Annotated in this window: 107 protein-coding genes and 3 pseudogenes (2 of these 110 cut by a window edge); 41 read left to right on the forward strand and 69 right to left on the reverse strand. The window is 67.1% G+C overall.

Annotated elements, in window-relative coordinates:
• Window positions 1–1164 carry the 3' portion of a squalene--hopene cyclase gene (gene shc / locus WS95_RS25730; RefSeq protein ID WP_059826836.1) on the forward strand. Its footprint begins 873 nt before the window's first position, so the window shows 1164 of its 2037 coding nt (coding positions 874–2037); its start codon lies off the left edge, out of view; it ends in the stop codon at window positions 1162–1164.
• A gap of 183 nt (window positions 1165–1347) precedes the next feature.
• Here shc and WS95_RS25735 read toward each other — a convergent pair whose 3' ends face one another.
• From WS95_RS25735 to WS95_RS25755, 4 genes are all read right to left on the reverse strand, one after another.
• A complete protein-coding gene (locus WS95_RS25735; RefSeq protein WP_059826838.1) occupies window positions 1348–2010 on the reverse strand; it encodes an ankyrin repeat domain-containing protein in 663 nt (220 codons plus the stop codon).
• Window positions 2011–2100: 90 nt separating this feature from the next.
• Window positions 2101–3270, reverse strand: a complete 1170-nt coding sequence (gene ampC / locus WS95_RS25740) for a class C beta-lactamase (RefSeq protein ID WP_059826840.1) — start codon at window positions 3268–3270, stop codon at window positions 2101–2103.
• Between the two features lie 418 nt (window positions 3271–3688).
• Window positions 3689–4501 (reverse strand): alpha/beta fold hydrolase, encoded by an 813-nt coding sequence (locus WS95_RS25750; protein ID WP_059826841.1) that lies wholly within the window; start codon window positions 4499–4501, stop codon window positions 3689–3691.
• Window positions 4502–4571: 70 nt separating this feature from the next.
• Window positions 4572–5039 (reverse strand): hypothetical protein, encoded by a 468-nt coding sequence (locus WS95_RS25755; protein ID WP_059826842.1) that lies wholly within the window; start codon window positions 5037–5039, stop codon window positions 4572–4574.
• 402 nt (window positions 5040–5441) lie between these two features.
• Here WS95_RS25755 and WS95_RS35910 point away from each other — a divergent pair, with 402 nt between their 5' ends.
• Window positions 5442–5576: a hypothetical protein gene (locus WS95_RS35910; RefSeq protein ID WP_006767081.1), complete on the forward strand. Its 135-nt coding sequence runs from the start codon at window positions 5442–5444 to the stop codon at window positions 5574–5576.
• Between the two features lie 170 nt (window positions 5577–5746).
• Here the strand turns inward: WS95_RS35910 and WS95_RS25760 are convergent, their stop codons facing one another.
• The 8 genes from WS95_RS25760 to WS95_RS25795 all read right to left on the reverse strand — a co-directional run bounded on the left by WS95_RS25760 (window position 5747) and on the right by WS95_RS25795 (window position 14522).
• Window positions 5747–6934 (reverse strand): beta-propeller fold lactonase family protein, encoded by a 1188-nt coding sequence (locus WS95_RS25760; protein WP_059826843.1) that lies wholly within the window; start codon window positions 6932–6934, stop codon window positions 5747–5749.
• A 123-nt stretch (window positions 6935–7057) separates the two neighbouring features.
• On the reverse strand, window positions 7058–8560 hold the full coding sequence (locus WS95_RS25765; RefSeq protein ID WP_059826844.1) for a M81 family metallopeptidase: 1503 nt from the start codon (window positions 8558–8560) through the stop codon (window positions 7058–7060).
• Window positions 8557–9846 (reverse strand): Zn-dependent hydrolase, encoded by a 1290-nt coding sequence (locus WS95_RS25770; RefSeq protein ID WP_059826950.1) that lies wholly within the window; start codon window positions 9844–9846, stop codon window positions 8557–8559. The genes WS95_RS25765 and WS95_RS25770 overlap by 4 nt, the downstream gene beginning before the upstream one ends.
• 34 nt (window positions 9847–9880) lie before the next feature.
• A complete protein-coding gene (locus WS95_RS25775) occupies window positions 9881–10582 on the reverse strand; it encodes an ABC transporter ATP-binding protein (protein WP_059781892.1) in 702 nt (233 codons plus the stop codon).
• On the reverse strand, window positions 10579–11346 hold the full coding sequence (locus WS95_RS25780) for an ABC transporter ATP-binding protein (protein WP_059781894.1): 768 nt from the start codon (window positions 11344–11346) through the stop codon (window positions 10579–10581). The genes WS95_RS25775 and WS95_RS25780 overlap by 4 nt, the downstream gene beginning before the upstream one ends.
• The gene (locus WS95_RS25785; protein ID WP_059826845.1) at window positions 11343–12386 is read right to left on the reverse strand and encodes a branched-chain amino acid ABC transporter permease; all 1044 of its coding nucleotides are present in this window, start codon (window positions 12384–12386) and stop codon (window positions 11343–11345) included. The genes WS95_RS25780 and WS95_RS25785 overlap by 4 nt, the downstream gene beginning before the upstream one ends.
• Window positions 12383–13243 carry a branched-chain amino acid ABC transporter permease gene (locus WS95_RS25790; RefSeq protein WP_059781898.1) on the reverse strand — a complete coding sequence of 287 codons (861 nt, stop codon included), beginning with the start codon at window positions 13241–13243 and terminating at the stop codon, window positions 12383–12385. The genes WS95_RS25785 and WS95_RS25790 overlap by 4 nt, the downstream gene beginning before the upstream one ends.
• 70 nt (window positions 13244–13313) lie before the next feature.
• On the reverse strand, window positions 13314–14522 hold the full coding sequence (locus WS95_RS25795; protein WP_034208916.1) for an ABC transporter substrate-binding protein: 1209 nt from the start codon (window positions 14520–14522) through the stop codon (window positions 13314–13316).
• Between the two features lies 1 nt (window position 14523).
• On the opposite strand from WS95_RS25795, the gene WS95_RS25800 reads away from it, so the two are divergent.
• Window positions 14524–14748 (forward strand): hypothetical protein, encoded by a 225-nt coding sequence (locus WS95_RS25800; RefSeq protein WP_059826847.1) that lies wholly within the window; start codon window positions 14524–14526, stop codon window positions 14746–14748.
• A 2-nt stretch (window positions 14749–14750) separates the two neighbouring features.
• Window positions 14751–15605, forward strand: coding sequence for a FadR/GntR family transcriptional regulator (locus WS95_RS25805; RefSeq protein ID WP_059826952.1), 855 nt, complete (start codon window positions 14751–14753; stop codon window positions 15603–15605).
• 171 nt (window positions 15606–15776) lie between these two features.
• Here WS95_RS25805 and WS95_RS25810 read toward each other — a convergent pair whose 3' ends face one another.
• From WS95_RS25810 to WS95_RS25820, 3 genes are read right to left on the reverse strand one after another with little or no spacing between them, the layout of a single operon-like run.
• Window positions 15777–17216: an aldehyde dehydrogenase family protein gene (locus tag WS95_RS25810; RefSeq protein WP_059826849.1), complete on the reverse strand. Its 1440-nt coding sequence runs from the start codon at window positions 17214–17216 to the stop codon at window positions 15777–15779.
• A gap of 30 nt (window positions 17217–17246) precedes the next feature.
• On the reverse strand, window positions 17247–18644 hold the full coding sequence (locus WS95_RS25815; RefSeq protein WP_059826851.1) for an aspartate aminotransferase family protein: 1398 nt from the start codon (window positions 18642–18644) through the stop codon (window positions 17247–17249).
• A 50-nt stretch (window positions 18645–18694) separates the two neighbouring features.
• On the reverse strand, window positions 18695–20083 hold the full coding sequence (locus tag WS95_RS25820; RefSeq protein WP_059826853.1) for an APC family permease: 1389 nt from the start codon (window positions 20081–20083) through the stop codon (window positions 18695–18697).
• Between the two features lie 251 nt (window positions 20084–20334).
• Between WS95_RS25820 and WS95_RS25825 the strand changes: the two genes are divergently transcribed.
• Entirely contained in the window at window positions 20335–21429 is a 1095-nt protein-coding gene (locus WS95_RS25825; protein ID WP_059826856.1) for an AraC family transcriptional regulator, read from the forward strand.
• Between the two features lie 4 nt (window positions 21430–21433).
• Window positions 21434–21589: a hypothetical protein gene (locus WS95_RS35160; protein WP_156444581.1), complete on the forward strand. Its 156-nt coding sequence runs from the start codon at window positions 21434–21436 to the stop codon at window positions 21587–21589.
• 320 nt (window positions 21590–21909) lie between these two features.
• Here the strand turns inward: WS95_RS35160 and WS95_RS25830 are convergent, their stop codons facing one another.
• The gene (locus WS95_RS25830) at window positions 21910–22092 is read right to left on the reverse strand and encodes a hypothetical protein (RefSeq protein WP_059498731.1); all 183 of its coding nucleotides are present in this window, start codon (window positions 22090–22092) and stop codon (window positions 21910–21912) included.
• On the opposite strand from WS95_RS25830, the gene WS95_RS25835 reads away from it, so the two are divergent.
• From WS95_RS25835 to WS95_RS25850, 4 genes are read left to right on the forward strand one after another with little or no spacing between them, the layout of a single operon-like run.
• Window positions 22091–22807 (forward strand): ABC transporter permease, encoded by a 717-nt coding sequence (locus WS95_RS25835; protein WP_034208909.1) that lies wholly within the window; start codon window positions 22091–22093, stop codon window positions 22805–22807. The genes WS95_RS25830 and WS95_RS25835 overlap by 2 nt on opposite strands.
• Window positions 22804–23715: a glycine betaine ABC transporter substrate-binding protein gene (locus WS95_RS25840; protein ID WP_059826857.1), complete on the forward strand. Its 912-nt coding sequence runs from the start codon at window positions 22804–22806 to the stop codon at window positions 23713–23715. The genes WS95_RS25835 and WS95_RS25840 overlap by 4 nt, the downstream gene beginning before the upstream one ends.
• A 10-nt stretch (window positions 23716–23725) precedes the next feature.
• Entirely contained in the window at window positions 23726–24379 is a 654-nt protein-coding gene (locus tag WS95_RS25845) for an ABC transporter permease (protein ID WP_006497929.1), read from the forward strand.
• Window positions 24376–25551: an osmoprotectant ABC transporter ATP-binding protein OsmV gene (locus WS95_RS25850; RefSeq protein WP_059826859.1), complete on the forward strand. Its 1176-nt coding sequence runs from the start codon at window positions 24376–24378 to the stop codon at window positions 25549–25551. The genes WS95_RS25845 and WS95_RS25850 overlap by 4 nt, the downstream gene beginning before the upstream one ends.
• 336 nt (window positions 25552–25887) lie before the next feature.
• Here WS95_RS25850 and WS95_RS25855 read toward each other — a convergent pair whose 3' ends face one another.
• Complete coding sequence (locus WS95_RS25855) at window positions 25888–26265, reverse strand: hypothetical protein (protein ID WP_059781911.1); 378 nt, start codon at window positions 26263–26265, stop codon at window positions 25888–25890.
• A gap of 282 nt (window positions 26266–26547) precedes the next feature.
• Here WS95_RS25855 and WS95_RS25860 point away from each other — a divergent pair, with 282 nt between their 5' ends.
• The gene (locus WS95_RS25860) at window positions 26548–27528 is read left to right on the forward strand and encodes a bifunctional helix-turn-helix transcriptional regulator/GNAT family N-acetyltransferase (protein ID WP_034208904.1); all 981 of its coding nucleotides are present in this window, start codon (window positions 26548–26550) and stop codon (window positions 27526–27528) included.
• A gap of 183 nt (window positions 27529–27711) precedes the next feature.
• Here WS95_RS25860 and WS95_RS25865 read toward each other — a convergent pair whose 3' ends face one another.
• From WS95_RS25865 to WS95_RS25925, 13 genes and pseudogenes are all read right to left on the reverse strand, one after another.
• Complete coding sequence (locus tag WS95_RS25865; protein ID WP_059826860.1) at window positions 27712–28317, reverse strand: hypothetical protein; 606 nt, start codon at window positions 28315–28317, stop codon at window positions 27712–27714.
• On the reverse strand, window positions 28314–29561 hold the full coding sequence (locus WS95_RS25870) for an MFS transporter (protein ID WP_059826862.1): 1248 nt from the start codon (window positions 29559–29561) through the stop codon (window positions 28314–28316). The genes WS95_RS25865 and WS95_RS25870 overlap by 4 nt, the downstream gene beginning before the upstream one ends.
• A 287-nt stretch (window positions 29562–29848) precedes the next feature.
• Window positions 29849–30178 carry an H-NS histone family protein gene (locus WS95_RS25875; protein ID WP_034208901.1) on the reverse strand — a complete coding sequence of 110 codons (330 nt, stop codon included), beginning with the start codon at window positions 30176–30178 and terminating at the stop codon, window positions 29849–29851.
• Between the two features lie 324 nt (window positions 30179–30502).
• Entirely contained in the window at window positions 30503–31852 is a 1350-nt protein-coding gene (locus WS95_RS25880) for a reverse transcriptase family protein (protein WP_059826863.1), read from the reverse strand.
• A 387-nt stretch (window positions 31853–32239) separates the two neighbouring features.
• On the reverse strand, window positions 32240–32995 hold the full coding sequence (gene hutC, locus WS95_RS25885) for a histidine utilization repressor (RefSeq protein ID WP_059826865.1): 756 nt from the start codon (window positions 32993–32995) through the stop codon (window positions 32240–32242).
• Window positions 32996–33045: 50 nt separating this feature from the next.
• Window positions 33046–34539, reverse strand: a complete 1494-nt coding sequence (locus WS95_RS25890; protein ID WP_059826867.1) for an HAL/PAL/TAL family ammonia-lyase — start codon at window positions 34537–34539, stop codon at window positions 33046–33048.
• Between the two features lie 7 nt (window positions 34540–34546).
• Window positions 34547–35338: an ABC transporter ATP-binding protein gene (locus WS95_RS25895; RefSeq protein ID WP_034208897.1), complete on the reverse strand. Its 792-nt coding sequence runs from the start codon at window positions 35336–35338 to the stop codon at window positions 34547–34549.
• A gap of 29 nt (window positions 35339–35367) precedes the next feature.
• Window positions 35368–36114 carry an ABC transporter permease gene (locus WS95_RS25900; RefSeq protein WP_059826869.1) on the reverse strand — a complete coding sequence of 249 codons (747 nt, stop codon included), beginning with the start codon at window positions 36112–36114 and terminating at the stop codon, window positions 35368–35370.
• 12 nt (window positions 36115–36126) lie between these two features.
• Window positions 36127–36849 carry an ABC transporter permease gene (locus WS95_RS25905; RefSeq protein ID WP_059826870.1) on the reverse strand — a complete coding sequence of 241 codons (723 nt, stop codon included), beginning with the start codon at window positions 36847–36849 and terminating at the stop codon, window positions 36127–36129.
• Window positions 36850–36938: 89 nt separating this feature from the next.
• A complete protein-coding gene (locus WS95_RS25910; RefSeq protein ID WP_050016577.1) occupies window positions 36939–37799 on the reverse strand; it encodes a transporter substrate-binding domain-containing protein in 861 nt (286 codons plus the stop codon).
• 140 nt (window positions 37800–37939) lie between these two features.
• A complete protein-coding gene (locus tag WS95_RS35915) occupies window positions 37940–38425 on the reverse strand; it encodes a hypothetical protein (protein WP_257139949.1) in 486 nt (161 codons plus the stop codon).
• Between the two features lie 98 nt (window positions 38426–38523).
• Window positions 38524–39484, reverse strand: a pseudogene (locus WS95_RS25920) (dTDP-4-dehydrorhamnose reductase family protein).
• A gap of 294 nt (window positions 39485–39778) precedes the next feature.
• A complete protein-coding gene (locus tag WS95_RS25925; protein WP_059781932.1) occupies window positions 39779–40192 on the reverse strand; it encodes a DoxX family protein in 414 nt (137 codons plus the stop codon).
• A gap of 975 nt (window positions 40193–41167) precedes the next feature.
• Here WS95_RS25925 and fliD point away from each other — a divergent pair.
• Window positions 41168–42682: a flagellar filament capping protein FliD gene (gene fliD / locus WS95_RS25930; protein WP_059826873.1), complete on the forward strand. Its 1515-nt coding sequence runs from the start codon at window positions 41168–41170 to the stop codon at window positions 42680–42682.
• A 123-nt stretch (window positions 42683–42805) separates the two neighbouring features.
• Here the strand turns inward: fliD and WS95_RS25935 are convergent, their stop codons facing one another.
• The 5 genes from WS95_RS25935 to WS95_RS25955 all read right to left on the reverse strand — a co-directional run bounded on the left by WS95_RS25935 (window position 42806) and on the right by WS95_RS25955 (window position 47511).
• Entirely contained in the window at window positions 42806–43453 is a 648-nt protein-coding gene (locus WS95_RS25935) for a hypothetical protein (protein ID WP_059826954.1), read from the reverse strand.
• A gap of 455 nt (window positions 43454–43908) precedes the next feature.
• A complete protein-coding gene (locus WS95_RS25940) occupies window positions 43909–44922 on the reverse strand; it encodes a lysozyme inhibitor LprI family protein (protein WP_063890183.1) in 1014 nt (337 codons plus the stop codon).
• A 187-nt stretch (window positions 44923–45109) separates the two neighbouring features.
• Window positions 45110–45334: a hypothetical protein gene (locus tag WS95_RS25945; protein WP_034208886.1), complete on the reverse strand. Its 225-nt coding sequence runs from the start codon at window positions 45332–45334 to the stop codon at window positions 45110–45112.
• A 44-nt stretch (window positions 45335–45378) separates the two neighbouring features.
• A complete protein-coding gene (locus tag WS95_RS25950) occupies window positions 45379–46500 on the reverse strand; it encodes a Fic family protein (RefSeq protein WP_218921606.1) in 1122 nt (373 codons plus the stop codon).
• 93 nt (window positions 46501–46593) lie between these two features.
• Window positions 46594–47511, reverse strand: coding sequence for a LysR family transcriptional regulator (locus tag WS95_RS25955; protein ID WP_059826875.1), 918 nt, complete (start codon window positions 47509–47511; stop codon window positions 46594–46596).
• 127 nt (window positions 47512–47638) lie between these two features.
• Here WS95_RS25955 and WS95_RS25960 point away from each other — a divergent pair, with 127 nt between their 5' ends.
• Together WS95_RS25960 and wrbA are read left to right on the forward strand one after the other, a co-directional pair.
• Complete coding sequence (locus tag WS95_RS25960; protein WP_034208884.1) at window positions 47639–48364, forward strand: pirin family protein; 726 nt, start codon at window positions 47639–47641, stop codon at window positions 48362–48364.
• Window positions 48365–48425: 61 nt separating this feature from the next.
• Entirely contained in the window at window positions 48426–49028 is a 603-nt protein-coding gene (gene wrbA / locus WS95_RS25965) for an NAD(P)H:quinone oxidoreductase (RefSeq protein WP_059826877.1), read from the forward strand.
• A gap of 90 nt (window positions 49029–49118) precedes the next feature.
• Here wrbA and WS95_RS25970 read toward each other — a convergent pair whose 3' ends face one another.
• The 6 genes from WS95_RS25970 to WS95_RS25995 all read right to left on the reverse strand — a co-directional run bounded on the left by WS95_RS25970 (window position 49119) and on the right by WS95_RS25995 (window position 53320).
• Window positions 49119–49424, reverse strand: a complete 306-nt coding sequence (locus WS95_RS25970; RefSeq protein ID WP_059826878.1) for a hypothetical protein — start codon at window positions 49422–49424, stop codon at window positions 49119–49121.
• 222 nt (window positions 49425–49646) lie between these two features.
• Entirely contained in the window at window positions 49647–50381 is a 735-nt protein-coding gene (locus tag WS95_RS25975; protein ID WP_059826879.1) for an LrgB family protein, read from the reverse strand.
• Window positions 50378–50749: a CidA/LrgA family protein gene (locus WS95_RS25980; protein ID WP_059826881.1), complete on the reverse strand. Its 372-nt coding sequence runs from the start codon at window positions 50747–50749 to the stop codon at window positions 50378–50380. Before WS95_RS25980 ends, WS95_RS25975 begins: the two co-directional genes overlap by 4 nt.
• Window positions 50750–51010: 261 nt before the next feature.
• The gene (locus WS95_RS25985) at window positions 51011–52045 is read right to left on the reverse strand and encodes an alpha/beta hydrolase (protein WP_059826883.1); all 1035 of its coding nucleotides are present in this window, start codon (window positions 52043–52045) and stop codon (window positions 51011–51013) included.
• A gap of 58 nt (window positions 52046–52103) precedes the next feature.
• On the reverse strand, window positions 52104–52529 hold the full coding sequence (locus WS95_RS25990; protein WP_034208878.1) for an organic hydroperoxide resistance protein: 426 nt from the start codon (window positions 52527–52529) through the stop codon (window positions 52104–52106).
• Window positions 52530–52753: 224 nt separating this feature from the next.
• Window positions 52754–53320, reverse strand: a complete 567-nt coding sequence (locus WS95_RS25995) for a TetR/AcrR family transcriptional regulator (RefSeq protein ID WP_059781952.1) — start codon at window positions 53318–53320, stop codon at window positions 52754–52756.
• A gap of 291 nt (window positions 53321–53611) precedes the next feature.
• Here WS95_RS25995 and WS95_RS26000 point away from each other — a divergent pair, with 291 nt between their 5' ends.
• The 3 genes from WS95_RS26000 to WS95_RS26010 all read left to right on the forward strand — a co-directional run bounded on the left by WS95_RS26000 (window position 53612) and on the right by WS95_RS26010 (window position 57465).
• Window positions 53612–55465: an ABC transporter ATP-binding protein gene (locus WS95_RS26000; protein ID WP_059826960.1), complete on the forward strand. Its 1854-nt coding sequence runs from the start codon at window positions 53612–53614 to the stop codon at window positions 55463–55465.
• A gap of 122 nt (window positions 55466–55587) precedes the next feature.
• Complete coding sequence (locus tag WS95_RS26005; RefSeq protein WP_059826885.1) at window positions 55588–56100, forward strand: DUF4262 domain-containing protein; 513 nt, start codon at window positions 55588–55590, stop codon at window positions 56098–56100.
• A gap of 192 nt (window positions 56101–56292) precedes the next feature.
• Window positions 56293–57465, forward strand: a complete 1173-nt coding sequence (locus WS95_RS26010) for a porin (protein ID WP_059826886.1) — start codon at window positions 56293–56295, stop codon at window positions 57463–57465.
• 212 nt (window positions 57466–57677) lie between these two features.
• Here WS95_RS26010 and WS95_RS26015 read toward each other — a convergent pair whose 3' ends face one another.
• From WS95_RS26015 to WS95_RS26030, 4 genes are all read right to left on the reverse strand, one after another.
• Window positions 57678–58142: a hypothetical protein gene (locus WS95_RS26015; protein ID WP_034208875.1), complete on the reverse strand. Its 465-nt coding sequence runs from the start codon at window positions 58140–58142 to the stop codon at window positions 57678–57680.
• A 226-nt stretch (window positions 58143–58368) separates the two neighbouring features.
• A complete protein-coding gene (locus tag WS95_RS26020) occupies window positions 58369–58836 on the reverse strand; it encodes a hypothetical protein (protein WP_059826888.1) in 468 nt (155 codons plus the stop codon).
• 58 nt (window positions 58837–58894) lie between these two features.
• Window positions 58895–59563: a hypothetical protein gene (locus WS95_RS26025; RefSeq protein WP_034208873.1), complete on the reverse strand. Its 669-nt coding sequence runs from the start codon at window positions 59561–59563 to the stop codon at window positions 58895–58897.
• A gap of 219 nt (window positions 59564–59782) precedes the next feature.
• A complete protein-coding gene (locus tag WS95_RS26030) occupies window positions 59783–60760 on the reverse strand; it encodes a LysR substrate-binding domain-containing protein (protein ID WP_059826890.1) in 978 nt (325 codons plus the stop codon).
• A 57-nt stretch (window positions 60761–60817) separates the two neighbouring features.
• Here WS95_RS26030 and WS95_RS26035 point away from each other — a divergent pair, with 57 nt between their 5' ends.
• The 3 genes from WS95_RS26035 (at window position 60818) to WS95_RS26045 (ending at window position 63903) form a co-directional block, all read left to right on the forward strand.
• Complete coding sequence (locus tag WS95_RS26035) at window positions 60818–61717, forward strand: DMT family transporter (RefSeq protein ID WP_034208871.1); 900 nt, start codon at window positions 60818–60820, stop codon at window positions 61715–61717.
• A 641-nt stretch (window positions 61718–62358) separates the two neighbouring features.
• Complete coding sequence (locus WS95_RS26040) at window positions 62359–63513, forward strand: branched-chain amino acid ABC transporter substrate-binding protein (protein ID WP_034208870.1); 1155 nt, start codon at window positions 62359–62361, stop codon at window positions 63511–63513.
• An 87-nt stretch (window positions 63514–63600) separates the two neighbouring features.
• Window positions 63601–63903 (forward strand): hypothetical protein, encoded by a 303-nt coding sequence (locus tag WS95_RS26045; RefSeq protein ID WP_034208869.1) that lies wholly within the window; start codon window positions 63601–63603, stop codon window positions 63901–63903.
• Window positions 63904–63999: 96 nt separating this feature from the next.
• On the opposite strand, the gene ydiJ is transcribed toward WS95_RS26045, so the two are convergent.
• Window positions 64000–67047 (reverse strand): D-2-hydroxyglutarate dehydrogenase YdiJ, encoded by a 3048-nt coding sequence (ydiJ, locus tag WS95_RS26050; RefSeq protein WP_059826892.1) that lies wholly within the window; start codon window positions 67045–67047, stop codon window positions 64000–64002.
• A 153-nt stretch (window positions 67048–67200) separates the two neighbouring features.
• Between ydiJ and WS95_RS26055 the strand changes: the two genes are divergently transcribed.
• Window positions 67201–68091 carry a LysR substrate-binding domain-containing protein gene (locus WS95_RS26055; protein WP_059826894.1) on the forward strand — a complete coding sequence of 297 codons (891 nt, stop codon included), beginning with the start codon at window positions 67201–67203 and terminating at the stop codon, window positions 68089–68091.
• Window positions 68092–68113: 22 nt separating this feature from the next.
• Here the strand turns inward: WS95_RS26055 and WS95_RS26060 are convergent, their stop codons facing one another.
• Window positions 68114–68965 carry a LysR substrate-binding domain-containing protein gene (locus tag WS95_RS26060; protein WP_059781972.1) on the reverse strand — a complete coding sequence of 284 codons (852 nt, stop codon included), beginning with the start codon at window positions 68963–68965 and terminating at the stop codon, window positions 68114–68116.
• A gap of 111 nt (window positions 68966–69076) precedes the next feature.
• Here WS95_RS26060 and WS95_RS26065 point away from each other — a divergent pair, with 111 nt between their 5' ends.
• A complete protein-coding gene (locus WS95_RS26065; RefSeq protein WP_059826963.1) occupies window positions 69077–69724 on the forward strand; it encodes a LysE family translocator in 648 nt (215 codons plus the stop codon).
• A gap of 60 nt (window positions 69725–69784) precedes the next feature.
• On the opposite strand, the gene sfnG is transcribed toward WS95_RS26065, so the two are convergent.
• The 3 genes from sfnG to WS95_RS34150 all read right to left on the reverse strand — a co-directional run bounded on the left by sfnG (window position 69785) and on the right by WS95_RS34150 (window position 71964).
• On the reverse strand, window positions 69785–70888 hold the full coding sequence (sfnG, locus tag WS95_RS26070; RefSeq protein WP_059826896.1) for a dimethylsulfone monooxygenase SfnG: 1104 nt from the start codon (window positions 70886–70888) through the stop codon (window positions 69785–69787).
• Window positions 70889–70925: 37 nt separating this feature from the next.
• Complete coding sequence (gene msuE, locus WS95_RS26075) at window positions 70926–71486, reverse strand: FMN reductase (RefSeq protein ID WP_059781976.1); 561 nt, start codon at window positions 71484–71486, stop codon at window positions 70926–70928.
• A gap of 184 nt (window positions 71487–71670) precedes the next feature.
• Window positions 71671–71964: a hypothetical protein gene (locus WS95_RS34150; RefSeq protein ID WP_080747843.1), complete on the reverse strand. Its 294-nt coding sequence runs from the start codon at window positions 71962–71964 to the stop codon at window positions 71671–71673.
• Between WS95_RS34150 and WS95_RS26080 the strand changes: the two genes are divergently transcribed.
• Together WS95_RS26080 and WS95_RS26085 are read left to right on the forward strand one after the other, a co-directional pair.
• Entirely contained in the window at window positions 71963–73087 is a 1125-nt protein-coding gene (locus WS95_RS26080) for a sigma-54 interaction domain-containing protein (RefSeq protein WP_082747010.1), read from the forward strand. The two genes, WS95_RS34150 and WS95_RS26080, sit on opposite strands and share 2 nt — an antisense overlap.
• 243 nt (window positions 73088–73330) lie before the next feature.
• Window positions 73331–75031, forward strand: a complete 1701-nt coding sequence (locus tag WS95_RS26085) for a dihydroxyacetone kinase family protein (protein WP_059826966.1) — start codon at window positions 73331–73333, stop codon at window positions 75029–75031.
• Between the two features lie 16 nt (window positions 75032–75047).
• Here WS95_RS26085 and WS95_RS26090 read toward each other — a convergent pair whose 3' ends face one another.
• Window positions 75048–75335 (reverse strand): DUF1330 domain-containing protein, encoded by a 288-nt coding sequence (locus WS95_RS26090; RefSeq protein ID WP_034208862.1) that lies wholly within the window; start codon window positions 75333–75335, stop codon window positions 75048–75050.
• 262 nt (window positions 75336–75597) lie between these two features.
• Between WS95_RS26090 and WS95_RS26095 the strand changes: the two genes are divergently transcribed.
• Both WS95_RS26095 and WS95_RS26100 read left to right on the forward strand, forming a co-directional pair.
• Window positions 75598–76983 (forward strand): MFS transporter, encoded by a 1386-nt coding sequence (locus tag WS95_RS26095; RefSeq protein ID WP_034208861.1) that lies wholly within the window; start codon window positions 75598–75600, stop codon window positions 76981–76983.
• Between the two features lie 301 nt (window positions 76984–77284).
• Entirely contained in the window at window positions 77285–78217 is a 933-nt protein-coding gene (locus WS95_RS26100) for an MBL fold metallo-hydrolase (protein ID WP_059826898.1), read from the forward strand.
• A gap of 141 nt (window positions 78218–78358) precedes the next feature.
• Here WS95_RS26100 and WS95_RS26105 read toward each other — a convergent pair whose 3' ends face one another.
• The 11 genes and pseudogenes from WS95_RS26105 to WS95_RS26155 all read right to left on the reverse strand — a co-directional run bounded on the left by WS95_RS26105 (window position 78359) and on the right by WS95_RS26155 (window position 89704).
• Complete coding sequence (locus WS95_RS26105; protein WP_059826899.1) at window positions 78359–79753, reverse strand: aspartate aminotransferase family protein; 1395 nt, start codon at window positions 79751–79753, stop codon at window positions 78359–78361.
• A 20-nt stretch (window positions 79754–79773) separates the two neighbouring features.
• Window positions 79774–81252, reverse strand: coding sequence for an NAD-dependent succinate-semialdehyde dehydrogenase (locus tag WS95_RS26110; protein WP_059826901.1), 1479 nt, complete (start codon window positions 81250–81252; stop codon window positions 79774–79776).
• Window positions 81253–81373: 121 nt separating this feature from the next.
• Window positions 81374–81844 (reverse strand): Lrp/AsnC family transcriptional regulator, encoded by a 471-nt coding sequence (locus tag WS95_RS26115; protein WP_034208857.1) that lies wholly within the window; start codon window positions 81842–81844, stop codon window positions 81374–81376.
• Between the two features lie 13 nt (window positions 81845–81857).
• Window positions 81858–82895, reverse strand: coding sequence for a N(2)-acetyl-L-2,4-diaminobutanoate deacetylase DoeB (gene doeB / locus WS95_RS26120; protein WP_059826902.1), 1038 nt, complete (start codon window positions 82893–82895; stop codon window positions 81858–81860).
• Between the two features lie 3 nt (window positions 82896–82898).
• Window positions 82899–84107 carry an ectoine hydrolase DoeA gene (gene doeA, locus WS95_RS26125; protein ID WP_059781987.1) on the reverse strand — a complete coding sequence of 403 codons (1209 nt, stop codon included), beginning with the start codon at window positions 84105–84107 and terminating at the stop codon, window positions 82899–82901.
• A gap of 10 nt (window positions 84108–84117) precedes the next feature.
• Window positions 84118–85122: a cyclodeaminase gene (locus WS95_RS26130; protein ID WP_059826904.1), complete on the reverse strand. Its 1005-nt coding sequence runs from the start codon at window positions 85120–85122 to the stop codon at window positions 84118–84120.
• A gap of 1 nt (window position 85123) precedes the next feature.
• The gene (eutB, locus tag WS95_RS26135) at window positions 85124–86095 is read right to left on the reverse strand and encodes a hydroxyectoine utilization dehydratase EutB (RefSeq protein ID WP_059826905.1); all 972 of its coding nucleotides are present in this window, start codon (window positions 86093–86095) and stop codon (window positions 85124–85126) included.
• A gap of 107 nt (window positions 86096–86202) precedes the next feature.
• On the reverse strand, window positions 86203–87615 hold the full coding sequence (gene ehuR / locus WS95_RS26140) for a MocR-like ectoine utilization transcription factor EhuR (RefSeq protein WP_059826908.1): 1413 nt from the start codon (window positions 87613–87615) through the stop codon (window positions 86203–86205).
• A gap of 147 nt (window positions 87616–87762) precedes the next feature.
• Window positions 87763–88605 (reverse strand): HpcH/HpaI aldolase/citrate lyase family protein, encoded by an 843-nt coding sequence (locus WS95_RS26145; RefSeq protein WP_059826910.1) that lies wholly within the window; start codon window positions 88603–88605, stop codon window positions 87763–87765.
• 65 nt (window positions 88606–88670) lie between these two features.
• Window positions 88671–88805 (reverse strand): annotated as a pseudogene (locus WS95_RS26150) (acyl-CoA dehydrogenase family protein); the annotation flags it as partial.
• A 38-nt stretch (window positions 88806–88843) separates the two neighbouring features.
• Window positions 88844–89704, reverse strand: a complete 861-nt coding sequence (locus tag WS95_RS26155; RefSeq protein ID WP_059826914.1) for an FAS1-like dehydratase domain-containing protein — start codon at window positions 89702–89704, stop codon at window positions 88844–88846.
• 322 nt (window positions 89705–90026) lie between these two features.
• Between WS95_RS26155 and WS95_RS26160 the strand changes: the two genes are divergently transcribed.
• The 7 genes from WS95_RS26160 to WS95_RS26190 all read left to right on the forward strand — a co-directional run bounded on the left by WS95_RS26160 (window position 90027) and on the right by WS95_RS26190 (window position 96620).
• Window positions 90027–90506 (forward strand): MarR family winged helix-turn-helix transcriptional regulator, encoded by a 480-nt coding sequence (locus WS95_RS26160; protein WP_034208849.1) that lies wholly within the window; start codon window positions 90027–90029, stop codon window positions 90504–90506.
• Entirely contained in the window at window positions 90503–92626 is a 2124-nt protein-coding gene (locus WS95_RS26165) for an FUSC family protein (protein WP_034208848.1), read from the forward strand. The genes WS95_RS26160 and WS95_RS26165 overlap by 4 nt, the downstream gene beginning before the upstream one ends.
• Before the next feature lie 34 nt (window positions 92627–92660).
• Entirely contained in the window at window positions 92661–92873 is a 213-nt protein-coding gene (locus WS95_RS26170) for a DUF1656 domain-containing protein (protein ID WP_006481008.1), read from the forward strand.
• Window position 92874: 1 nt separating this feature from the next.
• The gene (locus WS95_RS26175) at window positions 92875–93843 is read left to right on the forward strand and encodes an efflux RND transporter periplasmic adaptor subunit (RefSeq protein WP_059826915.1); all 969 of its coding nucleotides are present in this window, start codon (window positions 92875–92877) and stop codon (window positions 93841–93843) included.
• Window positions 93840–95348 carry an efflux transporter outer membrane subunit gene (locus WS95_RS26180; protein ID WP_059826916.1) on the forward strand — a complete coding sequence of 503 codons (1509 nt, stop codon included), beginning with the start codon at window positions 93840–93842 and terminating at the stop codon, window positions 95346–95348. The genes WS95_RS26175 and WS95_RS26180 overlap by 4 nt, the downstream gene beginning before the upstream one ends.
• Before the next feature lie 183 nt (window positions 95349–95531).
• Entirely contained in the window at window positions 95532–95957 is a 426-nt protein-coding gene (locus WS95_RS26185; protein ID WP_034208845.1) for a TOBE domain-containing protein, read from the forward strand.
• A 75-nt stretch (window positions 95958–96032) separates the two neighbouring features.
• Window positions 96033–96620: a nitrogen fixation protein NifQ gene (locus WS95_RS26190; protein ID WP_059826918.1), complete on the forward strand. Its 588-nt coding sequence runs from the start codon at window positions 96033–96035 to the stop codon at window positions 96618–96620.
• A gap of 343 nt (window positions 96621–96963) precedes the next feature.
• On the opposite strand, the pseudogene WS95_RS34155 reads toward WS95_RS26190, so the two are convergent.
• A pseudogene (locus tag WS95_RS34155) lies at window positions 96964–97260 on the reverse strand (EamA family transporter); the annotation flags it as partial.
• A gap of 255 nt (window positions 97261–97515) precedes the next feature.
• Window positions 97516–98187, reverse strand: a complete 672-nt coding sequence (locus WS95_RS26200) for a ProQ/FinO family protein (RefSeq protein ID WP_059826919.1) — start codon at window positions 98185–98187, stop codon at window positions 97516–97518.
• A gap of 638 nt (window positions 98188–98825) precedes the next feature.
• Between WS95_RS26200 and WS95_RS26205 the strand changes: the two genes are divergently transcribed.
• Window positions 98826–99410 carry a DUF2889 domain-containing protein gene (locus WS95_RS26205; RefSeq protein ID WP_059826921.1) on the forward strand — a complete coding sequence of 195 codons (585 nt, stop codon included), beginning with the start codon at window positions 98826–98828 and terminating at the stop codon, window positions 99408–99410.
• 108 nt (window positions 99411–99518) lie between these two features.
• Here the strand turns inward: WS95_RS26205 and WS95_RS26210 are convergent, their stop codons facing one another.
• Window positions 99519–100010 (reverse strand): flavodoxin family protein, encoded by a 492-nt coding sequence (locus tag WS95_RS26210; RefSeq protein WP_059826923.1) that lies wholly within the window; start codon window positions 100008–100010, stop codon window positions 99519–99521.
• Between the two features lie 173 nt (window positions 100011–100183).
• Window positions 100184–100837: a TetR/AcrR family transcriptional regulator gene (locus tag WS95_RS26215; RefSeq protein ID WP_059826925.1), complete on the reverse strand. Its 654-nt coding sequence runs from the start codon at window positions 100835–100837 to the stop codon at window positions 100184–100186.
• Between the two features lie 83 nt (window positions 100838–100920).
• Here WS95_RS26215 and WS95_RS26220 point away from each other — a divergent pair, with 83 nt between their 5' ends.
• From WS95_RS26220 to WS95_RS26235, 4 genes are all read left to right on the forward strand, one after another.
• A complete protein-coding gene (locus WS95_RS26220; protein WP_059826926.1) occupies window positions 100921–102045 on the forward strand; it encodes an MBL fold metallo-hydrolase in 1125 nt (374 codons plus the stop codon).
• Between the two features lie 127 nt (window positions 102046–102172).
• Window positions 102173–103189: an AraC family transcriptional regulator gene (locus WS95_RS26225; protein ID WP_059826928.1), complete on the forward strand. Its 1017-nt coding sequence runs from the start codon at window positions 102173–102175 to the stop codon at window positions 103187–103189.
• Window positions 103190–104761: 1572 nt separating this feature from the next.
• Window positions 104762–105457: a ParA family protein gene (locus WS95_RS26230; protein ID WP_006497839.1), complete on the forward strand. Its 696-nt coding sequence runs from the start codon at window positions 104762–104764 to the stop codon at window positions 105455–105457.
• A complete protein-coding gene (locus WS95_RS26235; RefSeq protein ID WP_059826930.1) occupies window positions 105450–106481 on the forward strand; it encodes a ParB/RepB/Spo0J family partition protein in 1032 nt (343 codons plus the stop codon). Before WS95_RS26230 ends, WS95_RS26235 begins: the two co-directional genes overlap by 8 nt.
• 93 nt (window positions 106482–106574) lie before the next feature.
• Here the strand turns inward: WS95_RS26235 and WS95_RS26240 are convergent, their stop codons facing one another.
• Together WS95_RS26240 and WS95_RS35165 are read right to left on the reverse strand one after the other, a co-directional pair.
• Entirely contained in the window at window positions 106575–107891 is a 1317-nt protein-coding gene (locus WS95_RS26240; protein WP_034208836.1) for a replication initiation protein, read from the reverse strand.
• A gap of 1858 nt (window positions 107892–109749) precedes the next feature.
• The gene (locus WS95_RS35165; RefSeq protein WP_179950231.1) at window positions 109750–110166 is read right to left on the reverse strand and encodes a hypothetical protein; all 417 of its coding nucleotides are present in this window, start codon (window positions 110164–110166) and stop codon (window positions 109750–109752) included.
• A gap of 132 nt (window positions 110167–110298) precedes the next feature.
• On the opposite strand from WS95_RS35165, the gene WS95_RS26245 reads away from it, so the two are divergent.
• Window positions 110299–110613 carry a hypothetical protein gene (locus WS95_RS26245; protein WP_059498804.1) on the forward strand — a complete coding sequence of 105 codons (315 nt, stop codon included), beginning with the start codon at window positions 110299–110301 and terminating at the stop codon, window positions 110611–110613.
• Between the two features lie 185 nt (window positions 110614–110798).
• On the opposite strand, the gene gcvA is transcribed toward WS95_RS26245, so the two are convergent.
• The gene (gene gcvA, locus WS95_RS26250) at window positions 110799–111704 is read right to left on the reverse strand and encodes a transcriptional regulator GcvA (protein ID WP_059826932.1); all 906 of its coding nucleotides are present in this window, start codon (window positions 111702–111704) and stop codon (window positions 110799–110801) included.
• Between the two features lie 141 nt (window positions 111705–111845).
• Here gcvA and WS95_RS26255 point away from each other — a divergent pair, with 141 nt between their 5' ends.
• Together WS95_RS26255 and WS95_RS26260 are read left to right on the forward strand one after the other, a co-directional pair.
• Window positions 111846–113144 carry an adenylosuccinate synthase gene (locus WS95_RS26255; RefSeq protein WP_034208833.1) on the forward strand — a complete coding sequence of 433 codons (1299 nt, stop codon included), beginning with the start codon at window positions 111846–111848 and terminating at the stop codon, window positions 113142–113144.
• A gap of 276 nt (window positions 113145–113420) precedes the next feature.
• A protein-coding gene (locus WS95_RS26260; RefSeq protein WP_059790278.1) for a LysR family transcriptional regulator crosses the window boundary here: on the forward strand, window positions 113421–113639 show its start. It continues 732 nt past the right edge of the window; only the first 219 of its 951 coding nucleotides appear in the window; its start codon is at window positions 113421–113423; the stop codon falls past the right edge of the window.

Genomic DNA, 113639 nt, shown 5'->3' on the forward strand with positions numbered 1-113639 from the left:
CTGCGGCGCGACTGCGAAAACGCGCTGGAGAAGCTGCTGGTCACGCGGCCGGACGGCAGTGTGTATTGCCAGCCGTGCCTGTCGCCGGTGTGGGACACCGCGTGGAGCACGATGGCGCTCGAGCAGGCGCGCGGTGTCGCGGCGCCGGAAACCGGCGAGTCGGCCGGCGCGCTGCGCGAACTCGATGCACGCATCGCCCGCGCGTACGACTGGCTGGCCGAGCGGCAGGTGAACGACCTGCGCGGCGACTGGGTCGAGAACGTCCCGGCCGACGTCGAGCCGGGCGGATGGGCGTTCCAGTACGCGAACCCGTATTACCCGGACATCGACGACAGCGCGGTCGTCACCGCGATGCTCGATCGACGCGGCCGTACGCACCGCCATGCGGACGGTACGCACCCGTATGCGTCGCGCGTCGCACGCGCGCTCGACTGGGTGCGCGGGCTGCAATCGCGCAACGGCGGCTTCGCGGCGTTCGATGCGGACTGCGACCGCATGTACCTGAACGCGATCCCGTTCGCCGATCATGGCGCGCTGCTCGATCCGCCGACCGAGGACGTATCGGGCCGCGTGCTGCTGTGCTTCGGCGTGACGAAGCGCGCGGAAGACCGTGCGTCGCTCGCGCGCTGCATCGACTACGTGAAGCGCACGCAGCAGCCCGACGGCAGCTGGTGGGGCCGCTGGGGCACGAACTACCTGTACGGCACGTGGAGCGTGCTGGCCGGCCTCGCGCTCGCCGGCGAGGACAAGTCGCAACCCTATATCGCACGCGCGCTCGACTGGCTGCGCGCGCGGCAGCATGCGGACGGCGGCTGGGGCGAGACGAACGACAGCTACATCGACCCGAAGCTGGCCGGCACGAACGGCGGCGAAAGCACGTCGAACTGCACCGCGTGGGCGCTGCTCGCGCAGATGGCGTTCGGCGACTGCGAATCCGATTCGGTGAAACGCGGCATCGCGTATCTGCAGTCGGTGCAGCAGGAAGACGGTTTCTGGTGGCACCGTTCGCACAATGCGCCGGGCTTTCCGCGCATCTTCTACCTGAAGTATCACGGCTATACCGCGTACTTCCCGCTGTGGGCGCTCGCGCGTTACCGGCGGCTGGCGGGCGCCGCCACTGCTGCGCCGGCGGTCGTCGAAGCGGACGGCACGGCTATCGCTTGAACGACCACGCGCTCGATCGCGCTGCGCGCGTCGAAACCCGGCGGAAACGAGACGAACGATGCGTCGCGCAGGTCAGCCCGCCGCGCGACGCACTTGTGTGCGCAACGCGCGCGGCAGGATGCGGGACGGGATCGGCGTCTTCGACGTGGTGCGGTCTTGCGCCCGGCGAGACGATCGGCCGGATCAGACGAAGCCCTCTTCGACCAGCGTGCAGCCGTGGGCCGTGATCTCGTGCCGCTGGCCCGAGCCGCCGACCACGCGGCTCCAGCTCTCGGACACGAGCACCGCGGCATCGCCGTCCGTACGCAGCGCATAACGGAATCCGCCATACATGCCGGGCACCGCGAACCACATGCGCCCGGCTTGCGCGTCGAATTCGAGCAGCGGTTCGAGTTCGGGAAAACGCAGTGCGTCGACCCGCAGGTGCGCGATGCGGCCACCGATCATGTCGTGGAAATGGCGCTGGATGGCGCGCAGCGTGCCGTCGGGCACGAAGCGCCGCGGCTGCGGCGTCAGCAGCGCGACCAGATGCCGATGCCCGCGCGACGCGGCAATGTCGACCGCGCGCCCACCTCGCGCATCGCGCAGCATGCGCCATGCGCCGAGCCGCAGCAGTTCCGCGACGACCTCCTGCGGCGCGCCGCCATACGCGGCCTGATGCAGCGGCGCGTATAGCGACGTGCCGCCCGGCCGCGTCGCGTTGACGAGCGCAGGCTGTTGCGCGACACGCTCGATCAGTGTCGCCCATGCGCCGTCGCGCGCCGCATCGGCCAATGCGTGCCGGCTCGCCAGTTGCGCGTCGTCGAGCACGTCGGCGCCCGTGATTCCGTCCCATGCGATGCTCAATCGGTTCTCCTCCGTCGCCCGGTGCGTCGCCCGCCGCGCACCGGATTGCCCGCCATCATAAGCACTTCCCGACAGGCGCGCGCGGCGACATTACCGCCCGTCGCCGAGCGATCCGAGGATCCGGTACGCGACCTTCACGCGGTCCTCGATCGGCACGTTGCCGTTCGCGAGCATCACGATCGCGATCCGCTTCGCGGGAACGAACGCGACATACGTGCTGAAGCCGCCGGTCGAACCCGTCTTGTTGATCCAGGTCGCGGGGTTCGGCGCGAGCGGCGGCTGGATCGCGCTGGCCGGCACCGCATCGAACAGCATCTTCGGCGCATTGCCCGCGAGCAGCGTGGGCAGCGCGACCGGGTACGGATACTGTTCCCAGATCAAATCCTGCGTCAGCGGGCCTGCGCGGAAGTAGCCGGTGTGCGTGCGTTCGATCGCGCGCTGCAGGCGCGGCGCGGTCTGGATCATCCCCATGTTCGCCTGCACGAAGCGCAGCAGGTCGGCCGCCGTGGTCCGCACGCCGTACGCCTGCTGCCACAGCATGCCTTGCGTCATCCGGGTCGGCTTGCCGTCCTTCGTGTAGCCCTGCGCATAGTCGGCCATGCGTGCGTCGGGCACGTCGATGTAGGTGTGCGTCATTCCGAGCGCGGGAAAGAGCCGCTGCTCCATCAGCGTCGCGAAATCCCGGTGCATCGCCTTCGCCGTGAGCCAGCCGAGCATGCCGATCGCGACGTTCGAATACTTGCGGTGCGTGCCGGGCGCATAGTCGGGCCGCCACGCGCCGAGATAGCGGATCAGGCCCGCGTCGTCGCGGATGCCGTCCGGTACCTGCAGCGGCGTCCCGCCGGGCGTGTGCGTGCCGAGCTGAAGCAGCGTCACGACGCCGAACGGCTTGCCCTGCAGCTCGGGCAGATATTTGGCCACGGGGTCCGCGAGCGACAGTTCGCCGCCCTCCTGCGCGTCGGCGGCGAGCGTCGCGGTCAGCGTCTTGCTCACCGAGCCGATTTCGAACAGCGTGTCGCCGGTCACCGGCTTGCCGGTTTGCTTCGACATCACGCCGTAGTCGAACACGTAGGGCTTGCCGTCGGCGACGATGCCGACCGCCATGCCGGGGATTGCGTACTGCTTCATCAGCGGCGCGATATGACGGGTGACGGTGTCGTGGAGGTCGTCCTGCGTGACGGCGGCCGCACGACCGGCCGCGGCGGTCGCGCATGCGGCGACGAACAGGGTCGCGGCGAAGCGTGTCGCATTGAATCGCATGAGTGCGGTTCCTTTCGATTCCAGATGGTTGCATGGACAACAGATCTGGCCGCGCTGCGCGGAGCGGGCGGCGGCCGGCCTGTCGAAGCAGGACTATCCGCTACCGCCCGGTCGCCAACAATCGACGATATGTTGCGCGAGCCGAAAGAAAAACTTATGAAGTGCGCGACATGCCGGACGAGGCCGCGACGACGTCGGCGGCGCATGCCTGTTTTTTTCAGGAAAACCGGCCGGGTTTGACGGCATCGAATCCGGGCACATGCAGCCGATCGCCCGCGAACGCGTGCGCGCCGAATTCCTGCGCTCGCGCGCCGGCACGAGGCTCGCCCGGCAACTGCAACGCGTCACCTGCGCGATGGCGCTCGACATGCGAAAACGCGGCCGACGCACGCCTGCGCATCGCCGGCCCGTGCGCGCATCACCCCGGCAGCCGGTCGAGAAACGCCAGCATCGCCGCGTTGAACCGCGCGGGCCGCTGCAGCGGCGCAAAATGGCTCACGCCGGGCAGGATCGTCAGCGTCGCGCCGGGAATCGTTCGCGCGAGGTACGCCGCATGCTCGGGCCGGATGAATTCGTCGTGCTCGCCCTGCACGATCGCAACCGGCACGGCGATCGCCGCGAGATCCTGCGCGGTGTAATTCGGTTGCGTGCGCATCATTTCGCTGACGGCGGCCACGAACGCGTCGAACTGGTCCGGTGTCGCGGACAGGTGCGCATAGTCCTTGCGATGTCGCGCGAAACAACGGTCGATCAGCGGGCTCGGCACCATGTCCTTCGTGCCGCCCGGATCCATGTTGCACGCGAAGAAGAACACGCCGGCCGCGCGTTCCGGCGCGCGGGCGGCCAGCACGAGCGCGATGCATGCACCGTCGCTCCAGCCGACGAAGCGTGCACGGTCGACCTGCAGCACGTCGAGCACGGCCAGCACGTCCGATGCCATCCGTTCGTACGAATAGGGGCGGTCGTCGCGCGTGCTGCGGCCGTGGCCGCGGCTGTCGATCACGATCGCGCGGTAGCCGGCCGCGCGCAGCGCCGGTACCTGGTTGCCCCAGTTGCCGCCATGGCCGAGGCCGCCGTGCAGCAGCACGACCGCCGGCCCCTGGCCGAACGACGCGTGCCAAATGCGCGCACCGTCGTGGTCGAGCCATCCTTCGACATCGGCCGCCGGCAGCGGCGTGCCGCCGTGCGCGTCGAAGCGGACGAGTTCGTCGTCGTCGAATTCCGCATTCATCGTTCAGTCGTCCTCGAGAGGGAGACGCGCTTGCGATTGTAATGCGTGCGGCCGACGCCGCCGTCGCCGCTCAGGCCTGCGTCGACACCAGCCCGCCCGACGGCGAGCCGCCGGATTTTTCGAGCGCCGCGGCAAGTTGCGAGATCGCCGTCGCCAGCGCGGCTGAAATCGCGCTGGCTTCCGCACTCAGCGACTGCTGTTCGACGGCCGCGGCCGGGTCGTCCTTCGCGCGCTGGGCCGCGGTGGCCATCTGCCGCTCCAATGTCGCGAGCTGCTTCTGCAGCCGCTCGATCAGCGCCTTCAACTGGGCAACCGCCGGGTCTTCCGACGATGCGCCCGCCGCGCCGGACGTGGCGCCGGCGGCACCCGTCGAATCCTTCGCGCCGGTGGTGCCGGTGGTGCCGATGGTGCCGCTCGAACTCGTGGCGCTCGCGGTATCCGTTGCGCCGCCGGTGGACGACGTCGGCGCGGGCGGGTTCGCGGTCACGCCGCTGTCCGCGAGCGGCGATCGCGGGGTCGTGGAGAAATCGATCTGCATCGTGTCGGTCCGTGAGTCGTGTCGGTAAACCAAATGACAGGGGCGGAAATCGCCTTTCAATTGTTTACGGCATTCGTCACACGAAACTTGAATATCGGGGGTCGGGTGGATTGCCGGACGATGACCGCCATTGATCGCGAAAGGGCCAGATTGGCGGCACGATGGCGCTGGTAAAATCGCCGCTTCGCCGGCCGGGATGCGCATGTCGGAGTCCTCTTTCCAGGCCCGATCGCCGATGCCGCCGGCTGCGACTCCGGGCCGGCATGCAACGTGTGCCGACACCGGCATCGCGGCTTCCCGGAGCGCCTTTTCCGTTCGGCTGCGTGCGTGCCCCGCTCACTGCTCGAGCGGCGAACGCCGTGCGGCACACATTCACTTCATCACGCATTCGAGGAACACACGATGGCCCGCATCGGCGCCTTCTGCATCACGACGTGGCTCGCCGCCGCGATTCTCTACTTCGGCCAGCACTCCGTCGCGATGATCGTGCTCAGCGGTGTCGTGGTATTCGGCGGGTTCGATCTGCTGCGTCCGTAACCGCGCGGCCTTGCAAGCCGGTGCGGGCGTACCGGGCGCTTCCGTCCTTGGCATCCTCGCGTGCGCGTCGCCGACTTGCGCGATCGACAACGCTTCGCCGAGCCGCTCGATGATGTTTTCCGCCATCTCATGGCTGCTCGACAAGCCGCGAACGGAGCCCGCCACGCGCGTCAGCGCGGCAACGTCCTCAACGAAGACGGCCCGGCCGTCAGCGCGATCCGCTTGCCCGTGTCGCGCAGCTTGCCGCCCTCGACCGCATACAGCGCAAGCTGCCGTTCGACGTTGAACTGCACGATCACGTGCCGGCTGTCGGCGGTAAACACGATGCCCTGCGCGGCTTCGCCGCCCGGCGCCTCGCTCACCTTCACCGCCTGCCCGTCGCGGATTTCGAACAGCAGCACCCTGCCGAGCTTGTGGCGACCCGGGTTGTCGGCCGTCAGGTTCGAGCCGTCCATCGCCTGCACGGCGATCCACTTGCCGTTCGGAGAAATCGCGACGCCTTCCGGCAGCGACGGCACCGTCAAATACTGGACCATGCGAAACGGCACGCGCGATACGTCGATCAACGCGACCGAATCGGCGTCGCCCGCGAGCGTGCCGGTGTAACCCGGCAGCCCGGCGAGCCCGACGTTGCTGACGACGGCCCAGCGGTTGTCGCTCGACACGTCGATCGTGTACGGCGCAACGCCCGTGCTCAGGCGCGTGCCGCTGTCGGTCACGTTGCCGTCGTCGACGTTCAGCACCGCGATGCCCTGCTCGTCACGCAGCGACACGAGCGCATGCTTGCCGTCGTGCGTGAAGCTGATCCCGGCCAACCGCTTCTTGCCGATTTTCAGGGTGCCGTCGAGCGTCACGTGCGTGCCGTCGATGCGCAGGATCGACACGCTACCATCGACGTTGGCGACGAGCGCGAGCCGGCCCGAGCGGTCGATCGCGATCCCTTGCGGATGCGTGCCGAGCTCGACGCGCGTAATCGCGGGCGGCGCGGTGTCGAGATTCACGACCTGCAGGAACGTGTCGAACACGAGCTGCTTCGCGGCCGTGTCATAGCGCGTCGGCGCACCGACGAGCGCGAGCTTCGCGTCGGGCGTGATCGCGACGGCCTGCGGCGGCCCCTGGATGCCGTTCTCGACGTCGACCTGCAGCGCGACCTTCGGCGGAAAGATGCTCGCGTCGAGAAGCGTCAGCGTATCCGCGGGCGGGGACGGCAGATAGGTGTCGCGACCCTCGACGCGCTGGTACTTGCCGTCGTTGCCGGACACGATCCAGTCGGCGGCGTGCACGGCAACGGCCGTCGTGGCGAAGGCCAGCGCGGCGAGCAGGCGCGCGCTGCGCGGGCGGAAGGGATTCGAATGCATGGCGGTCGGTTCTCCGGATCGGGTGCGGACGCAATGGATTGCCCGACCCTGCTGCCCGACGGGCCGGCGCCATCGCATGATGCCCGAAAGCGCGCGCGACCGGCGTCTTGCGCCCCGTTTCCGTCAGCCCGTCGATCGTGCGTCCGGCTCCCACCGCTCGATGTCGTCGAGCGGATACACCGGCCGCGCGAGCCGCTCGTAGCGGAACAGTCCGAAGTCCGAGCCCGTCACGCCGCGACTGTCGCATTCGACCAGCGCGGACGAAATCGGCACGAACACCGGCCGGCAATACATCCGCGACTTCAGCAGCAGGAAGCGCGCACGGCGTGGATCGACGCCGACGCTCTCGAACACGCCGAGATCCCACGGCTCCTGCGTGCGCTCGGTGACGACGAGCGTGGCCGTGCCGATGTCGAGCACCGCCGCGCGGCCCATGTACGCACGCTGCCCGGTATACGTCGGCCCCGTGATCACGTATTCGCCGTCGGTGATCGCGCGCACGATGCCCGTCGCGCGGAACGGTTCGCGCCGCACGCCGCCGTGCGACGGCAGCCGGTTGCCGACCGGCACCGTGACGGTGGCGCCGACGCCCGCGTCGATCAGCGCCGCGACGGCTTCGGGATCGCACAACGGCCCGCTGACGATCCCGTCGAGCCCGTGCGCGAGCGCGGCTTCGAGCAGGTCCATCGTGTCGCACGGGCCGCCCGACATGCAGTTGTCGCCGTGATCGAGCATCAGCACCGGGCGATCCGCGCCGTGGGCGAGCGCGGCGGCCCGCGCGACCGATTCGGCGAGCGGCGCGCTGCGATACACGAATTCGTCGCGCGCGTCCCAGATCTGCCGCGCAATGCGTTCGGCCGCGGCGTCGGCGGCAGCGCGATCGCCGTCGGCCACCACGACCACGCTGATGCACGGCGCGGGAATATCCGCGAGCGAGAAACCGGGCAGGATCGATACCGCCAGCATTCCATCCGCCTCGGCCGCGCACGCGGCCTCCACCGCGCGCCGCATCGCGCCTTCGGCGCTCGCGCTGCGCAGCGTCGACGTCATCAGCGGCGGCTGCCGCCACGCGAGCACGGGCCGCGCGCGGCCGTGAAGCCGGTCGAGCAGCAGCCGCGCCGCATGCTCGCCGGTCTCGTACATATCGACGTGCGGATACGTCTTGAAACTGACGATCACGTCCGCGTGATCGATCATCTTCTGCGTGACGTTCGCGTGCAGGTCGAGCGCGACCGCGATCGGCGCACCGGGCAGCGCCGCGCGCACGCGCGCGAGCAGGTCGCCCTCGCCGTCCACGCTCTGCTCGGCGACCATCGCGCCGTGCAGGTCGAGCATCACCGCATCGCAGCCGGGCGCGGCGGCGACGATCGCATCGCAGATCGCCGCATACGCGTCGGCCGCGACCGGCCCGCTCGGGTTCGCGGCCGCCGACACGGGCGTCACGATATCGGCGCCTTCGCGCTCGGCCGCGTCGATGAACGCGGCCATCGCGGTGCGCATCCCGCGATTCGCGCGATACGCGTCGTCGCCCCAGTCGGGGCCGTTGCGGCCGAACGCGGCAAGCGGCGTCGGCACCGGCGAGAACGTGTTGGTCTCGTGGTTCATCCGGGCGATCAGGATCTTCATCGCGCACGGCCCTCCGCGATCCCGGCCGCGCCCAGCATCGCATGCAGCAGCACGTTGCAGCCGGCTTCCAGATGCACCGGATCGGCGTCTTCGATCTCGTTGTGACTGATGCCGTCCTTGCACGGCACGAAGATCATCGCGGTCGGCGCCACGCGCGCGAGATACACCGCATCGTGGCCCGCGCCGCTGATCACGTTCATCGACGACAGCCCGAGCGCGTGCGCCCCGGCGCGGACCTGCTCGATCAGCGCCGGATCGAACGGCTGCGGCGGAAAATACACGACCGGCTCGATGTCGATCCGCATCCCGGCCGCCGCGCCCAGGTCGGCGCATGCCGCACGCAGTTGCGCGTCCATCGACGCCAGCGTCGCGTCGTCGGCCGCGCGCAGGTCGACGGTCAGCGTCACGCGGCCGGGAATCACGTTGCGCGAATTCGGGTGCACGTCGACCCAGCCGACCGTGCCGCGTCCGTGCGGCGGATGCGCACGCGCGATGCCGTTCACCGCACGCACGAGATCGGCCGCGACCAGCAGCGCATCGCGGCGCAGTTCCATCGGCGTCGGGCCCGCATGCGCCTCCATGCCGTGTACGGTCACGTCGTACCAGCGCTGCCCGAGCGCACCCTCGACCACGCCGATCGTCGTGTCGTGCGCCTCCAATACCGGCCCCTGCTCGATATGCGCTTCGAAATACGCGCCGACCGGATGCGCACCGTGCCCGTCGTCCGCGCCGCCCGCATAGCCGATCGCGGCCAGCGCATCGCGCACCGACACGCCATCGCGATCGCGTTGCGCGAGCGCATGGTCGAGCGTGAACGCGCCCGCGAACACGCCGGACCCCATCATCACCGGAACGAAGCGCGACCCTTCTTCGTTGGTCCAGACGGCCACCTCGAGCGGCGCGCGCGTGCGCACCCCGGCGTCATCGAGCGTACGCAGCACCTCGAGGCCGGCCAGCACGCCGTAGTTGCCGTCGAACTTGCCGCCGGTCGGCTGCGTGTCGATATGGCTGCCCGTCGCCACGGGCGGCAGGTCGTCCCGTTCGCCCGCGCGCCGCGCAAAGATATTGCCGATCGCATCGACGCGCACGGTGCAGCCGATTTCCTTGGCCCAGGCGACGAACAAGTCGCGTGCCTGGCGATCGAGGTCCGTGAGCGCGAGACGGCACACACCGCCCTTGTCGGTCGCACCGATCCGCGCGAGGCGCATCAGGCTGTCCCACAGCCGCGCGCCATCGACGCGCAAGCCGGACGCCGCGACGCCCGGAGTCACATCCTGTACTTGCATCGTTGCCATTCCTCGCATTGAAAGGGCCGGGCGCTCATGCGACACCGACGCCCAGGTAGCGGTCCTTCACGTCGTGATCGGCCGCGAACGCCGCGTTGCTGCCTTCGTAGACGATCACGCCCTGTTCGATCACGAAGTGGCGGTCCGCGAGCTGCGTGCACACTTCGAGGTTCTGTTCGACGAGCAGGATCGCGACGCCGGCCGCCTTGATCTGCTTCAACTGCGCGACGATTTCCTCGACGATCACCGGGGCGAGCCCCTCCACCGGCTCGTCGAGCATCAGCAGCCGCGGATGATTCATCAGCGCGCGGCCGATCGCGAGCATCTGCTGCTCGCCACCCGACAACTGAGCGCCGCCGTTGCGGCGGCGTTCCTTCAGGCGCGGAAAGATCCGGTAGATGTCGTCGAGCTGCCACGGCGAATCGCGACGCGCGCCGAGCCGCAGGTTTTCCTCGACCGACAGCAGCCGGAAAATCCCCCGATGCTCGGGCACGAAGCACAGGCCGCGCGCCGCGATCCGGTGCGCCGGCTGCCCGGACACCGGCCGGCCCGCGAACGTCACCGTGCCGCCGGTGGGCGCGACGACGCCCGCGATCGTCTTGAGCGTCGTCGATTTGCCCGCGCCGTTGCGGCCGAGCAGCGTCACCGTCTCCCCTTCGCTCACGTTCAGCGAAATGCCCTGCAGCACGTGGCTCTTGCCGTAGCAGGCGTGCACCTCCTTCACGTCGAGCATCATGCGCGGCCTCCCGTGATCATGTTGCCGAGATAGGCGCTGCGCACGCGCGCGTCGCCGCGAATCGCGTCGGGTCGGCCTTCGACCAGCACGCGCCCTTGCTGCATCACCGTGATCGTGTCCGAGATGTCCATCACGATGCCCATGTTGTGTTCGATCAGCACGACCGTGTAGTCGTCGCGCAGGCCGCGGATCAGCGTCTTCATGTCGTCGAGATCGTCGATGCCCATGCCCGACGTCGGCTCGTCGAGGAAGATCGCGCGCGGTCGTGCCGCCAGCGCCATCCCGACCTCCAACCGGCGCTGCTGGCCATGCGACAGCACACCGGACGCCGTGTCGGCGAAGCGCTGCAGGCCGAGCCGCTCGAGTACGTCGTCGATGATGCCGTCGTGCGCGAGCGCGCCGCGCGGCGGCGCCCACGGATTGAGCGCCCGGCGCGATTCGACGCCCTGCGCGGCGACGCGCAGGTTCTCGCGCACGCTCAGGTTCGGAAACAGGCTCGTCACCTGGAACGAGCGGGCGATGCCGCGCCGCACGCGCTTGTGATCGGGCTCGTGCGACACGTCGTGACCGTCGAACAGGATCGAGCCCGACGTGATCGGCAGCGTGCCGGTCAGCGTATGGAACAACGTCGTCTTGCCCGCGCCGTTCGGGCCGATCACCGAATGCACGGTGCGCGGCATGATGCGCAGATCGACGCCGCCCAGCGCCGTGAACTTGCCGTAGCGCTTGACGATGCCGCGCGCTTCGAGAATCGCTTCGCTCATTGCCGCTCCTTGTCCGTGGTCGCCGTGCGATCGCTACGCCGCAGCGACGCCACGATGCGTTCGCCCAGCCCCCACAACCCGCGCTGCATGAACAGGCTGACCGCGATCAGCACGAGGCCGAGCAGCAGCAGCCACCGAGGCCACAGCGTCGACAGCCAGTCCGCGAACAGTACGTAGAACGCCGCGCCGAGCACCGACGCGAACAGGTTGCCCGTGCCGCCGATCACCGTCATCACGAGGATCATCTCGCTCGTGTGATAGTCGATGTTCGACAGCGGCGCGATGCCCGTCATCAGCGCGTGCAGCGCCCCCGCCAGGCCCGTGACCGCGCCCGAGATCACGAACGCCGCGAGCTTGAAGCGCTTCACGTCGTAGCCGGCCGCCGCCGCGCGCGCCTCGTTGTCGCGGATCGCGAGCAGCGTCCGGCCGAATACCGAGCGCGACACGCGCAGCAGCAGCCAGAACACCGCGACGAACAGCACCGCGACGAAGCCGTAGTAGCGCCACGGCGAATCGAGCGAGACGAGCGGATGGCCGAGCGCGGACAGCGCGGGGCGCGGGATGTCGAGCAGCCCGTTGTCGCCGCCCGTCACATCCGGCGTCGTATACGCGAGGAAGTAGAACAGTTGCCCGAACGCGAGCGTCAGCATCACGAAATACGTGCCGCGCTGCCGGATCGAGAACCAGCCGACGAGCGCGGCCGCGATCGCGCCAAGCACCGCGGCCGCGACCAGCGCGGCCGTCACGGACGCGACGCCGCGCGTCAGCACCAGCCCCGCCGCGTAACTGCCGAGCCCGAAGAAGATGCCCTGCCCGAACGACAGCAGCCCCGTGTAGCCGAGCAGCAGGTTGCAGCCGAGCGCGGCGAGCGCGAACACCAGTACTTCGGTCGCGAGCGAGCCCGAACTCAACACGAGCGGCAACACGCACGCGGCCACCACCGCGAGCCAGCCTTCCGGCCGCTGCAGCACGCCGCGCCACGGCTGCGGGCGTTGCGACGCCGCCGCGCCCGGCGGCAGCGGTTTCGACGATTCGATCATGCAGCCCTCCCCAGCAAACCGTTCGGACGCAGCAGCAGCACGGCCGCCATCGCGACATAGATCATCAGTCGCGCGCCTTCCGGCCACAGCGTGCTCATCAGGCTCTGCACGACGCCGACCAGCAATCCGCCGACGAGTGCGCCGAGAAAATTCCCCATCCCGCCGACGACGACCACGACGAACGCGACGCCGAGCGCCTCGATGCCCATGAACGGATCGACGCCGCGAATCGGTGCGGCGAGCACGCCGGCCAGCGCCGCGGTCGCCGCGCCGAGCGCGAACACGAGGCTGAACACGCGCGTCACGTTGATGCCGAGCAGCGACACCATCTCCGTCGACTCGCTGCCCGCGCGCACCGTGCTGCCGAGCCGCGTGCCTTCGAGCACCCACCACAACAGCGCGGCGAGCACGGCCGTGAACCCGATCACGAACAACCGGTACTTCGGATAGACGAAGCCGCCCCAGATCACGACGCCGTTCAGTGCGTCGGGCGGCGGCACGTTGTCGCCGAGCGGCCCCCACGCGAGGATCGCGCACTCCTGCAGCACGAGCGCGAGCCCCACCGTCGCGAGAATGTGGAATTCATGCTGCTGCGCGTACACGTGGCGCAGCACGAGCTTTTCGACGCCCCACGCGAACGCGCCGACCACGAGCGGCACGATCGCGAGCGCGACCCAGAAATTCGCCGACCATTGCAGCGCCTGGTAGCAGAGATACGCACCGAGCAGGTAGAACGCGCCGTGAGCGAAATTCACGAAGCGCAGCAGGCCGAACACGATCGACAGGCCGACGGCGAGCAGGAAATACAGCATGCCCACGCCGATGCCGTTGACGATCTGCAGCAGATAGACGTTCATGGCTTCCGTATCGGAAAGGAAGGTAACGGACGCCCGCGGCGCGCGATGCGCCGCGAACGCATGCACGGCGTCACGCGAGCTTGCAACCCGTCTTGTCGAGCGGCAGGAACGACTGGCCCGAGCTGACGATGTCGGCGTAGTCGTCCGCGTTCTTCATCCGGCCCTTCGGCTTGCCTTTCAGCAGGTAGTAGTTCTTCAGCACCTGGTGGTCGCCCTTGCGGATTTCCTCCGGCCCCGTCAGGCCGTCGTACTTCAACCCTTCCATCGCGGCGACGACCTTCTTCGGATCGGCGCTGCCGGCCTTCACCATCGCGTCGATCAGGATCTTCGAGCAGATGTACGAGCCCGCGAGGCTGTAGTTCGGGTTCGCGTTGAACGCGGCGTTCGCGCGTTTCACCAGATCGCGGTTCAGCGGCGAATCGATGCCGTGCCAGTACTGCGCGCCGAAATACACGCCGTCGCAGATGTCCGGGCCGAGCGCCTCGAACTGCTCGAGCCCCGACGCCCACGCGAGCAGGATCGTGCAGTTGCGCTTCATTCCGAAGCTGACGGCCTGGCGCAGCGTGTCCGACGATTGCGAGCCGAAGTTCAGGATCAGCAGCACGTCGGGCTGCGCGGCGGCCGCATTCGTCAGGTAGCCGCTGAACTCCTTTTCGGCGAGCGAGTGGTAGCTGTTGCCGACGTGCTCGATGCCCTTTTCCTTGAAGATCGCCTTCGCGGCCGACAGCAGCCCGTCGCCGAACACGTATTGCGGCGTGATCGTGTACCAGCGCTTCGCCTTCGGCAGCATCTGGATCAACGGGCGGACCGTCTGCTCGATCGCGCCGAAGGTCGGCACCGACCAGCGGAAGGTCGCCGCGTTGCAATCCTTGCCGGTGATCTCGTCCGCGCCGGCCGTCGTGATGAACACGCCGCCCGCTTTCTGGACTTCCTTGCCCATCGCCAGCGATTCGGACGACAGGATGCCGCCCGCGAAGAAACGCACGCCCTTCTGTTGCGCGATCTCCTGCACGCGCCGCACGGCGGTCGCGGGCTTGCCCTCGGTGTCGAGCGCCGTATAGGCGAGCGGCGCGCCGAGCACCTTGCCGTATTGCTTGACGACCAACTGCATGCCGAGATCGGCGTACTTGCCGTTGGCGGCGAACGGGCCGGACATCGGCACCGGGCAGGCGAGCTGGATGGGCGAGCCCTGCGCGAACGCGACACGGGACGACATGCTGCCGAGCGCGCCCGGCACGGCCGACAGCGCGGCCAGTTTCAACAGTTCTCGGCGATTCAAGTTGACGCTCCTCATGATGGGGGACACACGCGATACGACCGACTGCCAAACCGTGCCCACGCCCCTGCCGGATGCGCGCCGCCGGTTGATCCTATTTATCATGATAAATAGGATCAACCTGATGCTAGAGTTGATCAAAATTGGTGTCAATCAGGCAAAATTCCGTACCCGCGCGGGGCCGATCGTCGACGATGACGCGGCGCGCGGTCAGACAAAGGAGTCGTGAAGATGGTCATGGACCGAGCCAGGGCGGGCCTCGCGGTCGAAATCAAGCAGCCGAAGCGGGCCGACCTCGTCGCCGAGGAGATCAAGCGGCTGATCACCGAGAAGGACCTGAAGCCGGGCGACCGCCTGCCGCGCGAAGCCGAGCTGCAGCAGTTGTATGCGGTGAGCAAGAGCACGATCCGGGAAGCGCTGAAGTCGCTCGAGGTGCAGGGGCTCATCAAGGTCACGACGGGGCCGTCGGGCGGCGGGATGGTCGTCGAGGTGCCGCTCGACCGCACGCTTCAGCTTCTGCAGAACTATCTGTTCTTCAAGGACGTGACGATCGACGACATCTATACGGTGCGCAAGCTGCTCGAACCCGAGCTGGCCGCCGGCGCCGTGCCGCACCTGACGGAGCGCGACTTCGCGGCGCTGGAAGCGAACATCGCGTGCTGCGACGGCGCGTCGGGCGTGCACGATCGCGGTCACATGCTGCGTCAGCGGCAGGAAGACACGACGTTCCACGACATCCTCGCGGCCGCGAACCCGAATCCGTTCCTGCGCTTCAGTTGCGAACTGATCAACGAGATGATCCGGCAGTTGATCGAGTTCCGGAACGATACGCCGCTCGTCGAGCACAAGCGTTTCGGCGAAGCGAACGTGTCGATCCACAAGGCGATCCTGCAGGCCGCGCGCGAGCGCGACGCCGAGCGCGTCCGCGCGCTGATGGTCGAGCACATGACCGAGGCGCCGAAGCATGTGAAGCGGATGAAAGGGAAGCTGCGCGGGCGGTTGATCCTCGACTCCGAGATCCGCAGGCGGGCCGCCGCTTCCGTTTCGGGATTCGATGCGGCCGCAACGGATCCGGAAGAACGCTGAGCGGCGGCACACGCGGCGTGAACGCAAGGCCGACCGTTTCGCGGCGGTCCACGGCCTTCCGCCGCGCCAAGGTGACGGCGATGCGCCAGGCCGTCGCGTCCGAACGCCGCGAGCAGCGCTAGTACTGGCGGTGACGCGTTCGCCGCGCCGCTCTCCCAGGCGCTCAGGACGTCATCGCGCGTCGCCTTCCGTGTACCCGGTCGTCCCCTTCGTTTCCAGATACTCGACGAGGCCGAACTCCGCATACTCGCGGCCGTTGCCCGAGCGCTTGTAGCCGCCGAACGGCGCGGCCGGGTTCCATGCCGGGTAGTTGATGTGGACGTTGCCGACGCGCAACCGCGCCGCGATCCGCCGCGCGCGCTCGAGATCCTTCGACTGCACGTAGGCCGCGAGCCCGTAGACCGAATCGTTCGCGAGCGCGACGGCCTCGTCCTCGGTCCGGTAGGTCATGATCGACAACACCGGCCCGAAGATTTCCTCGGTTGCGATCGCCATGCCCGGCGCGACGTTCGAAAACACCGTCGGCCGCACGTAGAACCCGTCCGCGAGCCCCTCCGGCCGGCCGGGACCGCCGGCGACGAGTGTCGCACCCTCTTCGATCCCGAGGCGGATGAAATGCTGGATGCGATCGAACTGCGTGCGGCTGACCACCGGCCCGATGTCGGTTTCCGTCGAACGCGGATCGCCGACGACCGTGCGTTCCGCTTCCCGGCGCGCCGCCTGCTCGGCCCGCGCCAGATGATCGACGTGCACCAGCATGCGCGTCGGCGCATTGCATGACTGGCCGCTGTTGCTGAAGCAACTGCGCACGCCGCGCGTGACGGCATCGTCGATGTCCGCGTCGGGCAGGATCAGGTTCGGGCTCTTGCTGCCGAGTTCCTGGTGCACGCGCTTCACGGTGTCGGCCGCCGCCTTCGCGACCTCGACGCCCGCGCGCGTCGAGCCCGTGAACGACACCATGTCGACGTCCGGATGCCGCGACAGCGCGTCGCCCACTTCCTGCCCGTAGCCGTGCACGAGGTTGAACACGCCGCGCGGCACGCCCGCTTCGTGCAGGATCTCCGCGAACAGAATCGCGCTGAACGGCGCGATCTCGCTCGGCTTGAGCACCATCGTGCAGCCGGCCGCGAGCGCCGGCGCGACCTTGCACACGATCTGGTTGATCGGCCAATTCCACGGCGTGATCAGCGCGCACACGCCGATCGGCTCGTGCGACACCAGCAGCGAACCGGTCTGCACGCTGAAACGGAACGATTGCAGCGCGCGGATCGTCTGTTCGAGATGCGCGGTGCCGACCGCGGCCTGCATCGCCCGCGCGAACGCGATCGGCGCACCCATCTCCTGGCTGATCGTCTGCGCGACTTCTTCGTAGCGGCGCCGGTAGATCTCGAGCACGCGCGTCAGCAACGCGACGCGCTCGTCCACCGACCAGCGCGAGTACGTGTCGAAGGCCTGCTTCGCCGCGCCGACCGCGCGGTCGACATCGGCCGCGCCGCCGATCGCGAGCCGTGCATACGGCCACGCGGTGGCCGGATCGATCACGTCGATCGATCGTGCATCGGCCGGATCGAGCCACTGGCCGTCGATATAGGACTGTTGTGACGTTCGCATCGAATGCTCCTGAAATGAAGGTCGCCGCACTCAGCGCGTCGCCCGCGCGTAAGTCTCGACGAGGATGTCGCGGATCCGCGCGACGAACCACACGATCTCGTCGCGCGACATCACGAGCGGCGGCGAAAACTGCACGATCGGCGTGCCTTCGTGATCGACACCCGCGCGGCACAGCAGCCCCGCGTCGAAGATCGCCGGCGCGAGCATCGTCGACACGAACGCCTGCGCGCCGATGCCGGCCGCCCAGCGGCGCGCGACCTTGTCGGTCACGAGTTCGAGCGAGTAGTGATAACCGTCGCCGCGCACGTCGCCCACGCACGGAAGTTCGAGCAACCCGTCGAGCGTCCGTCGAAACACCGCTTCGTTGTCGCGGACGTTCGCGAGGACTCCTTCGCGCTCCATGATCGCGAGGTTCGCGAGCGCGGCCGTGCACGCGACCGGATGGCCGCCGTAGGTCGCGCCGTGCAGGAACATCTGCTGCGGCCCGTCGAGCACCGTGTCGACGACCGCATCGCTCGCGATCACGCCGCCGAGCGGCACGTAGCCCGACGCGATGCCTTTCGCGAACGTGATGATGTCCGGCTTCAACCCGTAGCGCGCCGACCCGAAGTACTCGCCGAGCCGCCCGAACCCGCAGATCACCTCGTCGGCCACGAGCAGCACGCCGTGCCGGTCGCAGATGTCGCGCAGCCCGGCCGCGTAGCCGGCCGGCGGCGTCAGGCTGCCGCCCGCGTTCTGCAACGGCTCGACGACGATCGCGGCGACCGTATCCGGCCCTTCCTGCACGATCAGCGATTCGATCTCGTCGAGCAGATGGCGTGTGAACTGCGCTTCCGTCTCGCCGGCCGGTCGGCCGTAGCGCTTCGTGTTGCCCACGTGCCGCACGCCCGACATCAGCGGCTCGAAATGCTTGCGGAAATTCGTCATTCCGTTCAGCGCGAGCGCGCCGAACGACGTGCCGTGATACGCGACGCGCCGCGCGATGAACTTGCGCCGCTGCGGCTCGCCGCGCGACTGGTGATACTGGCGCACCAGCTTGATCGCCGATTCGTTCGACTCCGAGCCGCTCGACGTGAAGAACACGCGGTTCAGGCCCTCGGGCGCGAGCGCCGCGAGCCGGTGCGCAAGCCGAATCGCCGGTTCGTGGCCGACGCCCCAGTTGGTCGCGAACGGCAGCCGCACCATCTGCTCGCGGATCGCATCGCCGATCTCCGCGCCGTGGCTGTAGCCGACCTGCACGCAGTAAAGCCCGGCCAGCCCGTCGAAATAGCGCTTGCCGTTGCGGTCGACGAGCCAGCAGCCTTCGCCGCGCTCGAACACGGTCAGCGCGTTCTCGCGGTATGCATCGGCATGCGTGAAGTGCATCAGCAGATGGCGCTTGCCGAGCGCCTGCAGGTCCGCATCGAGATTGACGTCAACGGCATTCATGGATCACTCCTCCTTCAGGGTTTCAAAACCGGCATCGCGCAGCCGGTCATTCAGTTCATCGACAACGTCGGTGCCGGGCGCGTAAAGCCGCGCGTCAGCCAGACGAGCTGGCAGAGCCCGAGCGCGAGCCAGCCGATGCCGACGTAGAACGTCTGGCGCGACAGCCCGGACCAGAGCCACACGTTCATCGCGAAGCCGATCGCCGGCATCAGGCCGTATGCAATCCAGCCCGCGGCATGGCGATGCTCGGGCCGGCCCAGATAGCTGCGCATCACGCACAGGTTCACGATCGCGAACGCGACGAGCGCGCCGAAGCTGATCATCGTCGACGCGAGATCGAGCGTGATGAACAGCGCGGACAACGACACGACGCCGACCGCGAGCGTCGCGCGCACCGGCGTGCGCAGCCGCGCATGCAGATGGCCGAACACGCATTCGGGCAGCACGCGGTCGCGGCCCATCGCGAACAGCACGCGCGTCACGCTCGCCTGTCCGGCCATCGCGCTCGCGAAGCAGCCGGCCACGTATACCGCGACGAAGAACGCCGACAGCGTGCGGCCGCCGACCCGCCGCATCAGTTCGAGGCTCGCCGAATCGAGATCCTTGAACGCGTGCCAGTCGGGAAACACCAGTTGACCGACATACGCGATCAGCATGAACAGCAGGCCGCTTACGAGCGTGCAGAGCAGGATGGCGCGCGGCACCGTGCGCCGCGGCTCGCGCGTTTCCTCCGACAGCGTGGTGACCGCATCGAAGCCGAGGAACGACAGGCACAGGATCGCGGAGCCGGCGAAGATCGCGCGCGCATCGCCGGACGACGGCAACGCGACGGCCATCGACAGCCCTTCGCCCGCCGCGACGTGCGCCGACGCGATGACGAACACCGCGATGAACACGAGCTGGCTTGCGATCAGAATCAGGTTCACGCGATTGACGAGCCGGATGCCGACGATGTTCAGCCCGGTGATCAGCGCGATGCTGCCGACGATCCACACGCTGGCCGGCACCGTCGGAAAGATCTGCTTCATGTAGATGCCGATCGCGAGGTAGCTGATCATCGGGATGAACAGGTAGTCCATCAGCAATGCCCAGCCGACCATGAAGCCGGCCGACGTGCCGAAGTTGCGGCTCGCGAACGTGTAGGCCGACCCGGCGCTCGGCATCAGCCGCGCCATGTGGCCGTAGCTGCGCGCGGTGAACAGCATCGCGATCAGCGTGATCGCATACGCGGCCGTCAGATGCCCGTTCGTCTCGCTCGTGACGAGGCCGTAGGTCGTGAACACCGTCATCGGCAACATATACGCGAGGCCGAAGATCACCAGCGTCACGAGTCCAAGCTGGTGAGGCTTGCGTGCGTCCGTGTGGCCGCGCTCCACGTACGCCTCGAACACGTGCGTCGCGGCGGCTGATGCGGTTCGACCTGGCCTGTCGTTGTCCATGCTGTCCTCACGTGGGTGGCGTCCATGACTTCAACACGCGTGCGTCCGGCGCGGCCGGCGGAGCACGACTGGAAGAAAGTGTGGTGCGCCAAAAAATCGACGACGAATGAGAAAAGCGGACGTAATCGAGGGATATTTCCGGACACACGGTCGGGCATCGTGCCGCGCCGCCCTGCATGCTGCTGTGCGGCACTGGCGTTTCGCGGACAATCCGGCTATGTTCGGTGCGACCCCGTCACCGCATCGGCACCATGAACAGTCGTTCCCAACGAAACCAGAGCCGCGCCGAACGCAGCCTGCGTTCGGCGCTCGGCCTCGCGCGCCCGGCCGGACGCCAGGAGGACATTCCCGCCACGGTTCACGCGATCGCGGTCGCGCTGGACGAGTGCCGCGTGCGGCACATCGACGGCGCCGCGCTGCTCGAAGGCACCGGGCTCGGCGCGGACGAAGTCGCATCGCCGAACCTGCACGTGAATCGGGGCCAGGAGCAACGTTGCTTTCGCAACCTGTTGCGCTGCAGCGGCGTGCCGTCGATTGGGCTAGCGATCGGCGCGCGGCTGCATGTGTCGACGCTGGGTCTCGCCGGCTACGCGATGCTGATCAGCGGCTCCGTGATGCAGGCGTTCCGCTGCATGGGCCAGTTTCCGCTGTTCATGGGGCTGTATTTCGACGTGCGCATCGACGCGCATGCCGGCGGCATGAGCGTGACCATCGGCCGCTACAACGGCGAGCCCGATCTCGAGGTGTTTCAGGTCGACATGTGCCTGTCGAGCCTGCGCCTGATCGTGTCCGATCTCGTCGGCAAGCCGGTGTGGCCGGAGCAGGTGCAGCTCGCGCGCCGCGCGCCGCGCAATGCGGCCGACTACGCACGCCACTTCGGCTGTCCGGTCGTCTTCAATGCGGCCGACAACCGGCTGGTGTTCACGTCGGTGAACGGCACCGAAGCGCCGCGCCTGGCGAACGAAGTCAGCTTCAATGCGCTGCATGGCCAGTGCGAAGTGCTCGAACGGCAGTGGGCCGCATCGGTCGGCACGCGTTTCGCCGATCGCGCGAAGGAGCTGATGGCGCGCGACCTCGCGCGTTTCAAGTCGATGACGGCGCTCGCCAGTGCGCTGCACCTGACCGAACGGACGCTGCGCAGGCGGCTCGACAAGGACGGCATCACGTTCCAGTCGCTGCTCGACGACGTGCGTCGCGACGAAGCCGTGCGGTTGCTCGACGATCAAGCGTTGACCGTCGCCGCGATCGCCGAGCGGCTCGGCTACAGCGAGCCGCGCAGCTTTCGTCACGCGTACCGGCGCTGGACCGGCAAGACGCCGCGGTCGGCGTCGGATGTCGACGCGTGACCCGATGCGCTACCGCTTCACCCGGCTTTCGAGGATTCGGCATCACGCTTCGGTGAACGCACTGCCGGCCGCAGCGACGAGCCCGGCATCGCGCAATAACGATTTCATGGAGCGAAACCGCTCGCGCATCGCGCGTCGCGACGCAGGCTTCGCCCATTGATTCGTTCGTCGAATCAATTTCCATGCACGCCACGCTCCCCATCGCATGACCGGGGACGCGTCGCCGCGATCGTTCCCCACGGTAGACGCAATTTATTGATTGCTCTATACTCGCCTCAACTTCATCATAAAACGCATGATCTCGTGCGCAACGTGATGTCATTTCGCACTTCGTTGCGCATGCATCCGTTTCGCCACGTCAAAGGGGCCACCGGCCCCAGCGGTCGGCATCGAGCCGCCCGCATCCATGCCGCCTTCACGAGGCGGCGCCCTGCTCGAACGCGCCTCGCCGTTACGGCGCCGCCGGGCTGAACCTGACAATCAGACGAACGCGTCGTCGCGTTCACCCGACCGCCAGCCGCACCTCGGTGCAGCCGGCAGCACTGTTTCCGTCAGTTCAATCGCGGCCATGCCGGGATCACGAACTTCCATCGCGACGCCATTCGGCGTCATCGCGGCGTGCGCGTGCGCGCGCCGCACCGGATTGAGGAGGCGTATCTTCATGACTCGACGCACTGTCCAGCTGGTGGGCAGCCTGGTGGCAATCATCGCAGCGGGATGGGCATTGGCGCGCGGCATCGGCGCCGACACGTTCCATCAGCGCTCGGACGATCTCGCCTACTACGCGGGCCAGCACATGCTGCTGGTCGCCTATTCGATGACACTGGCCATCGCCGTCGGCGTGCCGGCCGGCGTGCTGCTGAGCCGGCCGCGATTCCGGCATCAGGCCGAGCGTTTCATGCAGGTCTTCAACATCGGCAACACGATCCCGTCGCTCGCCGTGCTGGCCATCGCGCTCGGCATCTTCGGCATCGGCGACGTGCCCGCGATCGTCGCGCTGTTCCTCGCATCGCTCCTGCCCGTCACGCGCAATGCGTACGAAGGCATGAAGAACGTGCCGGCCGCGCTGCGCGAAGCCGCCAAAGGCATCGGCATGACCGGCTGGCAGTCGCTGGTTCGCGTGGAACTGCCCCACGCGCTGCCGATCATCGTCGGCGGCGTGCGCACCGCGCTCGCGATCAATGTCGGGACGGCGCCGCTCGCGTATCTGATCGGCGCGGACAGCCTCGGCTCGCTGATCTTCCCCGGCATCTACCTCGACAACCAGCCGCTGCTGCTGCTCGGCGCGTCGCTCACCGCGATCCTCGCACTGGTGCTGGACGGCGTCGTCGCGGCCGGCAGCCGTCACTGGCTCGCACGCCACGGAGGCGCCGCATGACGCTTCGACGCATCCTTCGATCGCTCGCGCGCCTGGGCGTCGCCGGCGCGCTGTGCGTCGCAGCCGGCACCCCGGCATTCGCCGCGAAGCTCGTGCTGGGCGCGAAGAACTTCACCGAGCAATACGTGCTGGCGGAACTCACGTCGCAATACCTGCGCTCGCGTGGCTATGACGTCGACGTCCGCGCCGGCCTCGGCAGTACGCTCGCACGCAGCGCGCTGGAGAACGGCCAGTTCGACCTGATGTGGGATTACACGGGCACCGCGGCGCTCGTTTACAACAAGATCCAGGACAAGCTGTCGCCCGACGAAATGTACCGGCGCGTCAAGGCGCTCGACGTGCCGCGCGGGCTCGTGTGGCTCGACGCGTCGCCGCTCAACGATACCTACGCGATCGGCCTGCCGAGCCGGCTCGCGCAGGCTACCGGCATCCGGACGGTGTCGCAGCTCGCCGAGCATCTGAAGCACGATCCGGCCGCGAAGCATTACGTATTCGGCATGGACGCGGAATTCGCGAACCGTCCCGACGGCCTGAAGCCGCTGCTCGCCGCCTACGGCATGCAGTTCAGCCGCGCTCAACTGAAACAGATGGATCCGGGGCTCGTCTATACGGCCCTGCACAACGACCAGTTGCAGATCGGCCTCGTCTACACGACCGACGGACGCGTGAAGGGCTTCGGCATCGTGCCGCTCGAGGACGACAGGCACTTCTTCCCGCCGTACAACGCGACGCCGGTGGTCCGCCAGGCCACGCTGGAGCGCAATCCGAAGCTCGCGACGCAACTCAACGCACTGTCGGCCGTGCTCGACAACGACGCGATGCAGGCGATGGCCAAGGCGGTCGATCTCGACGGCCGATCGCCGCGCGACGTCGCCGATGCGTTCCTGCGCGCCCACCCGCTACCTTGAAGGAGGACCGATGAGCGTATTCGACTATCTCGCTTCGAGCTGGCCCGAGCTGCTGCAGCTCACGCTGCAGCACGTATGGCTCGTCGCGATCGCCGTGGGCTGCGCGATCGTCGCCGGCGTACCGCTCGGTATCCTGATCAATCGTCACGACTGGCTCGCGGGCCCGCTGCTCGGCATCGCCACGCTCGTGCTCACGCTGCCGTCCATCGCGCTGTTCGGCCTGATGATCCCGTTCTTCTCGCGCTTCGGCCAGGGTATCGGCGCCGCGCCCGCGATCACCGCCGTATTCCTCTACTCGCTGCTGCCGATCATGCGCAACACCTACCTCGCATTGCACAACGTGGATGCGGGGATCAAGGAAGCCGGCACCGGCATCGGCATGACGTCGTGGCAGCGCCTGCGTCTCGTCGACTTGCCGCTGGCGGTGCCCGTGATTCTCGCGGGCGTGCGCACCGCCGTCGTGATGAACATCGGCGTGATGACGATCGCCGCCGTGATCGGCGCGGGCGGCCTCGGCACGCTGATCCTGCGTGCGATCGGGCAGAGCAGCATGATGAAACTGCTGGTGGGCGCGGTGCTCGTGAGCCTGCTCGCGATCGTCGCCGACCGGCTGCTGCAGATGCTGCAACGTGCATTGACACCGAAGGGAGTGCAGAAGACATGATCGAACTCGACAAACTGACCAAGACTTTCACGCGCAAGGACGGCCAGGCCGTGCGCGCGGTCGACTCCGTGAGCCTGTCGGTGCCCGAAGGGGAAATCTGCGTGTTCCTCGGCCCGTCGGGCTGCGGCAAGACCACCACGCTCAAGATGATCAACCGGCTGATCCCCGCGACGTCGGGCCGCGTGCTCATCAACGGCGAGGATACGGCGCAGCTCGACGAAGTCGACCTGCGGCGCCACATCGGCTACGTGATCCAGCAGATCGGGCTGTTCCCGAACATGACGATCGAGGAGAACATCACCGTCGTGCCGCGCCTGCTCGGCTGGGACAAGAAGCGCTGCGCCGAACGCGCGCGCGACCTGATGTCGATGGTCGCGCTCGATCCGAAGCTGTACCTGAAACGCTATCCGCGCGAGCTGTCGGGCGGGCAGCAGCAGCGCATCGGCGTGATTCGCGCGCTGGCCGCCGATCCGCCCGTGCTGTTGATAGACGAGCCGTTCGGCGCGGTCGATCCGATCAATCGCGAATCGATCCAGAACGAGTTCTTCCAGATGCAGCGGCAACTGAACAAGACCGTGATCATGGTGAGCCACGACATCGACGAAGCGATCAAGCTGGGCGATCGCATCGCCGTGTTCCGGCGCGGCCAGCTCGTTCAGTACGATCACCCCGACACGCTGCTCGCCCGCCCGCGCGACGAGTTCGTCGCGCAGTTCGTCGGTCAGGACAGCACGCTCAAACGCCTGCTGCTCGTGAAGGCCGGCGACGCCGCCACGCAGCCCGAAACGGCGCGCGTCGATACGCCGCTCGCGCACGCGCTGGCGGTGATGGACGAAACCGACTGCCGCTACCTGACCGTGCTCGACGATGCGGGCCGGGCGCTCGGTTACGTGACGCGCCGCGCGGCACGCACCGACGGCGGCGTGTGCGGCGAACGCGTGACGCCGTTCCCTGCCGGCGTCGCGGCGGACGACAACCTGCGCATCGTGCTGTCGAAGATGTACCAGTACAGCATGTCGTGGATGCCCGTGCTCGACGCCGACGGGGCGTGGCTCGGCGAGATCACGCAGGATTCGATCGCCGCATACCTGAGCTCGGGCCGGTCGCGCCGGCAAACCGGCCAGCCGCCGGGCAGTCCGGCCGATGCGGCGGCCGCGGTCGCCACGTCCTGAGTCGCGCCGGGGCCGGCGCTGCGTCGCACCGGCATCGGGAAACGAACCGAATCGATGCCGCCCGTTGCAGAAAAGGACGGTCGTATTCGTTCGGATCGTGCAATCGAAAATCTGCAGCCCGAACGAATCGCGAATTGAATTGAATCGACACGGGCGATCGGCTGTCGTACGGCCCGACGCCACCGCGCAAACCGGGCGAACTGTGCGAGCCGTGCTGCCGTGCGTCGATGCGGCGTGGGTCGTGCGCAAAGTGCGGCTCAGCGACGGCCGGCTGACGCGGGTCGAACAGGCGCGCATTGGCAAGTTGAAGGCGCCGGCGCGCCGAATCGGCAAACGTCAGCGCAGCGGCGCGCGGATCTTTCCGTCGACCTTCAACGTGCGCCGCTCGCGCGCGGCCTCGTATTCGACCGTCTGCGCGGGCGTGACCGCGCCGTAGGATCGTCCGTTCACATAGACGACCCCGTCGCGCAACTCGACCCGGTCGCCGTCGACGATCGCGGTGGCCCGGCCGCCCTGCAACACCGCGCCCGAACAGCCGGCGGTCGAGAAGCTGCGGATCGACGCGCCCGGCATCGCGACGTTCCCGCCACCGCGATCCGCCGCATGCGCGGCGCTGCACGGCGGCGCATCCATGGTGCCGGCCGCGTGGAGCGGCGGCGCCCCGATGCCGCCCCCGGCAAGCAACGCGATCATCGTCGGCAACAGCTTGTTCATGGCGATCTCCGTAGTCCGCGGTCGTCGATCGACGATCGGCCGGCGATCCTGCCCGCAGATCGACCGGTCCGCCCAGTATGCGGCCGCTTCTCCATGCCCGGCCATCCGCTTCAATACCAGTCGCGCCCCGCCCCGGTTCGCCCCCCGCGCCTCGTCCGGTTGACCGTCGACCGCACGGAAGCACCGCCCCCGAAACACCGGCGCGCCCTCAAAATCCGCCTTGCCAAGGTTGCGACCCGCAACTATTATTGATTGCGATACGCAACCTTTCAGGAGCCGTTCATGGACCTCATCGACGCGCCGGCCAAGCCGCGCGACGCGACCATCCTCGAGCTGCGCGACTTCTCGCGCAAACTGGTGCGCGAGCTCGGCTTCATGCGGGCGACGCTGGCCGACAGCGACTGGGCGCCGTCGGCCGTGCACGCGATCCTCGAGATCGGGATGGCGCCCGGCATCAACGCGAAGGATCTCGGCGCCATCCTGCGGCTCGACAAATCGAACACGAGCCGGCAACTCGCGCGGCTCGAAGCGGCCGGGGTCGTGGAGCGGCGCGTGTCGAGCGAGGATGCACGCGCGATTGAGCTGTACCTGACCGCCGAAGGCAAAAAGCTCCGGAAACGAATCGACGCGTTCGCGACCGACCAGGTGTCGAATGCGCTGCGCCGCATGATGCCGGCCGACCAGCAGGCACTGCTGCGTTCGCTCGCGCTGTATGCCGACGCGCTCGCCCAGGACAACGCGGCCAGGGCGCCCGTCGCGCCCGCCGACGCGCCGTCGATTCGCGAGGGCTATCAGCCGGGCTGCATCGGCGACATCGCCAGCCTGCATGCACGCTTCTACGCGGAACACTGGGGTTTCGGCGCCTTCTTCGAACAACGCGTGGCGACCGAGCTGGCCGCGTTCGCGGGCGCGCTGCCGGCCGACGGCAAGGCGCTGTGGCTATGCCAGGAAGACGGTCGCACGCTCGCGTCGCTCGCGATCGACGGCGACCCGGCGACGGGCGTCGCGCACCTGCGCTGGTTCATCGTCAACGACGCATTGCGCGGCTCGGGCGTCGGACGCCAGCTGATGACGCTGGCGATGCGCTTCGTCGACGATCACCGGTTTCGCGAAACCTATCTGTGCACCTTCAAGGGGCTCGATGCCGCGCGCCATCTGTACGAGTCGTTCGGCTTTGCGCTGACGAGCGAGTGCCCGGGTACGCAGTGGGGAACCGAGGTAGTCGAGCAGCGCTTCAGCCGGCCCGGGCCGTCCGGCAGTTGAGATCGGCGGCCGGCCATCGCGTCGCCTGTCGCCGTCGTTCCCGCACCGCGTGACCGGATTCGACCCGCGACTCGCCGGAACAACCGGAAACATCCATGCAGCGATTTACCCGACGGAGCCGCTAGGCACGCCGGTCGCCGCATACGCGCATCCCGACGAAAGCAATCGCGGCGATCCCGTGAACTACCGGCCCGCTTGCGCCCGCTCCACGGCGAACGTATCGCCGACGAACCGGATCACGTCGTCGAGCGACGACGTGCACACCGCGTCCGCGGCAAGCGAGCGAAACGCACCGTCCGGCCCGAAGCAGACGAGCGGCTTGCGCCAGCGCTGCGCGAGCGCAATCTCCTCGGCCGTACCGTGCCCGCCCGGCAGCGCGACGATCAGGTCGCTGCTCAGCACGTTCACGTAGTTGCGGTTGATCGTGTGCGGGGCCGCGCCCGGTTCGCGGCGCGGCAGCGGCGTGAGGACCGGAATGTCGACGAACGGATGCGGATAGCCGTCGAGCGGCACGAAGCCCGCGACCGGATCGGCCTGCGTCGGCAGGATGCCGATCGATCGGCCGGCCCGGCCGGGCACGCCGGCGAACGCGCGCGCGACCGCCAGCATCACGCCCTGCCCGCCGCCCGTCAGCAGGTTGAACCCGGCCTGCGCGAGCCACACGCCGAGCGGCTCCGAAAACGCGAGCCACGGCTCCTTGCCCGAGCCCATCACGCCGATCGTCCTGTTGTGTCGTTGCATCGTGGTTTCCGGTGAAATCGTGGCGGCGCGTGCGCGCACCGTGCTCATTCGAGCTCGACGCCCTTGAGCTCGGGGATCAGGAACAGCGTCGCGACCATGTCGAGCACGTAGAGGCCGGCGAGCAGCGCGATGGCCGTCTGGAACGAATAGTGCGCGGCGAGCGCGCCGACCGCGACCGGACCGAAGCCGCCGACCGCACGGCCGATGTTCCACAGCACGTTCTGCGCGGTCGCGCGTGCGGCCGTCGGATAGCCTTCCGACATCAGCGTCCCGTAGCCGCCGACCATCCCGTTGACGAACATGCCCATCAGCGCGCCGGCCCACAGCATCGCCGTCGGGTCCGACAGCCGCGCATACGCGACGACCGTCACGACCGAGCCGAGCTGATACAGCAGGAACGTCGGCTTGCGGCCGATGCGGTCGGCCAGTTGGCCGAAAACCCAGACGCCGATCATCATCCCGACGACGGTCGCCGCCGTCCACAGCCCCGATTTCGTCAGCGAGAAACCCATCTGCTTCGACAGGAAGGTCGGCAGCCAGATCATGATTCCGTAGTAGCCGAAATTCTGGACCGAACACAGGATCACGATGCCGAGGCTCGTGCGCGCGGTGCGGCCGTCGGCGACGAGCATGCGGAACGCGTTGGGCTTCGGCTGCGTCGCGCGATGCACGAACGCTTCCGGCTCGTGCAGCTTGTTGCGCATCGCCCAGGCGAGCAGCGCGGGCAGCACGCCGACCACGAACATGCCGCGCCAGCCGATGTGCAGAAGCAGAAACGGCGTCAGCAGCGCGGCCAGCAGCACGCCGGCCTGCCACCCCAGCGCGACGTAGCACGACACGCGGGCGCGCTTGTTTGCCGGCCACGCTTCGGCCGCGAGCGCCATGCCGATCCCGAACTCGCCGCCGAGGCCGATGCCCGCGATGGTGCGATAGACGAGCAGATCCTGGAAGCCTTGCGCGAATGCGCACAGGCCGGTGAAGATCGCGAACAGCAGGATCGTCCAGGTCAGCACACGCACGCGCCCGTAGCGGTCGCTCAGCGCGCCGAACACGATGCCGCCCGCGACCGCGCCGATCAGCGTCCACGTGACCAGCGCGCCGGCCTGCCCGGGCGTCAGGTGCAGCGCCGCCGTGATCGCCGGCAGCATGAAGCCGAGGATCAACAGGTCGAAGCCGTCCATTGCATAGCCGATCGCCGACCCGGCCAGCGCTTTCCACGCGTACGCGCCGACCCGCTCCACGCGCGGGGCCGACGGGCCGCCGAGCGTCGAAGATTTCATGTTTGCTGCCATGGTGTCCTGCCACGAATGTCCGGCGACATTCTAAGGCCTGTGCCCGCGAACGACGGAGGCGACGCGTCGTGCCCGCGCTGGCCGGACGGCTGGCGGGAAAACGGCGGAAACGGCGGAAAATGCGTGGAAAAGGGAAAGGGAAAACGTGGATCCGGTGCGGCGGCGAGGCCGGCGATGTCGCGATCGGGCCGGACACCGGATGAAAGACGGCCGGCCGGCGGGGAATTGCCGGCCGGCCCGCGTGCGCGAACCGGACGGCGCCGGATGGCCTTGCGGCGCGGCGGGCTTCAGCCCTGATCGTCCCCCGGCCACCAGGTCTTGGCCCCGCGGTCGACGGCGAGCGCTTCGAGATCCTTGCCATCGAGCCATTTCGGCCGCGGGCCGCGCCCCGACCATGAGCGGCCGGTCGACGGATCGTAGTACTTGGCAGGCGCCTTGCGCTTGCGCTGAACGATGTAGCCGAGCGCGCTCAGCACTTCCTGCTGCGAAATTCCCAACAGCTCGACCTGTTCCTTGAAAGCCGCGAGCGCAGCTTGCTTCTCCTTCTGCTTTGCCTCTGACAGCTTGATGTTCAGGTCCCGAAGTTGTGCTTCGAGTTCCTGCAGGGCCTGGGTCATGTATTCATCCTCTTTGGGCATGTTTTTGCAAAAAGCTCCGATGGCCGAACCTACCACGAAGTTACGCCGATCGGGGCTGTCAAATAGGTGAATCGTCCACCTGAGCCGGCATGATTTGCGCGATGCGCACGAAACGACGTCGTGCGTCACCGCGGACAGGACCAGACCGGCAGCGGGCGGCACGCCGCGACGCATGCACGGGCGAGCGGTGGCGGCAAATGATTCGCCGCGCCATGGCACGGGCGCGGCATGGCGCGAATGATAGCAGTGCGCGGCGTCGCGATGCAGAAGTCGCCGGCCGGAATCGACGCGAGCCCCGACGCTTCAGCGATCCGCGCCGCCGGCCTCCCATTCGATCCGGTCGAACAGCGCGCGCAGCTTCGCGCCGCGCGCCGCATTCAGCGCCGTCGCATGCGCGACGCGCCCGGCCAGATGCGCCCGAAAATCCGGATGCGCGTCGCGATTCTGCGACGCCGGGCCGAGCCGGATGCAGTTGGTCAGGATGGCCTTCAGGCGATCGAACACGTCGCGCGGCAGGTTCGGATGACGATTGACGACCACGCCGGCCAGTTGCTGGCGCGTGCCGCGCCGCATCACACGGGTTTTGCGCAATTGCAGCGCGAAGCCTTCCTCGAGTGCGATCGCGGCGACCCGGACCTGCAATCGCTCGATGTCGCGCGCGAGCGCGCCGCCGCCGGAAAACGCGAGATCGTCCGCATAGCGCGTGTAGGTCGCATCGAGCGAACGCGCGAGCGCGGCAAGCCGCATGTCGAAGCGGAACGCGCACAGGTTCGCGAGCGCCGGCGACGTCGGCGCGCCCTGCGGCAGATGCCGTTCGCGATAGCGCTGGCGGCCGATCCAGTCGAAGCGGTCGCGCAAGTCCGTCGCGAGCAGCCGCGCCGACGGCACGCGATTGGTGCACAGCCCGGTGAGCGCACGCGCGACTTCGGCCGGATACCCGAGCGTCGCGAACAGCGCATGGACGCGCGCGGCACGCACCGACACGAAGAAATCCGCGAGATCGAAGCGCACGACGACATCGCGATCCGCATGCGGCGCCGCGAACGACACGATCCCGTGCCCCTTGCGAAAACCGTGTACCGCGCCGTGCGGCGCGATGCGATCGAGCAGCCCGTGCAGGATGCGGCGTTGCGCTTCACGCAGCCGCCCCTTCGGGATTTCGACGAGGCGACACCCGCCGCTGCGCTTGTCGACCGCGACGTACGTGTAGTGATGCAGCGGCGAGGCGCTGCCGCGCGCGTCGACGCGCCAATGATCGGACAGCCAGTCGAGTTCCGGCGTGCTCACGCCGAGCCAGCCGGCGAGATCGCCGGGCGTCGGCCATTGCGGCACGTCGCAGCCGGCGAGCGGCGCCGGCAACGGTCGCTGCACCAGCGGTCGCCGCACGATGCGGATCACCGCCGGCCGGCGGTCGCCATACCATGCGCGCACGAACGCGGGCGCCTCGGCCAGGGTCGCCGCGAGCACGTCGGTGTCGGTATCGGCCCAGTTCGTGCCGAAGCGCACGAGTGCGAGGCTCGCGCATTCGTGCGTCCACGGCGGCGCTTCGCCGAGCACGGCGGCCAGCCGGGCGACGACGCCGTCGCGTTCGGGCGGACCGGCGAGCATCGCCTCGGCAATCGTGCGGGTGGTGTCGCGCAGGGATGAGTGCATGGCAAACGAGAGGCGGGACGATGAGTCAACGTGGCTGGTGCTGCGAGAGCAGTCGTTGCGCAACGCGCAACCTGCGCGCTTGCGACGCATCGGCGTATCGATCCGATCCACGGGGTAGCCCCGTGGTCCTGGAACATCGGCTGCCTGTTCCGGGCGTGTGCTTGACCCACCGCCCCGCGTCGGCGACTTTAACGGCCGGCGCCGCCCGGTGTCAAACCGAGCCGGACGATGCGCGGTGGCGCCGCGCTTATGGCCGCCGGGAACTCGCGCAGTGTATCGCCTTTCGATGCAGGTACGGCAGGGTTCCATCACGACCCATGCGACTGCATCGGCCATCGCCGGCTGAAACGGCATACGGTCCGCTCCGCCCGGATCCGCCCCGCTTCCCTACATCGTGCCCGCCAGATGAAACCGCGACGCCGGATGCCACAGCCTGACCGACGTGGCGACCTGCTCGCCGACCCACGTACGGCGTCGCAGCAGCAAGCACGGTTCACCGATTTCCATCACGAGATGCCGACGCACCTGCGCATTGGGCTTCTCCGCGTAGATCCGGAACTCCGCACGCTGGATCGGCGCCAGGCGCACCATGTAATGATTCGGCGTCTCGATCGTGAAGTCCTGCTCCAGATACGCGGGAAACAACGCCGGATTGACGTAGCGATCCTCGAACTGGATCGGTTCGTCCTCCTCGTAATGCACGATACGCGAATGAAACACGGGCCCGGTGCGCAGGCCGAGCGCATCGATCGCGTCCGGGTCGACGCTGCGCTCGATCAGCAGGACGCGCGCACTGTGCCGATGGCCGCGCTCGGCGATCTCGTCCGCGATGTTGCGGATCTCCAGCACCGTCGACTCGTAATGCCGGCGCTCGACGAACGTGCCGGCCCCCTGGATGCGCGTCAGCACGCGCTCGGCCGTCAGTTCGCGCAGCGCGCGCGACACCGTCATCCGGGCCACGCCGAATTCCTTGACCAGTTCGGCCTCGGTCGGGATCGCGGCGCCGGGCTTCCAGTCGCCTTTCGCGATCCGCTCGACGACGTAGCGCTTGATCTGCTGATAGGCCGGCAACGCCCGCGCCGGTACGGTATCGGCCGACGCCAACGCCGGCCGTGCGGAAAGTTTGCGTTCCGTTTCGCTCATGCGCCCTCGACCGAATGAATGGTGGGTGATCGGCGCGTCCTCGACCGTCGTCACTGCAACGGCGGCGGCACACCGGCGACGATGCCGGCCGCGATCGCGATGTCGTCCGCGAGCGGCCGGTCGTCGTGATAAGCCGGCACGCGGGCGCGCACATGCCGCCACAGCGCGTCGGTCGATGCGGCCCGCCCCGTTTCGTCCGGCTGCAGGTCGTACGCCTGCGCGGCGGCCAGCAGCTCGATCGCGAGCACGCGCGTCGTATTCTCGATGATGTCGAGCGCCTTCAGCGCGGCCGGCGTCGCATGGCACAGGTGATCTTCCTGCAGCCCCGACGTGATGCCGCCGTCGAGGCTCGCCGGCGCGGCAAGCCGCTGATTCTGCGCGACCAGCGCGACCGCCGTGTACTGCGCGATCATGAAACCCGAACAACTGCCTCCCGGCGCGGCAAGAAACGCCGGCAGCCCGCTGACCAGCGGATTCACGAGCCGGTCGAGACGCCGCTCGGCGATCGCCGCGACCTGGGCCATCGCCGCCGCGAGGCTGTCCATCGCGAGCGCGATGCCCGCGCCGACCGCATGCGCCTGCGAATGCACGGCCGGCGCCTCTCGCGTGCCGGCAACGATCGGATTGTCGGTAACGGACGCGAGTTCGCGATCGACGACCTCCGCCGTGACGTCGAACACGTCGCGCGCCGCGCCGTGCACGTGCGGAATCGTGCGCAGGCTGAGCGGATCCTGCGTATGCCGGCCGCTCGCCGCGGCAAGCATGCCGCTGTCCGCCAGCAGCGCGCGCAAACGCGCGCCGACCTGCCCGATACCGGGCGAAATCCGCAACGCGAGCGAAGCCGGATCGAATGCGGCGAGTTGCCCGCCCAGGTTCTCGAAGCTCATCGCCGCGATCCAGTCGGCCCAGTCGAGCAACCGCTCGGCGCGGGCCAGCGCCAACGCCGCCAGCCCCGTGACGCACGGCGTCCCGTTGACCAGGCTCAACCCTTCCTTCGCGCCGAGGACCAGCGGTTCGCGGCCGATGCGCCGCAGCGCCTCGTCGCCGCGCACGCGTTCGCCGCGATGGCGCGCATGGCCGTGCCCGACGCACACGAGAGCGACGTGCGCCATGTGGGTCAGATACCCGACCGAGCCATGCGCCGGCACTTCGGGGAGGCAATCGTGCTCGAGCAGCGCGACGAGCTGTTCGACGACGTCGGCGCGGACGCCCGAATGCCCGTGCGCATAGTTGTTGATCGCGGCCGCGATGATCGCGCGCGTTTCGGCTGCGCCGAGCGGCATGCCGACGCCCACCGCGTGACTCATCAGGATGTTGTGCGACAGCGTGCTCTGCTGTGCCGGCGACACGATCACGTCGCATAACGCGCCGACGCCGGTATTGACGCCGTATGCGCGAATCCCGCGCGCGACGATCTCGTCGACGAGTTCGCGAGCGGCGACGACGCGCGTGCGCGCATCGTCGGCCAACGCCAGCGGCTCGCCGGCCGCCACGGCCGCGACCTGTCGCCAGTCGAGCGGTTGTTCCGCACGGAATAGGGTCATGGCAGCCTCAGTTCGCGGTGCGGTCGTGGTGGCTCGACACGAATTGCCGGAAGCGCTCAGAGGTCTGCCCGCCGAACACGTCGTCGGGCGTCCCGTCCGTATCGACCTCGCCTTGATGGAGGAACATCACACGATTCGACACGTGGCGCGCAAAACCCATTTCGTGCGTGACGACCAGCATCGTGCGCCCCTCCTCCGCCAGCGAGCGCATCACGCGCAGCACCTCGCCGACCAGCTCCGGGTCGAGCGCCGACGTCGGTTCGTCGAACAGCATCACCTTCGGATGCATCGCCAGCGCGCGGGCAATGGCGACCCGTTGCTGCTGGCCGCCCGACAGGTGCGCGGGATAGTAGCCGCGCTTGTCCGCGAGACCGACGCGTGCGAGCAGCGCCTCCGCTTCCTCCACCGCTTCCGCGCGACTGCGCTTCTGCACGCGCAGCGGCCCCTCGACGAGGTTGTCGAGCACCGTCATGTGCGACCACAGGTTGAAGTTCTGAAATACCATCCCGAGCTGCGAGCGGATCCGGTCGACCTGGCGCCGGTCGCTCGGATGCAGCTTGCCGTCGCGCGCGCGCTTCATCGCCAGCGCTTCGCCCGCGAGCGCGACGGAGCCGTCGTCGGGCGTCTCGAGCAGGTTCAGGCAGCGCAGGAACGTGCTCTTGCCCGAGCCGCTCGCGCCGAGGATCGAGATGACGTCACCCTCGTGCGCGTCGAGCGAAATGCCCTTCAACACATGATGATCGCCGAACGACTTGTGGATGTTTCTGACCGACAGCGCAACGGGAGCAGGGGTGTTCATCGGATTCTCTCTGAAAGGACGGGGAACGCTCAGGATGCGGCGCGCCGGGGATTGGGCGTCGCCGCGGCGGGCGCACCGGACGGCTTCGGCGCACGCAGGTGCGCGGAGAGCCGCCATTCGAGCGCGCCGAGCAGGCGCACGACGATGAAGTTCAGGCACAGATAGATGATGGCCGCGCAGACGAACACCTCGGTCGTCCGATAGGTTTGCTGAATGATTTGCTGCGCGACGCCCGTCACTTCCCACACCGTGACGAGGCTCGCGAGCGCGGTCGACTTGACGAGCAGCACGGCCTCGGTCGAGTACGCCGGCAGGCACTGGCGCAGCGCGATCGGGCCGATCACGCGCCGCAGCAGCGAGAAACCCGACAGGCCGATGGAATACCCGGCCTCGATCTGCCCGACCGGTACGGCCATCAACCCGCCGCGCAGGATTTCGGCCGTGTAGCCGGCGGTGCACAGCGCAAGCGACAGCACCGCGCATACGTACGGCTCGCGCAGCACCGGCCACATGAAGCTCTCGCGGATCACGCCGAACTGGCCGAGCCCGTAATACACGAGGAACATCTGGATCAGCAGCGGCGAGCCGCGAAACACGAGGATGTAGGCGCGCGCGAAGCGGTTCGGCAGCCAGTGCGGCGACACGCGCATCGTGACGATCACGAGCGACAGCAGGCCGCCGAGCACGAGCGACGCTAAGAACAGACCGAGCGTGGTCGGCACGGCCGCGAGCAGCTGGCGCAGCGTATCGACGAGAAAATCGAAATCGATGGACATGCCCGTTCTCCGTCAGTTGCGCGCGAAATTGCGGCGGAACGACCGGCCGACGATCGCTTCCGCCCGGTTGAACACGCGGTTCGACAAGCCCGTCATCAGCAGATACAACGCACCGCCCGCGACGAAGAATACGAAGTATTGGTGCGTCGAATTGGCGGCGATCTGGCTCGTGCGGAGCAGCTCGGCAAGACCGGTGACCGAGATCAGTGCGGAGTCCTTCAGGCTCAGTTGCCACACGTTGCCGATACCGGGCAACGCGAAGCGCAGCACCTGCGGAACGAGGATGCGCCACAGCACCATCGCGCGCGGCATGCCGATCGAGCGTGCCGCCTCGAGCTCGCCTTTCGAGACGGCGAGCACCGCCGCGCGATAGACCTCGGCCTGATAGGCGCCCGAGATCATCCCGACCGCGAGCGCGCCGATCACGAACGGCGGCACGCCGATGAACCCTTCCGCGCCGAACCACTGGCCGACGGTCGTCACGAGCGTCGAGCCGCCGAAGTAGAACAGATAGATGACGAGCAGTTCGGGCACGCCGCGAAATACCGTCGTATACAGATCGCCGAGCAGGCGGGCGGTGCGGTAGCGCGACAGCTTCGCGGCCGCGATCGCCGCGCCGATCGCCGCGCCGACCGCGAGCGCGGCAAGCGTCAGCGCGACCGTCATCAGCGCGGCGAGCAGCAGCACACCGCCCCAGCCTTCGGGTCCGAAGCCGAGCATTTCAAGAATCGCCATGCGTGCCTCCCGGCATGCGTTGAGTGAATCCGCTGGATGCGTGCCGCCGCGCGCCGTTCGACGAACTTACGCGGCGGCCGAACGCGCGCTTACGGCGTGACGTCGGTCTTGAACCACTTGTCGGCGAGCTTCTTCACGGTGCCGTCCGCGAGCGCCGCGGCGATCGCCGTATCGAACTTCGTCTTCAGGTCGGCATCCTGCTTGCGAAACGCGAGCCCCTCGCCCGGCCCCCAGATCGGGCCGCCGAGCTTCGGCCCCGCGAGCACGATCGATGCGTTGTCCTTCTTCGCGTTGTTCGCCGCGTAGTACGTGACATCGTCGAACGAGGCATCGATGCGCCCGGCGACCAGATCGAGATCGCGTTCCGGCGACGTCTTGTACACGCGGATCGACGCGATGTCCTTGAAGCTGTCGTTGATGAACTTCGTGTAGACGGTGCCCGACTGGATCCCGATCGTCTTGCCCTTCAATTGCTTGCGCAGCGTGTCGACGGTGGGCTTGTCCGCGTTGGCGTCACCCGTCAGCTTGACGATCGGCGCGCCGGGCGCGGCCTTCGGCAGGATCTTCGTATCGGTGACGGCGAACGTCGCCGGCGTCGCCGCATACGGACGCGAGAACAGCAGGATCTTTTCGCGCTCCGGCGTGATGGAGATCGCATCCATCAGGATATCGAACTTGCCGGCCTGCAGGCCGGGAATCATCCCGTCCCAGTCCTGCGCGACCATGTTGCACTGCACCTTGATGCGCTCGCACACGTTGGCGAGCAGTTCCGGTTCGAAACCGCCCAGCTTGCCGCCCGGCAGCGTGAGGTTCCACGGCGCGTAGCCGCCTTCGAGCGCGACCGTCACCGTCTTCCATTCCTTTGCCTGCACCGGTGCCGCAAGCGTTGCCGCCGCTGCCGCGATGACGCCGATCGTCCTGATTGCCCATTTGATGCGCTTGCCGTTCACGAGCTTTCTCCTTGCGTTGAGGTTCGCCATCCCTTCGGTGCCAGCAAGCCGCCTCAGGAATTTGTCTATACAAGCATGCAAGAAGAAAAACAGCGAGACAAGCAGCGATCAATAAAAACCGGGGAAACGCGGGAAATCCCCTAATTAAAGGGCTCTGACGTGCCTCGTTGCAGGGAATTTCGGCACACGTTTGGTGCAGCTCGGCAGGCCGAATCGCAAGGATGACTAGACAAATTCTGAATTCGATCGCCAGGTGGGTCACGTCGTTTGCGTTTCTCGCCCGCGTCGATGTCCGCCGGTTCGTCCGGGACGGATGGCTGTATCCGCCGCCTCATCGCGACGTTCTCGTCGAGGCGGCGCATCGACGGCTGCACGATCGTGCAGTCGTCGTGAAGCGTGACGATCGCGTCGTCGCCGTCGCGGGCGATCTCGTTGCCCGCCTTCGCGCTCACGCCGAGCCCCGTGAACGGCTGCGAGCACTCGACATCCATCGAGCGCGCGACGACCGACTCCGTGATCTCGACGAACTTCCGCCGCACCGGCGCGGCTTGCGTCGGAAACGCCGCGACATCGTCGCGCGCGACGGCGCCCGCGTGCAGCGGGAAGCGCGCGGCGCTGTCGAGCACGGCCTGGCCCCCGAGCGAGCGGTGAACGGCTGTACGATCCTCGGCGAATGGGCTCGTCGATGTCGGCGGGACGCCGCGAGCCACGCGCGGTATCGATCCTACGGCGACTGCGGCGCATCGCGCAGCACGGTCCGCAGCGCCGTATCGAACGGCGTCGCGTAATCGATCCCGAGCGCGCGCACGCGCGCCGCGTCCAGATGGCAGTCGTACGGGCGCGGCGTCGCGTCGGTCGGCTGGTCGATCGGCGCGAGCGACGCGGCGATGCCGAGCGCGGCAGCGATGCGCTGCGCGATCTCGTACTTCGTCATCGGCTCCTCGCTCGACCAGTGGCGGATCCCCGTGACGGTTTCACCCGCGAGATGACGCAGCGTCAGGTCGCGGATGACCTGCGCGACGTCGGGCGTATAGGTCGGGTAACGAATCGCCCATGCGTCCATGTCGACCGCATCGGCGCCCGGTCGCGCCGACGCGACGACGGCCGGCGCGAGGCTCGTGACGGCCGATTCGCGCCAGTCGGCGATCGGGCCGAAGAGCAGCGGCAGGCGCAGCACGCACGACAGCGGCGACGCGGCGAGGAGCGCGGCCTCGCCTTCCAGCTTGGTACGGCCGTATATGTTCAGCGGATTCGGGATCGCGTCTTCGCGGTAGGGGGCGGCCCGGCCGTCGAAGACGTAGTCGGTCGAGATGCCGAGCGTCCAGGCGCCGTATCGCGCGGCGAGCGTGCCGATGCGGGCCGGTGCGGTGACGTTGATCGCGCGGGCCGCGGCCGGGTCGCGTTCGCAGACGTCGGGGGCGGCGCTCGGCGGCGCAGAGAATCACCGCTGCGGGTCGGTGGATTTCAAAAACGCGTTCGAGCGACGGCTGGTCGAGAACATCGAGTTCGGCGATGTTCTCGGCTGGCAATGCGAGCAGCTTCGCGCCGGCGGTTTGCGGGTTCCGGATGGTGGCGAGCAACGTCAGCGACGGTTCGCGGAACAAAGACGCGGCGACCGCGCGGCCCAGCAGGCCCGAGGCGCCGATGAGGAGGACGGTTTTGCGTACCGACGATCGATTTGGCATGGTGGCGATGAATCACGGAAACGCGTGGATTATCGGGCTTATTGGATGACATGAGCGGCTCGCGTCCGGTCGGGAGCAGGATCGACTCCGTTCTTCGCCACGTTCTTCGTCCATTTCACGGCGGCCAACGGCTTCGTGCAGTGCGCGATCGGCGATGCGGATTCCGGCCGCGAACGAATGCGCTGCGCGCCGCGCTTCGGCACACGCCCTCACTCCACCGTCGCCCGCAAAAACAAAACCCGGCACGCGTACGCGCACCGGGCTCCCGATACCGAACGGAAACGCCGTCCCGCGTTACTTCCGGTCTACGGAATACCGCCCCGGCCCGACCAACGCGAGCAACAACAGCCCGCCGATGATGCTCACGTTCTTGTAGAAGTTGATCATCGCCATGTACTGCTCCATCCCCTGCAGCGCCCAGTAGCGATGGCCGATCAGCGCGGTCGCGAGCGTATAGGCGGCGAACGCCAGTGCGAGCGGACGCGTATAGAAACCGATCGCGATCAGCACGCCGCCCACCAGTTCGACCGCCACCGCGATCGCGGCCGCCAGCTCGGGCGCCGGGTTCCCCGTCGACGCCATATACGCGACCGTGCCCGAGAAACCGTTCAGCTTCTGCCAGCCGAACAGCACGAACAGGATCATCATCAGTACGCGAGCCGCCAGCAGCAGCTCGTCCTTCTTCGACTCCAGCGAAACGTAACGCATAGCAATCACCCTTGAATTGACGGTTTGATGCATCCGGTGCCGCGGCGCGCCCAATCGGCACACCATGACGGCTACGGACCACTCTTCGCTCGATCGGACGGCAAGCCACGCGGACTGCCGCCGAAGAATCGTCCGGCGACGCCGCGAGTGGCGGCGGGTTCGGGATCGGTTCTGGCGAAGCACGGGTGCAGTCTACTGTCCCGTCGCAAATCATCAATCCGTCAAAATATGATTCGCTGTCTCGAATGAGTTGACAATCACGGAAGGCCGCCCCGTTATGCGATGCCTGGGCGGCCATGCAAACCGCCGGCCTCCCTGTTTCGGCAACACGAAAGATGCTCGTTTCTTTACGTTACGGGAATCGGCGATATTTTCGAATTGAACTGGAACGCAGTCATCAAAACGGCGCATTGCGCCAGTGATTCATCCGCGTCCGATAGCACGCAACGCCTCAATTCATCCGTCATTCCTGTTAATCGCCCGTTTTACCCGCACCCCTCGTTTCATTTTTCGAGTTCAAGAACATGGCACCCGAAATTCTCTTCCCGACAGAAACGCCTGGAATCCACCATCACACGTCTCGTCCACCTGCCGTTCAGCGAAATCGACGAAAGAGCATGTCGCCAAACATTCCTGCCTTCGCAAACTTCTACTCCGCCTAAAATCCCTTAATAAATACGACAAATATTATGTGCTGAGAGGAAACGGCACGCATTTACAGCACGCTCCGCACTTTCCACTCATCCATTCACGATCCTCCCAGGAATCTTTACAAAAAACGACTAATTAATACCGATTTGAGAATACGATAGCGCACCGATTCGTTCGTCCGTTTTCCCGACACTTCCGCAATCCACGCCCCGCGCCATACGAGAAAGCGGCATGCACGCGAATCGCCATGCGCGCCGCCCCGGTCGCCGCGGGCCGGCTCGACCGCCGTTTGCCACTGAATCGTCTTTCAACCGGAGCTCACCCATGCCAACGAATACGCCCGTCAACAGCGGCGCGAACGCGAACAGCCTGATGCAACAGGCGGCGCAATCGATCATCAACGGCTCGACCGGCAATCCGGCGATGGACGTCGGCTCGCTCGTCAAGACGCTCGTGAACGCGAAAACGGCCGGGCGGGCCGCGATGCTCGCCGCTTCGCAAACGAACGGCAACACGCGGATCTCCGCGTTCGGCGCGTTGTCGTCGGCGCTCGGCGCGCTGGAGGCGGGCCTGACGCCGCTGAAGAATGGCGCACTGCAGTCGACGTTCAACGCCGTCGCGAGCGGCAAGGGCCTGACGGCGACAGCCGGCGCGGGCGCGGTCGCCGGCACCTACACGGTTGGCGTCACACAGATCGCGACCGCGCAGGCGCTGTCGTCCGCCGGCTTCAACGGCAGCAAGGCGCTCGGCACCGGCACGCTGACGCTGTCGCTCGGCAGCCAGTCGTTCAAGGTCGAAATCGGCAGCGCCAACAACACGCTGGCGGGCGTCGCGGCGGCAATCAACGGCGCGTCGGGCAACCCGGGAATCACCGCGACGGTCATCAACGGCACGGATGGCGCGCACCTCGTGCTCGCTTCGTCGAAAACGGGCGCGGCGAATGCGATCAGCGTCGCGGTCGGCAACGTGTCCAACGATGGCGGCCTGTCGAATCTCGGCGTCAGGTCGACGGTCGCCCCGTCCGGCGGCGCGTCGACGATCGATTCGGCGAACGGCGCGGCCGCCTGGCGGCAAAGCGCCGTCGCGCAGGATGCGAAGTTCACGCTCAACGGGATCGCATCGACCAGCGCGAGCAACGCCGTGTCGGGCGTGCTGACCGGCATCACGCTGAACCTGTCGGCGGCCGCGGTCGGCGCGACCGATACGCAGACGCTGACGATCAGCACCGACACGAAGTCGCAGGCCGCGACGATCACGCATTTCGTGAGTCTGTACAACACGGTCGTCAAGACGATGGGCGCGCTGTCGAGCTACACGGCAGGCGCAAGCTCGCAGGGCGCGCTGATCGGCGATTCGACGCTGAACACGATCCGCAACGCGCTGGCGTCGATCGTCGCGCGCGGGGTGGACAGCGGCGGCGTCGCCGAGAAGGGCAACGGACACGCGAACCTGTTGTCGATCGGCATCAAGCTCGAGCGAGACGGCACGCTGAACGTCGACGGCGCGAAGCTCGACAGCGCGCTGTCCGCCAATCCGTCCGGGGTCGCGCGCCTGTTCAATCCGGAGAGCGGGATCGGCACGCGCCTGGCCGAGCAGGTCACGCAGTTCACGAAGAAGAACGGGATGATCGACGTGCGCACGACCGCACTGAGCGCCGATCTGAAACGTGTTGCGCAACAGCAGTCGGATCTGTCCGACTATGCCGTGCAACTGACCAGGCAGTATCAGGCGCAATTCACCGCGCTCAACACGCTGATGACCCGGATGAACACCCACTCGCAATACCTGACGCGATTGTTTGGCGGTGCGAATAGTAGTGGCACGCTGTCCAGGAAGTAAGCAGGTCGCGCGGTGCATGCGGCCTCGAGACATCGTTCACGCCTGGCAGCGCACCAGCGCCCGCCGGCTTCGCCTCGTCGCGGCCGGCAACCGGCCCGCAGTCGTCCTTGAAACAGGCACGCGTCAGCCGAGACCTTCGACGCGGTCGGCGAACCAATCGATTGCACGCGATACCCGACGCCCGAAATAGCCGGCGCGTTCGTGCTCGTACGCGCGCAGCAGCGACGTGCATTCGCGCTCGGCCCAGCGCCACACCGGGCCCTGCTTGGCGAATACCGGATGGTCGTGCAATTCGGCAGGTACCGTGTGCTCGTCTTCCCAGCCCCAGAAATAGGCCTGGTAGGCACGCGCGAACGGCATGCCCAGCTGGTTCGCAACGGCCTCGTCGTGGCGCAGCGTGAAGTCGACGATCTCCTTGCGCGTGCGCCCGCCCACGTCGTCGTGGTGCGCTTCGACCCAGCAGTGATACCGCGCGAGTTGCGACAGATGCCGCGCGGTGCGGCGCCGCGCGCGCGTCGTGCACAGTGCATACAGGTTGCCGCCGCCGAAATCCATCACCTCGCCGCCCGCGAACGGCCGATAAGGCTTCCCGGTCAGCAGCGTCAACACCTGCGCGCCGACGATCGCATAGTCGGCGCAGCGCATGTAGCCGCTGCGCGTCGTCGCCTCCGACACGCTCCGATGCACGACCTCGTCGATCACGGCGCGCAGCATGGCATCAACCGGCGCCGCCAGGATCGGCGGCTGGCTTGTCGTCGTCACGTGTTGCATGGGCGAATGCGGCTTCAGCGGTTCGTCGGTAAAAATCACTCCGCGGCATGGTATTACGAACCGCTACGACGGACGGGCGCGGAATTGCGCAGATTTGTGCGCTTTTCTCGCCGTGTGAGAAAACATGTCGACGGTCCGCCAGACATCGTCGATGCGACGCGCGGCAGGATGGCCGGACGAGCGTCGACACCGCGCTCGCGGATCGCGGGCGGTTCGAGTTCGTGACGTCGTGAATGCCGCCGAATGACGGCCGGACGGCGCGGCGGCACGTGTTGCCGCCATCGACGGGATCGGGAGTAGCGACGATTTCGCCGCAATCGCATGCATCGCGCAACGCGGATCGTTTCAGCAGAAGCCGGCGTGCCGGCCGCACGCACGGCACGGCACGGCACGCGATGCGATCGCACGCCGCGCTGCCGGCGCGGCGCGCAAGAAATAGCGGGCCAGCGCCCCGCTTACTGCATCACGTCGATCGGCAGCGTCTTGTCGAGCGTGTCGTGCCACGCGTTGATCGTCTTCGGCACGGTTTTCTTCCACGCGGGCACGTTCGAGTAGTAACGCATCCGGACGTGGTTCTTTGCATCGAACACGAGCAGCCCGATCCACAGATCGGTGCCGCGGCGCATCACGATCGCCGCGTTCGTCGTCGCGATACCGCGTACCCAGTACGACGTCACGTGCGCGCCGAGGCCGTCGAGATCCTTCTCGTCGGCGCTGACGTTGACCATGTCGACGAGCGTCTGATAATCGGCACCGAGCAGCTCGTGCGCGATCGCGTTCTGCCGCGCGTCGGCGACGACCTTGAGGCTCAGCAGGTCGGCTTTCGGTTGGGCCTGCGACTGCGCGGCGGCCACGTAGTTGCCCGCGTACGTCACGCCCGCACCCGCGCCGCAATCGAAATCGGCGCCCTGTTGCGTGACGCGAATGCGCCCGCCCTTCCGGTCGAAGTCGAGCCGGCACTTGTCCTGGCGGAAGACGCCGCTGTCGCCGTGCAGCACGATGTCGCCGTCGAGGCCGCCGGTATTCGCGCCGTTGTTGGCGCTCAGCTCGAAATGCAGGCGCGGCACCGTGCCGGTGAACGTCAGCACGCCGCCGACCGATGGGTTGTCGCTCGTCAGGTACCACGTCTGCTGCCAGCGGTCGGCGGCGAGCGGCGTGCCGTTCAGGCTCGCGAGCCGTTCGCGGTAGCGGTCGCCGAGGCATGACGCGTCGCTGCCGCACTGGTCGCGCTGCTTGAGCCACTTCAACTGCGCGGCCTTCGGCGCGGCCGTATCGCCGCCCTTCGCGAGCGTCCTCTTCCACGCGGCCGACAGATCGCCGTCGAGCTTCGATAATGCGGGGTTCGCGCAGATCGTCTTCTCGGTGGGCGATGCGGCCTTCCCGCAGTCGAAGCCGGCCGCCTGCGCGGCGACAGGCACCAGCATCAGCAGCGCGGCCGCCGCGATGAATGGCAACGGCGTGCGCGGCATTTCACATGCAGACATCGCGGCTTGGCCGCGCGCATTCGGTCGGTTCTCGGTGGTCATCGGCTTGATCGTCGCTGGGTCGCGCGCCTGTAGAAGCTACCTGCACGCGACACTCGAGGTAAAAACGGCCGGCCCGGCATGCAGCGCATGCCGCCGCCCGCCGAAGCGTAACCCGGATGCGCGACGCCGATCAATCGACGTTCGATGTCGTCGCAACCATGTCGGCGGCGGTGCCGCGGTGCACGATACCGTCGCGCAACGCAGCTTTCGTCGCGCGACCGACGATCCCGATGAACACGATCGCCCGAGCGCCGTCACGCCCGGTCGGCCCGTCGTCTTCCATCGACCGGAGCCGGATGCGCCGCGCGGCGACCTGCCCCACGCGTGCCGCAATCGCACTCGCCGCATCGGCCATACACGGCGCCTTCGCGCGCAGGACGAGACGAGCCGGCAATGACGTCAGCCGTCGAACGGCACCAGCTCGTAACTCGTGCTCCGCCCACCGGACGCCGAGCGACGCAACATGCCCTGCTCGACGAGCTCCGTGATATCGCGCAGCGCCGTGTCTTGCGAGCATTTCGCGAGAGCGGCCCACTTGGTGGTCGTCAGCTTCCCTTCGAAGCCGTCGAGCAAGCGATTCATGACCTTGACCTGGCGTTCGTTCATCGCGACGCCCGCGCATCGCTGCCAGAAGCGCGCCTTGATCAGCACCGCATCGAGTGTCGTGTGCGCGTGATCGATGGCCTGGCCCAGCGTGTTCAGAAACCACGCGAGCCACTCCGTGACGTCGAGCGAACCGCGCTGCGTGCGCTCCAGCGCGTCGTAATACGCGTTGCGCTCGCGCTGGATCTGCGCGGACAGGCTGTAGAAACGCTGCGGGCTTCGGTCCGCGCGTGCCAGAACCAGATCGCCGAGCGCGCGCGCGATGCGACCGTTGCCGTCGTCGAACGGGTGCAGCGTGACGAACCACAGGTGGGCCAGGCCGGCCCGGATCAGCAAGGGCTCGGCCGGCGGCGCGTTGAACCACGCGAGAAAGCGCCCGATCTCGTGCGTCAGGCGGGTGGCCGGCGGCGCCTCGAAATGCACGTGCTGCCGGCCGATCGGCCCGGAGACCACCTGCATCGGCCCGCTCGCATCCGAGCGCCACCCGCCGCCCGTGATCCGCGACAGCCCCGAATAGCCGGTCGGGAACAGCGCGGCATGCCATCCGAACAACCGCGCTTCGGTGACCGGTGCGGTTGCATGGGTCGTCGCATCCAGCACCATGTCGACGACGCCTTCGACGTGGCGATCGACCGGCGCGAGCGCGCCGATGTCGACGCCGAGCCGGCGCGCGATCGACGACCGGACCGACGCGACATTCAGGTTCTCGCCTTCGATCGCGCTGGTCTTGACGACGTCATCCGTCAGCGCGGCCAGGCTCGCTTCGTCGCGCAACGCCAGGCCGACATCCGCCAGTCGGCCGGCCAGCATGCCTTGCGCACGGCTGACGTCGGCGAGCGGCGTGGCGAGGGTCGGAAGATCGAAGCGCCATGCCGGCCAGTCGGCCGATTCCCAGATATAGGTGTAATCTCCGCTCATGATGCGGAGATTATCCACCGATACACCGCACGACTCAACAATCTCCGCATATTTTGCGGAGATTAATCGCCTCATTCACCGCAAAGCGGCCGGCTACCGTACCCGGCCCGCCCCGCTCGCGTCCGTCGGCGCCGGCTGCCCGAGCCGCTCCGCGAGAAACCCGATGAACGTGCGCAGCGTGACGAACCCCTCCCGGTGCTGCGGAAACACGGCGTTGAGCGTGATCGGCGGCGGCGCGTACGCGTCGAGCACCGGCACGAGCGCACCGCTGTCGAGCGCCGCGCCGACGATGAAGTGCGGCAGCAGCGCGATGCCGAGCCCCGCGATCGCGGCGTCGCGCACCACTTCGCCGTTGTTCGCGACGAGCGGCCCCTGCACGTCGAACGTGCGCGCCGCGCCGTCGACGCGGAATTCCCAGCCGACCCGCCGCTCGCGTCCGTACAGCACGCAGGTATGGCCGGCCAGATCGGTCGGCGTCTGCGGCGCGCCATGCCGCTTCAGGTAGGCGGGGCTCGCGCACGCGATCATCCGCCACGCGCCGAGCGGTCGTGCGATCAGCGTCGAATCCTCGAGCGAGCCGATCCGCAGCACGAGGTCGAAGCCCTCGCCGATCAGGTCAACGCGCCGGTCGGTCAGGTCGAGGTTCAGCCGCACGGCCGGGTGCGCGGACAGGAATTCGGCGATCAGCGGCGACACGTGCGTGATCCCGAACGACAGCGGCGCGCTGATCTTCAGCGAGCCATGCAGCTCGGTGCTGCGCACCGACATTGCCTGCTCGGCGTCGGCGATCTCCGCGAGGATGCGCTGCGCGCGCACATAAAACTCCTGCCCCGACTCGGTCACCGCGAGATTGCGGGTATTGCGATGCAGAAGCCGCACGCCGAGCGACGCCTCCAGCGCCATCGTGCGGCGACTGACGAACTGCTTGGACAGCATCAGCTGGTCGGCCGCCGCCGTGAAACTGCCTGCGTCGACGGTCGCGACGAAGATCCTCAGGTCGTTGAGTTCCATATTGTCCACTCCATAGCGACAGTCATTATCTTTACAGCGATTTATTTGTCAAATCGATTGACCTAAGATTCATCTCAACGAACGGCCGGGCCCACTTCCGAGGTCCGGCGACTTGAAGGAAAAAATCATGATCGACATCCGTGCAGCAAACCAACGCGGCCGTGCGGAGCATGGCTGGCTCAGCTCCCGTCATACGTTCTCGTTCGCGAATTACTACGATCCGAAGCAAGTCGGCTTCTCCGATCTGCTCGTGATCAACGACGACCGCGTCGCCCCGGGCCGCGGCTTCGGCACGCACCCGCACCGCGACATGGAAATCCTGTCGTACGTGCTCGAAGGCGCGCTCGAACACAAGGACTCGATGGGCACCGGTTCGGTGATCGTGCCGGGCGACGTGCAACTGATGAGCGCGGGCACGGGCGTGCGCCACAGCGAGTTCAACCACTCGCCGGACGCGCCGGTCCACTTCCTGCAGATCTGGGTCGGGCCGGCCGAAAAGGGCGCCGAGCCGCGTTATCAGCAGACGAATGTCGCGGCCGACGACAAGCGCGGCAAGCTCGCCCTCGTCGTGTCGCCGAACGGCGACGCCGGTTCGCTGAAGATCCGCCAGGACACGCGGATTTACGCGGGCCTGTTCGACGGCGACGAAAGCACTACGCTGGAACTTGATCCGAACCGCTTCGCTTACGTGCATGTGGCGCGCGGCAGCGTGACGGTCAACGGCGTGACGCTCGGCGAAGGCGACGGCGCGCGCATCCGCGGCGAGCAGGCGCTGACGATCGCGAACGGCAAGGATGCCGAAGTGCTGGTGTTCGACCTGCGTCCGGTCGAAGTGACGGCCGAATGGGCGTGATGCCCGTTCGGGAAACCGGGCCCCGCTGACCGCGGGGCCCCTTTAATCGGAGATTCGCAACATGGCCAAGGTTCTCGTTCTTTACTACTCGTCCTACGGGCACGTCGAAACGATGGCGCAGCACGTCGTGGACGGCGCGAAATCGGTGCCCGGCGTCGAGGTCACGCTCAAGCGCGTGCCGGAAACGATCCCCGTCGACCAGGCCCGCGCGATCGGCGTGAAGGTCGACCAGGCCGCGCCGGTCGCCACGGTGGACGAACTCGCCGACTACGATGCGATCATCTTCGGCACGCCGACCCGCTTCGGCAACATGGCCGGCCAGATGCGCACGTTCCTCGACCAGACCGGCGGCCTGTGGATGAAAGGCGCACTCGTCGGCAAGATCGGCAGCGTGTTCGCGTCGACCGGCACCCAGCACGGCGGCCAGGAAACGACGATCACGTCGTTCCACACGACGCTGCTGCATCACGGGATGGTGATCGTGGGCGTGCCGTATGCGTGCAGCGGGCTCGTCAACATGAACGAAATCACCGGCGGCACGCCGTACGGCGCGACCACGCTCGCGGGTACGGACGGCAGCCGCCAGCCGAGCGCGAACGAACTCGACATCGCGCGCTACCAGGGCAAGCACGTGGCGGAACTCGCGAGCAAGCTCGCGTCGTAACGCGGCGGCTCCGCGGCCCCGCAGTTCCGCACATGAACGAACGGCGCCGGGTCGACCGGCGCCGTTCGTCCTGTGCAACGCGTTCGACCGTTACTGGCCCGAAGCCGGTGCGGCCGGCGCCGCCTTCGTCGCGGGCGCCTTTTGCACGGCGTTCTGCGGATAGTTGCTCTGGTCGTTGGTCAACCGGTAGCCGCTGCCGGTGCCGATCGCCTTCAGGTCCGACGCGTGCCGCGCGCGGGCCGCCTTGCGTGCCGCTTTCTTCTGCGCCTTGTCGAGCTGCTTCTGCGCCGGCGCGGACGCCGGGTCCTGCGCATATGCCGCCGGCGCGGCGGTCAACAACAGACCGAACGACGCCGCTACCGCTACTGCCACCGAAACCACGCGAGACTGCTTCATGGCCGATCTCCTTGTCGATTGTTGAGTGTGGGTCGGACACCGGCGTGCACGCGACGGCTTGCGACAACGGCGCCGATGCAACGTTAGCCGATCGCTGTGCAAATGTCCTTGGGCGTTCCTGAATTCTCCTGATAACGCCGACGATACATGCGCGCCGCGAGCGCCATCCCGTCGGCCTGTCGTCCGCGCCATCGGGGAAACCGATACCCCGGCGGCGCGCGCTCAGATCCAGCGCGACAGCACCGGCAGCAGGATCGGCACGACGAACGCCGTCAGCACGCCGTTCAACCCCATCCCGAGCCCGGCAAACGCGCCGGCCTCCTCGCTCACCTGGAACGCGCGCGCGGTGCCGATCCCGTGCGACGCGACGCCGAGCGCGAAGCCGCGCACGGCCGGCTCGTCGACCCGCAGCAGATTGAGGATCCCGCGCGCGCACACCGCGCCGAAGATCCCGGTCGAGATCACGAGCACGGCCGTGAGCGACGGAATGCCGCCGATCTCGGCGGCGACGGCCATCGCGATCGGCGTCGTCGCCGATTTCGGCGCGAGCGACGCGATCGTCTGATGCGACGCCCCGAACAGCGCGGCGATGCCGATCGCCGACACGATCGCGGTCAGCGAACCCGCGAGCAGGCCGACGAGCAACGGCAGCGCGGTGCGCCGCAGCTTCGACCACTGGCGGTACAGCGGCAGCGCGAGCGCGACGGTCGCGGGGCCGAGCAGGAAATGGACGAACTGCGCGCCTTCGAAATACGTCGGATACGGCGTATGCGTGAGCGTCAGCAGCACGACGATCACCGCGACCGCGATCAGCACCGGATTCGCGAGCGGGTTGAAGCGCGCCCGCGCATAGACGGCCTGGGCGAACAGATACGCGACCAGCGTGATGGTCAGGCCGAGCAGTGGGCTCGCGGCGAGATAGACCCAGATCGCGCCGAGCTTCGGGAAGGCCGTCATTGCGCACCCTCCGCGGTGCCACTCGCGCGGCGCTGGCGTCGCAGCAACGCACGCGTGACGAGCGCCGTCACCGCGATCGCGAGCGTGGTGCTGACGGCCAGCGCGACGACGACCGCGACCGCGTCGCCGCGCACGCGGTCGGCCGACACCATGATGCCGACGCCGGCCGGCACGAACAGCAGCGACAGGTGACGCAGCAGCTCGAGCGCGGTCGGCTCGATCGCATCGGCCACCTGCGGGCGCAGCATCACGAAGCCGAACAGCAGCAGCATGCCGATCACCGGGCCCGGCACCGGCAGGCCGAACAAATAGGACACCCCTTCCCCGAGACACTGGAAGATCAGCAAGACCGCGAACGCCTGCAACATGAACCGCTTCTCCCGAACGTGGCCGCGCTGCCGTGCAGCCGCACGGCCGATAAGCCGGCGAATTGCGACGCCGGCGTGAACGATACGCGCGATCGTACCAACAATGCCGGCGGCCGGGCGCGATCGTGCGATTGCGCGATCGCCGTTCGACCGTTTCGACCGACGCGCGGCCGAGCATGAGCGGGACGCCCTCCTTCATGCGAAAACGGCGGGCACGTGCCCGCCGTCCCGCCGTTCGGGTTCGAACGACCGTCGATCGCGTTACTTCAGCCGCGTCGCGATTTCATTGGCCATCGCCTTGATCGCGGCCTTCGTCGGTGCATCGTCGGCCAGCGCGTTCAGCAGACCGAAATCATGGATCGTGCCGTCGTAGCGCGTGGTCGTCGCGTCCACGCCGGCCGCGTCGAGCTTGCGACCGTATGCTTCGCCTTCGTCACGCAGCACGTCGAACTGCGCGACCTGGATCAGCGCGGGCGGCAACCCCTTCAACTGCGCGAGGCTCGCGCGCAGCGGCGACGCGTAGATCTCGTTGCGTTGCGCTTCGTTCTTCGTATAGGCGTCCCAGAACCACTTCATCATCGGCCGCGTCAGGAAGTGGCCCTGCTGATACGCGCGGTACGAACCGGTGTCGAAGTCGTGATCCGTGACCGGCCACATCAGCCCCTGGAAACGGATCGCAGGGCCGCCCTTGTCCTTTGCCATCAGCGCGACGACGGCCGACATGTTGCCGCCGACGCTGTTGCCGACCACCGCGAGGCGGCTGCCGTCGACGCCGATCTCCGCGCCGTGCGCGGCCACCCACTTGGTCGCCGCATACGCCTGATTGATCGCGACCGGGTAACGCGCTTCCGGCGACGGCGTGTAGTTCACGAACACCGCGACGGCGCCCGACTGCACGACGAGATCGCGCACGAGGCGCTCGTGCGTCGGGAAATCGCCGAGCACCCAGCCGCCGCCGTGGATGAACACGAATACCGGCAGCGTGCCCGTCGCGCCTTGCGGACGCACGATCGTGACCGGCACCGACAGGCCGTCCTGCTCGATCGTGCGGTTCGACACGTCGATGCCGGACAGATCGACCTTCACGCCATTCTGCGCGTCGACCAGCACCTGGCGCGCCTTCGCGGGGCTCAGCGTTTCGAGGCCCGGGCCCTTCTGGCCGTTCAGCGCGGCGAGGAACGCGCTCGTCTTCGCATCGGGACGGACGGCGTCGGTGCCGGCGGCGAACGCGGCAGGTGCGGTGGACAACGCGGCTGCAACGGCGGCGGCGATCAACAGCGGCTTGACGATCTTCATGGTGCGACTCCTTGGTTGACTTCTTCGAATGGCGATGAATGTTTTGCGGTGCGATCGATCAGACGAGCGTAAGCGTGACGTCGATGTTGCCGCGCGTCGCGTTCGAGTACGGGCAGACGACGTGCGCGCGATCGATCAGCGTTTGCGCGATGTCACGATCGAGGCCGGGCAGCGAGATCTTCAGTTCCACTTCGATGCCGAACCCGTTCGGGATCGCGCCGATACCGACGCTGCCTTCGATCGCGGCGTCCGCGGGCATCGCGATCTTGTCGCGCGCCGCGACGAACTTCATCGCGCCGATGAAACACGCGCTGTAGCCGGCGGCGAACAGTTGCTCGGGGTTCGCGCCCGCCCCGCCCGCGCCGCCGAGCTCGCGCGGCGTGGTCAGCTTCAGGTCGAGACCGCTTTCGGGCACCGTCGCACGGCCGTCGCGGCCGCCGGTGGCTTTTGCATGGGCGCGGTACAGCACTTTTTCGATCGACATGACAGACTCCTTTTCAGCAAATGAATGAAACAGCGTTCGAACCGGGGACCGCGTGCCGGCGGTTTCTCCGCCGACCTCGCGTCAATTTATCTACTCATAGATAGATAAACATCCCCAAAAAATGCAGATGGTCGATCCATCTGCGCCAGCCATCTATCTACTACATGATAGATAGCAAAATCCACTAAAAGGGCGGCGAACCGCCCCACTGCTTGCGCCGCCCGTCAGGACCGCGTTTTCCAGACGGCCTCGACGTCCTCGAGACGCGCCCGCGTGTGAAACAGCCGGCTGGCCAGCACGCTGCCCTGAAACGCCGCGTACAACGTGCGCGCCGCCGTGTCGGGCTCGCCGCTGAACTGCAGCGTGCCTTCCTTCGCGCCTTGCGCGAGCAATTCCGCGAGCCAGCGCTCGTTGGCCGTGAAGAACGCCTGCACGGCCTGCCGCACGTTCTCCGGCAGCGTTTCGATGTCGGCCGCGAGCATCCCGCACAGGCAGATCAGATTGCCGTCACCGAGCGTGCGACCGAACATCTTCGTGTACAGGCTCAGCCTCACGTCGGCCGGCAACGCCGGATCGATCGCCCGCACCGCCGCGAGGACTTCGTCGCTGTACGCCGCCACCGCTTCCAGCACGAGATCGTCCTTCGACGGGAAGTAGTAGTGGATGCTCGACGTCTTCACGCCCACCAGGTCGGACAGGTCTCGATAGCTGAAGCCGTTGTAACCGCGCTGCATCATCAGCGTGATCGCGTGGTCGAGAATCTGTTCGCGGACGGTCGGTTTCGTTTCCATGGATCGAACTTTATCTACTCGTAGATAGATAGTCAAGGGGTTTTTTAAGGGGCGCGATGTCCATTCCCGGGAGCCCGATGCGCGAGTACGGCGCCGTTCGCACGGCCGGCGACGGCTTACAACCCGCCTGCAGCGCGGTCGAATCGATGCGACACTTCGAGCCGGGCCACGCGATCGCGGCGTAACGTCCGTCGGCCGAAAGGAACGTGCCGGCACACGATGACCGCATCGCATCCGGTCCGGCACCATCGGCCCGCCCGTCGCGTCGGGCCGTATAAGGAGAACAAGTCGATGTATTCGTGGTTTGAACGGCGCCTGCCGACTTTCCCGCTCGAAGATCCCGTCACGCCGCCGAAGGGATTCTTCTCGTTCGTCCGGGCGTGCACGAAAGGCGCGCGCGGCTGGATCCTGCTGATCGCGCTGACGTCGGCCGCGCTGGCCGCGTACGAAGCCGCGCTGTTCGCGATGATGGGGCACGTGGTCGACTGGCTGTCGTCGTCGACACCGGCCGAATTCGGCGGCCGCCACTTCGCCGCGCTCGCCGGTTTCGCGGCGATCCTCGCCGGCAGCGCGCTGCTGATCGCGCTGCATACGATGGTCAAGCACCAGGTGCTCGCGATCAACTTCCCGATGCGGCTGCGCTGGCTGTTTCACCGGCTGATGCTCGACCAGAGCCTGTCGTTCTACGCGAACGAGTTCGCGGGCCGCGTGACGACCAAGATCATGCAGACCGCGCTCGCGGTGCGCGACGCGCTGTTCATGTCGGTCGACGTCGTGATCGGCGTCACGGCCTATCTGATCGGCATTCTCGTGCTCGCCGCCAGCTTCGACTGGCGGCTGATGATTCCCCTCGCGCTGTGGGCGCTCGGCTACGGCGCGGCGTGCGCGTATTTCGTGCCGCGCCTGGGGGCGATCGGCAGCCGGCAAGCCGACGCGCGCGCGCTGATGACGGGCCGCATCACCGACGCGTATTCGAACATCACGACCGTGAAGCTGTTCTCGCATACGCGGCGCGAAGCCGACCACGCGCGGCGCGCGATGGAAGCGTTCAAGGCGACCGGCGACGCGCAGATGCGGCTCGTCAGCGCGTTCGAGATCGTCAACCACCTGCTGTCGACGCTGCTGCTGGTCGGCTCGGCCGGGCTCGCACTCGCGTTGTGGATGCACGGCGAGGCGAGCGCGGGCGTGGTCGCGGCCGTGATCGCGATGGCGCTACGCCTGTCGAGCTACTCGCACTGGATCATGTGGGAAATGACCGAGCTGTTCGAGAATGTCGGCACGATCCAGGACGGCATCAGCACGTTGACGAAGGTGCGCAGCGTGGTCGACGCGCCCGATGCGAAGCCGCTCGCGGTGCAGCGCGGCGAAATCGTGTTCGACAACGTGCAGTTCGCGCACGAGGACAACGATCGCGCGGTATTCGACGGGCTGAACCTGACGATCCGGCCCGGCGAGCGGATCGGATTGATCGGCCGCTCGGGCGCCGGCAAGTCGACGCTCGTGAACCTGCTGCTGCGCTTCTACGACGTCGGCGGCGGCACGATCCGGATCGACGGGCAGGACATCGCACACGTGACGCAGGACAGCCTGCGCGGCGCGATCGGGATGGTCACGCAGGATACGTCGCTGCTGCACCGGACGATGCGCGAAAACCTGCTGTACGGCCGCCCCGACGCGACCGAGCGCGAGATGCAGGACGCGGCCGAGCGCGCGGAAGCGTCCGAGTTCATCGGCCGGCTGCGCGACCGCCACGGCCGCAGCGGCTACGACGTCGAAGTCGGCGAGCGCGGCGTGAAGCTGTCGGGCGGCCAGCGGCAGCGCGTCGCGATTGCGCGCGTGATGCTCAAGGACGCGCCGATCCTCGTGCTCGACGAAGCGACCAGCGCGCTCGACTCCGAGGTCGAAGTCGCGATCCAGCGCAGCCTCGACAGTCTGATGCACGGCAAGACGGTGATCGCGATCGCGCACCGGCTGTCGACGATCGCCACGATGGACCGGCTGATCGTGCTCGACGAAGGGCGCATCGTCGAGGAAGGCACGCACCAGCAGTTGCTGCAGGCAGGTGGCATTTACGCGGCGCTGTGGGCGCACCAGAGCGGCGGATTCCTCGGCGAGACGGCGGACGCGGAAGACGTGGCGCAATAGACCGGCCGCCATGGCAATATGGCGGTCATCGATCGGCGGCGAATGTCGCCGACGATCGCGTTCCGGCTGGCCGGGGCCATCGCCCGGTTTCGTACCGACCCACGCATACCCGAGGAGCTCCCATGACCACGCGACCGGATATCGCGACCGCGCTCGATGCGCCCGATTCGGTGCTCGAGGAAGACGAGCAGCGCTTCGTGCATCAGATTCGCCAGCACGGATGGTTCCGCACCGAAGTATTCGCGGAAGGCGACGCACCGGGCTTCTCGTTCACGACCGGGCTGTGGGTCAACCACGGTTTCCCGGAAATCATCGTTTTCTCGTTGCCGACGCGCATCGTCCATGACGTGCTGTGGGACGTCTATCGGAAGGTCGCGGCCGGCACGCCGCCGCCGGTCGGCGAAGTCACGGCCGCCGTCTACGGCAACGCGAACGCGCTGCTGATGCCGGTCGAGAAGAAACACTACGAAGCCCATCTCGGCTGGAACCGCTGGTTCTACGGCAACGACGACTTCCCGTGCGTGCAGTTGCTGTGGCCGGACCGCAACGGAATTTTTCCGTGGCAGCCGGAAGCGGACGATGCATTGAACGCGGCGCAACCGCGCCTGTTCGCACCGGGCGACGCGCGCCACTGACCTGGCGCGCCGGATCGCGCGGCACGCACGCGATGCACACGCTATTCGCACGCCGCTCGTCGATCCGTTGCGCGCGCATCCATCGCCGCGCCGCCTCATAACGATCCGACAATTTATTGGTTCCCTTGGCGATACGCCATCCGTATCGTTCACCGGCTCGTCAGACCAATCGACCAACGGGGGAATCCAACCATGAAACAGATCCGGTCATTCGCACTGCTCGCGCTGCCGGCCGCGCTCGTCGCCGCGGGCGCCCACGCACAAAGCAGCGTCACGCTGTACGGCATCGCCGACGCGGGCATCGCGTACGTTCACAACGCGCAGAACGCGAACGGCAGCAACGCGTCGAGCCTCGTGAAGTTCAGCAGCGGCAACCTGTCGGGCAGCCGCTGGGGGCTGCGCGGCATCGAGGATCTCGGCAGCGGCCTGTCCGCGCTGTTCCAGCTCGAGAACGGCTTCAACATCGGCACCGGCGCGCTCGGCCAGGGCCAGCGCGAATTCGGCCGCAAGGCCGTCGTCGGCCTCGCGAGCAGCACGTACGGCACCGTGACGCTCGGCCGCCAGTACGATCCGGTCGTCGATCTCGTGCAGGGCCTCACGGAAGACAACTACTTCGGCGGCGTGTTCGCGACGCCGGGCGATCTCGACAACTACGACAACAGCCTGCGCGTCAGCAACTCGGTGAAATACACGAGCCCGCTGATCTCCGGCTTCCAGTTCGCCGCGCTGTACGGCTTCGGCGGCGTCGCGGGCGCGACCGGCAGCGGCCGCACGTACAGCTTCGGCGCGAGCTACGCGAACGGCCCGCTGTCGCTCGGCGCCGGCTACTTCTACGCGAACGGCGGCACGACGGTCGCGGGTGGCGTGCGCACGTGGTCGAGCAGCTCGGACACGCTGTTCAACACCGTGATCAACCAGGGCTTCTCGAGCGCGAAGTCGATCCAGATCGTGCGCGTGGCCGGCCAGTACGTGGCCGGGCCGGCGACCTTCGGCCTCGCGTACTCGAATACGCAATACGGCGCGGACACGCTGTCGGCATTCAACCGGAACGCGAAGTTCAACAACGGCTCGGCGTTCTTCAACTGGCAGTTCACGCCGGCGTTGCGCGCGGGCGTCGGCTACAACTACACGTCGCTGACGGGTCCGGCTTCCGCGCACTACAACCAGGTCAACCTCGGCGCGGACTACGCGCTGTCGAAGCGCACCGATCTGTATGCGCTGTTCGGCTATCAGAAGGCGAGCGGCAATACGCTCGACGCGAGCGGCAAGATCGTGAAGGCCGCCGCATCGGTCGGCTCGTACGGCGTGAACGCCGGCACCGATACGCAGGAACTCGCGATCGTCGGCATTCGCCACAAATTCTGATCGCTACGTCGCACGACGATCGTCGTGACAGGCGCGCACCGCGGTGCGCGCCTGCGGCGTTTACACTGCCCACCTTCACGTTCGTCACGACACGAGGAGCCCGGCATGCCGACGGTATGGGGACGACGCAACGCGTTCAATGTCCAGAAGGCGATCCCGATGCCGACCTTTCAGGGTCGAACAGGCGTCGCAACACCGGTCCAATCATCGGCCTAATGTCGCCGCATGCCACCCAGCCCGTGCCCCGCACCAACCGGGAACGGACCGTGATGGAACCCCGCGCCCATCGGCACGCCGAAGCGGCGATGTCCGATCGGATTGAAGTGATCGACGTGATCGAAGTGGTGAAAACGACGGAAGCGATCGACGAAGACGAAGCTCACGCCCGCGCCGATGAACAACGGCGGCCCCCAGTACCACGGATCGGCATACGGATAGGCTGCCACCGGGTACCACAGCACGCTGCCGTCGGCGTTTTGCACGATCTGCCACGTCCCGTCGTCTTGCAGACACGCGCGCCCCACGATCTGCTGCTCCGTGCCGTCGATGTCCGCCTGCGCGACGACCGCACGGCAGTTCGTGCCGTTCGCCGCTGGATCGTCAGTCGTTTGCGCGAAGACGGACGCGGCAAAGCCGAGACAGACGATGGCTGTCACGGATCGAAACGAGATGCACATGATCGGCTCCTGCGTCGTTGCCCCCGACCCATTGATCCCGAGCGTCGCCAACGACGCCCGTGCACCGTTTTGCTTGCGCACGATTCGTCGCGCGGCGATCGCCGCTCGCCGCCGCTTCGCGTCGTACAGGGGTCTCCTGACGGCTAAACGACCCAGCGCGGCCGGTTATTCCAGGGGTCGGGATACGGATGCCCGTCGCGGACATCCCGGGCAATCGATGCCGGGATCAGCGCGTGGCGTGACGTCGGGCCACGCAATAGATAGAGGCTGCCGTCATCCCGAATACCAGATGGGCGATCAGCGTGATCGCGCCGCGCACCGGGATGAACCACGGAAAGATCGCCGTGAAGCCGTAGAGGTTCACGCCGTACAGCAGAAGCCCGAACGCGCCGCCCGCAAGCAGCGCGGCCACACACGACAGACTGCGGACCAGCCGCGCCACCGCGGCCGCATAGATGAGCGAAAGCGCCGCATGCACGAACGTCGCCACGCCCATGACCAGCGGATCGAAGCCGCCGGACGTATCGAGCACGCTTCGCCCCATCACGATCGCGGCCGTGAGGCGTGCGTCGCGCAATAGATTTCGGACGGCGTCGTCGCCGGCGATTGCCCAGAGCAGCAACTCGACGACGGTCGATCCGACCGCCGCGCCGAACGCCGCCCAGAGCATCGAGACCCCATTCGCTCGTTTCAATGGTCGTCCTCGTGGCGGGCCGGTCGATGCATCGAGCGAACCGCCGTGCAAACCCGGCTTACGACGCCCCTTCGCAGTCCGACCAGTACGCAAACGGGTCGCGATGTTTCGGATAGTGCTCGTCGAGCCATTTCAGCAGCGTCGCCCGCGCATTATCCATGTCGGCCTTCAACGACGACGTCGTCAGCTCATGCACTTCGACGGACTTTTCCCGATCGACCACGAAGCAGTTCCAGTCGGGGCCGTCGAGATCCGGATCGTCGGATGCCTTCGACGACTTCGTCCAGCCGAAACGCTTGCGCGCATCGATGTAGTAGCGCGGATGCACCTTCAGATACGACATCTCGCCGCCCTGCAGGCTGCTCTCGGCGCGCAGCACGTCGCGTTCGTCGACGATCTGCGTGACCTCCGGAAGCCGGCGCGAGCGCCATCCGGCAGGCAGCGTCGCCACCGCGCGGACGCTGTCGTAGGTGCCCCACTCGAGGCCCCACGCTTCGGCCATGCGTTTCATGAACGCGTCCGCGCTCGGATAACCGCGCAGCTGGATGCGGGTCGACAGCGTGACTTCCACTCCGCCGCGACCGCCGGATGCACTCGACACCTCGTCGTCCGCTTCGAACGGATTGCCCGGACGCGGCGATGCGCGCTTCGCGTCCGCAGGCGCCAGGCCGGAAAAAAGTTGATCCAGCGCCGCACGCGCTTTCGACGATTTGTCTGGTCTATTCATCGGTTCCCTTTTGTGCAAATTTGAACCCGTACTGCAATGGTTGGTGATTGCCCTGCCGTCGGGCAAAGGCGCGATTCCGCTTCACTGCGGCGATCTCGCCGTTTTCCGCGGCTGCATTGTAACGATTCGGCGCGGGGGCCGAACGAACGGAACGGGCGGCCCGTCGCATGCGTGACGCGCGTGCCGAAGCGGCCGCCTGCGCGAACCGCCGGGTGCGCGCTAGCGCAGCGCCTTCACCATCCGTTCCATCAACGCGAGAACCTCCGGCCGATTCTCGCCCTTCGCGTGCACGAAGTGATAGCTGAGCGGCGAATCGACCTCGTGACGGCTCACGCGCACGAGCGCGCTGCGCTGCAGATACGCATCCGCCAGCGGCGTTCGCGCAAGCGCCACGCCCAGCCCCGCTTCGGCCGCCGCCAGCACGAGGTTGTAATCCTCGAACCGGCGATCCTGCGCGCGCGGCTTGAACGGAATGCCGAGCGCATCGAACCACGTGCGCCAGCCGGTCACGTCGGAATCGTGCAGCAACGGCATGTCGAGCAGCGCGGCGTCGCCCGTTGCGCGGCGCATCCTGGCCAGTTGCGCGGCGAGCCGCGGATGCGCGACCGGATACAGCCGCTCCGGCATGAATGGGCGAGTGTCGAGCCGACGCCAGTTGCCGCGCCCGTACCGGATCGACAGATCCGCTTCGCCGCCGGCGATATCCACGTTGCGCAGCTCGATACCGAGCTCGATGCGCAACGCGGGCGCTTCGTTCTCGAGCGCCTGCTGCCGCTCCAGCAGCCACAGCTGCGCGAACGCGGGCACCACGCTCATCCGGACCAGCCGCGGCGTGCGCGGCGTGCGCCACTGATCGGCCGCGCCGTCGATGATCGCGAACGCCTGCTCGATCCGGCCGACGAAGCGCTGCCCGTCCGGCGTCAGGCGCACGCCGCGCGCATGCCGCTCGAACAGCGCCATCCCGAGCCAGTTTTCCACGGCGGCCACCCGGCGGCTGATCGCGCCGTGCGTGACGCCGGAAACGTCGGCGGCCGCGAGAAACGAACCCTCGCGCGCCACCGTGCAGACCGTCTCCAGGCTCGCGAGCGGCGGCCGCGGGCCCGGCATCGGCGCGGCGGCCGACAGCCCGCCGGCCGCCTGACGCGCACGCGCCGAGCCGTCGGCCCGCCGCGATCCCGAGCTGTGAGCCATATTCATATCCGGGTGTTGATCTGTGCGCTAGCTTAACATCTCGCCACGCTGCACCATGGCCGCATGAATACCCTTTCTTCACCGACGTCGCGCGGCGCGCGACAACCGCTCGTCGCGGCAGCCGCGGTCGCGTTCACGATCGTCTCGTGGGCGTCCGCGTTCCCGTTCATCCGGATCGGCCTGCATGGCCTCGCGCCGCTGCAGCTCGCGGCCGCGCGCTTCGCGACCGCCGCGTTGCTCGTGATCGCGTGGCTCGCCTGGCGACGGCCGCCGCTGCCGGCGAAAGGCGATGCGTGGCGCTTTCTCGCGTGCGGCCTGCTCGGCATCGCGCTCTACAACGCACTGCTCAATACCGGCGAACGGACCGTGTCGGCCGGCGCGGCGAGTTTCATCGTGAACACGCTGCCGATCTTCACCGCATTGCTGGCCGCCGCGTTTCTGCGCGAGCGCTTCAATCGCTGGGGCTGGCTCGGTTCGCTGGTCAGCCTCGCCGGCATCGCGGTGATCGCGCAAGGGCAGCCCGGCGGCCTCGTCCTCGGCTCGGGCAGCACGCTGATCCTCGGCGCGGCGCTGTGTTCGGCCAGCTATTTCGTGTTGCAGCGGCGGCTGATTCCCGTGTACGGCGCGCTGCCGTGCACCGCGTACACGCTGCTGGCCGGCGCGGTGTTGCTCGCGCCCTGGCTGCCCGGCGCGCTCGTGTCGCTCGGCGACGGGTCGCGCGACACGGCGCTGGCCGTCATCGTACTCGGCGTCTTTCCCGCCGCGCTCGGTTACGCGACCTGGACCTTCGCGCTCGGCTACTTCGGCGCGGCGCGCGCGGCCAACTTTCTCTACCTGACGCCGGCGGTCGCGACGCTGCTGTCGGTGGTGCTGACCGGCGAGCGGCCGGGCATCGCGACGGCGTGCGGCGGCCTGCTGGCGATCGTCGGCGTGGTCGTCGTCGCATGGCGCGGACGGTCGTAGGGTCAGCGTGCGGCGAATGGCGCGGCCGACGCGACGCTCCGGATTTGCCGCGACGCCGGCCCCAAAGCGGCCCCCGTCTCTGCCGATCTCGATGGATGGTTCGGTCGGTGTAATCGCCACCCACTTGCCGGCGCGGCCGAACTTGACCGTTAGTTGCATAACGACGGCGATCGCGCTCGATGGAGCATGACCACGAAACCGGATACGCCGTTCGCCATTGACCAAACTGTGCAGACAAATCGACCGAACAGTTCCCGATTGACCGGGCGCCAGTGTCCATGGCTTCGCCGAGGCAACCGGCCGAATAATGGATGCGGCCGTAAGGCCAACGACAGCGAACCGCAATCCGGGGGCCGCCGCGGCGCATGATCTGCGGTATCCGGAAGCCTCGACATCCGCGCGCTGGCGCATGCCGCAGCGGTCCGCCATGCAGTGCGCCGCAGCACACGGAAGCGGGTTCCGATATATTCATACGAATTGCATGGCGTGCGGCACCCGCCCGCTCGCCCGGGCGGCAGGTCACCCGGCCGGACACCGTGCAAGCGACGCCCGTGACGGGTATGGAAAATCGTCCGATCGCCCCGGCCCGCGGCCGGCCGGTCGAGACGTCAATAGAAAGACATTCAATTCGGAGATGGCAGATGGAACGAAGCACTGTCGGCATGCGCTGCAAACCCCTGATCACCGTTGCACTGGCTGCCGCCGCGTTCGCGGCGGCGTCGAGCGCGATGGCCGACCAGGTCGTGAAGATCGGCAGCGTCGAACCGACGACGGGCGGCATCTCGCACCTCGGCAAGGACAACGAGAACGGCGCGCGCCTCGCGGTCGAGGAAATCAACGCGAAGGGGCTGACGATCGGCGGCAAGAAGATCACGCTGCAACTCGACGCGCAGGATGACGCGGCCGACCCGCGCCAGGCGACGCAGGTTGCGCAGAAGCTCGTCGACGACAAGGTCGTCGCCGTCATCGGCCACCTGAATTCGGGCACGTCGATCCCGGCCTCGAAAATCTACAGCGACGCGGGCATCGTGCAGATCTCGCCGTCGGCCACGAACCCGACCTACACGCAGCAGGGCTTCAAGACGACCTACCGCGTCGTCGCGACCGACGCGCAGCAGGGCCCGGCGCTCGCGAGCTATGCGCAATCGAAGGGCGTGAAGAGCGTCGCGGTGATCGACGACTCGACCGCGTACGGCCAGGGCCTCGCGAACGAGTTCGAGAAGAAGGCGAAGGCGCTCGGCCTGAAGGTGCTGTCGCACGACGCGACCAACGACAAGGCGGTCGACTTCCGCGCGATCCTGACGAAGGTCAAGGGCGAGAACCCCGACGCGATCATGTACGGCGGCATGGACGCCACCGGCGGCCCGCTCGCGAAGCAGGCGAAGCAGCTCGGCCTGCGCGCGAAGATCCTGTCCGGCGACGGCGTGTGCACCGACTCGCTGGCTGAACTGGCCGGCCCGGCGGCCGACAACGTGCTGTGCTCGCAGGCCGGCGCGGCGCTCGAGAAGATGCCGGGCGGCGCGGACTTCCTCGCGAAGTACCAGAAGCGCTTCAACCAGGGCATCAAGTTCGACGCGCCGTTCGCGTATGACGCGGTCTATATCGCGGTCGACGCGATGAAGCGTGCGAACTCGACCGACCCGGCGAAGATCCTCGCGGCGATGCCGGCGACGAAGTACGACGGCGTGATCGGCACGACGACGTTCGACTCGAAGGGCGACCTGACGCACGGCGTCATCTCGATCTACGGCTACAAGAGCGGCAAGAAGACCTTCCTCGACCAGGTGAAGATGTAACCCGACGCGGCGCCGGCACGACGGGAACGCCACCCGTCGGCGTCGGCGCCGCGCGGGCCGAATTCTGATTCACGGAGACGAAGCATCATGTGTGCAATGGCGTATGCGGAATTCCAACAGGAGTTGAAGAAGGCGCAGTTGACGGCGCGCGAGTTCGCCCGCCTGATCCGGATGAACGAAAGCTCCATCACGAACTATTCGAGCAAGGGCACCGTCCCTTCCCACCTCGCGGTCATCGCGAAACTGATCGGCACGCTGGCCGCGCACGAGATCGACTTCCGGCGCGTGATCCGGCAAATGCGGATCGAGCCGAAACGGCCGCGCGGCATCGGCGTGCTGCCCGCAGCGGACAAACCGCGGTCGCGGAAGACGGCGAAAGCCGACGCCTGACCCGCGCCGGCGAAGGTCGACAGCGGCACGGGGATTGCCGCTCGACGCTCGATCGACGCCTCCTCGGAGGGCCGCTCGGCCCGCACCGCCCCGTCGTCACCCCACCGCCCGCACATGATCGAGCAGCGCCTGCAACGGATGGCGCACCTGTTTCGACGACAGGCGCTTCACCTGGCTGCGGCACGAATACCCGGTCGCGAGCGCTTCGCCTTCCTCGTCCGGCGCATCGACGTGCGCGGCCCACGACTGCGCATAGATCGTCTTCGACGTCGCGAGATTGCGCGCCTCGTGCCCGTACGTGCCCGACATCCCGCAACACCCGGCCGCCTGAACCTGCAGGCGCAACCCGCGACGCGCGAACACCTGCGCCCATTGCTTGCCGCTGTCCGGCGCATTGGTTTTCTCGGTGCAATGCGGCAACAACCGGTATGAAACCGTCGCCCGACCCGCACCGGCTCGCGGCAGCGCCTCCAGCAGCCACTCCTGCGGCAGCGCGACCTTCGGCACGTCGGCGAGCCCCGTCACCTTCAGATATTCCTGCCGATACGTGAGCGTCATCGCCGGATCGAGGCCGACCAGCGCGACGCCCGAGCGCGCCAACGCGGCCAGTTGCGTCGCGTTGCGGATCGCCGCCTTCGCGAAGGCTTGCAGAAAGCCCTGCACGTGCAGCGCCTTGCCGTTCGGCGCGAGCGGCGCGAGCCACACCTGATAGCCGAGGCGCGCCGCCAGCTCGATCAGCGTCGCCAGTTGCTCGGTGTCGAAATAGCGCGTGAACGTATCCTGCACGATGACGACGCTGCGCGCGCGCTGCGCATCGCTCAGCGCGGCGAGCGCATGCGGGTCGGCCGGCTTCACGCGCCACGCGCGGATCACGGCCGCGAGATCGAAGCGGCTCAGCAGCGGGCTGTCGACCATGCCGACCTGACGCTCGAGCAGCGCCCGCACCCAGCCGGATCCCATCAGCCCGTTGTAAAGCGCGGGCACGCGCGCCATCCACGGCATCGTGAATTCGAGCGAGCCGATCAGGTAGTCGCGCAGCGGCCGCCGGTAGCGCTGGTGATACAGCTCGAGAAAGCGCGAGCGGAACTCGGGCACGTTGACCTTGACCGGACACTGTCCCGCGCACGACTTGCATGCGAGACATCCGGCCATCGCGTCGTACACCTCGTGCGAGAAATCCGTGTCGCCACGACGGGCGTGGCGGCTGTTGCGCCAGCGCTCGACCAGACCGCGCAGGAGCGGCTGCCGCGTGCGCGCCGCCGCGACGACGTCGACGCCGGCCTGCCCTTGCAGGCGCAACCATTCGCGCATCAGCGACGCACGCCCTTTCGGCGACTGCACGCGTTCGCGCGTCGCCTTCCACGACGGGCACATCGCGTCGTCCGGATCGAAGTTGTAGCATGCGCCGTTGCCGTTGCAATGCATCGCGGTGCCGTAGCTCTGCCACACGCGCTCGTCGATCTGCCGGTCGTGATCGCCGCGCGTCGGCACTTCGTCGATCTTCAGCAACCGCAGCGTGCGATCCGGCGGCGTCGCGATCTTGCCCGGGTTGAACTGGTTGTGCGGATCGAATGCGGCCTTCAACTGCTGCAGCGACGGATACAGCTCGCCGAAAAACGCCGGCGCATATTCGGAGCGCACGCCCTTGCCGTGCTCGCCCCACAGCAGGCCGCCGTGACGTTGCGTGAGTTCGGCCACCGCGTCCGACACGGGCCGCACCAGCGCCGCCTGCTTCGGATCCTTCATGTCGAGCGCCGGACGCACGTGCAGCACGCCCGCATCGACGTGGCCGAACATCCCGTACTGCAGCCCGTGGCCATCGAGCAGCGCGCGGAATTCGGCGATGTACGCGGCGAGGTTCTCGGGCGGCACCGCGGTGTCCTCGACGAACGGTTGCGGGCGCGCCTCGCCCTGCACGTTGCCGAGCAGGCCGACCGCGCGCTTGCGCATCGCATACACGCGCTTCACCGCATCGTCGCCGGCCGCCAGCGTATGGCCGAGACGCGTCACGCTCGTATCGGTGCGCAGATGCTCGACGAACGCGCGCACGCGCGCATCGACGTCGTGCTCGTCGTCGCCGCTGAATTCGATCAGGTTGATGCCGAGCGTCGGACGCGCGTCGTCCTGCGGGAAATACTCGGCCACGCTGCTCCACACGAAGTCCTTCATCGCGAGCATCAGCACTTTCGAGTCGACCGTCTCGATCGACAGCGGCCGGTGTTCGAGCAGCGCGCGCGCATCGCGCAGCGCGTCCATGAAGCCTGCATAACGCACGTTGACCAGCACCGAAAACTTCGGGATCGGCAGCACGTTGAGCTTCGCCTCGACGACGAAGCCGAGCGACCCTTCCGCGCCGCACAGTACGCTGTTCAGGTTGAAACGGCCGTCCGGTTCGCGCAGGTGCGCGAGGTCGTAGCCGGTCAGACAGCGGTTGAGCTTCGGAAACTTCGCGTCGATCAGCGCCGCCTTGTCGTCGCTGATGCGCCGCGCGGTGCGATACACGTGGCCGACGCGATCCTGCCTCGCACAGCGGCGTTCCAGTTCCTCATCGTCGAGTGCGCCGCTGTGCAGCCGTTCGCCGCCCATCAGCACGAAATCGAGCGCGATCACGTGATCGCGCGTCTTGCCGTACGTGCAGCTACCCTGCCCGCTCGCGTCGGTGTTGATCATCCCGCCGACGGTCGCACGGTTCGACGTGGACAGCTCCGGCGCGAAGAACAGCCCGTGCGGCTTGAGCGCCGCATTGAGCTGATCCTTGACGACGCCCGCCTCCACACGCACCCAGCGCTGCGCGACGTCGATTTCGAGGATCCGGTTCATGTTCCGCGACAGGTCGACGACGATGCCGTCGGTCAGCGACTGCCCGTTGGTGCCGGTACCGCCGCCGCGCGCGGCCACCGCGACGTCGCGGTGCGCGGGCTCGGCCAGCAGCCGGGCCAGTAACTGGACGTCGTCCGCATGCGCGGGGCAGATCACCGCCTGCGGCAGGCGCTGGTAGATCGAGTTGTCGGTGGCCTGCACGGTCCGGTTCGCGTGATCCGCGCGGATTTCGCCGGCGAAGCCGGCCGCCTGCAGCGCGGCGAGAAAATCGCGGTAGACGTTCGCGGACGGGCTGGCGGGACGAGGCAACGGGACGATCGACATGGGGCGAAAACGCAATGTGGGTGGAGCAGGCCGGTTCGCGCGCACCGAAACATGATTTTTTGGCAAGTTTCCGCGCAACCGGGAATTCCAGTATCTTTCGATAATCCTCTATAAACAAACGAATTCTTCCCCGGCTAAACTTGCATAAAACTCATGAATTACCGCCGCCTCACTCCGTCGATGTCGCTGCTGCTCGTGTTCGAGGCCGCCGCGCGGCATGAAAGCTATACGCGCGCGGCCGAGGAGCTGTCGCTGAGCCAGAGCGCGATCAGCCGGCAGGTGCAGACGCTCGAGGATCAGCTCGGCGTGCCGCTGTTCCGGCGCGAGGGCCGCTCGGTCAAGCTGACCGACGTCGGCCGCCGCTACTTCGGCGAGCTGACCGGCGCGCTCGGGCGCATCCGCGGCGCGACGCTGCAGGCGATGTCGCATCGGGCGGGCGCCGGCTCGCTCCGGCTGGCCACGTTGCCGACCTTCGGATCGAAATGGCTGCTGCCGCACCTGCACGGCTTCTATGCCGCGCATCCGGGCGTGACCGTGCACCTTCATTCCCGAATCGGCGCGATCGATTTCCTCAACGACGACCTCGACGCGGCGATCACCGTCGGCACCGACGACTGGCCGGGCCTGCATGCGCACCGGCTGTACAACGAGTTCCTGATCGCGATCGCGCCGCCCGTCGCGGGCAGCGGCCGCAAGGCCGACGCGCGCACGCCGGCCTGGGCCGCGAAGCAGACGCTGCTGGGCGTGACGAGCAATCAGCAGGCCTGGGCCGAGTGGTTCTCGCACTATCGGCTCGATCATCGCAAGATGCGCATCGGCCCAAGTTTCGAGCTGACGTCGCATCTGATCCAGGCCGTGCATGCCGGAATGGGGATCGGGCTGGTGCCGAAGGTGCTCGTGGAGGACGAATTGAGCCGTGGCGAGCTCGACTCGATCGGCGACGCGATCACCAGCCAGCGCAGCTATTACCTCGCCTACCCGCCGGGCAACGAAACGCTGCCGTCGCTCGTCGCCTTCCGCGAATGGCTGCTGACGTCGTGCTGACGCGCCGCCGGCGACGGGCCGGTCAGGCGCGCCATTCGCCGAGAATCTGCTCGGCGAGGTAGTCGCACGGCGGGCGCGCGGACTGCGCGCTGCGGGCGAGCACGACCTCGAGTTCACCGAGCGACGGTAGCCCGTGGCTCTCCGTCAGCTGCAACAGGTGATCGGGCACGCAGCAGCGCGCGAGCGGCGCGACGGCGAGACCGGCCTCGACCATGCTGAGCAGGCCGAGAAAGCTCGGGCTTTCGTATGACATCCGATACGGAATCTTCCGCCGGTTCAGCGCCCTGACCGCGTGATCGCGGGCCATGCTGCCGCCGTGCGTGAAAAACGCCACCGGCAGCGGCCGCTCTTCCCACACGTCGCGTTTCGGCGAGCCGGCCCAGACGAGCGGCTCCATCCGGATCAGCTCGCCCGTCACGCCCTTGATTCGCGTGAGGCACGCGAGGTCGACCGTGTTGTCCTTCAGCATCGGCACGAGCGCGCTGCTCGGCTGGCCGATCACGCGCACTTCCACGCGCGGATGCATCGCCGCGAACTTGCCGAGCACCTGTGGCAGCAGCGACGAGATGTAGTCGTCGGGCACGCCGATCGTCACGCGGCCGCGCATCTCCGGACGCACGACCGACGCCCACGCCTCGTCGCGCATCGCGAGCATCCGGCGGCCGTAATCGGCGAGCATCCTGCCGTCGTCGGTCGCCGTCACGTTGCGCGTGTCGCGGATGAACAGCGGCTTGCCGAGCGCGTCTTCGAGCGTCTTGATCTGCATGCTCACCGCCGACGGCGACCGGTGCACGGCCTGGGCGCCCTGCGCGAACGATCCGGATTCCGCGACGGCCACCACCATCGCGAGCACATCGAGGTCGAGCTTCTTCATGTCGATTCAGAAAAACTGATCAATCGATTCAGTTTATCCCGTTTTACTGTTCACCTCCATCGCCGGACAATCGACGCCATCGGCACTCATTCGATGCAGGAAGCGGAAAACATGCACACGTCCGGATCGCTCTACGGGTTTCTCGTCATCGGCGGCATGCTCGCGGTCACGCCGGGGCCGAACATGGTCTACGTGATGTCGCGCTCGATCGCGCAGGGGCGGGCGGCCGGGCTCATTTCGCTCGCCGGCGTGATGATCGGCTACCTGTTCTACCTGTTCGCCGCCGCGTTCGGCATCACGACGCTGTTCATGAGCGTGCCCTATGCGGGCAGCGTGCTGGGCGCGGTCGGCGCAACCTATCTGCTGTACCTCGCATGGCAGGCGGTGCGGCCCGGCGGCCGCTCGCCGTTCGAGGTGAAGGCGCTGCCGGCCGAGCAACCGCTGCGGCTGCTCGCGATGGGCGCGACGACCAGCGTGCTGAACCCGAAGCTCGCGATGCTGTTCGTGTCGCTGCTGCCGCAGTTCATCGACTACGGACGAGGCAGCGTGTTCGGCCAGTCGCTGTTTCTCGGCTCGCTGCTGATCGCCGCGTTCGCGTCGGCCAACGGGCTGGTGGCGCTCTGCTCGAGCGGCCTCGCGACGTTCCTGCACGGCCGCCCGACGCTGCTGCTCGCGCAGCGCTGGGCGATGGGCATCATCCTCGGCAGTCTCGGCGTGCAGATGGTGATCGAGGCATCGAGGCGGGCAGGCGTCGCGTGAACGTCACGCCGCCGCGCGGCCCGGCGCGATCGCGGGCCGCGCGCATGCGTCGGACGGGCGTCAAGCGGCAACGGCCTGCCGCCGCGCCTCCAGTTCGCGCACGAGCGGCAGCACGCGCCGGCCGAAGTATTCGACTTCCTCGATGAAGTGCAGGAAGCCGGCCAGCACGAGATCGACGCCGATCGCCTTCAGCGCGACGATCCGCTCGGCGATCTGCTGCGGCGTGCCGATCAGGTTCGTGCGAAAGCCGTCGTTGTACTGAACGAGATCCTCGAACGTCGATTTCGCCCAGTTGCCCTCGCCTTCGGGCGACGCCTTGCCGGCCTCCGTCACCGCATCGCCGAACGCGTGCACCGCTTCGACGTGCGCATGCCGGATGATGTCGTCGAGCACGGCCCGCGCTTCTTCCTCGGTGTCGCGCGCGATCACGAACGCATTGACGCCGATGCGCACGCGATGGTCGTTCGCGGCCGCCTTCGCGCGAATGTCGTCGATCTGCGCCTTCAGGTTCTCCGGCGTATTGCCGTTCGTGAAATACCAGTCCGACACGCTCGCCGCATTGTCGCGCGCCGCGCGCGAGCTGCCGCCCTGGAAGATTTCCGGATGCGGCTTCTGCACCGGCTTCGGGCTCAACGTGTAATCGTTGAAGCGGTAGAAGTCGCCCTTGAACGTGAAGTTGTCCTGCGTCCAGATGCCCTTGAGCGCCTGGATGAATTCCTTCGAGCGCCGATAGCGTTCGTCGTGCTCGAGCCACGGCTCGCCGATCGCGGTGAATTCGCCCTTGAACCAGCCGCTCACGACGTTGATCGCGATGCGCCCGTTCGAAATGTGGTCGATCGTCGCGAGCTGCTTCGCGACCACGGCCGGATGCCACGGCCCCGGCAGGATCGCCGCGAGCACCTTGAGCTTGGTCGTCGCATGCAGCAGCGCCTGGCTGAACGACACCGACTCGTGCTGGTATTCGGCGCCATAACCGGCCGTGAAGCGGATCTGGCTCAGCGCATAGTCGAAGCCGGCCGCTTCGGCCGTGCGCGCGAGCTTCTGGTTGTATTCGAGGCTCCAGTCGGTGCGCTGCTCGATCGTACTGACGACGAGGCCGCCGCTGACGTTCGGCACCCAGTACGCGAATTTGACGCCGTCGGCGGAAGAGTCGGAAAGGCTCATGAAAGTGTCCTGGTCGAAGGGGAAACGAAAAAGCGGCTTACGCGGCCGCGGCGGAAAGCGCGTGCTGGCGCAGTTGCGGCACCGCGCGGTCGACGGCGAGCGCGATGCGCTCGCGCAACGCCGGGCTCGCGATCTGGTACCGGTCGAAATCGCTTTCGGATGCGTACACGCCGATCGGCAGCGTGCGCGCCTGGAAGAAGCTGAACAGCGGGCGCAGCTGGTGGTCGATCACGAGCGCATGACGCTCGCTGCCGCCGGTGGCCGCGAGCAGCACCGGCACGTCGACCAGCGCGTCGTGGCGCACGAGGTCGAACAGATGCTTGAAGAGGCCCGTGTACGACGCGCGATACACCGGGCTCGCGACGACGAGCGCATCGGCCGTCTCGATCGCGCGGATCAGCGCGTCGAGATCGGCCGGCACCTGCGCGCGCGTGAGCGCGCCGGCCAGCCGGCTGCCGATCTCGCCGAGTTCGATCAGCCGCGCGTCGATCGACAGCGCGGCGCCGAGCGCCGTGACGATCGCGTCGGTCAGCGCCAGCGTGCGCGACGGCCGCTGCAGGCTGCCCGATATCGCGACGACGTTGAGAGGGTGGCTCATGCGATGCGTTCCCGTGGTGAAGCCGCGTGCAGTGCGGCGATACCGGTTCGGGTCAGCAAGGAGCGTGCCATTGGCGCGGATGCGTGAAGGAAATTTCATCCGGATGACGAAATTTTTTGCCATCGCCCGCCGGCACTGGCGTTCCGCCAAATGCGCGATAGTGGCAAGCATCCCGGCTCACGCGTCACATCGATATTCCGCGCCACGATGAACCGGGCGCAGCGGATTTGCTGATGCACTGCTGATCAGGCAGCAACGCATCGCGCGCGCCAGCGTCGAATTCGACGCTTCGACGTCGTCGCACCGCCGCTCTTGCTCGCCATTGCAGGTTCCGCAGCAATCGCGCTTTGGTTATCAGAAATCGATGCTTTTCGCGCGCGGCGAAACGTTCAACACTCTGCTGACTACGCAGCAGCCACACCGCGGCGCCCGCCGGCACGGGCCCGCTTTGCCCGGCCATCCAACGGTTCATCGCCATGACTTCCATTTCCGCATCGCCGCGCCCGTTCAATCTTCGCGTCGTCGCCGCGTCCCGCGACCCGGCCGGACTTCAGCCCGCCGGGCACGCGGCGCCGGTGCTCACGTTGCCCGAACGTCACGCGCCGGCCCGCGCGCATGCGCAGGTGTTCGCCGATCCGCATTCGCTCGCGCTGCTCGAACAGGTTCGCCGCGTCGCGCCGAGCGACGCGAACGTGCTGATCGTCGGCGAGACGGGCACCGGCAAGGAGCTGATCGCGCGCCACGTGCACGCGCTCGGCGCGCGTCGCGACGGGCCGTTCGTCGCGGTGAACTGCGGCGCATTCTCCGACACGCTCGTCGACAGCGAACTGTTCGGTCACGAGAAAGGCGCGTTTACGGGCGCGTTCAGCGCGAAGCCCGGCTGGTTCGAAGCCGCGCACGGCGGCACGCTGTTTCTCGACGAAATCGGCGACTTGCCGCTCGCGATGCAGGTCAAGCTGCTGCGCGTGCTGCAGGAGCGCGAGGTCGTGCGGCTCGGTTCGCGCACGGGCATTCCGGTCGACGTCCGGGTGGTCGCGGCCACCAACGTCGACCTGCAGCAGGCGGTTGCGGCCGGGCGGTTTCGCGGCGACCTGTTCTACCGGCTCAACGTCGTGCAGCTCGCGGTCCCGCCGTTGCGCGAGCGCCCGGGCGACATCCTGCCGCTCGCGCGCCACTTCTTCGACATTTACCGCGACCGGCTCGGCGGCGGGCCACGCCGCATCGATGCGCGCGCCGAGCGCCGGCTCGAGGCACACGGCTGGCCCGGCAATATCCGCGAACTCGAGAACGTGATCCATCACGCGCTGCTGGTGAGCCGGCACGACGCGCTGCAGGACACCGACCTGCACATCGCGCCGTCGTGCCTGCCGACCGCTGCCGGTTCGTCCACCGACGCGCAGGCAGCGCTCGAACACGCGCTGCGCGACCTGTTCGACGAAGGGCACGGCAATCTGTTCGAACGTATCGAGGACACGGTGATGCGTGTCGCGTTCGAATTCAGTCACCGCAACCAGATCCGGGCCGCGCAGTTGCTCGGCATCAGCCGCAACGTGCTGCGTGCGCGGCTGATTCGCGCGAAGGCGATTTCCGCGCTGAAATAGTGGCGCCGCCGCTGCGCCCCCGGGCGCCATCGCGTCGCGATCCGTGTCGCGACGTTTTCGAACCTGATGTATCGTGGCGCGAAGCGCACGCTTCGTTGCCCGCCCCGCGTCCGCTCGCCCGTCATGCGACCGTCGGCGACCGGCAACGGGTCACGCACGATCCTCCGCAACACGAAAACGAAAGTCGTCCGGCGCCCGTGCGCGCCCGGCCGAACCCTGTTCACCCGTCCGGAATCCGTCGCCATGAAAAAGCTTGTGAACCGCCCGTCCGACGTCGTGCGAGAAATGCTGGAAGGCATCGCACGGCAATCGCCGCATCTCGCGATCCTCGGCGACGAGCACGTGCTCGTCCGCCAGCCGCTGCCCGAACCGTCGCAGCGGCCGGTCGCGATCCTGTCCGGCGGCGGCAGCGGCCATGAGCCCGCGCACGGCGGCTATGTCGGCGAAGGGATGCTGAGCGCGGCCGTGTGCGGCGAAGTGTTCACGTCGCCGTCGACCGACGCCGTGCTCGCCGCGATCCGCGCGAGCGCCGGCCCGAACGGCGCGCTGCTGATCGTGAAGAACTACACCGGCGACCGGCTCAATTTCGGGCTCGCCGCCGAGCTCGCGCGCGCGGAAGGCATTCCGGTCGAAACCGTCATCGTCGCCGACGACGTGTCGCTGCGCGGCCGCGTCGAGCGCGGCCAGCGACGCGGGATCGCCGGTACCGTGCTGATCCACAAGCTCGCGGGCGCTGCCGCCGCGCGCGGGCTGCCGCTCGCCCGCGTCGCGAGCATCGCGCGCGACGCGGCGGCCGAGCTCGGCACGATGGGCGTCGCGCTCGACGGCTGCACGATCCCGGGCGCCGACAAGTCCGGCTTCAGCCTCGCCGATCACGAGATCGAGCTGGGCCTCGGCATCCACGGCGAGAAAGGCGTCGAGCGCCGCGCGCCGCTGCCGGCCGATGCGCTGGCCGACACGCTGTTGTCGAGCATCGTCGCCGATCTCGTGCTCGATCGCGACGAACGCGTGGCGCTGTTCGTCAACGGCCTCGGCGCGACACCGGACATGGAACTCGCGATCGTGCTGCGCGCCGCGTTCGACAACCTGAGCCGGCGCGGCATCGTCGTCGCCCGTGCGTGGGCCGGCACGTTCCTGTCCGCGCTGAACATGCCCGGCTGCTCGATCTCGGTGCTGCGGCTGAACGACGAGCGCGCAGCGCTGCTCGATGCGCCGACGCAGGCGCGCGCATGGCCGGGCGGCGGCCTCGTGAACACGCGGATCCGCGTGGCCGCGGCCGCGTCGCAGGACGCGCCACCGCCGCCGCTCGATGCGGCCGGTCGCGCGTGGGCCGCGCGCCTGCAACCGGCGCTGCACGCGGTCGCGCAGACGCTGATCGATCACGAGCAGACGCTGACGGATCTCGATGCGGCAGCCGGCGACGGCGATCTCGGCGCGAGCATGCGGCGCGCCGCGCAGGCGATCCTCGAATTGCCCGACACCGCGTACGGCACGCCATCGGGTGCGCTCGCGGCGCTCGGCGCCGCGTTGCGCCGCGCGATCGCCGGCAGTTCCGGGCCGTTCTACGCGACCGCGCTGCTGCGCGCGTCGCGCCGGCTGGCCGACATCGCCGAGCCGTCGCCGCGCGACTGGGCAGCGGCATTCCGCGCGGCGGTGGATTCGATCGGTGAACTCGGCGGCGCGCGGGCGGGCGACCGGACGATGCTCGATGCGCTGGTGCCGGCCGTCGACGCATTCGGCCGCGCGCTGGACGGCGATCGCGATCCCGCGAGCGCATGGATGGCGGCCGTCGAAGCGGCCGAGCAAGGTGCGCAGGAAACGGCGCGCATGACGCCGCGCGCGGGGCGGGCAAGCTATCTGGGCGAGCGGGCGATCGGTACGCCGGACGGCGGGGCGGTGGCCGTCGCGTACTGGTTGCGGGCGTTGCAGCCGCACGTCCGGTAACGACGCGCGGCCGCGTTCAGACGCCCTCGACCAGCACCGCGCGATAGCGGGCGCCCTTGAACCGATGCTGGACGACCCGCTGGTATTCGGGGCCGTGATACCACGCGTGCGCGGCCTCCTTCGACGGGAACTCGACGATCACGACGCCTTCCGGGCCGTCCCCCTCGAGAATTTCCTGCGGCCCGTATGCGGCGAGCACCTTCACCGGATGGCCGGCAAGGGTCGCACCGACCTGGCTCGAATAGGTGTCGAGCTCATGCTGGTCCTGCGTGCTTTCCCGCGTAAAAACGATGTAGGTCGCCACGATACGCGCTCCTGATGGAAGGTGAAAAAAGGGACGCCACGCGCTGCACGGTCCGATCGACCTGCATGGCAGCGTGCAGCTTACCGCCGTTCGCCGCCCGGCGCCGCGAAGCGCCAGCTGCGGCCCGCGCCAGCCCCCCAGCCCGGCACGGGAAAACCCCGATCCCCACATCGTCCTATGACATCCGGCATCGCAAATTGGCGGGATTACTTTGATCCTCGTCGGCGCCCGCCCGGGCGCATGCTGATAGCGAGGATCCCTCATGCGATACGTGCCATCGTGGACTTCCGTTTCCGCCGCGTCGTCGACTCCCGACGACGCGACCACCCAACGCGGCGACGAGCCGCACTGTCTGCCGCGGGTCGCGATCGCGGCCGCCGCCCTCGGCAATGCGACCGAATGGTTCGATTACGGTATTTACGCGTACGGTCTCGCGTACATTTCCGCCGCGCTGTTTCCCGGCAACACCGCGAGCGCGACGCTGTTCGCACTCGGCACGTTCGCGATCTCGTTCCTGATCCGCCCGCTCGGCGGCCTGTTCTGGGGGCCGCTCGGCGACCGGCTGGGCCGCAAGCGCGTGCTCGCGCTGACGGTCCTGACGATGTCGGGCGCGACGTTGCTCGTCGGCCTGCTGCCGAGCTACGCGACGGCCGGCTGGCTCGCCCCGGCCGCGCTGATCGTGCTGCGCATGGTGCAGGGGTTCTCGACCGGCGGCGAATACGGGGGGGCGGCCACCTTCATCGCCGAATACGCGCCCGATTCGCGGCGCGGCCTGTGCGGCAGCTTTCTCGAATTCGCGACGCTCGCCGGCTTCTCGCTCGGCGCGTTCCTGATGCTCGGCTTCGCGCTGCTGCTCGGCGATTCGGCGATGCATGCGTGGGGCTGGCGCCTGCCGTTCCTGGTCGCGGCGCCGCTCGGCCTGATCGGCTTCTATCTGCGCTCGCGCCTCGAGGAAACGCCGGTGTTCCGCGAACTCGAGGAACAGGCGCACCGCCGCGAGAAAAACGTCGCCGCCGCGCTGCCGATCCGGTTGCTGCTGGTGCGCTACGCGAAGCCGCTGCTGCTGCTCGGCGGGCTCGTCGTCGCGCTGAACGTCGTCAACTACGTGCTGCTCGCGTACATGCCGACCTACATGCACAAGGAGCTCGGCGTCAGCGAGAACATGTCGCTGCTGATTCCGCTGATCGGCATGCTCGCGATGATGGTGCTGCTGCCGTTCGCCGGCTGGCTGTCGGACCGCGTCGGCCGCAAGACGATGTGGTGGATCTCGCTCGTCGGGCTGTTCGTCGCGGCCGTGCCGATGTTCACGCTGATGACGCACGGCCCGCTCGGCGCCTTCATCGGCTTCGCGGTGCTCGGCGTGCTCTACGTGCCGCAGCTCGCCACCATTTCCGCGATGTTCCCGGCGATGTTCCCGACCCACGTCCGGTATGCGGGCATGGCGATCGCGTACAACGTGTCGACGTCGCTGTTCGGCGGCACCGCGCCGATCGTCAACGACTGGCTGATCGGCAAGACCGGCAACGCGCTGATTCCCGCCTACTACATGATGGCCGCCTGCGCGGTCGGGCTGATCGCGCTGCTGGCGGTGATCGAGACGCGCGGGTGTTCGCTGCGCGGCGACACCCTTCCTGGTCAGCCGGGCTGACCCGCGCGCCGGCGGCGCCCGGCTTCCCATAAACGGCATCCATTGCATCGCCCGCCGTCCGGCAACGGACGGCGGGCGATGTGCATTTCGAGCGGCGAAGCCCACTATCGGATTGTTGTCGCCCGGACAACACGATGTGCACGCGTGCAACGCTGTTGGCGTGTGTCGGCCGTCACTACAATCGCTGGCAACGTTCGATCGAAATCCGGTCGAACCGAAGCGCGCGATCGTCACGATCGCGCTCGCGAACCGCGCAGCGTCGCGCGGCTCGATCCCCACTCGACGAACAGGATCACTGAACATGAACGCACCCATCCGCAACGTCCAGCCCGTCATCGCCCGCTTGGGCAACGAAGGTTCGGGCGAGCTCGTTTCGTCCCGCTACGCCGTGCGCATCGGCGAAGTCGATGTCGTGCTGATCAGCGACGGCGTGCTGCCGCTGCCGACTTCCACCATGTCGACCAATGTGAGCGAAGCGGACCGCAACGCATGGTTCGACGGCCGCTTCCTGCAACGCGACATGTTCGACTGGGCGCTCAACATCGCGCTCGTGCGCAGCGGCGACCGTCTGATCCTGATCGACTCGGGCGTGGGCGACGGCTTCGAATACTTCACGCGCGCCGGGCGCTCGGTCATGCGTCTGGAATCGGCCGGCATCGACCTGGCCGCGATCACCGACATCGTGATCACGCACATGCACATGGACCATGTCGGCGGGCTGAACGTCGACGGCGTCAAGGCGAAGCTGCGCCCGGACGTCCGTATTCACGTATCGGCCGCGGAAGTGGCGTTCTGGAAAAATCCCGACTTCAGCAAGACGGTGATGCCGGAAACCGTTCCGCCCGCGCTGCGCAAGGCGGCGGCGCGGTTCGTGGAACTCTATGGCGAGAACATCGTCCAGTTCGACCGGACCGTGGAAGTCGCCGCGGGCGTGTCGGCGCGGGTGACGGGCGGCCATACGCCCGGGCACTGCGTGGTCGACGTCGCATCGAACGGAGAAAAGCTGACGTTCGCGGGCGACGCGATTTTCGAAGTCAACTTCGACCATCCCGACTGGCAAAACGGCTTCGAACACGATCCGGACGCGGCGGTCGACGTGCGTATCGCGCTGTTCAACGAAGCCGCGGACACCGGCGCGCTGCTGGCCGCGGCCCATGTCGCGTTCCCGTCCATCGGCCATGTTGCAAGGCACGGCGACGGGTTCCGTTTCGTTCCGGTCGTGTGGGACTACTGATGATATGTCGGTAGCCGACGTGCACCTCAGGCGATGCACCGACGCCTTTTCCAGACCGTATCGGCAAGAAAAAACGCCGCCGCACTTGCATGCGGCGGCGTTGCATCGCGCGCCGAAGCGCGCATCAGGACCGCTCGAACATCACGCGACGGCCGACAGGTTCCGCTCGGCAACCTCGTCCACTGCATCCTTGACGATCGCGACGATCTCGTCGGCCTCTGCCCGCGTCATCACGAGCGGCGGCGCAAAACCGAGAATGTCGCCGTGCGGCATCGCACGCGCGATCACGCCACGCTGCAGCGCGGCCGCCGACACCTGCGCGCCGATCTTCAGCGCGGGATCGAACGGCGTGCGTGCGTCCTTGTCGGCCATGAACTCGAGCGCGGCCAGCATGCCGACGCTGCGTACCTCGCCGACGAGCGGATGCGCGCCGAACGCGTCGCGCAGCTTCGCGCCGAAGTAGCCGCCGACGTCGGCTGCGTTGCCGACCAGGTTCTCGCGCTCCAGGATCGCGAGGTTCGCGAGCGCGGCGGCCGCGCATACCGGATGGCCCGAATACGTCCAGCCGTGCCCCATCGGCCCGTGCTCCTGCGAGCCGCGCGCGATCACGTCCCACACCTTCTCGCCGACGATCACGCCCGACAGCGGCGCATAGGCGCTCGTCAGGCCCTTCGCGACCGTGATTAGATCGGGCGCGATCCCGAAGTGCTGCGCGCCCATCTTCGAGCCGAGACGCCCGAACCCGCAAACGACTTCATCGGAGATCAGCAGGATGTCGTGCCTGCGCAGCACGGCCTGGATCGCGGGCCAGTAGCCGGCCGGCGGCTCGATGATGCCGCCCGTGCCCATCACCGGCTCCGCGATGAAGGCGGCGATCGTATCGGCGCCTTCGCGGGCGATCAGCTTCTCGAGTTCGTCGACGCAGTACGCGACGAACTGCGCTTCGTTCATGCCGGCCGGCGCCTTGCGATACCAGTGCGGACACACCGTATGCTTCACGCGGTCGATCGGCAGATCGAAATGCTGGTGGAAGCTCGGCAGGCCCGTGAGGCTGCCCGTCACGATGCCCGAGCCGTGATAGCCGCGCTCGCGCGAGATGATCTTCTTCTTGTTCGGGCGGCCGAGCACGTTGTTGTAGTACCAGACGAGCTTGACCTGCGTCTCGTTCGCGTCGGAACCCGACATCCCGTAGTAGACCTTCTTCATCCCCGCCGGCGACCAGTCGATGATGCGCGACGACAGCTCGATGATCGCGTCCGACGCGTGGCCGACGTACGTGTGGTAATACGCGAGCTGCTTCGCCTGTTCATACATCGCGTCGGCGACTTCGGTGCGGCCGTAGCCGATGTTCACGCAGTAAAGGCCGGCGAACGCGTCGATATAGCGCTTGCCCTGGTGATCCTCGATGCGGATGCCTTCGCCGCCGCGCACGACCTTGCCCGGCAGCGCGCCGGTCTCGTGATCGTATGCGTGCGTCGACGGGTGCATGAAGTGGGCGCGGTCCTCGCGCAGCAGTGCGTCGATCGATTTTTGCATGATGTGCTCCTTTGAATGGGTCAGGCCGTCGCCGCAACCGGCAGGCCGAGATTGCCGAGGCAGAAGTACTTGGTGTCGGTGAACGGCTCGAAGCCCTCGGTGCCGCCTTCGCGCCCGAGGCCCGACGCCTTCATCCCGCCGAACGGAATCGGCGCGCCGGTGAATTTCACGCCGTTGACCGACACCATCGCGAAATCGAGCCGCCGCACGAGCTGGAAGATCGTGTCGATGCGCGTCGCGCATACGTAGGCGGCGAGGCCGTACTCGGTGTCGTTGGCCGTTTCGACGGCTTCGTCGAGCGTGTCGAACGCGCTGACGGCCGAGATCGGCGCGAAGTTTTCCTCGTCGACCACGCGCATGCCGGGCGCGGCATCCGCGATCACGGTCGGCTCGTAGAACCAGCCGCCGAGCGCATGCGGTCGGCCGCCCGCGACGATGCGCGCGCCGCGTGCCCGCGCATCGTCGACGCGCGCCACCGTCGCGTCGAACGCGGCCTGATGCATCAGCGGACCGACGTCCACGCCCTGCTCGAACGCCGGCCCCGTCTTCAGCGCGCGCACCGCATTCGCATACCGTTCGACGAACGCGTCGTACAGCGGGCGCGCGACGAGTATCCGGTTTGCCGCGCAACAGTCCTGGCCGGACGTCTGGAACTTCGCGCCGACGGCGATCCGCACCGCCTCATCGACATCCGCATCCTCGGTCACGATGAACGGCGCATTGCCGCCCAGTTCGAGCGCGATCTTGCGGATGCCGGCCTTCGCGGCGGTTTCGGTCACGAGCCGTCCGACGCGCGTCGAGCCGGTGAAGCTCACCGCACGCACGCGTGCGTCGCCGACCAGCGTTTCCATCGCCATCTGCGGCTCGCCGAGCACCACGTTGAACACGCCGGCCGGGAAGCCTGCCTCGTCGGCGAGCTGCGCGAGCGCGAACGCCGAGAACGGCGTTTCGTGCGCGGGCTTCACGACCACGGTGCAACCGACCGCGATCGCGGCCGCCGCCTTGCGCGTGATCATCGCGGCCGGGAAATTCCACGGCGTGATCAGCGCCGCGACGCCGACCGGCTCCATCACGGTGCCGAGATGCGCGCCGTCGATGTGAGTCGGAATCGTGCGGCCGGCGACACGCTTCGCCTCGTTCGCGAACCATTCGACGAAGCTCGCCGCATAGCGGATCTCGCCGCGCGCTTCGGCCAGCGGCTTGCCCTGTTCCAGCGACAGCAGCGCGGCCAGATCGTCGACGTGACGCAGGATCAGCGCGTGCCAGCGCAGCAATGCCGCGCTGCGCACCGCTTGCGGCGTCCAGCGCCAGCTTCCGTACGCGCGCTGCGCGGCGTCGACGGCCGCGACGATCTGCGCGCGTTCGAGCATCGGCACGTGGCCGATCACCGCCTGGTCGGCGGGGTTGACGACGGCGACCGTCGCGGCACTGTCGCTGTGGATCCAGCGACCGTCGACGTAACAGGTCGACTTGAACAGAACGGGGTGTCCGGGCAGCATGCTGCGTCTCCTCGTTGGTGGGCACGGACTTCATTGTGTCGCGCCCGCGCATGCGGAAATTTCGGTTTGCACCGCCGGAAATGCCGGTTTTTTCCGTATTGCCGCGCGTCGGCGCGAACTTTCACAGCCAGTCCGGCGCGCCGCCGGATCCGCACTTCACCACCTTCGTCACGATGTACGTGAAGTAGCGCTCGATGCCGAGGTCTTCCATCAGCAACGCATCGATGAAGCGCTGGTAATGGTCGATGTCGCGCGCGACCACGTGCAGCACGTAGTCGACGCCGCCGCCCGTCGCATAGCACTGCGCGACCTCGGGCGCCGCGGCCACGCGATCCTCGAAGCGCCGCATGTCGGGTGCCGTGTGCCGCGACAGCGTCACCTCGACCACGATGCGGCTGCCGGAGAACGCGCCGATCCAGTCGACGTCCGCGCGATAGCCGCGGATCACGCCGCTTTCCTCGAGCTTGCGCACGCGCTCCCACGCCGGCGAAATCGACAGGTTCACGGCCTCGGCGAGCTTCGACTTCGTGATGCGCCCGTCGCGCTCGAGCAGGCGCAGGATCGCGAGGTCGTATCGGTCGAGCTTGATCACGTTATGCGTCGCCTCAGGTCGCCACCGGGATGTTGCGCTCGACGATGTCGGCCACCACCGCGATCGTGTCGCCCGTCTGCACGATGCCCGGAAAATGCCGCGCGGCGAGCAGCCCGCGCCGCCGTGCGACGTATTCGACCGGCGTGACGCCCGTGCGGTCGATGTCGTGCACGCGCGCGAGCACGTCGCCGGCCTCGACCTCGCTGCCCAGATCGACGCACATCTCGAGCAGGCCGCGATGCTCGCTGGTCGTGTAGCAGGCGCCGTCCGGCATGTCGAGCAGCGTCGTCGTGCGCGGCGCGCCGCCCGCGCCGGCGCGCGCGCCTTCGCGCCGCGCGAGCACGCCGGCATGCGCGAGAAAGCCGCGCACGCCACGCTCCGCGATCGCGACGCTCGCCGCCGTCGACGTGCCGCCGCCGCCCAGCTCGGTCGACACGAACACCTTGCCGGCTTCCTCCGCCGCGCTGTCGTACAGGCCGACGCTGTCGAGTTCCAGCATGCGCATCGAATACGGCGCGCCGAACGCGCGCATCGCACGCTCGCAACGCGCTTCCTGGTCGCGGTCTTTCAGTACGTGAATCGCCGCGAACGGCACGAAGTCGAGCGTGCGGCCGCCCGCGTGAATGTCCAGCACGTGCGTCGCGAGCGGCAGCAGGTGACGCTGGAAGTAATCGGCGATCTTCTCGGTCACGGTGCCGTCCGGCCGGCCCGGGAAGCTGCGGTTCAGGTTGCCGGCATCGATCGGCGACGTGCGGCAACCGGCGCGGAACGCCGGGTAGTTCATGAACGGCACGACGATCACGCGGCCCGTCACGTCGGCCGCCTTCAGCGAGCCGGCGAGCTTCGACAGCGCGACCGGTCCTTCGTATTCGTCGCCGTGATTGCCGCCGGTCAGCAGCACCGTCGGCCCGTCGCCGCGTTTCACGACGGTCACCGGAATCATGATCGCCCCCCACGCGGAATCGTCGCGCGAGTAAGGCAGCTTCAGGAAGCCGTGCTGTTCGCCGTCCGCGTCGAAATCGACGGTCGGTGTAATCGGGGAAGCACGCATCGCCTACTCCTTCACGAACAGCTTGCGCGGCACGTTGCAGAACGTCTCGACGCCGGTCTCGGTGATCAGGATGCTTTCCGTGATCTCCAGCCCCCAGTCGTCGAGCCACAGCCCGGGCATGAAATGGAACGTCATGCCGGGTTCGAGCACCGTACGGTCGCCCGGACGCAGGCTCATCGTGCGCTCGCCCCAGTCGGGCGGATAGCTCGCGCCGATCGGATAGCCGCAGCGGCTGTCCTTCTCGATGCCCGCGCGGCGCAGCACCGCGAAGAATGCGTTCGCGATGTCCTCGCACACGTTGCCCGGCTTCGCGGCCGCGAGTCCCGCTTCGATGCCCTCGACCACCGCGCGCTCGCCGTCGATGAAGTGCGCGGGCGGCTTGCCGAGATAGACGGTGCGCGACAGCGGGCAGTGATAGCGGCGGTAGCAGCCGGCAATCTCGAAGAACGTGCCGGCGCCGCGCGAGAACGTCGAGTCGTCCCAGGTCAGGTGCGGCGCGGCCGCGTCCGCGCCGGTCGGCAGCAGCGGGACGATCGCCGGATAATCGCCGCCGAAGCCGTCCGCGCCGCCGATGCCGGTCGCATAGATCTGCGCGACCAGGTCGCTTTTCTTCATGCCCGGCTCGATCGTCTCGACGATGTGCGCATGCATCCGCTCGACGATGCGCGCGGCCACGCGCATGTACTCGATCTCGCGCGGCGACTTCACCGCGCGCTGCCAGTTGACGAGTGCGGTCGCATCGAGCCAGCGCGCGGCCGGCAGATGCTGCTGCAGCGACGCGTACGCCGCCGCGCTGAAGTAGTAGTTGTCGAGCTCGACGCCGATGCGCAGCGTGCTCCAGCCGCGCGCCGCGATCACCTCGGTCGACAGGTAATCCATCGGGTGGCGCGCGGTCGACTGCACGTAATGATCGGGATAGCCGACGATATTCTCATGCGCCATGAACGCGGTGCGCTTCGCGCCGTTCGCGTCCTGGCCGCGGCCGAACCACACGGGTTCGCCGTCCAGCGCCAGCAGCACGCACTGGTGCACGTAGAACGACCAGCCGTCGTAGCCGGTCAGCCAGCTCATGTTGGTGGGGTCGGTGACGATCAGCAGGTCGATGCCGGCCCGCTCCATCGCCGCGCGCGTCTTCGCGATGCGCGCGGCATATTCGCTGCGCGCGAACGCGAGACGCGGCGCGGCGTTCTGGGTTTCGATGACTGCGGACATCTGTCTCCTCTCAAGTCGTGAGGTCGTTGTGAAAAATCGTGCCCGCTTCCGCCGCGCGGGCGCGTTGCAGCGCGAGCACGGCGATCGCAGTGTCCTGCGCGCCGGTGCCGGTCAGGTCGCAGATCGTGATGTCGTCGCGATGCGTGCGGCCGTCGCGGCGGCCGGTAATCACTTCGCCGAGTTCGGGAAACACGGCGTCGGCTGCAACGGCCCCGGCCGCGATCGCGTGCGCGAGTTCGCCGGCCACGCGGGTCTGCTGCTGCCGGTCGCAGAAATAGCGTGCGGCGCCGAACACCGACGGCGCGAGTTCGGTCTTGTAATCGGCGTCCGAACCCATCGCCGTCACGTGCAGCCCGGGATGCAGGTCTTCCGCGTGCACGAGCGGCGCGCGGCTCGGCGTGGTCGTCACCGCGATGTCCGCGTCGGCCAGCGCCGCACGCACCGAGCGCGCGACCGTCGCGTCGATGCCGTGCGTCGCGCGCACGTCGGCCGCGAATGCCGTGGCCCGCGCGGTATCGCGCGCCCACACCGTCACGTGCGTGATGTCGCGCACGAGCCTCAGCGCGGCGAGCTGCAACCGCGCCTGCTCGCCCGCGCCGACGATCGCCGCGCGGTGCGCATCGGCCCGCGCGAGCCGGCGCGCGGCCACCGCGCCGGCCGCCGCGGTGCGTACGGCCGTCAGGTAGCCGTTGTCGAGCAGGACGGCCTCGGTCAGGCCGGTGCGCGCGGACAGCACGAGCATCAGCCCGTTCAGGCTCGGCAGCCCGAGCGACGGGTTGTCGAAAAAGCCCGGGCTGACCTTGATCGCGAAGCTGTCGAAGCGCGGCAGGTACGCCGTCTTCACGTCCACTTCAGCGTGGCGCTCCGGCAGCGCGAGATTCAGGATCGGCGGCATCACGACCGCGTCGGTCGCGAGCGACGCGAACGCGGCCTCGACCTGGTCGATCGCGGCGAGATCGAGCGGCACCAGCGCACGCAGTTGCGCCTGACCGAGCAACGTGACGGGATGGGCCATGTCAGTTCTCCGAAACGAGCCGGCGATGCACGGCCATGTCGATGTTCGCGCCGCTCACGACGACCACGATCGAGCCGTTGCGGTCGCGGCGCACGATCCGCTCGTCCAGCAACGCGGCGAGGCCGACCGCGCCGGCGCCTTCGACGACGAGCCGCTCTTCCCGATACGCATGCGCGATGCCGCGTGCGATGGACGGCTCGTCGAGCAGCACGACGTCGTCGGCCAACGCGCGCGTCATGTCGAACGTGTAGCGGTTGTCGAGGCCGATGCCGCCGCCGAGCGAATCGGCCAGCGTGGGCTGCTCGTCGACGTCGACCGGGCGGCCGGCCGCGAGGCTCGCGTGCATCGCGGCGCCGCGCACCATCGATACGCCGATCACCTCGATCGGCGGCCGGATCGCCTTCGCGGCAAACGCGACGCCGCTGAACAGGCCGCCGCCCGACAGCGGCACGACGAGCGTCGCCGTATCGGGCAGCGCCTCGAGTATCTCGACGCCGATCGTCGCCTGGCCCGCGATGATGCGCGGATCGTCGAACGGCGGCACGTACGCATGGCCTTCGTCTCGCGCGAGGCGCCGCGCTTCGACCTGCGCGTCGTCCTGGCTGTCGCCCGCGATCACCACGCGCGCGCCGAGCGCCGCGACTGCGTCGACCTTGTTGGCCGGCACCAGCGACGACATGCAGACGGCCGCGTCGATGCCGAGCGCGCGTGCCGCATGCGCGACCGCGCGGCCGTGGTTGCCGGTCGACGCGGTGACCACGCGCGTCACGCCCTGCGCCGCGAGTTCCGCGAGCGCGTTGGTTGCGCCGCGCAGCTTGAAGCTGCCGGTCGGCTGCAGCGTTTCGAGCTTCAGGTGGACGGGCGCGCCAACGCGCGCGGACAGCGCGGCGGACGCGACGAGCGGCGTACCGTCGGCGCGCCCGGCGAGGCGGCGGCGCGCACGGTAGACGTCGGACAGCGACAGGAAGGACATGGAACGCACGCCTCGCGACGAATGTGATGCGATCCAGTCTAATGTTCCAAATCGCGCTTTCGAATGTCCTGATACATTGCGCGCGACGTCGCGGCAGCGCCGCCGGTTCAGTGGAAATCGTTCAGGTGTGGATACTGTTCGAACACGCCCGCGATGGTCTCGAGCGCCGCGTTGCATGCGGCATCGGACGTTTCGGCGCCGATGCAGACGCGCACCGCGTTCGGCCGCTCCGTGCCGCCGACGAGAAACGGATCGGGCGACGTCACCGCGATCTTGCGGGTGCGCAATTCGCGGACGAGCCGCTCGGCCTGCCAGTAGTCGGGCACGCGCAGCCAAGCCGAAAGCGCATTCGGGTGCGCACCGAGCACATACGGCCCGAGCGCGGCCTTCACCATCTCCTGGCGTACCGCGAGCCGCTGGCGCTGCAGTTCGACGAGCCGCCGCGCGGTGCCGTCGGCGATCCAGCGCGTCGCGATTTCCGCGATCGGCGACGTCGCCATCCAGCTGCTCACGCGCAGCACGCTCTCGACGCGCAACGCGAGCCGCCGCGGCATCGCGAGATAGCCGGTGCGCAACCCGGTCAGCACCGATTTCGTCATGCTCGTGCAGTAGAAGCCGAGTTCCGGAATCAGGCTGGCGATCGGCGTGCCCGTCTTCTCCGGGAGCGGGCCGTACACGTCGTCCTCGATCACGTACACGCCGTAGCGCGTCGCGATGCGCGCGATCGACCGGCGCCGCGACTCGGTCATCAGCGACACGGTCGGGTTATTGAGGGTCGGCGTACATACGAGCGCGCTGATCCGCTCGCCGTCGCACATCTCCTCGAAATGTTCGGGACGAATGCCGTGCTCGTCCATCTCGAGCCCTTTCAGCGTAAACCCGAGCACGTTCGCGGAGCCGATCACGCCGTGATCGGTCAGGCTCTCGCACAACACGGTATCGCCCGGCCCGACGATCGACGCGAGCGCGAGAAAGATCCCGTGCGCCGCGCCGTTCGTGACCAGCAGCGATTCGCGATGCACCGGCATGTTCAGCGACGCGAGCCACGCGGCGCCGGCGTCGCGATGCGCGTCGAGGCCGGCGATCGGCCGGAACGAGCGGATCCACGGCTGATCGTCGGTGCCGGCCAGCGCCGCGCACACGCTTCGCCACGCGGCATCGTGCTCCGGCGTGTGCACGATGCGGGCGATCGAGAAGTCGACCAGTTCGCGCTCGGTCGTATCGAGGATGTAGTTCGACATCGATTCGGTCACGCGCGCGGCCACGAAGCTGCCGCGGCCGACCTCGCAGCGGATCAGCCCCTGGCGCTCCAACTCCTTGTATGCGTTGGTGACGGTCTGCACGCTGACGCCGAGGCTCGACGCGACGTCGCGCTGCGGCGCGAGCCGCGCGCCCGGCGCAAGCGCGCCGTTTTCGATGTCGCTGGCGATCGCCTTCACGAGCCGCTTGTATTTCGACTCGATGCCGTGCACCGCGCCGATCGCGTCGCGCCAGCCTGCCGATACCTCGGTCCGTCCCATCTCGATGTCTCCGTCGTGGCTTGCGCATGGTCGCTCAGAAAGCCACCCCGAAAATATTGTCCTAGTGCAATCGCGCGCGAAAGCAGGACTTGCGGGTCGAATCGGGCGGTGCAATCGGCGTGCCCGGCAAGGGGACGGGCCGGCCTTTTATTGTTCGGACGAATCTCGCGGGCTGCCTACCCGCGCAGAATGGGCCAGAATGCGCCGCGCCTTCAGGATCACCGGCGTGTCGATCATCCTGCCGTCGAGCGCGACCGCCGCGCCGCCGCTCGCCTCGACGGCATCGAGCACGCGCCGCGCCCACGCCTGTTCCGCGTCGGTCCACGCATAGGCGCGGTGCACCGCGTCGAGCTGCTTCGGGTGAATGCACAGTTTCCCGCCGAAACCGAACCGCCGCGCGTCGCGCGCATGCCGTTCAATCGCGACGGGATCGTCGATGAACGTCGACACGCCGTCGACCGGCGGCGCGATCCCCGCCAGCCGCGACGCGAGCACGATCCGCGAGCGGAACGCGTTCAGCGCTTCGCCGTCGCCGTCGATCCCGAGATCGACCTGGAAATCGAGCGTGCCGAACGCCACGCGCACGACGCGCGGCGCGGCACACACCTGATCGAGCCCCGCGATGCCGGCCGCCGTCTCGACGATCGGCAGCAGTTCGAGCGCACGATGCGCGTGAGCGAGCACCGCGTCCACCTGCGCACGCGTGTCGCACTTCGGCAGCATCACGCCGGCCACGCCCGGATGCGCGGCGATCACCGCGATGTCGTCGGCGAACCATGCGGTGTCGGCTGCATTCACGCGCACCCACACGGGCCGCGCGGCATCGAGTTGCGCGACGACCGCGTCGCGCGCCGCCGGCTTGCCGTCCGGCGGCACCGCATCCTCGAGATCGACGATCACCGCGTCGGCGCCGGCCGCCCGCGCCTTCTCGAAGCGTTCCGGACGATTGCCGGGAACGAACAGCCACGAACGGGCAGACGCGGACGTCATGCCGAAGCCTCCGGAAACAGCGTGCCGATCGCGTCGCACGACGCGACCTGCCGCGCGTCGGCAAGGAGCCGCTCGACCTCGGCGTCGGGATAGCCGCGCGCGTCGTCGATCCGGCGGAAATACTCGCCGGGAAACGGGCTGCACAGGTCGCGCACCGCTTCGCGGATGTTCTGGCACGGGTCGTGTTGCGTCGTCTGCATGTCCGTCGTCGATGAAGGAAGGAAAGGCAGCAAGCGCGTCATACGAGGGTCGCCGTGGCCTGCATCGTCAGCCAGCCGTCGCGATCTTTCGCCCACAGCTCGATCGTGCGGCCGTCGTCCGACGGCTTGCCGCACAGCGTGAACGGCTCCGAATCGAAGGTCGGGCGCACCGCGCGGAACGCGAAGCTCGCGAGCGTCGCGTCCGGCCGTTCGCGGTGCACGAGATCGACGAGCAGCGTCGCGATCAGCGGGCCGTGCACGACGAGCCCCGGATAACCCTCTTCCTGCGTCACGTAGCGGCGGTCGTAGTGAATGCGATGGCCGTTGAAGGTCAGCGCCGAATAGCGGAACAGCATCACCGCGTCGGCCGTGACCGTGCGCGACCACGTCTCGCCCACGGGCGGCGCGACCAGCTTCGGCGCAGGCGCACTTGCGTGCGGCGCGTCGCGATAGACGATGTCGTGCTCTTCCTCGACGCACAGCGCGCCGCCGGATTCGATCCGGTGCTGCACCGTCACGAACACGAGCCGGCCGCTGCGGCCCGTCTTGTCCTCGATGTTCGCGATCGTCGATTCGCGCGTCGCGCGCTGCCCCGCACGCAGCGGCGCATGGAACGTCAGCCGGCCGCCGGCCCACATGCGGCGTGGCAGCGGCACCGGCGGCAGGAAGCCGCCGCGCTTCGGGTGACCGTCCGGGCCGACCTCGGCCAGCGGCGCGATCGGCAGGAAGTAGAGCCAGTGCCACAGCGGCGGCACGACGTCGCCGGGCGACGGGCGATCGAGCGTGGCGGCCAGCGCGTTCAGCGGGAACGCGGTGATGTCGTCGCCGAGCGTTTCGGTCTTGCCGAGCCACGCGTCGAGCGATGCGGACGTGGCGGGCTGCGAGGATGAGGTCGACACGGGCGGAGCCTCCGGTGCGCTTGCAATGGCCCCAATATGCACGCCGCGCGCGGGTTCGTGAAGTCGGCTTTCCCGAACCGGGACTTCGTATTTGCTTGACGCGGCCGTGCGTCGTGCTTCCGGGCGGTTCTCGTCTGACTATTCAATATAGTCGCCGCGCGGGACGTGGGCGGTTCGGGGTCGCCAGCCTTACGGCTTGCCCCCGGCCGGCACGCCGCCTAAATTGCTTCAGACGGGTCGGCCGTGCCGCATACGACGTGTCATCCGGGTGACGAAAAACGATAGTTTGCTATCGAATGTTTTTGCCCCTATCATCTCGCCCATGACCAATCTGCACGACCTCCGCCTCGCCGTCAGCAGCCTGCTCGTGCTCACCGCGCGCAAGTGGCGCCGCACCAGCGACGGCGTGCTGACCGCGTACAACGTATCCGAGGCGTGCGCGACGCCGCTGCTGATCGCCGGCCGCCTCGGCGAAGGCGTGCGGCAAGGCACGCTCGCCGAGCACGTCGGCATCGAAGGGCCGTCGCTCGTGCGCCTGCTCGACCAGCTGTGCGCGGCCGGCCTCGCCCGCCGCGACGAGGATCCGCACGATCGTCGAGCGAAGACGATCTCGCTGACGGCCGCCGGCCGCGCAATCACCGCGAAGATGGAGGAAGACCTGCGCGCGCTGCGCGCACAGGTGCTCAAGGGCGTGTCGCGCGCCGATCTCGAAGCGACGCTGCGCGTGCTGAACGCGTTCAACGCGGCCGATCTGCATCCTTCGGCGTCGCACCCGTCCCGCCCCGTCGATTCCGCGTCATGACCTATCCGAGCCTTCGCGACTGGCTGTTTTCGGGCAAGACGTTCGCCGCGTCGATGCTGGCGCTGTACCTCGGCCTGTATTTCCAGCTGCCGCGCCCGTATTGGGCGATGGCGAGCGTCTACATCGTGTCGAACCCGTTCGTCGGCGCGACGCGCTCGAAGGCGCTGTACCGCGCGCTCGGCACCGCGCTCGGCGCGGCCGCCGCGATCTTCTTCGTGCCGCCGTTCGTCGAGACGCCGCTCCTGTTCAGCATCATCGTCGCGACCTGGTGCGGCACGCTGCTGTACCTCGCGATCTCCGACCGCACCGCGCGCAGCTACGTCTTCATGCTCGCCGGCTATACGATGCCGCTGATCGCGCTGCCGACCGTCACCGATCCGTCCACGGTGTTCGACGTCGCAATCGCGCGCACCGAGGAAATCGTGCTCGGCATCGTGTGCGCGAGCGTGGTCGGCAGCACCGTGTTCCCGAACCGGCTCGCGCCGACGCTGATCGAGCGCACCGACGCATGGTTCAAGGACGCCGCGTTCTACGGCCGCGAAACGCTGTCCGGGCACCTGGCCGGCAAGGCGCTGTCCGCGTGCCGGCAGCGGCTCGCCGCGACGATCACCGGCCTCGAATTCCTGCTGAGCCAGCTGGGCTACGACCATGCGCATCCGCGTGTGCTCGCGCGCGCGCAGGCGCTCGCGGGCCGGATGCAGCTGTTCCTGCCGCTGATGTCGTCGCTCGCCGATCCCTTGATCGCGCTGATGCGCGACCTGCACGTGCGCCCGCCCGCGCTCGACGCGCTGCTGGCCGACGCCGCGAAGTGGTTCGACGCGCCGCTGCCGGCCGTCAAGACCGGCTCCGACGGCGACATGGCGCACGATCCGGTCGCGGACGACCTGCGCGAGCGCATCGCCGCGCTGCAGCCGCCCGACAGCGCGCTGGCGAGCTGGGACGGCGCGCTGCTGTCGAATGCGCTGTGGCGGCTGCGCCAGGTCATCGACATCTGGCAGGACTGCCGCTCGCTGCGCGCGCTGATCGCGAACGAGTCGGGCGTGTGGCAGCCGCGCTACCGGCACTGGCGGCTCGGCGGCACCGAGCGCTTCTTCGATCGCGGGATGATGCTGTTCTCGACGCTGACCGTCGTGTTCGCGATCGTGTTCGCGTGCTGGCTGTGGATTTCGTCCGGCTGGCACGACGGCGCGGCCGCCGTCACGCTCGTGGCCGTGTCGTGCAGCTTCTTCGCCGCGCTCGACGAGCCGGCGCCGCTGGTGTTCAAGTTCTTCCTGTCGACCGCCGCGAGCGTCGTGTTCGCGGGCCTGTATCTGTTCGTCGTGCTGCCGCACGTGCACGATTTCGCGATGCTCGTGCTGATGTTCGCGGGCCCGTTCATCCTGATCGGCACGCTGCTGCCACGCCCGCAGTTCAATATGGTGACGATGCTCGTCGCCGTGAACACGGCCACCTTCATCAGCATCCAGAGCGCGTACGAAGCCGATTTCTTCGTGTTCCTGAACAGCAACCTCGCGGGTGTCGCCGGGCTGCTGTTCGCCTACGTCTGGACGCGTGCGACGCGCCCGTTCGGCGCGGAACTCGCGGTGCGGCGCCTGCTGCGCTCGGGCTGGGAGGACGTCGCGCGCTCCGCGTCGACGCAGCCGCTCGACGATCAGCGCAACCACGCATCGCGGATGCTCGACCGCGTCACGCAACTGCTGCCGCGCCTCGGCGCGTCCGACGACCATCGCCATCCGTCTATCGAGAGCTTCCGCGATCTGCGCATCGCGTTGAATGCGCTCGACTTGCGCCGCTCGCGCCGCCGGCTGTCGGGCGACGTGCCCGACGCGATCGATCGCGTGCTGGCCGGCGTCACCGATCACTACACGCGCTGCGCGGCCGCGAACGCGCGCCAGCCCGCGCCGCCCGCGCTGCTCGCGACGATCGACGACGCGCTGCAGCGCGTGGCCGGCCGCACCCTGCCGGGCGCCGCGCCGGCCGACGGCGCGCCCGCACCCGCGGCGCCAGCCACGCACCGCCGGCTGCGCGACACGCTGCACGCGCTCGTCGGCCTGCGCCTGTCGCTGTATCCGGCCGCGGCCGCGCAAGCGCCGCAGGCCCCGGACGGAGCGCGCGCATGAGCCGGCTTTCCACTCTGTCCTTCCGACCGCGACCATGATCGGCGAAATCGATATCTTCGGCGTGTTCGTGCCGGCCCCGCTCGTGCTGATGCTGATCGCTTACCTGATCAACATCGTCGTGCGCGCGGTGCTCGAGCGCGTCGGCTTCTACCGCCTCGTCTGGCACCGTTCGATCTTCGACCTCGGCATCTACGTGTTCGTGCTGGCCGCCGTCGTGATCGTGTCCCACCAACTCGTGGCTACCTAACGTGAAAAAAACCTGGCTCTCGGCAGGGCAAGTCCTGCTCACCCTGATCGTCGTCGTCGTGGCCGGCCTCGTGCTGTGGCGCATCATCAACTACTACATGTTCTCGCCGTGGACGCGCGACGGGCACGTGCGCGCCGACGTGATCCAGGTCGCACCGGACGTGTCGGGCCTCATCACGTCGGTGCAGGTCGCCGACAACCAGGCCGTCAAGCGCGGCCAGGTGCTGTTCGTGATCGACCAGGCGCGCTACGCGCTCGCGGAGCGGCTCGCCGAAGCAACCCTCGCGCAGCGCCGCGCGACGCTCGCGCAGGCGAAGCGCGAATACGGGCGCAACCTGCAGCTCGGCAACCTGGTCGCGAGCGAACAGGTCGAGGAAAGCCGCACGCGGGTCGAGCAAGGCGAGGCCAGCGTCGCCGATGCGCAGGTGTCGCTCGACACCGCGAAGCTGAACCTGCAGCGCACGACGATCGTCAGTCCCGTGGACGGCTACCTGAACGACCGCGCGCCCCGCGTCGGCGAATACGTGCCGGCCGGCCGCGCGGTGCTGTCGGTCGTCGACCGCAACTCGTTCCGCGTCGACGGCTACTTCGAGGAAACCAAGCTGCGCGGCATTCATATCGGCCAGCCGGTCGACATCATCGTGATGGGCGAGCCGCATGCGCTGCGCGGTCACGTGCAGAGCATCGTCGCCGCGATCGAGGATCGCGACCGCACGCAAGGCGCGAACCTGCTGCCGAACGTGAACCCGGCGTTCAGCTGGGTGCGGCTCGCGCAGCGCGTGCCGGTGCGGGTCGTACTCGACGAGGTGCCGGACGATTTCCGGATGATCGCGGGCCGCACCGCGACCGTGTCGATGCGCGGCGCCGAAGCGCGCCGCGACGACAACGCGAAACCGGTTGCCGCCAGCGCCGCGGGTGCGTCCTCGACCGCATCCGGTACGGCCGCGAGCGCCGTGGGAGCATCGCAATGAAGCGGCACCGTCTGCGCGTCGCGGCGACGCTCGCCCCGCTTGCGCTCGCACTCGGCGCGTGCAAGTCGGTCGGCCCCGACTACAAGCTGCCGCAACAGGCGTACGTCAATGCGCCGCTCGCGAACCATGCGCTCGACGACGCGAACGGTGCGCTGGTGTCGCGCGACGCGGTGCCCGGCAACTGGTGGCAACTGTACGACGACCCGGTACTCGACGGGCTCGTGCGCGATGCGCTGAAATCGAACACCGACCTGCGCGTCGCCGCGGCGAACCTCGCCCGCTCGCGCGCGGCGTTGGTGGTCGCCAACGAACAGGGCGGCTTCTCGGGCCGCGCGGAAGCGGCCGTGCAGCGTGCGCAGGAATCGGCCGAGCAATACCTGCTCGAAAACAAGCTGCCGGTCGTCAACGAAGGCGCGGTCGGCATCAACGTGTCGTACGAACTCGACCTGTTCGGCAAGCTGCGGCGCGGCGTCGAAGCCGCACGCGCGGACAGCGAGGCCGTCAAGGCGGCCGGCGACCTGGCGCGCATCACGGTCGTCGCCGACGTCGTGCGCGCGTACGTCGAGGGATGCTCGGCCGGCGACGAACTCGCGATCGCGAAGCAGTCGCTCGCGCTGCAGAAACAACGCGTCGCGCTGTCGCAGCGGCTGCGCGACGCCGGGCGCGGCAACCAGACCGACGTGACGCGCGGCGTGACGCAGGTGCGCACGCTCTCCGCCGACATTCCGCGCTTCGAAGGCCGCCGCAAGATCGCGCAGTACCAGCTCGCCGCGCTGCTCGCGCGCGCGCCGGCCGACCTGCCGAAAGCCGCCGCCGAATGCGAACGCCTGCCGAAGCTGCGTCAGCCGATTCCGATCGGCGACGGCGCCGCGCTGCTGCGCCGCCGTCCCGACGTACGCGAAGCCGAGCGGCAGCTCGCCGCAGCGACCGCGCGGATCGGCGTGGCGACCGCCGCGCTGTACCCGTCGGTCAGCATCGGTGCGTCAGCCGGCTCGGTCGGCGTCGCCGCCGATCTGTTTTCGTCCACCACGAATCGGTGGTCGTTCGGCCCGCTGATCAGTTGGTCGTTCCCCGTCAACGGCCAGCGTGCGCGCGTGCGCGAAGCCGAGGCCGCGACGGGCGGCGCACTCGCGCACTTCGACGGCGTCGTGCTGAATGCGCTGCGCGAAACGCAGTCGAGCCTCGCGACCTATGCGGCCGACGTGCAGCGCGCGGATGCGCTGCGCACCGCCTACGAATCGGCCCGCAATTCCGCTGCCGAAACGCATCGCCTCTATGCGGCTGGCCGCGAATCGTTCCTCTCCGATCTCGACGCGACACGCACGCTGACGAGCGTGCAAGCGCAGGTCGCGGCGGCCGAAGGCCAGGTCGCGGCCGACCAGGTGCGGCTCTTCCTCGCACTCGGCGGCGGTTGGGACAGCGATGACGCAACGGCCGCAGCGGACGCCGGCGCCGCCGCCGCCGCCGCCGCCGCGGCACCCGCGACCGGCGCGTCGGCGCCGTAGCATCATCGCCGTCGGCACGAAACGCATGCATGCGTGCAACGTGCCGTGACGGTGGGGGTTCCTGATTCGCGCGATAACAGCCGCGACGCGCTGCGCTCCCGCTTTGACGGTACACTGGCCGATGCATTTCCATTCATCTGCCACGCGGCCGCCCCGGCCGCGGCATCCACCCGGAGAGTCATCATGCGAACCAGCGCCCGCAACCAGTTCGCCGGCCAGATCGGCGCCGTCAAACCCGGTGCCGTCAACGACGAAGTCACGCTGCGCACGCAGGACGGCCTCGAGATCGTCGCCGTGATCACCCACGGCAGCGCCGCGTCGCTGGGCCTCGCGGCCGGCACGAAGGCGTTCGCGCTCGTCAAGGCGTCGTCGGTGATCGTGATGGTCGACGTCGACAGCAGCAAGGTGTCGGCCCGCAACTGCGTCGCGGGCACCGTCGCGTCGGTCGCGAAGGGCGCGGTCAATTCGGAAGTCGTGATCAAGTCCGCAGGCGGTGCGGAGATCGTCGCGATCGTCACCAATGACAGCGTCGATCGTCTCGGCCTCGCGAGCGGCACCGCCGCATCTGCGATCTTCAAGGCATCGAGCGTGATCGTCGGCGTCGAATGATCGCATGACGAACGCGATGGCGAATCATCGTGCGCCGCGTAGAAGTGCTAACGGACTCTTGCCCGGAGACTGACGATGACCGCTTCGGCCGATCGCATGCATGAACGGGTGTTGCAGTCGTTGCAATCGGCAGCGACCAACGTCGATGTGCCCGACGCGCAGTTGTTCGGTGCACTCGTCGCGGCACGCGCGGGTCGCAACGAACTCTCGCTGCTGGGCTTGTCCGCCGGCCAGTTCGCCGGCCTGCTGGCCCGGCAGTTTCCGCATCTGCGATCGATCGATACCGCCGCGCTCGCGCCGACGGTCGCGCCGCCACCGTTGCCGGCCGCCCACTCGGCATTCGTCGCGACGCTGCACGCACGGCTGATGGCCGACGCGAATCCTGCCGTCGCCCGCGACGATGCCGACTGCATCGCGTCGATCGTCGCGCATGCATGCCTGCGCCCCGATCATTTGTGGCGCGACCTCGGGCTCGATGGGCGCGATGCCGTATCCGCGATGCTCGAGCGCTTTTTCCCGGCGCTCGCCGCGCGCAACGTCGCTCATCTGCGCTGGAAGAAGTTCCTTGCGCAGGAAGTGGCTGCGTCGCTCGGCGTGCCGCCCGGGCCCGCACCCGGATGCCCGGGTTGCGAGGATTTCGGTTTCTGTTTTCGTCGAGCGTGATGGTCGTCGCGGCGACGTGCGTGCCGATGTCTGTTGCGTCGCATCGTCAGCCGGGACCCGTCGTGATGCGACTTCGACGCCACATTGCGCTTTCGCGAACCCCGCAGACCGCCGATATTCGCGCAACGACGACCGGATGTTCGTCAAACGCGCAGACCGGTTGTCGGAGTTGGTCCCGCACCTCCAACGCGATCCGGCGACGAGCGGCGTCCAGTGCGCGAAGCCCGCATCTGCCTCGACGACGTGACGGCAATCCGCATGCCGGGACCGACGTTCGGCTGTGTGCGTTCCCATGAATGGTCACCTTGAAATGCGCAGCGTCCATCGCTGACGACACAGTCAGTTGTCGATGCCGGTGATGAATGTCAGGAAAATGCGCGTGGCTGTGCGTGATCGGCAGATGCACGTGCGAATGCGAGTGCGGTTCATCGCCGTCATACGGAAAGTCGCGTGCGTGCTGATGAGGGTCGTCGTGCCGATGCCGATGCTCGAGCCGCTCGTGCGCATGCGTGTGTTCGTGCCGTTCGCGCACATGCAGCCAGATACCGAGCGCCATCAGCGCGGCCGCGATCCAGCACGTCGCGGGTAGCAGCGCGGGCAAGGTCAGCAGCGACAGCACGACCCCGAACAACGGGGCGACGTGCCGAATAATTAGCGATGCATATTATTTCGCAATCTAAACGTCGCGCGCACCAACGTCGATCGATGAACGTCAGTCGTCCGGTTGCGTTGTCTGTTCGACGAGGGAGGTAAGGGAGATGAGGTACCGGCAGGTTTTACGGCGGAGGAGGCAGTCCCGACCTGCCTCTGTCGAGGCAGGTCGGTCTGTCGTGTCATGCACTGCATGCGACTTGCATGCGGGGAAGCACCGTAGGGTCGACGCGCGTCGTGCGAATTACTCGTTGCCGGCCGCTTGTTGTTCGACCTGCGGCGCGGCGTCGGCCTGGACCTTCGCTTCAGCTTCGGCTGGCGCCGATTGCGGCGCGGCAGCGGCCTCGGCCTGCTGCCCGGCCTTCGGCTGCTGCGGCGCCCCCTTGGCCGATTGTGCCGCGCCCTTGCCGGGGCGACGCGCCTTCAGGCGGCGCGCACGCGCCGCGTCGTCGTGCGTCACGCGTCCGGCTTCGTTGCCCTGCAGGTCGACGCGCACCGCGTCTTCGACGAGGCAGGACCAGTAGCGGTTGCCGCGGCACCACGTCGACATTGCTTCGCGCAGTTCGGCTTCGTTGAGGCCGACCGCCTGCGCTTCGCGTGCGAGATCGTCCCAGATGCCGACCTTGAGCGGCACTTTGGGGGCCGGATTCTTCGGGAACGCGCGCGGAAACTTCCGCTGCAGTTTGCCGATTGCGACGATGACCGGATCGACCGGCGCCGACGGCTTCGCCGAAGCAGGCTTCGCCCGGTGCTGCGCCTTCGCGCCGGCAGCCGGCTTGGCGCCGCGGGACGGCTGGTCGCCGGATTTCGGCTTCGCGCCGGCGTCCGTCGGCGCAGCCGGCCGCTTCGCGTTGCGCTCCTGCTTGGCCTTCGCCGCGAGCTGCGCCCGCAATTCGGCAAGTTGTTCAAAACCCATAAATTCAATCCACCAGGAATATAAGGTGTGGTTCGCGCGGCCGTGCCGTGGGGCACGAAAGCGTCGCCGCCATGCGTGCGGCCGGCCTGCCGCCGGTGCGGAATACTACGGGGCCGCATCGTGCACGCCACTCTGTTTTCAGGCACCCGGCCTCGATGCCGGACAAGACAGGATTGGAAGTATACCGGTACGCGGGACGGCCGGTTGACTCGCCGGTCTGCATTTACCCGATCCGCGACGCCGAAAATGCGTCCGCGCGGTCGTGTTGCGCATTATATGGATACGTTTCCGGATGTCACGCCATTCGCGGCCGCTACCGGAAATGGGGCTGTGTGCGCACCCGGTCCGCAATCTTCCGCACGGCTACCGACGAACAGTGTCGTGCCGCATCCGCGACGTGTTGCGTGGCCCCCGACGTCGCGCAACACGCCCGCACGACCGTCGTTTGCGCCGGCATCGGTTCCCGACTCGTTGCGTCCGCATCGATCTCGCCGCGGACGAAGATATCGGAAAGTGCGTAGTATGGCCGAATCGAGTTCGTTGGCAGCATGTCCCCGCAGCTTTTCGCCGCGCCCGATCGGTCGGGCGCGATCCCGTTGCCTGCGAAAAGACCCGGTTACTCACGATGGAGCGGATGCATGGTTTCCCAAGACGACACCCCGCACGACGACGTCACGCGCGAGGAGATTCACCATCGGCAGATCGACATGCGCGGCTATCGACGCAGCGATGGCCTGTTCGAAGTGACGGCCTGCCTCGCGGACCGCAAGACCAGCGATTTCACGCCACCCGGCGGCACGCGGACGGTCGCCGCGCTGACGCCGCTCCACGATCTCGGCGTGACACTGGTCTTCGACATCGACATGGTCGTGCGCGCCGTATCCACGTTCATCCGTTCGCATCCGTATGCGCAGTGTCCGGGCGGCGGCGACTCGCTGCAGGCGCTCGTCGGATTGAACATCGGCACCGGCTGGAACAGCGAGGTTCGCAAGCGCCTCCCGTCCTGCGATACGTGCACGCACCTGAAGGAATTGCTCGGCCCGATCGCCACGACGGCCTATCAAACGATGGTCGGCATGCGGCGATCGTCGCTCGATTACCGCGACGGCGACGGCAAGCCGCTCAAGATCGACAGTTGCTACGCATACGGCGTATCGCGCGATCTCGTGAAGCGTCTTTGGCCCGAATATCACCAGCCTCCAGCGACGGCAAAGGGCAGCTAGCGCGCCGGCATTCGGCCGGCTCGGCGTTTGTGGAATGAATGGCATCGAGCGAACGGCCGCAGAGCCTGCCTTCGTCGATTCGGCGGAGCGGCGCCGCCGCACCCGTCATCAGAAAACACCTAGCGCCAGCCCGGCGGCAAGCCCTGCACCCAGTTCGGCGCAACGCGCGAGCGCGTCGCGGTCGATCGTCTTCATCGCGAGAATCCGCTCCGGCGTCTGGGCATGCGTGCAGACGATCAGGCCGGGCGCGACGTTCTTCAGCCGCCATCCGGTCGCGATCCGGTCGATCTGGCGCAATGCGTTCTGGCCGTCGCTTCCCGCGCAGATCATCGCCGCATACGGACGGCCGTTCACGCGATCGAGCGCCGCGTAGTAGCAGCGATCGAAGAAATCCTTCATCAGCCCCGACATCGCCGCAAGATTCTCCGGCGTCGCGAACAGGTATGCGTCGGCGGCCAGCACGTCGTCCGCGCTCGTCGCGACCGCGCGCTGCAGCCTGACGTCGACGCCGGGCTGCTCGCGAGCCGCGCCGGCAGCCGCTTCGGCCATCTGCTGCGTGCCTCCGGTCATCGTGTGATAGACGATCAACAGCGTCTTCATGGATAGTTGCTCGCAATCGGCTTCGGATGCGCCGACGGTATCGTCGAGTTTGGCCCGATGGCCGGTCGGCACGGGTGGGCGCCATTTTTCGGGCGTCTTCCCCGGATCGGCCGGTTTCGCGCATTGCAACGATTTCGGTTGGCCCGCGCTTGCGGATGCTTCCGGCCGCGCATTCAGTCCTGCATGCGATGCGATGCTGTGCCGTCGTCCGGTCGCGCGTAGTACGCGAGGAACATGTCGGCGGCCGATTCCGCCACTTTCTGCTGTTCCTGCGCCGTCAACGGCGGCTGGCCCATCGTGATCTGCGGCCAGAACGCGAATGCCTTCACGGCCCCATGCAATTGATGCGCGGCGAACACCGGATCGGCGACCGACAGACGACCGGCGGCCGCAGCCGCACGCACCCAGAGCGTGACGTCTTCCTCGCGCTCGCCGAGGCGTTCGACCATGTCGCGCGCGCGCTCCGGCGAATGGATGGCCGCGCCGATCGCGACACGCGCCAGCGCGATGAACGCCTCGTCGTTCATCAACCGCAATTTGCGGTCGAGCAGCGCGAGCAGCTGCTCGCGCAGCGGCACGCCGGCGCGATAGGTCGGCGAGTTGCCGGTCCGCGTCGCATCCCACAGCTTGTTCAGGATCGCGGCGAACAGCGTCTCCTTGCCCGGGAAGTGGTTGTAGACGGTGCGCTTCGACACGTCCGCGCGCGCAGCGATGCGATCCATGCTCGTCGCATCATAGCCCGCCGCAAGAAATTCCTCGATCGCCGCGTCGACGATGGCCGCGCGCTTTCGGTCGGTCAGACGCTGAGGGGGAGTGCTGTTGTCCATTCGGAAATTTTACACTGGGCAGTTTACTTATCTCAAAAATAAACTACACTGTTTAGTGTACTTTATTCTCCGGATGAACCGACATGGCATCGCCTCTCGTTATGATTCACCGCATCCTGGGGTTCGCGGCAGCCCGACGTGGCCGGACGCTGTCCGGCAGTTCGCCGCAGCACAATGGCGAGCGCTTTGCCAATGTCGTCCCGCGACCCGCGGAAGGATTGGGGAAGACGTTGAGAATCGCATGGAACATGCTGATCAACAAGCCGCGTCATACCGTGCCCGCCGGTGCGTTGCCCGTCGATTCGCTGACCCGCGCGGAACTCGACGCGGCGCCCGATTGCAGCCTGTACCGGCTCGGCCATTCGACGCTGTTGCTGAAATTGCGCGGCGAATTCTGGCTGACCGATCCGGTCTTTGCCGAGCGCGCGTCGCCGTTTCGGCGCATCGGCCCCAAGCGCTTTCATGCGCCGCCGATCGCGTTGGAAGATCTTCCGCCGCTGCGTGGCGTGATCCTGTCGCACGATCATTACGATCACCTCGACCGCGACACGGTGCTCGCGCTCGCTGCAACCACGGGCGTGTTCGTGACGACGCTGGGCGTCGGCGATCGGCTGATCGAATGGGGTATCGACGCGAACAAGGTCCGCCAGCTCGACTGGTGGCAAAGCTTCGATGTGGCCGGGCTGACGCTGACGGCGACGCCGGCGCAGCACTTCTCGGGCCGTAGCCTGTTCGACGGCAACAGTACGCTGTGGGCGTCGTGGGTGATCGTCGACGACGACCTACGTCTGTTCTTCAGCGGCGATACGGGTTATTTCGACGGCTTCCGGGAGATCGGCGAACGCCTCGGGCCATTCGACGTCACGCTGATCGAAACAGGCGCCTATGATGCGCAATGGCCGTACGTGCACATGCAGCCGGAAGAAACCGTGCAGGCGCACATCGATTTGCGCGGACGCTGGCTGATCCCGATCCACAACGGCACGTTCGATCTCGCCATGCATCGCTGGCAGGAGCCGTTCGAGCGTGTGACGGCGTTGGCGCTCGTGCGCGGCATCGAGCTGTCGACACCGAGGATGGGCGAACGCGTCGATCTCGGCGCACCGCATCGTGGTGAGCGCTGGTGGCGCACGGTCGACGAGCGCGCGGCAGCGCCGGCGACGAAATCGCGACGCTGGCAGCTTTGCGCATCACAGGCAACGAAGTAGCCCGCCGGTCGCGGCACGTGCCTCCCGAGTAGTTGGCGGCGCCACGATTCCGGGTGGTGCACGCGTTGCCGGCCTCGCCGCACGTCGGCGGGCTGTCTGTCTATCCGATTACCCGAGTAGAGAAGACATGCATCCGGTACCCGTCCGATACATACCCGGCCAACGAGACGATGATGTCGGCATCGCGACATTCGATCACGCAGGCCACCGTCCGACCCGCCGCAGCCGCGAGAACGAGCTGCGACAGATGCTCGCGGAACGCGTCGCGAAATGGACCGAAGGCGTCGATCACCTCGACACGGCCATTCCCAACCTGAGCTTTCATCGAAGGGAAGCGCCAACGCTGCCGATGGAATGCATGGTCGAACCGAGCTTCGGCCTCGTCGTTCAGGGCGCGAAGCGAGTCATGCAGAGCGGAGACGCCTATATTTACGACGCCGACCGCTTTCTGATCACGTCCCTCGATCTGCCCGGTTCGACGCAGATCATCGAGGCCAGCTCCGACAAACCGTTTCTCGGGCTGGGTCTCAAGCTCGATTTCCGCGTCATGGCCGAGTTGATGATGCAAGTCGCACCGGATCACGACGATACGCCTGCAGGCCGCGGACTCGTCGTCGGCGACATGACCGAACCGCTGTACGACGCGCTGAACCGGTTACTCGCGCTGCTGGACGACCCGAACGCCATTCCCGTTCTCGCACCGTACGTCGAGCGGGAAATTTACTATCGGCTGCTGACGAGCGACCAGGGCGCGCGGCTACGCCAGATTGCGTCCACCGGCAGTCAGTGCAATCGCGTGTCACGCGCGATCCGGTGGTTGCGCGCTCACTATGACGAGTCGTTGCGCGTCGATGATCTCGCGGCGCAGGTTCAGATGAGCAGTTCGACCTTCCATCACCACTTCCGTCAGCTCACCGGCATGAGTCCGTTGCAGTATCAGAAATGGATACGGCTCAACGAGGCACGTCGGCTGATGCTGGCTGAGCGGCTCGACGCTGCGTCGGCGGCCTTCCGCGTCGGGTATGCGAGCCCAACCCAGTTCAATCGGGAATATAGCCGGCTGTTCGGCAATTCCCCGCGAAGGGATATCGATAGCCTGCGAGGGGGCGCGGACGTCGCGCTATCGATCGTGGCGAGTTATTGATCGCGCTGGGCGACGGGGAAGATGTGCCGGCATTGGACGGGGCCGCGAAGTTGGGATCGGCTTCTCGCATGTGGGGTCAAGCGGACATACTCGTCGTCCGAAGATTACGGTGCACGGGCCGCGCTCCGGATTCCTTCCCCTCCGGCCTGAGCGTCTTCTCGCGATGCTCTGAGATTCCAGGAATCGGGTACCAACATATGCGTTGTCACGTGACAACTGGCGCTAAATATAGGCGCACGTGGCGCCGAATTGGCGGCTCGACGCGACTCAGCGGAGCCTCGGCCTTCCGGCACATCGACAACTTTCTGCGGCGTCTGTCGAGAAATGTATCAAAAACCACAAATCACGTACCGATAAGAACAAATCCGCACGCGATCTCACCAACTTTCTCCGTCGGTGCGCTGAAATAGCATACGCCCCCATTTCCAGGCGCCGTAGCGCTCATTTTGCGTGAAACAACATGAAGAATGTGGCGCAAGCCATTGCCGTACAAGGATTTCTGGCGGACTGCAATTTTCAGAGAATGTTTCACGACCCGGCCCGTTTGGGTTGTCCCGCCGATCTGACACACTGATTCGGCGCCAATTGCAGCCTATATGCGCGGCAATCTCGACACTTTGCAGTCCTCGGGCGCAGAGCACCACTGCCTGTAACGAAGCTATCCCCTGCCCTACCGATCGGCGCCTGTGACAACGCCCACTCCCTTTCACTAAATAGGGACACATCATTGCCATTGCGATATCCCGTTTGAAGCATGCCACGACAATCGCCCCGGTATTGTTTCAGCACGCGAGCGCACGCGCGACGATAGAGGAGTCAAACGTCCGGTCTTGTCCGGATCTCGCTAAGCCAGAGGTCGATTGCGCGTCGCTTCATATTTGCCTCCCGCTGTGTGAGCTTCCAAACATCGGCTCCTGTTGTCACGTGACAACTCGCCGATTCACTGACGGGCTCGGCGGACCTAAAGCGATCGACGACAGCTTTTTCTGAGCATATGCCTGTTGCATAGTGAAGATCGGCCCAGCCGCGACAACTCCTTTGAGGATCGCGAAGTAGCGCCGAGAGGGTGCGGGTGGCTGCGTTTGTCACGTGACAACTCATCTCGTTGCCGGATAAGCATATGCGGTCATGGGCTGCGCACTAGGACTGGGACAAAGCGATTTCTCCCCGTTCGAGTCGCAATTGCATCGAAGATTCCTCGAGACGTATGTCCTTGGAGGAAGCCGGTGTTCAGCGGCTTGTCACGTGACAACTATTCACACTCTCGACAACATCAAGGGCTCGGATCCGTATCGAGCCGCGGATGAAATCAACGCACGATGAGGCACCAAGTACTCGTGCAATGTTTTCACTATCAATGTCGAAGAAAGTTGTATTCCTCCAACTTATGTTTTTCTCAATCATGATCGAGCGCCTTTATCACGCCATTGCTTACGAATAGCGTCTTGGCCATCTGGCCTATTTGTCACGTAACAACCACAACGACCAATAAAACGTCCGCGATCTCGAGTACTTTTCTGGACATTTCATGAATAACTACATATATTACGCAAAACTCCGTGGAGAAATTCAATGGCTTTCAAGATCGCCGTCAGTAATCAAAAAGGTGGAACTGGAAAGACGACCATCTCCGTCAATATCGCGGCTGCGTTCGAAGCCGGCGGCAACAAGGTCGCGCTGATCGATGCCGACCCCCAAGGCACTTCTGTCCGTTGGGTCACGAGTGGCGAGAACACACTCCCGATGACGGTCCTATCGCTGGCGCCCGCCGGTCGCGGCATCGGCGGCGAGATCAAGAAGCAGGACGCAAATTTCGACGTGATCGTCGTCGACTGCCCCGGCAACCTCGAAGATCCGCGTATTGCATCCGTCCTCGAAGTGGCGGACTTCTGCCTCGTGCCACTTTCGCCGTCGCCGGCCGATCTGTACAGCACCGTCGCGATGATCCGCATGATCGAGTCAATGCGCGCCGTTCGAAATCCTCAACTTTCTTCCGCATTAATGCTGAATAGCGTCAATGGAAAAACTAAAATGCGTGAAGAAATTTTAAAAATTCTAAGAGCTGAAGAAATAGGGGAGCATCTGCTCGATAGCCAGATCGCGCAACGCGAGGTCTATCGTCAGACGTTCGCACTCGGCACCACGATCCATCACCACAATCGATATCTGAAGGGCCTGAAGGAAGCCCGCGCGGAAATCGAAAAGCTGGTCACGGAAATGGCCCAATACATCGCGTCGACGCGCGCTACCGGAGCTGCCCATGGCTAAGGACACCTCGAAAGACAAGAAGCCGGCCGGCAACCTGCATCTGGCAGCCGGCCTGTTGCGCGGGCTCGCGCAGGAAAATGCGGCGCTTGAGACGCGGCTGCCCGAACCGGCGGCCGCATCGGCTGCCGTCGTCGAAGCGACGCCCGCCAGTGCCCCGGCAGCAACCGCGCCCGCCGGTACGCCCGATCTGGGCGCGCCGCAGAAGGTGCTGGTCAGGGACTGCATCCCGAACCCTTTCAACCCGCGCGTGTTCTACTCGGAATCGAGCCTGCACGAGCTCGCACTGACGTTGAAACGGGAAGGGCAGATCGAGCCGATCAAGGTCACGCGGCTCCCCGAATTTCCCGGCAAGCTCGTCGTGATCGACGGGCAACGCCGGCTGCGTGCGACGAGCATCAACGGCGACGAAACGATCAATGCGACGTTCCGCACGGATCACACGCCCGAGCAGCTCTATACGATCGCGTATCGGGCAAACCACGACCACGAACGCCAGACGATCTTCGACGATGCGGTCGCGTGGAAACGCCTCCTGGACGAAAAAGTCTTTGCCGACCAGAACACGCTGGCGGAGAAAATCGGCAAGGACAAGGCATCGATCAGCAAGACGCTGTCGCTGAATGCGTTGCCGAACACGCTGCTGGAGCGGATGGCCAGTGCGAGCGACGTGGTCGGTCTGCAGGCCGCGTACTTCCTGAAGCTGATCTTCGAACGTCTGGGCGAGCCGACGGCCGACCGGCTGCTGACGGCCGTGATCGACCGGAAGAAATCCGTCCGCGATCTCGAGAATTTCCTGCGGACGCAGAGCGACGGCGCCAAGAAAGCCGGACGCACGCGCTACAGCGTTCGCCATGACTTCGCGCTCGAATCGCGCGCGATCGGCCAGTTGAAGACTTATCCGGACGGGCGTCTGGACCTGCAACTCAAGGGAGTCGACGCATCCCACCAGGAAGCGCTTGCCGACAAGCTCAAGACCGTCATCGACGCGTACGTCGCCGATCTGGCGACGGCCACGTCGAAGTAACGCGCCACCGGCACAAGGCCTCGCCTCCGCGCTGCGCCGCGAAGCCGAACCGCACGACGGTCCGGCACACGGCGCACGACAGCGAGGCCTCGCTCAGTTGCCTGCGAGGCTGCTTTTGAGCAGGAATTCCAGCAGGTCGTCCGAGGTCGGCTCACCCCAGGTGTCGAGCGCCAGCCATCGGAAGAAGCTGGTCTGCGCCAGCTTGCTCGCCTTCTTTTTCGGCGACAACGTCAAGTCCTTCGAACCCGCCACCGTCTCGTTGTAACGCTCGATCAGCTTGGTCTGGTCGTCGATCTCCAGTTCGCGGAAATACGCGCCGGCTTCCTCGACCTTCGCCGCCAGATACTTGTCGCGAATCTGTTCCTGCTTGCTCTGCGCGGATTCCTTCGCCGGCGCGACCGTTTCGGTTCCCTGCCCGTCGGCCAGCGTGTAACCGTGCGTCAAGGCCTTGCGGAAATACGCGGCCACGTTGTCGACGGGCGCCGCATTCTTCTTCGTAGTCCGATTGAGCGTATAGGCGATCGCCGCCTTGATGCGCTGCACGCCGTATTGCGTGATCAGCCGGCGCGCTTCCGAGCGCGGAATACCGAACTTCGCGACCTCGTCGACCAGCGCTTCGTTCTTGACGTCGCCGTCTTCGACCGTATCGGTGCTCTCTTTGCGCGTCACCTTGAACTGCACCGCTTCCACGCTGCGGCCGGATTTGTGTTCGATCAGCTCGAGCGTGTGGTCCGATACTTCGTTCACCTCCTGGATGCACGGCACCAGGACCTTGCTCTTGAACAGCTTGTATTCCTTGTACGACTGCGATGCTTTGTCCTGGCCGAGAATGAGGTCGCGGAATTTCGGCAGCGGAATCTTCGCGGTGATGCCGATCCCTTCGTAGCGCACGGTGTTTTCCCACAGCGCGAGCGAGTGCGACCGCCGGAACTCGCGAGCGATTCGCATATCGATCAACGCGTAGATTTCGGGATTGAGCAGCTCGCTGCGGATCTGGTCGGAGAAGCTGTACTTCAGCACCGATTGCTCGAGTTCCGCGCCGGCAAGCAGGCCCGACGCTTTCCAGACCGTCGAACGGTCCGCGGCCAGGTAGTCCCAGTTGACGACGGTACTGATCAACGAGTTGACCGTGTCCTTCACGTACTTCGTGTTGTTGCTGTTCAATCCGCTCTCGTGCGACAGCGACGCGATCGAGATCGAGAAGCTCGTCCGGCCCGGTTCGAACGCCTCCTGCCGAAGCGCGTTCTTGATCAACGAGCTGAACATCTTGCGCTGCTGCAGACCGATCTTTCCCGACTTCGGCGCGATATGAATCGCCTGGACCGCCTTGCGCAGCAAGTCGGGAGGCTCGGGTGTCTGAAACAGCGAAACCTGTTTATCTGAGCCTTTGCTTGCGGGCTTGCGCGGCATCGTGGTGTCCGGGTAAGGTTGCCTTATTGAAATCGGACTTTATACCTTTTCGTGCCGCGGAGCAACGCCCTTATTCCAGCATCACTTTCAATATCTCGCCTAACCGACTGATACAGAAGGAAAAATGCAGCTTGTTCTGTTTGTGCGGGACCCCATATCCGTCTACCTTTCGATCAAAAAGCCTCCCAAAAGTCGCTACCTTTCCCGGGTGGCCGGAGAAACCCGGCACAAGATTTGCCACCGCAAAGGTACCCGTCCATGGGGGCAAATGGGCGAAATCGAGAGCGCCGGGTAGATGCGTGATGCCCCGCAACATGACCGCGGTTTCTCCCATAACTTGCTACCTTCATCGATTCCCATAGGAGGGTACCTGTCAGTACCGTCGACGGTATTGCTTTCTATCCCGACGGTAGAAATCGCTCCCACAAACGGCAACCATTCATTTTTCCCATAACAGGTAACCTGTCTGCGGTCCTGGTCCTGTCTATGGGAATGCTTCACGGGGCCATCGAGCAAAACGCAGCGAACGGATTGAGAACGGATCCCATGAATGGGTACCTTCGAGATCTCCCATAACGGGCTACCTGACGAAAATCGCTGTGGAAACATGGGACTGCCGATCGAGAAATGCATCCTAGAAAAGGCTACCTTCATGTGTTCCCATAGATGGCTACCCAGCTCGATCTACGGTCGATTTCCCATAACCGGATACGTTCGCCCCATATCCACAACCCGGATTCCCCACAACCTGGTACCCCAAACCCCAAATCCACAGACCTGAAACCCCACACCCTGCCACCTGTGCTCCCATAAATGGGTACCGGACACCGCTCAAACCCTTACCAGACAAGGCTGTGAGCCGTCTAAAAGTAGTTAAAGAAGTAAACGTGGTTTACCAAAGATGTAAACACACGTGTGCTTGCACAGAAAGACGAACCCCATAAACCGCTACCAATGGGAGCCGTCTGTGGGATACCAGCCGCCCAGCCCGGCCGCTTCAGGCTGACTTGCCTCTGTTTGAAGCCCTGTTCCTGGATAACGCCTTGCCTGACAAGGCATCCCCGAGAGGTGAGTACCCACTCACAAGCTCACAAACGTAGAAACTTATGGGAGGAAATCCCCCGATTCGGCATAGAGGTTCCCGTCTATGGGACCCGAAATCCTGCTCCTGGCAGGCTCGGTACCCTGTGATTGACCCGCGGAACCGATCCCGTCACTTTCCTTCACGGCAGTTCGAAATCATCCTGGACTGCCTGCGAGAAGTTTTTTGTACTCGCGCAGCCTCGTCTATAGACAAGTTTTTGTCGATCGCCTGTGACGTCGCTCGCCAGATTTAGCCTGTGAACTGTGCCCGGAGGCATCCGGGCCGAACTGTTCGTCATCCCCGCGTCCCGTCCGTTTTCTACCTTTGGAAGCCCCCGGGAAGTCATGCCGAACCCGTCACGGGCAACGAGAGGACCCGGACCCCGCAGGAAAACGGGCTCGGACCGAGATGCCACCGCATCGAGGTCCGGGGCCGGACGATCGTGGCGAGCCAACGTGAAGATGCCGGCGGCACCGAGGCTCACCGCAATCGACTTCCACGATACTCCCGAACATGCTCACCTTTAAAAAAACGGACTCCCGGAAAAGCTCACCGATCGGGCTGAGCACAGGTATCAGCAAGCGGTGCAGATTGCCGCTCCGTTCATATAAGGAATCGTCGATCCGAGCGACAAGAAACGATCGGTATCCCTGTGTGACGCCTGATGCGTCGACAAGCACGGTCGCATGGGCGGACAGACTTTCGCAGCCATGTGCGCATCCGTCAGACGAGCGCTGCTCGTTCATGTCGGTTTCGGCTCGTTCGCGTAATCGATCATGCGACGTCTTCACCGCTCGCACAGCCTCCGCCATTTTTCGTCGGACCTTGCCAGTCGACAACAAGCCGCGCCTCCACGGCTAGCCTTCTGCATTGCAAGGCGGCAAGGATTGCCGGACGAATCACCGCGCGCCGCAATGACAACGTAACCGTGATCGCCGACCACGCGAATCGTGGTCGTTTATGGGAGGAACCGTCGTTCGAGCCGCGTCGAACGATGACGCGACGCACGGATCGACTACTGTGCGGCGATCGTGCCAGCACGATGATAGTCACGTCGCACATCAGCGTATCGATATCACCACCAGTGAAACAACCGCCGACGCCGTGCGTCGTCGCGTATCCAACGATTCCCGTCATCGAACGCGCGAACCACGGCGTCTCCCATACGTGTATCCCCAATTCCGTCAGCACGTTGGCGCCACATTTTTTACGACACGGTTATGATGCTCTGGTCCTGATCGCGACATGACGACCGGTCAGGGCAGGGGCGGTATCTCGATGGTTTTTCAAACCGTGATGGTCATCAAAAAAGAGAGTTCAGCGATGCGAATCCAGATCAGAAAACTCACGCTGGCTGCGACTGCGGCCGCTTTCCTGTTCGGCTCGGCCGTTCCGGCGTTTGCGCAGACCGACGCCGCCAGCGCACCGGCTGCGCAGGACGCCAAGGCCGCGAAGAGCGAAGCGCGCAAGGCGGCCAGGGCCAAACGCAAGGCCGAGCACAAGGCTGCGCGTGCGAAGAACACCGCCGAACTGAAGAAACTCGAAGACGCCGGTTACAAGCCGGCGGCCAATGATCCGAACTATCCGCAGAATCTGCAAAACGCGGAAAAGAAGGCCGGCGCCGCAGCAAGCCAGTAAGTCAGTAAGTCAGTAAGTCAGTAAGTCAGTAAGCGTCGGCAGGCGGCAAGCCACGGTTCGATCCGCGGCTTGCCGCGTGCGTCGCGATCATGCGTGCACGCATGACAAGCATGTTCCGCACGTTTACGCGATTCGATTCGGAGTCCTGCTTATTATGAAGATGCCCGACACGCATGCGGGGGCGGTCAGCGCCGCCCTCCCGATGCAATTGCGCTTCCCGTTGCTTTCAACCAGTCCTTGAACGCGCGTACGGCGTCGTCGTCCGCCCGCGCCGACGCCACATACGTGAAGTAGCGCCACGGCGGCAGCGCCGGTTCGCTGAACGGCTGAACGAGGCGGCCTTCGGCGATGTCGTCGGCCACGAGCGCGATCGGCCCCATCGCGACGCCGAGACCGTCGAGCGCGCCTTGCAACGTCAGGTAGAAATGCTCGAGCGTGAGCGAGTGCCGCGGAACGAGATTCGGGTGCCCGGCCGCGGCGAGCCATTCCGGCCACATGCCCGGATAGGTTGCCGCGTGCAGCAGCGTGAAGCCCGCGAGATCGGCGGGCGTATCCAGCGCCCGGCCCTCCAGCAACTTCGGCGCACACACCGGCAGACGGACTTCGGACAGGAATTCTTCCGCGACGTATCCATCGATGGCCTGCGGGCCGCCGCGAACGATCAGGTCGACCTTGTCGCGCAGCTTTTCGATCGGCTCGTTCGACGTCGACAGCCGCACCTCGATGGCCGGGTGCGCAACCTGGAACGACGACAGCTTGGGGACGAGCCAGCGCAGCGAGAACGTCGCGGGCGCGCTCACACGCAGTACGCGCTGCTGCGCGCGGCCGAAGTGCTGCGCGGTGGCGAGTGCGATCCGGTCGAACGAAGCGCCGACCTCGGCGAGGTACGCGCGGCCGGCCGCGGTCAGTTCGACGCGCCGGTTGTGGCGTTCGAACAGCGGCCGGCCGAGCCATGCTTCCAGTTGCTGCACATGCCGGCTGATCGCGCCGTGCGTGACGCACAGCTCGTCGGCGGCCAGCGTGAAGCTGCCGAGCCGCGCGGCGGCTTCGAACGCACGCAGCGAATTCAACGGAGGGAGTCGTCGGGCCATTGCATCGGTTCGCGTGAAATTTACTCACACGATGGTTCAGGTTTAATCGTTTGATCGGGCGATCCGGCTACGCCAATATGGCACACAAACGGCCGATCTGGGCTGAACGAGTGTCTGAATTTCTCACATGGAGTACGGAACATGCCGAACGTGGTGGTCGTGGGCGCCCAATGGGGTGACGAAGGCAAGGGGCGCATCGTGGATTGGCTGGCGGCGCAGGCCGATCTCGTCGCACGCTACAACGGCGGCCACAACGCGGGTCACACGCTGGTCGTCGGCGGTCGCACGTACAAGCTCGCGCTGCTGCCGAGCGGCATCGTGCGCGGCAAGCGCGGCGTGATCGGCAACGGCGTGGCGCTCGACCCGGAAGCGCTGCTCGCGGAAATCGGACGGATGGCCGCGCTCGGGTTGTCGGTGACGCCGGACAACCTGTCGATCGCGGAGAACGCGACGCTGGTGCTGCCGATTCACCGTGCGATCGATCAGGCGCAGGAGCGTTTGCGCCGCGAACCCATCGGCACCACGCTGCGCGGGATCGGGCCGGCCTACGAGGACAAGGTCGGGCGTCGCGGGCTGCGCGTCGGCGATCTTGCGGAACCGGGCGAGCTCGCAGCCAAACTCGACGTGCTCGTCGACCATCACAACGCGTGGTTCCGAGGCCTGGGGCTCGACGAGTACGATCGCGATGCGATGCGGGCGACGCTGGTTGCGCTTGCACCGAAGATCCTGCCGTTCGTGCGTCCCGTCTGGGCCGACCTCAACGACGCGACCGATCGAGGCGAGCGCATTCTGTTCGAGGGTTCGCAGGCCGTGATGCTGGACATCGACTGGGGCACGTATCCGTTCGTGACGTCGTCGGGCACCGTCGCATCGGCCGCGGCGGCCGGCACCGGGCTCGGTGCGGCGAAGCTCGGTCACGTGCTGGGTGTCACGAAGGCGTATGCGACGCGGGTCGGCGGCGGCCCGTTCCTCACCGAGCTGACCGATGCGACCGGCGAAACGCTGCGTGCGCGCGGACAGGAATTCGGCGTCAATACCGGCCGGCCGCGACGCTGCGGATGGCTCGATGCCGCGCAACTGCGTCAGGCCGTCAGGGTCTCGGGCATCGATTCGCTGGCGCTCACCAAGCTCGACGTGCTCGACGGCTTCGAGTCGATCGAGCTGTGCGTCGGTTACGAATTCGACGGCGTGCGTGTCGACCACCTGCCTGCGAGCCTCGATGCGCAGTCGCGCGCGAAGCCGCTCTACGAACGGTTCGAAGGCTGGCAAGGTTCCGTGAAGGGCGTGCGCGAGCGTGCGGCGCTGCCCCGAGCCGCGCAGGACTTCGTCGCGCGCATCGAAGCGGTGGCGGGTGCGCCGGTTTCGATGATCACGACCGGCGCGGAACGCGACGATACGATCGTGTTGCGCAATCCGTTCGATGCGGCGGGCGCCGCGTAACGCGCGAGACGCGAAGGGTGTCAATCGAGAGGGGGATCATGGTCGGCGGGTAGTTTTTGCCGACCGCTGCCGTTGGCCTGTCGGCACCTTCGATACGCATGTACGAGCGGCCCGGCAGCCCGATTCCGCATCCGGATCGGGCCGCATACGGCGAACTGGACATGCCTGCAACGCTGCTGTACTGTTCCGCACGATTCGCGCCAGACCGGCGTGTGCCGGCGCCGCCGGCACCCCGGCGGCACGGTGGCGCGACGTGACAATCCCGGGGACAGGTCGATGGACACGTTACAGATGATGCGCATTTTCGTCCGGGTCGCGGAGGAGGGCAGCTTCACGAGCGCGGCCCAGCGCCTGGACATCACGACGGCCTATGCATCGCGCTCGGTCGCGCAGCTCGAAACGCATCTGCGCACGCGCCTGCTCAACCGCAGCACGCGCCGCATCGCGCTGACCGACGCCGGGCAGCGCTATCTCGACCGCTGCCAGCGTATCCTC

It is taken from the genome of Burkholderia sp. MSMB1826, from assembly GCF_001526325.1.
GTDB lineage: Bacteria > Pseudomonadota > Gammaproteobacteria > Burkholderiales > Burkholderiaceae > Burkholderia.

Excerpts from the sequence above, each read along its gene's own strand:
- WS95_RS26180 (WP_059826916.1), top strand. The coding sequence starts at position 93,840 with ATGAAGCGGCACCGTCTGCGCGTCGCGGCGACGCTCGCCCCGCTTGCG.
- WS95_RS25830 (WP_059498731.1), bottom strand. The coding sequence starts at position 22,092 with ATGAAGATACGCCTCCTCAATCCGGTGCGGCGCGCGCACGCGCACGCC.
- WS95_RS25975 (WP_059826879.1), bottom strand. The coding sequence starts at position 50,381 with ATGACGGCCTTCCCGAAGCTCGGCGCGATCTGGGTCTATCTCGCCGCG.
- WS95_RS25805 (WP_059826952.1), top strand. The coding sequence starts at position 14,751 with ATGGTCATGGACCGAGCCAGGGCGGGCCTCGCGGTCGAAATCAAGCAG.
- sfnG (WP_059826896.1), bottom strand. The coding sequence starts at position 70,888 with ATGAGCCTTTCCGACTCTTCCGCCGACGGCGTCAAATTCGCGTACTGG.
- WS95_RS35160 (WP_156444581.1), top strand. The coding sequence starts at position 21,434 with ATGCGCTACCGCTTCACCCGGCTTTCGAGGATTCGGCATCACGCTTCG.
- WS95_RS26035 (WP_034208871.1), top strand. The coding sequence starts at position 60,818 with ATGAATACCCTTTCTTCACCGACGTCGCGCGGCGCGCGACAACCGCTC.
- WS95_RS26025 (WP_034208873.1), bottom strand. The coding sequence starts at position 59,563 with ATGAATAGACCAGACAAATCGTCGAAAGCGCGTGCGGCGCTGGATCAA.
- WS95_RS25760 (WP_059826843.1), bottom strand. The coding sequence starts at position 6,934 with ATGCATTCGAATCCCTTCCGCCCGCGCAGCGCGCGCCTGCTCGCCGCG.
- WS95_RS26160 (WP_034208849.1), top strand. The coding sequence starts at position 90,027 with ATGACCAATCTGCACGACCTCCGCCTCGCCGTCAGCAGCCTGCTCGTG.
- WS95_RS25850 (WP_059826859.1), top strand. The coding sequence starts at position 24,376 with ATGATCGAACTCGACAAACTGACCAAGACTTTCACGCGCAAGGACGGC.
- WS95_RS25750 (WP_059826841.1), bottom strand. The coding sequence starts at position 4,501 with ATGAATGCGGAATTCGACGACGACGAACTCGTCCGCTTCGACGCGCAC.
- WS95_RS26190 (WP_059826918.1), top strand. The coding sequence starts at position 96,033 with ATGACCGCTTCGGCCGATCGCATGCATGAACGGGTGTTGCAGTCGTTG.
- WS95_RS34150 (WP_080747843.1), bottom strand. The coding sequence starts at position 71,964 with ATGGCGATGAACCGTTGGATGGCCGGGCAAAGCGGGCCCGTGCCGGCG.
- WS95_RS25820 (WP_059826853.1), bottom strand. The coding sequence starts at position 20,083 with ATGGACAACGACAGGCCAGGTCGAACCGCATCAGCCGCCGCGACGCAC.
- WS95_RS25980 (WP_059826881.1), bottom strand. The coding sequence starts at position 50,749 with ATGTTGCAGGCGTTCGCGGTCTTGCTGATCTTCCAGTGTCTCGGGGAA.
- doeB (WP_059826902.1), bottom strand. The coding sequence starts at position 82,895 with ATGCGTGCTTCCCCGATTACACCGACCGTCGATTTCGACGCGGACGGC.
- eutB (WP_059826905.1), bottom strand. The coding sequence starts at position 86,095 with ATGTCCTTCCTGTCGCTGTCCGACGTCTACCGTGCGCGCCGCCGCCTC.
- WS95_RS25855 (WP_059781911.1), bottom strand. The coding sequence starts at position 26,265 with ATGAACAAGCTGTTGCCGACGATGATCGCGTTGCTTGCCGGGGGCGGC.
- WS95_RS25950 (WP_218921606.1), bottom strand. The coding sequence starts at position 46,500 with ATGAGCGGAGATTACACCTATATCTGGGAATCGGCCGACTGGCCGGCA.
- WS95_RS25875 (WP_034208901.1), bottom strand. The coding sequence starts at position 30,178 with ATGACCCAGGCCCTGCAGGAACTCGAAGCACAACTTCGGGACCTGAAC.
- WS95_RS26080 (WP_082747010.1), top strand. The coding sequence starts at position 71,963 with ATGACTTCCATTTCCGCATCGCCGCGCCCGTTCAATCTTCGCGTCGTC.
- WS95_RS25955 (WP_059826875.1), bottom strand. The coding sequence starts at position 47,511 with ATGGAACTCAACGACCTGAGGATCTTCGTCGCGACCGTCGACGCAGGC.
- WS95_RS26130 (WP_059826904.1), bottom strand. The coding sequence starts at position 85,122 with ATGGCCCATCCCGTCACGTTGCTCGGTCAGGCGCAACTGCGTGCGCTG.
- WS95_RS35910 (WP_006767081.1), top strand. The coding sequence starts at position 5,442 with ATGGCCCGCATCGGCGCCTTCTGCATCACGACGTGGCTCGCCGCCGCG.
- WS95_RS25790 (WP_059781898.1), bottom strand. The coding sequence starts at position 13,243 with ATGAACGTCTATCTGCTGCAGATCGTCAACGGCATCGGCGTGGGCATG.
- WS95_RS26245 (WP_059498804.1), top strand. The coding sequence starts at position 110,299 with ATGCGAATCCAGATCAGAAAACTCACGCTGGCTGCGACTGCGGCCGCT.
- WS95_RS25900 (WP_059826869.1), bottom strand. The coding sequence starts at position 36,114 with ATGTCCATCGATTTCGATTTTCTCGTCGATACGCTGCGCCAGCTGCTC.
- WS95_RS26045 (WP_034208869.1), top strand. The coding sequence starts at position 63,601 with ATGTGTGCAATGGCGTATGCGGAATTCCAACAGGAGTTGAAGAAGGCG.
- WS95_RS25860 (WP_034208904.1), top strand. The coding sequence starts at position 26,548 with ATGGACCTCATCGACGCGCCGGCCAAGCCGCGCGACGCGACCATCCTC.
- WS95_RS25845 (WP_006497929.1), top strand. The coding sequence starts at position 23,726 with ATGAGCGTATTCGACTATCTCGCTTCGAGCTGGCCCGAGCTGCTGCAG.
- WS95_RS26225 (WP_059826928.1), top strand. The coding sequence starts at position 102,173 with ATGCATCCGGTACCCGTCCGATACATACCCGGCCAACGAGACGATGAT.
- WS95_RS26100 (WP_059826898.1), top strand. The coding sequence starts at position 77,285 with ATGAACGCACCCATCCGCAACGTCCAGCCCGTCATCGCCCGCTTGGGC.
- ydiJ (WP_059826892.1), bottom strand. The coding sequence starts at position 67,047 with ATGTCGATCGTCCCGTTGCCTCGTCCCGCCAGCCCGTCCGCGAACGTC.
- WS95_RS25825 (WP_059826856.1), top strand. The coding sequence starts at position 20,335 with ATGAACAGTCGTTCCCAACGAAACCAGAGCCGCGCCGAACGCAGCCTG.
- WS95_RS26235 (WP_059826930.1), top strand. The coding sequence starts at position 105,450 with ATGGCTAAGGACACCTCGAAAGACAAGAAGCCGGCCGGCAACCTGCAT.
- WS95_RS25765 (WP_059826844.1), bottom strand. The coding sequence starts at position 8,560 with ATGAAGATCCTGATCGCCCGGATGAACCACGAGACCAACACGTTCTCG.
- WS95_RS25960 (WP_034208884.1), top strand. The coding sequence starts at position 47,639 with ATGATCGACATCCGTGCAGCAAACCAACGCGGCCGTGCGGAGCATGGC.
- WS95_RS26010 (WP_059826886.1), top strand. The coding sequence starts at position 56,293 with ATGAAACAGATCCGGTCATTCGCACTGCTCGCGCTGCCGGCCGCGCTC.
- WS95_RS25940 (WP_063890183.1), bottom strand. The coding sequence starts at position 44,922 with ATGCCGCGCACGCCGTTGCCATTCATCGCGGCGGCCGCGCTGCTGATG.
- WS95_RS25870 (WP_059826862.1), bottom strand. The coding sequence starts at position 29,561 with ATGGCAGCAAACATGAAATCTTCGACGCTCGGCGGCCCGTCGGCCCCG.
- WS95_RS25810 (WP_059826849.1), bottom strand. The coding sequence starts at position 17,216 with ATGCGAACGTCACAACAGTCCTATATCGACGGCCAGTGGCTCGATCCG.
- WS95_RS26005 (WP_059826885.1), top strand. The coding sequence starts at position 55,588 with ATGACCACGCGACCGGATATCGCGACCGCGCTCGATGCGCCCGATTCG.
- WS95_RS25775 (WP_059781892.1), bottom strand. The coding sequence starts at position 10,582 with ATGATGCTCGACGTGAAGGAGGTGCACGCCTGCTACGGCAAGAGCCAC.
- gcvA (WP_059826932.1), bottom strand. The coding sequence starts at position 111,704 with ATGGCCCGACGACTCCCTCCGTTGAATTCGCTGCGTGCGTTCGAAGCC.
- WS95_RS25880 (WP_059826863.1), bottom strand. The coding sequence starts at position 31,852 with ATGCACTCATCCCTGCGCGACACCACCCGCACGATTGCCGAGGCGATG.
- WS95_RS26085 (WP_059826966.1), top strand. The coding sequence starts at position 73,331 with ATGAAAAAGCTTGTGAACCGCCCGTCCGACGTCGTGCGAGAAATGCTG.
- WS95_RS26030 (WP_059826890.1), bottom strand. The coding sequence starts at position 60,760 with ATGAATATGGCTCACAGCTCGGGATCGCGGCGGGCCGACGGCTCGGCG.
- WS95_RS26105 (WP_059826899.1), bottom strand. The coding sequence starts at position 79,753 with ATGCAAAAATCGATCGACGCACTGCTGCGCGAGGACCGCGCCCACTTC.
- WS95_RS26000 (WP_059826960.1), top strand. The coding sequence starts at position 53,612 with ATGTATTCGTGGTTTGAACGGCGCCTGCCGACTTTCCCGCTCGAAGAT.
- hutC (WP_059826865.1), bottom strand. The coding sequence starts at position 32,995 with ATGAGCGAAACGGAACGCAAACTTTCCGCACGGCCGGCGTTGGCGTCG.
- WS95_RS26095 (WP_034208861.1), top strand. The coding sequence starts at position 75,598 with ATGCGATACGTGCCATCGTGGACTTCCGTTTCCGCCGCGTCGTCGACT.
- WS95_RS26040 (WP_034208870.1), top strand. The coding sequence starts at position 62,359 with ATGGAACGAAGCACTGTCGGCATGCGCTGCAAACCCCTGATCACCGTT.
- msuE (WP_059781976.1), bottom strand. The coding sequence starts at position 71,486 with ATGAGCCACCCTCTCAACGTCGTCGCGATATCGGGCAGCCTGCAGCGG.
- WS95_RS26255 (WP_034208833.1), top strand. The coding sequence starts at position 111,846 with ATGCCGAACGTGGTGGTCGTGGGCGCCCAATGGGGTGACGAAGGCAAG.
- WS95_RS26210 (WP_059826923.1), bottom strand. The coding sequence starts at position 100,010 with ATGAAGACGCTGTTGATCGTCTATCACACGATGACCGGAGGCACGCAG.
- WS95_RS26240 (WP_034208836.1), bottom strand. The coding sequence starts at position 107,891 with ATGCCGCGCAAGCCCGCAAGCAAAGGCTCAGATAAACAGGTTTCGCTG.
- WS95_RS25890 (WP_059826867.1), bottom strand. The coding sequence starts at position 34,539 with ATGACCCTATTCCGTGCGGAACAACCGCTCGACTGGCGACAGGTCGCG.
- doeA (WP_059781987.1), bottom strand. The coding sequence starts at position 84,107 with ATGTCCGCAGTCATCGAAACCCAGAACGCCGCGCCGCGTCTCGCGTTC.
- WS95_RS26215 (WP_059826925.1), bottom strand. The coding sequence starts at position 100,837 with ATGGACAACAGCACTCCCCCTCAGCGTCTGACCGACCGAAAGCGCGCG.
- WS95_RS25935 (WP_059826954.1), bottom strand. The coding sequence starts at position 43,453 with ATGCAACACGTGACGACGACAAGCCAGCCGCCGATCCTGGCGGCGCCG.
- WS95_RS25835 (WP_034208909.1), top strand. The coding sequence starts at position 22,091 with ATGACTCGACGCACTGTCCAGCTGGTGGGCAGCCTGGTGGCAATCATC.
- WS95_RS25905 (WP_059826870.1), bottom strand. The coding sequence starts at position 36,849 with ATGGCGATTCTTGAAATGCTCGGCTTCGGACCCGAAGGCTGGGGCGGT.
- WS95_RS25865 (WP_059826860.1), bottom strand. The coding sequence starts at position 28,317 with ATGAGCACGGTGCGCGCACGCGCCGCCACGATTTCACCGGAAACCACG.
- WS95_RS25815 (WP_059826851.1), bottom strand. The coding sequence starts at position 18,644 with ATGAATGCCGTTGACGTCAATCTCGATGCGGACCTGCAGGCGCTCGGC.
- WS95_RS25990 (WP_034208878.1), bottom strand. The coding sequence starts at position 52,529 with ATGTCGATCGAAAAAGTGCTGTACCGCGCCCATGCAAAAGCCACCGGC.
- WS95_RS25770 (WP_059826950.1), bottom strand. The coding sequence starts at position 9,846 with ATGCAAGTACAGGATGTGACTCCGGGCGTCGCGGCGTCCGGCTTGCGC.
- WS95_RS26065 (WP_059826963.1), top strand. The coding sequence starts at position 69,077 with ATGCACACGTCCGGATCGCTCTACGGGTTTCTCGTCATCGGCGGCATG.
- WS95_RS26230 (WP_006497839.1), top strand. The coding sequence starts at position 104,762 with ATGGCTTTCAAGATCGCCGTCAGTAATCAAAAAGGTGGAACTGGAAAG.
- WS95_RS25985 (WP_059826883.1), bottom strand. The coding sequence starts at position 52,045 with ATGAAGATCGTCAAGCCGCTGTTGATCGCCGCCGCCGTTGCAGCCGCG.
- WS95_RS26015 (WP_034208875.1), bottom strand. The coding sequence starts at position 58,142 with ATGTGCATCTCGTTTCGATCCGTGACAGCCATCGTCTGTCTCGGCTTT.
- fliD (WP_059826873.1), top strand. The coding sequence starts at position 41,168 with ATGCCAACGAATACGCCCGTCAACAGCGGCGCGAACGCGAACAGCCTG.
- ehuR (WP_059826908.1), bottom strand. The coding sequence starts at position 87,615 with ATGGGACGGACCGAGGTATCGGCAGGCTGGCGCGACGCGATCGGCGCG.
- WS95_RS26185 (WP_034208845.1), top strand. The coding sequence starts at position 95,532 with ATGCGAACCAGCGCCCGCAACCAGTTCGCCGGCCAGATCGGCGCCGTC.
- WS95_RS26145 (WP_059826910.1), bottom strand. The coding sequence starts at position 88,605 with ATGACGTCCGCGTCTGCCCGTTCGTGGCTGTTCGTTCCCGGCAATCGT.
- WS95_RS26110 (WP_059826901.1), bottom strand. The coding sequence starts at position 81,252 with ATGCTGCCCGGACACCCCGTTCTGTTCAAGTCGACCTGTTACGTCGAC.
- wrbA (WP_059826877.1), top strand. The coding sequence starts at position 48,426 with ATGGCCAAGGTTCTCGTTCTTTACTACTCGTCCTACGGGCACGTCGAA.
- WS95_RS26205 (WP_059826921.1), top strand. The coding sequence starts at position 98,826 with ATGGTTTCCCAAGACGACACCCCGCACGACGACGTCACGCGCGAGGAG.
- WS95_RS25895 (WP_034208897.1), bottom strand. The coding sequence starts at position 35,338 with ATGAACACCCCTGCTCCCGTTGCGCTGTCGGTCAGAAACATCCACAAG.
- WS95_RS25785 (WP_059826845.1), bottom strand. The coding sequence starts at position 12,386 with ATGATCGAATCGTCGAAACCGCTGCCGCCGGGCGCGGCGGCGTCGCAA.
- WS95_RS25995 (WP_059781952.1), bottom strand. The coding sequence starts at position 53,320 with ATGGAAACGAAACCGACCGTCCGCGAACAGATTCTCGACCACGCGATC.
- WS95_RS25780 (WP_059781894.1), bottom strand. The coding sequence starts at position 11,346 with ATGAGCGAAGCGATTCTCGAAGCGCGCGGCATCGTCAAGCGCTACGGC.
- WS95_RS25840 (WP_059826857.1), top strand. The coding sequence starts at position 22,804 with ATGACGCTTCGACGCATCCTTCGATCGCTCGCGCGCCTGGGCGTCGCC.
- WS95_RS26055 (WP_059826894.1), top strand. The coding sequence starts at position 67,201 with ATGAATTACCGCCGCCTCACTCCGTCGATGTCGCTGCTGCTCGTGTTC.
- WS95_RS25970 (WP_059826878.1), bottom strand. The coding sequence starts at position 49,424 with ATGAAGCAGTCTCGCGTGGTTTCGGTGGCAGTAGCGGTAGCGGCGTCG.
- WS95_RS25945 (WP_034208886.1), bottom strand. The coding sequence starts at position 45,334 with ATGGCCGATGCGGCGAGTGCGATTGCGGCACGCGTGGGGCAGGTCGCC.
- WS95_RS26060 (WP_059781972.1), bottom strand. The coding sequence starts at position 68,965 with ATGAAGAAGCTCGACCTCGATGTGCTCGCGATGGTGGTGGCCGTCGCG.
- WS95_RS26220 (WP_059826926.1), top strand. The coding sequence starts at position 100,921 with ATGGCATCGCCTCTCGTTATGATTCACCGCATCCTGGGGTTCGCGGCA.
- WS95_RS26200 (WP_059826919.1), bottom strand. The coding sequence starts at position 98,187 with ATGGGTTTTGAACAACTTGCCGAATTGCGGGCGCAGCTCGCGGCGAAG.
- WS95_RS26165 (WP_034208848.1), top strand. The coding sequence starts at position 90,503 with ATGACCTATCCGAGCCTTCGCGACTGGCTGTTTTCGGGCAAGACGTTC.
- ampC (WP_059826840.1), bottom strand. The coding sequence starts at position 3,270 with ATGCGATTCAATGCGACACGCTTCGCCGCGACCCTGTTCGTCGCCGCA.
- WS95_RS25925 (WP_059781932.1), bottom strand. The coding sequence starts at position 40,192 with ATGCGTTACGTTTCGCTGGAGTCGAAGAAGGACGAGCTGCTGCTGGCG.
- WS95_RS25755 (WP_059826842.1), bottom strand. The coding sequence starts at position 5,039 with ATGCAGATCGATTTCTCCACGACCCCGCGATCGCCGCTCGCGGACAGC.
- WS95_RS26170 (WP_006481008.1), top strand. The coding sequence starts at position 92,661 with ATGATCGGCGAAATCGATATCTTCGGCGTGTTCGTGCCGGCCCCGCTC.